Here is an 87,335-nt window from a genome sequence, read left to right as displayed (position 1 = left end):
CCTTCCTGTGGGTGAAGCTGCCCGGCGAGGCCGACGGCTGCATCGCCAGCGCAGGCCAGTTCGTCCCGCAGCGCGCCTACGAACTGGCCCAGGCCCCCCCCGATGAAACGGGCCGCCCCTGCTCGGGACGGCCCGTTCGATCACCTGCTGTTGCGACGGCCTGTTCGACCGCGGCAAGCCACTCCACCACTGAACGGGGCGGCCATGCGATCACCTCGTGGCGACGGCCTGTTCGGCCGCAGCGAGCCACCCCCACCACTGAACGAGGTGGCCCGGGCGATCACCTCGTGGCGACGGCCTGTTCGGCTGCGGCGAGCCACTCCCGCCACTGGGCGGCCTGGGCCTCGGCCTGCTCGGCGCGGCGCTTGTCGCCTGCGGCGCGGGCCTTGGCGGCCTGGGCCTCGAACTGCTCCACCCGCTCGCGGAACTGCGCGGCCCGTGCCTCGGCCTCCGGGTCGGTGCGCCGCCACTGGGCGTCGGCGGCGTTGCGCACCTTCTCCTCGACCGCGCGCAGTCTGCCCTCCAGCTCGCGGATGCGCTCGCGCGGGACCTTGCCGATCTCCTCCCAGCGCTCCTGGATGCGGTGCAGCTGCGCGCGCGCCGCCTCCAGGTCGCCCTGCGGGTTGATCTTCTCGGCCTCGGCCAGCAGCTCCTCCTTGCGGCGGGCGTTCTCGGCGAACTCGGCGTCGCGCTCGTCGAACACCGCCGAGCGGCGGGAGAAGAACTTGTCCTGCGCCGCCCGGAACCGCTGCCAGAGCGCGTCGTCGGCGTCCTTCGGCGCGCGGCCTGCCGCCTTCCACTCCACCATCAGGTCCTTGAACCGACCCGCCGTCGGACCCCAGTCGTCCGACTCCGACAGCGCCTCGGCCTCCTCGACCAGCTCCTGCTTGCGCGCCTTCGCCGTCGACCGCTGCCGGTCCAGGTCGGCGAAGTGCGAGCCGCGGCGGCGGGAGAAGGTGTCGCGGGCCTTGGCGAAGCGCCGCCACAGCTGCTCGTCGGTCTTGCGGTCGACGCCCTTGATCGTCTTCCACTCGTCCAGGATCGCCCGCAGCCGGTCGCCTGCGGCCTTCCACTGCGTGGACTCCTCGGCGATCTGCTCGGCCTCGGCCACCAGCTCCTGCTTGCGCGCCACCGCCTGCCCGCGCGCGGCGTCCCGCGCCGCCTTTGCGTGCTCGACAGCAACACCCGCGCGCGCGATCAGGTAGTCGATGCGCGCCGCGAGCCCGGCCAGATCCCCGACCACGTGCGCGTCGGCCAGGCTGTCCTTGAGGTGCTTGGCCGAGGTCGCCGCCTGCTTCGGGTCGCCCGAGCCCGACGCCAGCCGGGCCGCGAGCAGCTCGACCTCGGTGCGGATGTCGTCGAAGCGGCGGGCGAAGTGCGCCAGCCCCTCCTCGGGCTCCCCCGCCTGCCACGACCCCACCGCGCGCTCACCGTCAGCGGTGGTGACGTACACCGTGCCGTCGGCATCCACCCGACCCCACTTGCTCGGGTTGTCGGAAGCGGCGGCCGCGGGCGGAACCTCGTCACCGGGAGCCGCGGGCGGGTGCACGACAGCGGCCACGACATCCGGCGCGGGCACGGCGCCCGCATCCTCGGGCTGCGCCTCGGCCTCGGCGGGTTCGGCGGGTGCTGCGGGCTCGGCGGTGGCCGTGACGACGGCGGCCGGGCTGGCGGGCGCCTGGGCTTCGCTGGCGGCCACCGGATCGGCCGCGGTGGTCTGACCGCGCTCCGTCACGGCCTGGGCGTTGTCCTGCTCGTCGGTCATGTGGCCGGCTCCTCCCGCCTGCGTTGCCCGCGGTCGTCGCGGGCGCCCCGCTCGCGCGGGGCCCAGCACTGTGCGTGCGGCCGGTGCCGGCCGCTGTCCTGCGCGCATTCAAACAGGTCAGCAGCCACCTGGGTATCCCGAGGGCCGCACTCGTAGCAATGGTGCCGCAAACTCCGCGCCACGTGGGGTGGGAACGCCCAGAATGTGCGGCGGACGTACGCTTCGGCCGTGATCTCGCGCGTCGCGGTCCTGCCGCATCCGCCGCTGCTGGTGCCCGAGCTGCTCGGCGGCGGCGACGCCGAGGCCGCCGGGGTCCGCGCCGCGTGCCTGGCCGTCGCGCGCGAGCTGGCCGCCGCGTCCCCCCGCTGGATCGCCGTGGGCGCGGGCCGCACCCCGGCCACCGGGGTGGGCACCTTCCGCGGCTACGGCGTCGACGTGCGCGTCACGCTCGGCGACGGGGACGGGGAGCCCGACCCCGCCTGGCCGCTGCCCGCGCTGGTCGCGGGCTGGCTGCGCGAGCACGCCGGGGCCGAGCGCGTCGACCTGCGCCTGGTCGACCCGGACCTGGACCAGGAGTCCTGCGCCGAGCTGGGCAGCGACCTGGCGATGGAGGAGGCGGCGCTGCTGGTGCTCGGCGACGGCTCGCACCGCCACGGCGACCGCGCCGTGGGCCGCCCGGACGAGCGCGCAGGCGAGTTCGACGCCCGCATCGGGCAGGCCTTCGCCACCGTCGACACCGGCGCGCTGCGCGCCATCGACCCGGTGCTGGCCGACGAGCTCGGCGTGGCGGGCCGCGCGCCCTGGCAGGTCCTCGCGGGCTTCATCGACGCCGACGGCCGCGACTGGCGCGCCGCGCACGCCACGACGCTCATCCCCTTCGGCGTGGCCTACCACCTGGCGATCTGGGAGCCCGCGTGATCGCCGTGGTCGGCCCGACCGCCACCGGCAAGTCCGACCTGGGCGTCGCCATCGCCGAGCGCGTGGACGGCGAGGTGGTCAACGCCGACGCCATGCAGCTCTACCGCGGCATGGACATCGGCACCGCCAAGATCACCCCCGCCGAGCGCCGCGGCGTCCCGCACCACCAGCTCGACGTCCTCGACGTGCGCGAGACCGCCTCGGTGGCCGCCTACCAGCGCCACGCCCGCGCCGACGTCGAGGCCATCCGGGCCAGGGGCCGCACGCCCGTGCTGGTCGGCGGCTCCGGGCTCTACGTGCAGGCCGTGCTGGACGACCTCGACTTCCCCGGGACCGACCCCGACCTGCGCGCACGGCTGGAGGGTGAGCTGGCCGAGGTCGGCGCCGCCGCCCTGCACCAGCGCCTCACCGGCCTCGACCCGGTCGCCGCGGCCGCGATCCTGCCCAGCAACGGCAGGCGGATCGTCCGCGCGCTGGAGGTCATCGAGCTGACCGGCCGCCCGTTCTCGGCGACCATGCCCCGCCCGGGCCCGCCACGCTACGGGGCCGTCATCGTCGGCATCGACCGCGACCCGGACGAGCTGGACGCGCGGGTGGACGCCCGCGTCGAGCGCATGTTCGCCGCGGGCTTGGTGGACGAGGTGCGCGCGCTGGAGGCCCGCGGCCTGCGTGAAGGCCGGACCGCCTCCCGCGCGCTGGGCTACCAGCAGGTCCTGGCCGCCCTCGACACCGGCGACTTCGCGGCGGCCGCGGCCGAAACCGCCCGCGCGACCCGCCGCTTCGTCCGCCGACAGCGCTCGTGGTTCCGCAGGGACAAGCGCGTCACCTGGCTCGACGCCGCCCGCCCCGACCTGCTCGACGCGGCCCTCGCCGCCGTAGGCTGGTGACATGCCCATCCCGTTCCGCAAGGGCCACGGCACGCAGAACGACTTCGTGCTGCTGCCCGACCCCGACGGCGACCTCGACCTCACCGCCGCCCGGGTGCAGGCGCTCTGCGACCGCCGCCGCGGCATCGGCGCGGACGGGGTGCTGCGGGTCGTGCGGAGCAAGGCGGTGCCCGACGCCGACCTCGACGGCGACACCTGGTTCATGGACTACCGCAACGCCGACGGCTCCATCGCCGAGATGTGCGGCAACGGGGTGCGCGTCTTCGCCCGCCACCTGGTCGAGCACGGCCTGGTCGACGGCGCGGAGTTCCCCGTCGGCACGCGGGCAGGCGTGCGGATGGCGACCGTGCACCCTGACGGGGACGTCACCGTCGACATGGGCCGGGTCCGGCTGCTGGGCGCCTCGACGGCCGTGGTCGACGGCCGCGCGCTCACCGGCACCGGCGTCGACGTGGGCAACCCCCACCTGGTCTGCGCCACCGACGACCTCGACGCGCTCGACCTCACCACCCAGCCCGGCTTCGACGCCGGGGTCTTCCCGCACGGGGTGAACATCGAGTTCATCACCCCCGCGGGCGGGACCGAGATCCGCATGCGGGTGCACGAGCGCGGCGTCGGCGAGACCCGCTCCTGTGGCACCGGCACCGTCGCCGCGGCCGCCGCCGCGCTGCGCGAAGCCGGTCTCGGCGAGGGCGAGGTGACCGTCCACATCCCCGGCGGCACCGTCCGCGTCGGCATCACCGGCGACGCGGCCACCCTCACCGGCCCCGCCGAGTTCGTCGCCGACGGCGTGCTCAGCGACGGCTGGTGGTCACGGCACTAGCGGGCGCGACCAGGCGGTCTTGAACCACAGGGTGGCCAGCACGACCATCGCCACCTCGCTGATCACCAGGCCGATGCCCGGCCCGGGCGAGTTCAGCCCGGCCGAGGACTGCCGGGTCCAGATGGCCAGCAGGCCGTCGACGGAGGCGAACCAGCCGCCAAGGGCGCAGACCCAGGTCAGCGCCCACAGCCGGGTCGTCAGCGCCAGCGCGGAGGCCAGCACGCCGAACAGCAGCGAGGTCGCGGCGAAGAGCCGGGGCACCATGCCCGCCTTGCCCGCGGCGTCGCCCGCGCCCAGCAGAACCTCCCAGCCGGGGGCCGAGCCCATCCACGGCAGCAGGTAGCCGACCATCAGGGCGAAGACGGCCACGGCCAGCACGACCGCGCGCCCGCCCAGCTCGACCCGGCGGGACGCCCGCCGCTCGACCTCGTCCACCTCCGCGCGCAGCGCGTCGTCGTCGGTGCTCATCGGACTGCGCATCCGCTCTCCGCCGGGGTCGGGGGCGGCGCGCCGAAGCCGGGCAGGCCGAGGCCGACGCCGCTGGTCTTCGGCCGCAGCCCGGCCTCGTGGTTGTCGCCTGCCCGGGTGCGCCGGTGCGAGACCAGCGGCCCGTCGGCGACCAGGTGGTGGGGCGCGGCGTAGGTGACGACCGCCTCCACGACGTCGCCGGGGCGCACGCCGTCCGCGGGGGTGAAGTGGACCAGCCGGTTGTCCCGGGCGCGCCCGCTCATCCGCCGGGTGTCGGCGTCCTTGCGGCCCTCGCCGGTGGCCACCAGCAGCTCGACGGTCTTGCCGACGACCTGCTTGTTCAGCTCCCAGGAGATGCTGTCCTGCAGCTCGACCAGCCGCTCGTAGCGCTCCTGCACGACCTGCTTGGGCACCTGGTCGGCCAGCTCGGCCGCGGGCGTGCCGGGCCGCTTGGAGTACTGGAAGGTGAACGCCCCGGAGAACCGGGCCTGCCGCACGACCTCCAGCGTCGCCTCGAAGTCGGCGTCGGTCTCGCCGGGGAAGCCCACGATGATGTCGGTGGTGATGGCCGCGTCCGGCATGGCCTCGCGGACCTTCTCCAGGATCGACAGGTAGCGCGCCGACCGGTAGGAGCGGCGCATGCGGCGCAGGACGTCGTCGGAGCCGGACTGCAGCGGCATGTGCAGCTGGTGGCAGACGTTGGGGGTCTCGGCCATCGCGGCGATGACGTCGTCGGTGAAGTCCTTCGGGTGCGGGGAGGTGAACCGGACCCGCTCCAGGCCCTCGACGCCGCCGCAGGCGCGCAGCAGCTTGCCGAAGGCGTAGCGGTCGCCGAACTCCACGCCGTAGGAGTTGACGTTCTGCCCGAGCAGCGTCACCTCCAGCACGCCCTCGGCGGCCAGCGCCTGCACCTCGGCCAGCACGTCGCCGGGGCGGCGGTCCTTCTCCCGCCCGCGCAGCGACGGGACGATGCAGAAGGTGCACGTGTTGTTGCAGCCCACCGAGATCGACACCCAGCCGGCGTACGCCGAGTCGCGGCGGGCGGGCAGCGTGGAGGGGAAGGTCTCCAGCGACTCCAGGATCTCCACCTCGGCGCGGCGGTTGTGCCGGGCGCGGTCGAGCAGCACCGGCAGCGAGCCGATGTTGTGGGTGCCGAACACCACGTCGACCCAGGGGGCGCGGCGGACGATCTCGCCGCGGTCCTTCTGCGCGAGGCAGCCGCCCACGGCGATCTGCATGCCCGGGTTCGCGGTCTTCACCGGCGCCAGGTGCCCGAGGTTGCCGTAGAGCTTGTTGTCGGCGTTCTCCCGCACCGCGCAGGTGTTGAACACGACGACGTCGGCGACCTGGCCGGGCCCGGCCGCCACGTAGCCCGCGTCCTCCAGCAGCCCGGACAGCCGCTCGGAGTCGTGGACGTTCATCTGACACCCGAAGGTGCGAACTTCATAGGTGCGCATCTCGGTGCCTGAGCCTACGCGCGTCCCGCGGCGGGCGTCCCCAGGGCCACCCGCGTCTGGCACGATCGCCGGATGACCCGGTTGCGGCTCGGCGTGGTGCTGGTGGCGCTGGTGCTGCTGGCCGCGTGCGACACCGGCTTCGAGCAGGTCCGGCTGCGGATCGGGGCCGGGCTGCCGGGCGGGGTCTACTACAAGCTCTCCGACCCGCTGGCCGAGGCGTGCCGCGCGCGCCTGGGCATGGCCCGCCCGGAGGTGCTGCAGTCGCGCGGCTCGCCGGACAACCTGAACCGGCTGGTCAACGGCGAGGTCGACATCGCCTTCAGCGCCGCGGACGTGGCCGCCGAGCTGCGCCCGGGCCCGCGCAGGCCGATGGCCCTGGCCCGGCTCTACAACGACTACCTGCACCTGGTCGTGCGCAACGAGGACCCGATCCGGACCGTCGCCGACCTGGCGGGCAAGCGGGTCTCGATCGGCGCGCCCGACTCCGGGGTCGCCGTCATGGCTGGCCGGGTCTTCGACGCCGCCGGGCTCACCGGCAAGCCGAAGACCAGGGACCTGGGCCTGAACGAGTCCATCGACGCCTTCACCGCGGGCGAGATCGACGCCTTCTTCTGGTCCGGCGGCCTGCCCACCGGCAGCATCGAGGAGCTGGCGAAGATCCGGCCGATCCGGCTGGTCGACATGAGCGACATCCTGCCCAAGCTGATCAACCGGTACCCGGTCTACAACGCCGAGCTGATCCCGGCCTCGACCTACCGGCTGCCCGGGCAGGCGGTGAACACCCTGGCCGTGCCCAACTACCTGCTGGCCACCGACGCCATGCCCGCCGACCTGGCCAGGGCGCTGGTCGAGACCCTGTTCGAGGCCCAGCCCGCGCTGGTGCGGGCCAACCGGGCGGCGATGGCCATCGACATCCACTCCGCGATCGAGACCGACCCGGTCCCCCTGCACCCGGGCGCGATCCGCTACTACCGCGAGCAGAAGATCTAGACCGGCCGCGCGGGCAGCACGACCGTGACCCGCAGGCCGCCGCCCTCGGGCAGGTCCAGCCGCAGGTCGCCGCCCGCCTTCTCCACCACGCGGCTGACGATCGCCAGGCCGAGGCCCGACCCGGGCACGTTCTGGTGGGCGTGGCTGCGCCAGAACCGGTCGGTCGCCCGCTCCAGCTCCTCCGGCCGCAGCCCGGGGCCGTGGTCGCGCACGGCCAGCTCCACCCGGTGGTCGGTGGCGGAGACCACCACGCGCACCCGTTCACCTGGCGGGGTGAACTTCAGGGCGTTGTCGAGCAGCGCGTCGAGGATGCCGTCCACCCCGCGGGCGGGGGCCAGGGCCACCACGTCCCCGGCCAGGCCCTCGATGTCGAGGTCGATCCCGCGCGCGAGGGCCACCACGTCCCAGTCGGCGACCCGCTCGGCCACCACCTGGTCGACGTCGACCGGCACCAGGTCGCCAGCGGCGCCCTCCGCGCGGGCCATGGCCAGCAGTTCGTCGAGGATGCGCTTGAGCCGGTCGGCCTCGGCCGCCGCGGCCTCCCGGTGCACCTCGGCCGCCTCGTCGACGTGGCCCTCCAGGTTGGCCAACCGCAGCTTGAGCGCGGTCAGCGGGTTGCGCAGCTGGTGGGAGGCGTCGGCGACGAAGGCGCGCTGGGCGGCGAGGGCGTCGGCGACGCTGGCGGCCATCTGGTCGAAGGACCGGCCGAGCCTGCGCAGCTCCGGCGGCCCGTGCGCGCTGCCGACCGGCTCCACCTCCCGGCCGCCGACCACGGCCCCGACCAGCGCGCCGGTGGCGTCGTCCAGCCTGCGCACCGGCCGCAGGATCCACTGGATGACCGGGACGGCGACCAGCAGGGCCAGCGCGAACGCGGCCACCCCGCCCGCCGCGATGAGCAGCCACCACCACAGCACCCGGGTCCGGATGCGGTCGGTCGGGGACACGCTGACCACGGCCCCGCGCACGTCGGCGTCGACCAGGACCGGCGCGACCATCACCATCGGGCTGTCGTCCCAGGGCATCAGCAGCGACCCGGACTGCGGCCTGCGCCCGGCCAGCGCCTCGTTGAGCTGGGTGCGCACCAGCGGGTCGTCCAGGTCGATCTCGTTCTGCCCGAAGCGGCCGGAGCCGACCTGGGCGCGCGAGTCGCGGTCGACCACCACGATGTCGATGCCGTACAGCTCGTGGTAGCGCCGCAGCTCGTCGCGCATGGCGGAGGGCTGGTTCTCGATCAGCGGGCGCTGGGCCATCGAGGCGTAGTGGTTGATGTCGGTCAGCCGGTCGAGGAACATGTTGCGCTGCTCGGTGCCCGCCACCGACAGCGCCAGCGGCACGCCGAGGCCGAAGACCACCAGGGCGACGAGGAACCAGACCATGCCGAGCAACCGGGTACGCATCCCACCCCCGTCCATCCTGGGGTCAAGGATGCCTCACTCGGCGCGGTCGGGTTTGCGGGCCAGCCGGTAGCCCACCCCGCGCACGGTCTCCACCAGCGCGGGCCTGCCGAGCTTGGTGCGCAGGTTGGCCACGTGGACGTCGAGCGTGCGGTTCTCCGCCGCGCCCGCGCGGCCCCACACCTCGGCGAGGATGTGCTCGCGGGAGCACACCGCGCCGTCGGCGGCGACGATGAGCCCGAAGACGGCGAACTCCTTGCGGGACAGCGCGACCGGCGAACCGTCCACAGTGACCTCGTGCCGGTCGAAGTCGATGTGCACCCCGTCCAGCTCGGCGGTCCCGGTGGCGCCCGCGGTGGCGGTGGGCGCCTTGCGCCTGCGCACCGCGTGCACCCGCGCGACGAGCTCATCGACGTCGTAGGGCTTGACCAGGTAGTCGTCCGCGCCCGCCCGCAGCCCGAGGATGCGGTCGTCGACCTCCCCGCGCGCCGACACCACGATCACGGCCACGTCGCTGGCCGCCCGGATCTGTCGACACAGGACGACCCCGTCCACATCGGGCAGGCCCAGGTCGAGCAGCACGACGTCGACCTCGCCGATGGTCTCCAGCACCCCGGCGCCGCAGGCCAGCCTGCGCACCGCGAGCCCCCGGCGGACCAGGGCGGGCACCAGCGCGTCGGCCACCCGGTCGTCGTCCTCCACGAGCAGCACTCGCACCGCGGCTTCCTCCAGTTCCGGCAGGGGTGTGACAGAGTTGAGACCCTAAGTGTTGCTCAAGCCCGCTGGACAGGGGCGCCGACCGGAGTAGGTTTCCGGCATTCCGCCCGCCCGTCCGTCGAATGCGTTCGTGGAGGACATCGAATGACCGGCTCGAACGCCGCTCCGCCCATGATCAGGATGGAGGCGGTGAACAAGTTCTTCGGCCCCCTGCACGTCCTCAAGGAGATCACCCTGGAGGTGCCCAGGGGGCAGGTCGTCGTGGTGCTGGGCCCGTCGGGGTCGGGCAAGTCGACGCTGTGCCGGGCGATCAACCGGCTGGAGCCGATCAACTCCGGGGTCATCGAGGTCGACGGCAAGCCGCTGCCCGCCGAGGGCAAGGAGCTGGCCCGGCTGCGCGCCGAGGTCGGCATGGTCTTCCAGAGCTTCAACCTCTTCGCCCACAAGACCATCCTGGAGAACGTCACCCTCGGCCCGATCAAGGTGCGCAAGCAGCCCCAGGCCGAGGCCCGCAAGACCGCGATGGAGCTGCTGGAGCGCGTCGGCATCGCCAACCAGGCCCAGAAGTACCCCGCCCAGCTCTCCGGCGGCCAGCAGCAGCGCGCCGCCATCGCCCGCGCCCTGGCCATGCGCCCGAAGGTCATGCTCTTCGACGAGCCCACCTCCGCCCTGGACCCGGAGATGGTCCAGGAGGTCCTGGACGTGATGACCACCCTCGCCAAGGAGGGCATGACCATGCTCGTGGTCACCCACGAGATGGGCTTCGCCCGCCAAGCCGCCGATCGGGTGATCTTCATGGCCGACGGCGAGGTCGTCGAGGACAGCACGCCCGACTCGTTCTTCAGCGCGCCCAAGTCCGGGCGGGCGAAGGACTTCCTTGGCAAGATCCTGACTCACTGACGCAGCAACCCACACGATCGGCCGACCGGGACCGCCGGCCGACGAGATGTAAGGAGCCCTACATGCGACTCCGGCGCCTCCTCGCGGGCACCGCGTCCGCGGCCGTCGCGCTCACCCTGGCCGCCTGCGGCCAGGGCGGCGGGACGGACTCCGCCGCGCCGCCGCCCGCCACCGACGCCAAGTTCGAGGCGGGCACGACGATGGCCAGGCTGCAGAGCGCTGGCAAGGTCACCGTCGGCACCAAGTTCGACCAGCCGCTGTTCGGCCTCAAGGGCCTCGACGGCAAGCCGCAGGGCTTCGACGTCGAGATTGCCAAGATCATCGCCGCCAAGCTGGGCATCGCCGCGGACGACATCAACTGGGTTGAGACCCCCTCCGCGGTGCGCGAGGAGGTCATCGAGCAGGGCCGGGTCGACTTCGTCGTCGCCACCTACACGATCAACGAGAAGCGGCGCGAGCGCATCACCTTCGCCGGGCCGTACTACACCGCGGGCCAGGACCTGATGGTGAAGGCGGACAACTCGGCCATCACCGGCCCCGAGTCGCTCAAGGCCGCCAACGCCAAGGTCTGCTCGGTCACCGGCTCGACGCCCGCCGAGAAGATCAAGGAGTACGTCGACACCGCCAACCTGGTGCTGTTCGACGTGTACTCCAAGTGCGCCGACGCGCTGCAGAACGGCCAGGTCGACGCCGTCACCACCGACAACGTCATCCTGATGGGCCTGGTCGACAAGAGCAACGGCGCGTTCAAGCTCGTCGAGAAGCCCTTCACCCAGGAGCCCTACGGCATCGGCATCAAGAAGGCCGACGTCAAGTTCTGCGAGTTCATCAACGAGACGCTGAAGGGCGCGGCCGCCGACGGCAGCTACGAGAAGGCGTGGAAGGAAACCGCGGGCAAGGTCGCCCCGGAGGTCCCCACCCTGCCCACGGCTGACGCCTGCAAGTAACACCCAGTCGATCAGGGCGTCCACCACCGCGGGGGGCGCCCTGATCCGCTACCGGGTCACGGAGTCCACGTGAACGTCATTCTGGATAACTTCGCCCTCTACCGGGACGGGTTCCTCAAAACCCTGCTGATCTGCGGATACGCGCTCGTGGGCTCCTTGGTGCTCGGCACCGTCATGGCTGCCTTCCGGGTCTCGCCGGTCCCGCCGCTGCGCTGGGCGGGTCTGGCCTGGGTGACCGTGTTCCGCAACTGCCCGCTGACCGTCGTGCTGTTCTTCTGCGCGTTCGGCCTGCCCGCCATCGGGATCAACGCCCCGTACTTCTGGTTCGGGGTCTCCGGCCTGGTCCTCTACACCTCGGCGTTCGTCTGCGAGGCGGTGCGGTCGGGCATCAACGCCGTGCCGACCGGCCAGGCCGAGGCCGCCCGGGCCATCGGGCTGACCTTCACCCAGTCCCTCGGCACGATCATCCTGCCGCAGGCCGTGCGCACGGTCGTCCCGCCGCTGGGCAGCGTGATCATCGCGATGATCAAGAACTCGGCGATCGTCGGCGCGTTCGGCGTCGGCGGCGAGCTGTTCTCGGTGTCGGCGACGCTCACCAGCGCCCGCGGCGAGGCGGCGCTGCCGGTCTTCATCGGCGTGATCATCGGTTACCTGGTCATCACCATCCCGAGCGGCATGCTGCTCGGCTGGCTGGAGCGGAAGGTGGCGATCGCCCGATGACCGCGTCTGTGCTCTACGACGCCCCCGGGCCCAGCGCCAAGCGCCGGGTGCTGATCAGCAGCATCTTCGCGGGTCTCATCCTGCTGGGTGTGCTCGCGTTCGTGGGCTACCAGCTCAACAAGCGGGACCAGTTCGCCGAGGAGAAGTGGGGCCCGCTGATCAACCCGGGCAACGAGAACTTCGTCCCGGTCTGGACCCTGCTCGCCGAAGCCCTGGTCAACACGCTGCTGGCCGCCGGGCTCGCGGTCCTGTTCTCGCTCGTGCTGGGCACGCTCCTGGCGATCACCCGGATCACCGCCAACCGCTGGTACCGGTGGCTGGTGGTCGGCCTGATCGAGCTGCTGCGCGGCATCCCGGTCGTGCTGGCGATCTTCTTCGCGGCCCGGGTGCTGCCCGAGTTCGGCGTGAACATCTCGCTGCTGTGGTACCTGGTCATCGGCCTGACGGCCTACAACATGGTGATCATCGCCGAGATCGTCCGCGCGGGCATCAACTCCCTGCCCAAGGGCCAGCGCGAGGCAGCGGACTCCCTGGGCATGACCCGCGGCCAGGTGCTGCGCCTCATCCTGCTCCCCCAGGCGTTCCGCGCCATGCTCCCCGCGCTGATCAGCCAGCTGGTCGTCGTCCTCAAGGACACCTCGCTGGGCTTCATCATCAGCTACGAGGAGACCGTCCGGGTCGCGGGTTACATCATCCAGAACCTGGACAACCCCATCCAGGTGTACTTCATCCTGGCCGTCATCTTCATCGTGGTGAACTACGCCCTCGGCAAGCTCGCCGAATACGTCGAACGCCGCCTCAGCCGCAGCCGCAAATCCGCGGACGAATCCCCCGTCCACGCCGACGAGATGGTCGGCGCAGGAGCAACCGGCACCGGCGCCTGACCCTCGACGCATGCCCCGGTCCCCACGACCGGGGCATGCGCGCGTCAGGCCGAAGCGCGATCAACGGAACCCGCGACGCCGCTTCCCTGAGGGTGCGCGCATGGGACGTGCCGGAGGCCCTGGTCCGAGGGGGACCAGGGCCTCCGGCGTGCACGGCTAGCGGCGGAACAGCTTGTTGCCGAGCCAGACGATGGGGTCGTACTTGCGGTCGGCGACTCGTTCCTTCATGGGGATGAGGGCGTTGTCGGTGATCTTGATGTGTTCGGGGCAGACCTCGGTGCAGCACTTGGTGATGTTGCAGAAGCCGAGGCCGTGCTCGTCCTGGGCGGCTCGGGTGCGGTCGGCGGTGTCGAGGGGGTGCATCTCCAGTTCGGCCACGCGCATGAGGTAGCGGGGGCCCGCGAAGGACTCCTTGTTGTCCTCGTGGTCGCGCACCACGTGGCAGGTGTTCTGGCAGAGGAAGCACTCGATGCACTTGCGGAATTCCTGCGAGCGCTCGACGTCCACCTGCTGCATCCGGTACTCGCCCGGCTGGAGGTCCTTCGGCGGGGTGAACGACGGGATCTCCCGCGCCTTGGTGTAGTTGAACGACACGTCCGTCACCAGGTCGCGGATCACCGGGAAGGTGCGCATCGGGGTGACGGTGACGACCTCGTCCTCGGTGAAGGTCGACATCCGGGTCATGCACAGCAGCCGGGGGCGGCCGTTGATCTCCGCCGAGCACGAGCCGCACTTGCCCGCCTTGCAGTTCCAGCGGACAGCCAGGTCGGGCGCCTGGGTGGCCTGCAGCCGGTGGATGATGTCGAGGACGACCTCGCCCTCGTTCACCTCGACGTCGAAGTCGTGCAGCTCCCCGGCGTCCGCGTCGCCCCGCCAGACCTTGAATTTCGCGGTGTAGGCCACGTCAGGACGTCCTTCCCGGGTGCGCCGCCAGCTCGGCGTCGGTGTAGTACTTCTCCAGCTCCGGCAGCTCGAACAGCTCCAGCAGGTCCGGCCGCATCGGTGCCTGCTCCTTGCGCTCGACCACCACCTCGGGCACCAGCCCGCCACCGGAGGTGGAGCAGACCAGGAGGGTGTTGCGCCACTGGGAGTCCATCTGCGGGTAGTCGTCGCGGGTGTGCCCGCCGCGGCTCTCGGTGCGCAGCAGCGCCGCGCGGGCGACGCACTCGCTGACCAGCAGCATGTTGCGCAGGTCGAGGGCCAGGTGCCAGCCCGGGTTGAACTGGCGGTGCCCCTCGACGGTCACCTCGTTGATCCGCGCGCGCAGCCCCTTGAGCTTGTCCAGCGCCTGCTCGATCTCCTCGGCCTTGCGGATGATGCCGACCAGGTCGTTCATCGCCTGCTGGAGCTCGTTGTGCAGGGTGTAGGGGTTCTCCGCGGCCTCGGTGGGGTTGAACGGGGCCAGCGCGGACTCCGCGGCGGCGTCCACAGCGGACTGCGGGACGGCCGGGCGCTCGGCGAGGGCCTGCACGTAGTCGGCCGCGCCCAGGCCCGCGCGCCTGCCGAAGACCAGCAGGTCGGACAGGGAGTTGCCGCCGAGGCGGTTGGAGCCGTGCATGCCGCCGGAGCACTCCCCCGCGGCGAACAGGCCGGGCACGGTGGCCGCCGCGGTGTCCGGGTCGACCTCGATGCCGCCCATGACGTAGTGGCAGGTCGGGCCGACCTCCATCGGCTCGGCGGTGATGTCGACGTCGGCCAGCTCCTTGAACTGGTGGTACATCGACGGCAGCCTGCGCTTGATCTCCTCGGCGGGCAGCCTGCTGGCGATGTCGAGGTACACCCCGCCGTGCGGTGAGCCGCGCCCCTCCTTCACCTCGGTGTTGATCGCCCTGGCGACCTCGTCGCGCGGGAGCAGGTCCGGGGTGCGGCGGTTGTTCTCCTGGTCGGTGTACCAGCGGTCGGCCTCCTCGGGGCCGTCCGCGTACTGTCCTTTGAAGACGTCCGGGATGTACTGGAACATGAAGCGCTTGCCGTCGGAGTTCTTCAGCACGCCGCCGTCGCCGCGCACGCCCTCGGTGACCAGGATGCCCTTGACGCTCGGCGGCCACACCATGCCCGTCGGGTGGAACTGCACGAACTCCATGTTGATCAGCGTCGCGCCCGCGCGCAGGGCCAGCGCGTGGCCGTCGCCGGTGTACTCCCAGGAGTTCGAGGTGACCTTGAAGCTCTTGCCGATGCCGCCGGTGGCCAGCACCACGGCGGGCGCCTCGAACAGCACGAACCGGCCGGACTCGCGCCAGTAGCCGAACGCGCCCGCGATCCGGTCGCCGTCCTTGATCAGCTCGGTGACCGTGCACTCGGCGAAGACCTTGATGCGGGCCTCGTAGTCGCCGAACTCGGCGTGGTCCTCCTGCTGCAGCGAGACGATCTTCTGCTGCATGGTGCGGATCAGCTCCAGGCCGGTCCGGTCGCCGACGTGGGCCAGGCGCGGGTAGGTGTGCCCGCCGAAGTTGCGCTGGCTGATGCGGCCGTCGGGGGTGCGGTCGAACAGCGCGCCGTAGGTCTCCAGCTCCCAGACGCGGTCCGGGGCCTCCTTGGCGTGCAGCTCGGCCATGCGCCAGTTGTTGAGGAACTTCCCGCCGCGCATGGTGTCGCGGAAGTGCACCTGCCAGTTGTCGTTGGCGTTGGCGTTGCCCATCGACGCGGCGCAGCCGCCCTCGGCCATCACCGTGTGCGCCTTGCCGAACAGCGACTTGCACACCACCGCGACGCGCAGGCCGCGCTCGCGGGCCTCGATCACCGCTCGCAGTCCCGCTCCGCCGGCACCGATCACTACGACGTCGTACTGGTGCCGCTCGACCTCGGTCATAGAAGTTGTTGCTCTCTCTGTTGTGGTGGGGGTCAGGAGATGATGCGCAGGTCGCTGATCGCGCCGCTGGCCACGAGCATCACGTACAGGTCGGTGACGACCAGGGAGGCCAGCGTCGTCCACGCCAGCTGCATGTGGCGGACGTTGAGCTTGGAGACCAGCGTCCACAGGCGGTAGCGCACCGGGTGCTTGGAGAAGTGCTTGAGCCGCCCGCCCGCGATGTGCCTGCACGAGTGGCAGGACAGCGTGTACGCCCAGAGCAGCGTCACGTTGACCACGAGGATGATCCCGCCGAGCCCGAGGCCGTGGGTCAGCGCCGAGATCGCGTCGTAGGTGTTGATGATCGAGATGAGGAACGCGACGTAGAAGAAGTAGCGGTGCGCGTTCTGGATGATCAGCGGGAACCGGGTCTCCCCGGTGTAGCGGTCGTGCGGCTCGGCCACGGCGCACGCGGTGGGCGACTGCCAGACCGAGCGGTAGTACGCCTTGCGGTAGTAGTAGCAGGTCAGGCGGAAGCCGAGCAGGAACGGCAGGGCCAGGAAGCCCAGCGGGATCCAGCCGGGCAGCTCCGGCAGCGGGGTGCCGAAGTGGCTGGACCCCGGCACGCAGGACTCGCTGATGCACGGGGAGTAGAACGGCGTGAGGTAGCCGTGCTCGGGCACCCAGTACGCCGATCCCCAGAACGACCGGATGGTCGCGTAGACGACGAAGGCCGCCAGTCCCAGGTTGGTCAGCAGCGGCGGCAGCCACCACCGGTCCGTCCGCAGGGTCTTATCCGGGATGCGGGCCCTGGTGGGGGCGCCGACGCCGTACTTCATGCGCGTCCTCGTCGTGTCGTGGTGGGGGAGGAGGGGGCTAGCGCTGATAGCCCCCCACGCCCTCGTCGTCCGCGCCGTGCCACAGCGCGGGGTCGTAGGGCGTGTCCGGCACCACCACGACGTCCTCCGCCTGCCGCGGAGCCGGGGCGTGGGCGGGCTGCACCAACTCGCCCGCGTCGATGTCGAGCCGGTCGACGTCGTTGGCGATGCGGCGCACCGCGGGGACGTCGCCGTACCGCGCGCGCAGGGCGCCGACGCAGTGCCGCAGCTGTCCGATGGTCCGCTGCAGCTCGCTGTACTCAGTGCTCGACATGTCCGCACCTCCGTGGCCGGTCGGTTCGTGGCCACCGCGCCCGAGCGGTCTGTCCCGGGCCCGGCATCCCCTCGCCGCCGACTCTGCCGTGTCGATGCCAGGTGTGACAAGTACCACAGGGTGCGCGCCGCAGCGCCACCGAACCCCTAGGAAGCTGCCGCCACGGCCTGTGATCTCACTCACAAACCCCCGCTGTACTGCGGAAACACCGGGTGGCCTTGATCACTCGTCCGACCACTCGGCACCGAGTTCAGCCCGCACGACCCGGTAGGCCAACCCCTGCCCGTAACCCTTCCGCGCGAGCATGCCGACGAGCCTGCGGATCTTGGCCTGCTCGTCCACACCGGACATGGCCCGCAACCGCTTCCGCACCAGCGCGGCGGCGCGCTCCTCTTCGGCGTCGTCGTCCACGGCGCCGACGGCCTCGGCCACCACCGAGCTGTCCACCCCGCGCCGCTTCAGCTCCACCGCCAGCGCCCGCCGCCCCAGCCCCTGGTGCTCGTGCCGCGACCGCACCCACATCTCGGCGAAGGCGGCGTCGTCGATGAGCCCCGCGGCGTCGAACTTGCCCAGCACGGCCTCGGCGACGTCATCGGGTATCTCCCGCCGCCGCAACGCCTGCGCCAACTCGGTCCGCGTGTGCGGCCGCATGGTCAACAAGCGGTAGCAGATGTCCTTGGCCTTGACCGCCGGGTCCACATCGTCCGCCCGCCCCCGGCGCGCCCGACCACCCCTCGGCTCCCCCGACCGGGCCGCCTCTTCCCCCAGCTCACCAGCGGCTCCCCCACCCGGGCCAGCACCAGCCCGACCTCCAGCCCGAGCCGCCCCCGCCCCTCCGGCCCGAGCCGACCCCGCCCCCTTGCGCCTCGGTCGCACCGGAGCCTCCGCCTCCTGCTCGCCGACCTCCCCCAGCTCCTGCCCACGAGCAGGCACATCCCGCTTCCCACCCCGCGCCTGGACCGAGTCGAGCCACGCCTGGGCGTCCGCAAGCGCCCCACCACCCCCAGACCGGGCCGGCTTCCCCACCAGCCCAGCATCGCGGCCAACCGACTCCCCAGCTGGCCCGACACCAGGACGAATCGACTCCGCCGTCGTCCGCGGAGCCTCAGCGTGCCCCGATTCCCGCTCCGCCTGCGAAGCCCCCTCGGCCGCGTCAGGCGTCTCTTGGGCTACTGCGTCAGCGCGAGGCGGGCGCCGCGAAGTGCCGGAGCGCGGCTGCGGGCTCGGCCACGCGGCCTCCGAGGAGGGCAGGTCCTCCCCCGACGCAGCCGACGACGCGGGGTCAGGGGGCAGCTCGCGCTGTCGCGCCCGTCCCGTCCCGCTCCCCGGCTCCGGGTCTGCGTCGTCCCAGCCCGGCAGGACGTCGGGGGGACGGGCCGGAGTGACCACCCAGTCGTCGGGCCACTCCGACCGCCCCGCCATCAGAAGTCGACCGGCGCCGGGGCGGTCGTCTCCTCGGCGTCGAGCTTGGGACCGATGCCCAGCTTCTCCTTGATGCGCTTCTCGATCTCGTTGGCCACGTCCGGGTTCTCCAGCAGGAACTTGCGGGCGTTCTCCTTGCCCTGGCCCAGCTGGTCGCCCTCGTAGGTGTACCAGGCGCCCGACTTGCGCAGGATGCCCTGCTCGACGCCCATGTCGATCAGCGAGCCCTCGCGGCTGACGCCCTTGCCGTAGAGGATGTCGAACTCGGCCTGCTTGAACGGCGGGGCGACCTTGTTCTTCACGACCTTGACCCGGGTGCGGTTGCCGACCGGCTCGCCGCCGTCCTTGAGGGTCTCGATGCGGCGCACGTCGAGGCGCACCGAGGCGTAGAACTTCAGCGCCTTGCCGCCGGTCGTCGTCTCCGGCGAGCCGAACATGACGCCGACCTTCTCGCGCAGCTGGTTGATGAAGATCGCCGTGGTGCCGGAGTTGCTGAGCGCGCCGGTGATCTTGCGCAGCGCCTGGCTCATCAGCCGGGCCTGCAGGCCGACGTGGCTGTCGCCCATCTCGCCCTCGATCTCCGCGCGCGGCACCAGGGCGGCCACGGAGTCGATGACCAGGATGTCCAGCGCGCCGGAGCGGATCAGCATGTCCGCGATCTCCAGCGCCTGCTCGCCGGTGTCGGGCTGGGAGACGAGCAGGGCGTCGGTGTCCACGCCGAGGTTCTTGGCGTAGTCGGGGTCCAGCGCGTGCTCGGCGTCGATGAACGCGGCGATGCCGCCCGCCCGCTGGGCGTTGGCGACCGCGTGCAGGGCGACGGTGGTCTTGCCGGAGGATTCCGGGCCGTAGATCTCCACGACCCGCCCGCGCGGCAGGCCACCGATGCCGAGCGCGACATCGAGGGCGATGGAGCCGGTCGGGATGACTTGGATCGGCGCCCGGGTCTCCTCGCCCAGGCGCATCACCGAGCCCTTCCCGAAGTTCTTGTCGATCTGGGCCAAGGCCAGTTCGAGGGCCTTGTCCCGATCGGGGGCTGCTGGCATCGTCGTTCCACCTTTTCGAGACTGCTTCGTGCTCACGCCGTTGACGCTACGGGCTGGGGCCGACGATTTTCCGCAGACATCGCCGTCCTGTGGACAACCGGTCCCGCTGTGGATGGATCGTAGCGAACACGTGTTCGAGCCTGTATAACGACACGCCGTCAGCGGCGCTCGGCGGGCACCTCGAACGCCTCGCAGACCGCCCGCCAGATCTCCTTGGTCGACAGCCCGGCGTCCAGCGCCTGGTCCACGGTGCGACCGCCCAGAGCTGCGAAAACGTGGTCCCGGGCGATCGTGTCGGCGCGCAGCGGGCCGAACTCGTCGGCCAGCCGGGCGCGGAAGGCGGTGATACGCATCGCCGCCAGTCTAGGCGTCCGTAGACTGGCGGCCGTGCGCATGCAGATCCCCCCGCCGTCGGAGACCGAGTCGCTGATCCTGGACCTCGGGATCATCGCCGTCCTGGTCGCGGCGATCGTCACCGGCTTGCTGTACTACCGCAACCGGCGCTGACTCAGCCCGAGCTGGTCGGCTTGACGTTGCGCTCGAAGTACTTGGCGAGGTCGGCGGGCCCGTCGCCCGGGGTCAGCTTGGCGACCGAGCCCATGATCGGGGTGCCGTCCACGCTGAAGAGCAGGATGCCCGCCCCTTCCAGGATCTCCACCTCGTAGTAGGTGCCGCTGAGCTTGCCGCCGTTCCACGAGCCGGTCTTGGCCTCGGCCTTGCTCTCGCCCATCCCGGAGAACACCGCGTCGATGTTCTGGTCGACCAGGTCGGCGGAGTCGAAGTGGTAGTAGAGGGCGATGTAGCCGTCGTCGAGGGTGCACGTGGCCGACTTCGCGCCCGGGGTCGGGATCGACCGGGTGCCCAGGTTGATCCCGGACTCACAGTCGCCGTTGGTGATGACCTGGCCCGCGACCTCGCGCATGCAGGGGGTGAACCCGGCGGCGTCGGTGTTCTTGTCGCCGCAGTCGGCGGCCAGGTTGCCCGAGCCGCCGCCGGAGGTGGCGATGATGATGCTGACGACGCCGACCACCACGACCGCGACGACCGCCGTGGCCAGGTACCACATCTTGTTGCTGGACTTGGCGGGCTGCGGCGCCGCGGGGTAGTGCGGCAGCGGGGTCGGCTGCGAGGGCGGGCCGGGGGTGCCGACCGGGATCGGGGCCGAGGGCGGGCCCTGGGCGGGCACCGGCGTCGAGGGCGGGCCGGGGCGCTGCTGCTGCTGGACGCGCGGGGGGAACTGCGGCTGCGCGGGCTGGGCGGTGAAGCCGCCCGTGCGCGGCACCATCGTCTGCGTGCGCTGGACGGTCTCGATGGCCCCGCTCATGTCGCCGGTGCGCATCGTGACGCCCTCCTGGGGCACGTGGTGCGCGCCCAGGGCGACGGCGGTCTCCGGCTGGTCGAGGCTGGTCGGCACGACCCGCAGCTGCTCGGCGATCAGGGTGGCGATGAGCGGGATGCGGCTGGAGCCGCCGACGAGGTAGATGCCCGCGAGCCGGTCCGCGCCCATGCCGGTGGAGCGGATGGTGGCGGCCAGCAGCTCGACGCTGCGCAGCAGGCCGGGGCGGATCAGCGCCTCCAGCTCGACCCGGGTGACCAGCACGTCCTCGAACGGCTCCGGCAGCGGCACCTCGGTCTGCGGGTGCCGCGACAGCGCCTCCTTGGCCGCCTTGACGTCCTCGCGCAGGGCGCGCTGGGCGCGGCGGTCGCCGGTGGACTCCGGGCGCAGCAGCCGCTGCCAGCCCGCGGGGTCGCGGTGGGAGACCTGCCTGCCGACGTGCTCCAGCAGCGCCTGGTCGACGTCGAGGCCGCCGAGGTCGGGCAGGCCCGCCTCGGCCAGGACGACGAACCCCTTCTGGGTGGCCCCGACGACGGCGACGTCGAAGGTGCCCGCGCCCAGGTCGTAGACGGCCAGGGCCTGGCCGGGGGCGAGCTTCTGGCCGGGGAAGGACGCGAAGTGCGCCGCGGCGGCGACCGGCTCGGGGACCAGCACGATGTTGGCGCCCATGCCCGCCTGCCGGGCCGCGGAGAGCAGCACGTTGCGCCGCACCGGGCCCCATTGGGCGGGGTGGGTCAGCCGGACCTCGTCAGGCTTCTTGCCCGCGAGCTGGCGGGAGGTCTCGTCGGCGACGCGGCGCAGCACGCCCGCGAGCGCGTCGGTGACCGGGACGACGACGTCGCCGAGCAGGAGGGTGCCCTCGTCGACGCGGCGCTTGGGGTTGGGCTCGAACCGGGAGGGGTCCAGGCGGGCCCGGCGCTCGGCGTCGCGGCCGACCACCAGGCCGCCGTCCTCGGCGGCGAACACCGCCGACGGCATCATCGACGACCCGTCGACGTCCACCACCCGCGGCGGACGACCGTGCGCGGCCAGCACGGCGACGGTGTTCGACGTGCCGAGATCCACGGACAGGACGTTCACTGCGCTCCCCTCGGTCGAGCAACCCCGGCCGCGGTCAGCGGCCACCCCCGGGATGTCGGGTGTGATGCTGCCATGCCCGATCGGGTTCGTGGTCGGGGTCCTGGCAAGTGGCCGCCCTGTCAAGGCGCTGCCGCAGGCTGTGGACGGTCCGGCCCTGTGGATAACTTCCGACGGCCGTCGTCCCCCTGGGTCAAGATGGCCCTGTGAGCAGCGACGTCCTCGAAGTGTTCAGCCCGGCCACCAGGCAGTGGTTCACCGGGGCCTTCGCCGCGCCCACCGCCGCGCAGGCGGGGGCGTGGCTGGCGGCCGCGGCGGGCGAGCACGCCCTGGTCGTGGCGCCGACCGGCTCCGGCAAGACGCTGGCGGCGTTCCTGTGGGCGCTGGACCGGCTGGCCGCCGACGGGCCGCCTGCCGAGGCCAAGCACCGGTGCCGGGTGCTGTACGTGTCGCCGCTGAAGGCGCTGGCGGTGGACGTGCAGCGCAACCTGCGGGCGCCGCTGGCGGGCATCCGGCAGGCCGCGCACCGGCTCGGCCTGCCGGAGCCGGACATCACCGTGGGCATGCGCACCGGCGACACCCCGGCCGACGAGCGGCGCGCGTTCGCCCGCACGCCTCCGGACGTGCTGGTCACCACGCCTGAGTCGCTGTTCCTGATCCTCACCTCGGCGGCCAGGGAGTCGCTGCGCGGGGTGCGGACGGTGATCGTCGACGAGGTGCACGCGGTCGCCGGGACCAAGCGCGGCGCGCACCTGGCGCTGTCGCTGGAGCGGCTGGACGCGCTGCTGGAGCGGCCCGCGCAGCGCATCGGGCTGTCGGCGACGGTGCGGCCGGTGGAGGAGGTCGGCGCGTTCCTCTGCGGCGGGCGGCCGGTCACCGTCGTGCGGCCGGAGTCGGCCAAGACGATCGAGGTGCGGGTGGAGGTGCCGGTCGAGGACATGGCCCGGCTGGACGAGCAGCCGCCGATGACCGAGGAGGACGGCATCCGGCCGCCGCCGCGCAACTCGATCTGGCCGTCGGTGGAGCGGCGGGTGCTCGACCTGGTCCGCGCCCACCGCTCGACGATCGTCTTCGCCAACTCGCGGCGGCTGGCCGAGCGGATGACCGCGCGGCTCAACGAGCTGGCCGAGGAGGAGGTCCCCGACCTCGACCGCTTCCCGGCAGAGGCCATCGGCCAGTCCGGGCTGGCGCGCACGACCACCCCGGTGGTGGCCCGGGCTCACCACGGGTCGATGTCGCGCGAGCAGCGGACCAGGGTGGAGGAGGACCTCAAGGCGGGCCGCCTGCCGTGCGTGGTGGCGACCTCCTCGCTCGAACTGGGCATCGATATGGGCGCGGTCGACCTGGTGGTGCAGGTGGAGGCCCCGCCGACGGTGGCAGCCGGGCTGCAGCGGGTGGGCCGCGCCGGGCACCAGGTGGGGGCGGTCTCGCGCGGGGTGATGTACCCGAAGTTCCGCGGCGACCTCGTCTCCTGCGCGGTGGTGGCCGAGCGGATGTCGGCGGGGGCGATCGAGGCGGTGCGCTACCCGCGCAACCCGCTGGACGTGCTGGCCCAGCACATCGTGGCGATGACGGCGGTGGAGCCGTGGGCGGTGGACGAGCTGGCCGCCGTGGTGCGGCGGGCCGCGCCGTACGCGGCGCTGCCCGACTCGGCGCTGTACGCGGTGCTGGACATGCTCGCCGGGCGCTACCCGTCGGAGGAGTTCGGCGAGCTGCGGCCGCGCATCACCTGGGACCGGGTCGGCGGGGAGCTGCGCGGGCGGCCGGGCGCGCAGCGGCTGGCGGTGACCTCCGGCGGCACCATCCCCGACCGCGGGCTCTTCGCCGTCATGACCCCGGGCGAGGAGGGGCGGCCCGGCTCGCGGGTGGGCGAGCTGGACGAGGAGATGGTGTACGAGTCGCGGGTCGGCGACACCTTCCTGCTCGGCACGTCCGCGTGGCGGGTCGAGGACATCAGCCACGACCGGGTGACCGTCACGCCCGCGCCGGGCGAGCCCGCGCGGATGCCGTTCTGGAAGGGCGACTCGCCGGGGCGGCCGCTGGAGCTGGGCCGGGCGCAGGGGGCGTTCCTGCGGGAGCTGGCCGCCGCCGAGCCCGCGGCGGCCCGGGAGCGGGCGGCGGCGGCCGGGCTGGACGAGTGGGCGACCGACAACCTGCTGGCGTACCTGGCCGAGCAGCGGGAGGCCACCCGGCACATCCCCGACGACCGCACGCTGCTGGTGGAGCGCTTCCGCGATGAGTTGGGCGACTGGCGGCTGGTGGTGCACTCGCCGTTCGGCGCGCAGGTCAACGCGCCGTGGGCGCTGGCCATCGGGGCCCGGCTGCGGGAGTCGCGCGGGGTGGAGGCGCAGATCGCGCACTCCGACGACGGGATCGTCGTGCGGCTGCCGGACACCGTCGACGACTCCGGCCGGGAGCTGGTCGCGGGCGCGGAGGACGTGATCCTGGCGCCGGAGGAGGTCGAGCAGGTCATCGTCGCCGAGGTGGGCGGCTCGGCGCTGTTCGCGTCCCGGTTCCGCGAGTGCGCGGCCCGCTCGCTGCTGCTGCCCCGGCGCGACCCGCGGCGGCGGACGCCGCTGTGGCAGCAGCGGCAGCGCTCGGCGCAGTTGCTGTCGGTGGCGGCGAAGTACGAGCAGTTCCCGGTCGTGCTGGAGGCGATGCGGGAGTGCCTGCAGGACGTCTACGACGTGGCGGGCCTGCGCGAGCTGATGGCGGACGTGCGGGCGCGGCGGGTGCGGGTGGTGGAGGTCCAGACGCAGAGCGCCTCGCCGTTCGCCCGCAGCCTGCTGTTCGGCTACATCGGGATGTTCCTCTACGGCGAGGACGTGCCGCTGGCCGAGCGGCGGGCGGCCGCCCTGTCGCTGGACAGCGCCCTGCTGGCCGAGCTGCTCGGCTCGGAGGCCATCCGGGAGCTGCTGGACCCGGAGGTCGTCGCCGAGGTCGAGCGGTCGCTGCAGCGGCTGACCCCGCAGCGGCACGCCCGGCACACCGAGGACGCCGCTGACCTGCTGCGCTTCCTGGGCGACCTCACCGAGGCCGAGGCGGCGGCGCGGGGCGTGCGGCCGGAGTGGCTGGCCGAGTTGGAGCGGGCGCGCCGGGCGCTGCGGGTGCGCATCGGCGGCGAGGAGCGGTTCATCGCCGTCGAGGACGCCGGGCGGGTGCGCGACGCCCTGGGCACGGCGCTGCCGGTCGGGGTCCCGGAGGTGTTCACCGAGCCGGTCCCCGATCCGCTCGGCGACCTGCTGGCGCGCTACGCCCGCACGCACGGGCCGTTCCCGGCCGCGGAGGCCGCGGAGCGGTTCGGCCTGGGCGTGTCGGTGGTGACGGGCGTGCTGGAGCGGTTGGCGGGGTCCGGCAGGCTGGTGCGCGGCGAGCTGCGGCCCGGCGGCACGCACACCGAGTACTGCGACGCGGACGTGCTGCGGCGGCTGCGGCGGGCGTCGCTGGCCCGGCTGCGCGCCGAGGTCGAGCCGGTCGAGCCCGCGGCGCTGGGCCGGTTCCTGCCCGGCTGGCACGGCATCGGCCGCAAGCAGCGCGGGCTGCCGACCGCCGACGACGTGCTGTCGGTGGTCGAGCAGCTGGCGGGCGCGCCGCTGCCTGCCAGCGCGCTGGAGTCGCTGGTGCTGCCCGCCCGGCTGCCCGGCTACAGCCCGGCCCTGCTCGACGAGCTGACCGCGGCGGGCGAGGTGACCTGGTGCGGCACGGGGTCGCTGGCCGGTGGCGACGGCTGGGTCGCGCTGGCCCCGTCCGACGTCGCCGACCTGCTGCTGCCGGAGGTGGAGGAGGCGGTCCCGGAGACCCCGCTGCACGGCGCGGTGCTGTCCGCTTTGGACGGTGGCGCGCTGTTCTTCCGCCAGCTCGCCGACCGGGCGGGCGCCGTCCTGCTCGACGGCGGAGCCGAGGCCCCCGGGGACGCCGACGTCATCGCCGCGCTGTGGGACCTGGTGTGGGGCGGCCTGATCACCAACGACACCCTGGCGCCCCTGCGCGCGGTGCTGTCCGGCGGCGGCGCCCACCGCCCCCGCCGCTCCGCCCCGCGCGGCCGCTACGCCAGGATGCGCGCGACCCGCCCGAGCATGCCCAGCCGCACGGGCCCGCCGACGGTGGGGGGCCGCTGGTCCCTGGTCCCCGCCCGCGAGCTCGACGCCACCCGCCGCGCCCACGCCCGCGCGGAGGCGTTCCTGGAACGGCACGGCGTGCTGACCAGGGGCGCGCTGGACACCGAGCGGGTCACGGGCGGGTTCAGCGGCGTCTACAAGGTGCTGCGGGCGATGGAGGAGTCCGGCCAGATCATCCGCGGCTACGTCGTGGAGGGCCTGGGCGCGGCCCAGTTCGCCAGCCGCGGCGCCGTCGACCGCCTCCGCGCACTGTCCCGTTCGGACGATTCCCCCGTCGAGGCCGACGCCGTCGTCCTCGCCGCCGCCGACCCGGCCCAGCCCTACGGAGCCGCCCTCCCCTGGCCGGACCCGATCGGCCCAGGCGGCCACCGCCCCGCCCGCAAGGCAGGCGCCCTGGCCGTCCTGGTCGACGGCACCCCCGCCCTCTACGTCGAACGCGGCGGCCGCACCCTCCTGTCCTTCACCGAACACGCCCCCACCCTCCGCTCAGCCGCCGCAGGCCTCTCCCGCGCAGTCCGCGACGGCTGGCTGGGCGAACTCTCCGTCCAACGAGCCGACGGGGAGGTGGCACTCACGTCGTCCTTGGCCGAAATCCTGCGCGAAGCAGGCTTCCGCGCAACCCCCAAGGGCCTCCGCCTCCGCGGCTGACCACCTGCAGAAAGGGACGGGGTTGCTAGCCGGGCAAGCTCGGGGCCTGAGCCGCCGCGACCACCTCCGGACTGAACAACCTGGCTCTGATGCCCCTTCGGCCTGCCTGGGTGGGTGGAGGCTGAGGCGTCATCGGTGGGGTGAGCGGGTTCGGCTGCCGGGGGTGCCTCCGGTCCTCCCTGGGTGGCCGGGTGGTTGGGGCGTGGTCGGGTGTTGGGCTTGGGCCGGCTTCGTGGGGTGGGGTTAGCGCGGGGTGAGGATGCAGAACTCGTTGCCCTGGGGGTCGGCGAGGACTGTCCAGGGGACGGCGGCTTGGCCGATGTCGCAGGGGGTGGCGCCCAGGGCTTGGAGGCGGGCGGCCTCGGTGGCGAGGGAGGTGGTCGGGTAGGGGGCCACGTCCAGGTGGAGGCGGTTCTTGGTGGTCTTGGGGGCGGTGGCGGGGAGGAATTCGAGCCAGGGGCCGCGGGAGTCGGGGTGGCGCAGGGCTGGGGTGCCAGCGGGGTGGCGGGTTCGGGTCCAGCCTGCTGCGGCTCGCCAGAAGTCGGTGGAGGCGGTGGGGTCGGGGGTCTCAACGACGATGGCGGCCAGGGCTCCGGTGGTGGCGTACTCGGGGCGGGGCTCGAGGACGCAGAACTCGTTGCCCTCGGGGTCGGCCATGACCGTCCAGGGGACATCGCCCTGGCCGATGTCGATTCGGCGGGCGCCGAGGGATTCGGCTCGGGTGACGGTGGCGGCGTGGGCTTCGGGATTGGCGGAAGCCAGGTCCAGGTGGACGCGGTTCTTGGCCGTCTTCGGGTCCGCGACGGGAACGAAGACGAGTTCAAACGGGCAACCGTCGGCCGGGGTGGGCTCGACATCCGCCTCGTCGGCGTCGATGAAGGTCAGGGGCCAGGAGAGCAGGGCCGACCAGAACTCGGCCAGGCCCCGGAAATCCGCGGCGTCGACAACCACGCTGACCAACCGAGTCGCCATACCGGCACCGTAGCCGAACCAGGTCGACCGATGGGAGGGCAGCGAGCGGGGGGCTGGGGGTGGTGAATGGGGAGCGCGGGGCGGCGGGGATGGCGAGCGAGACCGCCGACGCCGCGCACGGGAGCGCGCCGCGGCCGGGGGTGGCGAGCGGGGCCGCCCGAAGTGGTGATCGGGAGGGCGGGGTGGCGAGCGGGGAGGGCGGGTGCCCTCCCCGCTCGGTCACTTGGTGGCCAGGCGGAGTAGGGCCCAGAATTGGGCTATGGCGTCGAAATCACCGGATTGGGTGACGGATCGGTCGTAGACGGCGCGGCGGCCCCAGAGCCAGAGGTAGAGGTTCATCGGGTCGCCGGTGATTTGGGCGTTGGCGGGGGTTGTTTCGGGGGCCTCGGTTGTCGAGGTGCCGGTTGGGTGCATTGTGGACAGCCAGGTGCGGTGGGTCGAGCGGATGGCGACGGTGGCGGGGCGGGTGGCTGCGACGCCCTGTTCTGCCAGGCGGTGGGTGAACCACAGCGTCAGGACCTCGTCGATGCCGTCGAGCGCCACCTCCGCCGGGATCGGCGTGAGGTCGCGGGACTGGGCGGCCTCGATGTCGGTGCGGTGGATCGTGGACTCGTGGGCCATGCGGCGCCGCCAGAAGGCGTACGTGCGGTCCGTGGGGTGCCAGGTCTCGCACGGGGTCTGCGGCGGGTGGGCGGCCAACTCCCCCAGCAGGGCCCGCAGGCCGTCGCGGAGGTAGTTGGCGACCGTTTCGCCGTCGTGGGGTTCGCGTTGCCAGATGGCGGGGCGGACGCCGGTGCGGATCCAGGTCACGACCATGCGGTAGACGCTGCCGAGGTGGCGGGCCGTCTCGCCGACGGTGAGGCCGGGGCAGCCGGGGACGGGGCGGTCGGGGTCGGCGCCGTCGGCGGCGGCGGCCGCGCGGGTGCCCTCCCGTTCCACCACGTCCAGCAGGTCGTCCTGGGTGAGCGGCCGGGTCACCGCCGGGAGCCGTGGACGGCGCGGTGCACCAGGGCGACGAACAGCCCGGCCTGGCGGGCCAGGTCGTCGGCCGCGCGCGGGCCGACCCGGTCGACCAGGCCCGCCTGCACGGCCGCGCGGGTGCCCGAGCAGGAGGCGAAGAACGCCGACCACTCGCGCAGCTCCGGGGCCACCGACGACAGCAGGGTCCAGACGCTGGTGGGCTTGGCCCGCCCCCGGTGCGGCCGCCCGCGCACGGCGAGCAGCGCCGCGGCCGCACGCAGCGCGCTGAGGTAGGCGTCGGCGAAGCGGTAGGCGGGGTGGGACTGGCGGGCGGCTTCGGTCAGACCGTCCTCGGCCTGGCGCAGCAGGGCCACCGCGGTGGGCGGCACGGCCGGGGTGACGGGGAAGTCCAACGTGCTGGTCATGGGGGACTCCTCTCCTCGACTGGACCGCTGGTGGGACCGCCGAGGGGAGCCGGCGGGGGCTCGGCGGCGAGGCGCTTCCCCCGCCGCACCGCCGAGCCCTATCGAACTCATGTTCGACAATACCACCGTAATCGCAGGAAGGGGCCGTATCAACTGCCGCAGCCCGAAGGTGATGTGATGGAGCGGTGACCACACTCGACCACCCCGCCGTGCGGACGATCGCCGCCGAACTGCGGGACAAGGGCATGGCCGATGCCGCGGCCGGGATCCGGATCCTCGACGACGACGTGCGCACCGCGGCCGCGGCCGCCGCGGCCCTGGGCGTCGAGGTCGGCGCGATCGCCAACAGCCTGGTCTTCGCCGCCGACCACGGCGGGGACCGGCGCCCGCTGCTCGTGCTCACCTCCGGCAGGCACCGCGCCGACCTGGCCAGGCTCGCCGCGCTCACCGGAGCCGACGCGATCACCCGCGCCGAGCCCGCGTTCGTGCGCGAGCACACCGGCCACGCCATCGGCGGCGTCGGCCCGGTCGGCCACCCCCGGCCGGTGCGCACGCTGGTCGACACCGCGCTCGCCGACTACCCGGTCGTGTGGGCCGCGGCGGGCCACCCCAAGTCGGTCTTCCCCACGACCTACGCCGATCTGGTGATCCTCACCGGGGGCACCGCTGCGGCCGTCGCCGCGGGAGAGGATGATCCCATTCCGTGACCGCCGCCCCGTCCCCCCACGTGCAACGGTTCGTCGCGCTCAGCGGCGACGAGCTGCGCGCGCGGCTGCGCGAGGCCCTGGACCTCTACGTCACCGCGATGCGCTACCCGCAGGGCACCGCCGAGCAGCGGGCCCCGATGTGGCTGGCGCACATGATGCGCGAGGGCTGGCGCTGCGTGGCCGCCATCGACGACCGCGACCGCCTGGCGGGCATCGCCTACGGCTACCGCGGCGCGCCCGGGCAGTGGTGGCACGAGCAGGTCCGCCGCGGCGTGACCGAGCAGCGCGGCGCGGCGGTGGCCGAGCTGTGGATGGCCGACTACTTCGAGCTGACCGAGCTGCACGTGCGCCCGGAGACCCAGGGCCGCGGCACCGGGGCCGAGCTGGTCACCCGGCTGCTCGACGGCGTGCCCAGCGCGCACGTGCTGCTGTCGACCCCGGAGGGCCCGTCGCGGGCTTGGCGGCTGTACCGAAGGCTCGGCTTCAGCGACGTCCTGCGGCACTACCGCTTCGCAGGCGACCCGCGCCCCTTCGGCGTCCTGGGCCGCACGCTGCCCCTGGACCAGGGCTGACGGGGACGGCCAGCGCCGTCCCCGTCCGGGCCGCTACAGCGCGGCCAGCCGCTCGCGCAGCGTGTCCAGGCCCATGCCGCCCATCTCCAGGGCGCGCTTGTGGAACGCCTTGAGGTCGAACGCCGCGCCCGCCCGCGCCTTGGCCTCGTCGCGCGCGGCCAGCCACAGCCGCTCGCCGAGCTTGTACGCGGGCGCCTGGCCCATCCAGCCCAGGTAGCGGTCGACCTCGTCGACGATGCAGTCCGGGTCGGTGATCGTGCGGGTGCGCAGGAACTCCACGGCCAGGTCGCCGGTCCACCGCTCGCCCTCGTGGAACCCGGTGCCGCTGGGGATCCGCAGGCCCAGGTGCACGCCGAGGTCGATGACCACGCGCGCGGCCCGGAAGAGGTGGGCGTCGAGCATGCCCAGCAGGTCGCCGTCGTCGTCGAGGTAGCCGAACTCGCGCATCAGCCGCTCGGCGTAGAGCGCCCAGCCCTCGCAGTGCCCGGAGGTGTTCGCCAGCGACCGCTGGAAGCGGTTGAGCGTGCTGCCCTGGTACACCGCGGTGGCGATCTGCAGGTGGTGGCCCGGCGCGCCCTCGTGGTAGACGGTCGTGACCTCGCGCCAGGTGGAGTAGTCGGTCCGGCCCTCCGGCACCGACCACCACATCCGGCCCGGGCGGCTGAAGTCCTCGGTGGGGCCGGTGTAGTAGGCCCCGACCACGCCGCCGGGCGGGGCGATCAGGCACTCCAGCGCCATCAGCTCGTCGGGGATGTCGAAGTGCACCCCGCGCAGGTCGGCCAGCGCCCGGTCGGACAGCCCCTGCATCCAGTCCTGGAACGCCTGGCCGCCGGTGATCCGGTAGCGCGGGTCGGCGTTGAGCGCCGCGGCCGCGCCCGCGATGCCCGCCCCGGGCGCGATCCGCTCGGCGACCTGCTTGATCTCGCTCTCCACCCGGGCGAACTCGGCCCAGCCCCACTCGTACGCCTCGTGCAGGTCGATCGTCGCGCCGAGGAAGTTGCGCGACCACAGCTGGTAGCGCTCCTCGCCTGCCGCGTCGTCCTTCGGCGCGCGGGGGGCCAGCTCGCGGGTCAGGAACTCGGCCAGCTCGCCGTAGGCCGCGCCCGCCTTGGCGGCGGCGTCGTCGAGGTCGGCGCGCAGGCCGCCGGTGACGTCGGCGCCGCCGACGAACGCGGTGAAGTGCTTCTCGGCGGTGATGCGGCACTGGTCGGCGGTCTTGACGACCTGGCGCAGCGCGGGGACGCGCCCGGCGTCGGCCGCGGCCAGCAGCGCCGACCGGTAGCCCGCCAGCGCGTCCGGGACGGCCGCGAGCCGCTTGGCGACGACCGCCCAGTCCTCGGCGGTGTCGGTGGGCATCAGGTCGAAGACCTGGCGCAGGTCCTGCGGCGCGGAGGCGATCACGTTCAGCGGCGCGGTCAGCTCGCCCGCCTCGTACAGGTCGACCTCGACCCCGACCCGCTCGGTGAACACCGCCTTGGCGTCGGCCTCGGACGTGGTGGCGGGCTCGGCGGCGGCCATCGCCGCCAGCGCCGACCTCGCCAGCTCGGCGCGCGCCGCCACCCCGTCGGGCGACAGGTCGGGCAGCCGGTCGTCGTGGCCGACGATGCCCTCGTACGTCGCCAGGATGGGGTCCAGCGCCGCGAGGTCGTCGACGTAGGAATCGCTGATCTTGTGCACACCGTCATGTGGGGACGCCATGTCCGCACGCTACCTGCCGGTCACCACCGGGTGGCACCGGATTACCTCCCGCTGGCAGCCCCGGGCAGGTACGGCAGGATGGCCGCGTGCACCCCCGCGAAACCGACAGCAGGCCCCGTTTCCGCAGGCGGGTGGTCGCCGCCGCCCTCGCCGCGGTCGCCACGCTCGCGCTCTCCGGGTGCGTGCGCGTGCAGGCCGCGCTCGCGGTGTCCGACAGCGACACCGTCTCCGGCCAGATGGTCATCGCCTCGGTGCTGCTGCGCGAGGACGACAAGGGCCCGGCGCTGAGCGTGCCGCCGGAGCTGGAGGCCAAGGTCAAGCTCCAGCCCTACGCCGCCGACGGCTACGTCGGCTCGACGGTCGCCTTCCAGGACCTGACCTTCGCCGAGGTCAGCCTGCTCACCCAGACGCTGACCCCGGGCAGGCAGTACCGGCTCAGCTTCCGCCGCTCCGGCAACCTGGTCACGATGGCGGGCTCGGCCGACCTCAGCGACCTGCCCGCCGACCGGGCCGACGTGCGGCTGCGGGTCGCCTTCCCGGGCACGGTGATCCAGACCAACGGGGTGGACGAGTCGGGCACGGTGACCTGGACGCCCAAGCCGGGCGCGGTCACCGAGTTCCTCGCCACGATCGAGTACAGCGACCGCTCCGGGGTGTCCTGGACCAAGTGGGTGACCATCGTCGGCGCGGGGGCCGTCGGCGTCGCCCTGCTGGTCGTCTTCCTCGCCCTGGTCGCCCACCGGCGGGACCGCCGCCCGCCGGTGCGCCACCACTAGGCCCGGGCGGGCACCAGGCCCAGCCTGGCCACCACCTCGCGCGTGGCCTTGGAGCGGTTGAACGTGTAGAAGTGCAGCACGTCGACGCCCTCGGCCAGCAGGCGCTGGCAGGTCTCGGTCACGATGTCGACGCCCTCGGCGCGGAACGCCTTGGCGTCGTCGACCAGCGGGTCGAGGCGGGCGGCGATGCGGGCGGGCACCGGGGCCCCGGACAGCTCGACGGTCTTGGCCAGCACCTTCGGGGTGGTCATCGGCATCACGCCGGGCAGGATCGCCGCGTCGCAGCCGCGGGCGGCCACCCGGTCGCGCAGGCGCAGGAAGTCCTCCGGCTCGAAGAACAGCTGGGCGATGGCGAAGTCCGCGCCCGCGTTCAGCTTGCGGACCAGGTGGTCGGTGTCGGTGTCGAGGTCGTTCGAGCGCGGGTGGCCGTAGGGGAAGGCGGCCACGCCGACGCAGAAGTCGCCGAGGTCGCGGACCAGCCGGACCAGGTCCTCGGCGTAGGCCAGGCCCTGCGGGTGCTTGACCCACTCGCCCATCACGTCGCCGGGCGGGTCGCCGCGCAGCGCCAGCACGTTGCGGATGCCCTGCTCGGCGAACCAGCCGATGACGTTGCGCAGCTCGGCGACGGAGTGGTTGACGGCGGTCAGGTGCGCCATCGAGCACAGGTCGGTCTCCCGGGCGAGCCTGCCGGTGGTGCGCAGGGTGCGGTCGCGGCTGGAGCCGCCCGCGCCGTAGGTGACGGACACGAAGGCCGGGTCCAGGCCCTCCAGCTCGCGGATCGCCCGCCAGAGGCGCTGCTCGTCGGCCTCGTCGCGGGGCGGCATGAACTCGACGGAGAAGACCGGACGTCCCGCTCTGATGCGCTCCACCACCGTGGTCATGGCTTAAAGCGTATCCAGCCAGCGGGATGGGGCCCATCTCGTGGACTGCTGGTTCCACCCAACGGAACAACGCAGTGGGGCGCACCACCCCGGCGCGACCGCGGCCGCGCGCACAGCGGACGATAGCGGGGTGCACCAAGCGCTGCGACCCACTCCAGAGGCCCCGATCGACGAGGCGGTGGCCGCGCACGTCGAGCGGGCCCTGACCGACTACCTGGCGACCCGGCACGCCGACATGGCCGAGGCCGCGCCCTCGTTCGGCACGGCGGTGGCCTCGCTGGCCGGGTTCGTGCTCGGCGGCGGCAAGCGGCTGCGGCCCACCTTCGCCTGGTGGGGCTGGCGCGGCGCGGGCGGGTCCGGCACCGGCGTCGACGCGCGGGCCGTGCTGCGCGGGGTGAGCGCGCTGGAGCTGATCCAGGCGTGCGCGCTGGTGCACGACGACCTCATGGACGCCTCCGCGATGCGCCGCGGCAAGCCGACCGTGCACGTGGAGTTCGCCGCCCGCCACCGCGAGGCGGGCTGGCACGGCGACCCGGAGCGCTTCGGCGCCGCCACCGCCATCCTGCTCGGCGACCTGGCCCTGGCCTGGGCCGACGACATGTTCGCCACCTCCGGCCTGGACGCGGGCAGGCTGGCCGCCGCGCTGCCGCCGTGGCAGGCCATGCGCGCGGAGATGCTGGCCGGGCAGTACCTCGACGTGCTCACCCAGGCCCGCGGCGACGAGTCGGCGGCCACCGCGCTGAGCGTGGCCCGGATGAAGACCGCCGCCTACACCGTCGAGCGCCCGCTGCACCTGGGCGCGGCGCTGGCGGGCGCGCCCGCGCCGACGGTGGCCGCGCTGCGCGCCTTCGGCGCCGACATCGGCCTGGCCTTCCAGCTGCGCGACGACCTGCTCGGCATGTACGGCGACACCGGCATCACCGGCAAGCCCGCGGGCGACGACCTGCGCGAGGGCAAGCGCACGCTGCTCATGGCCTTGGGCATGGCCGACCCGCGCCGGGCCGACCTGCTGCGCGGCGCCCTCGGCGACGTCGACCTGACCGAGCAGACCCTCTCCGACGTCCGCGACGCGCTGATCGAGGTGGGCGCGGTGGCCGAGGTCGAGCGGCGCATCGACGCCCTCACCGCGACCGCGCTGGCCGCGCTCGACCGCGCCGACCTCGCCGACCCCGCCGCCCGGGTGCTGGCCGACCTGGCCGTGGCCGCGGGCCGCAGGACGAGCTGAGCCATGCGCACCATCACCGGCCGGACCGACCACGTGGTGGTCGTCGGGGCGGGGCTGTCCGGGCTCTCCGCCGCGCTGCACCTGGCGGGCGCGGGCCGCGAGGTGACCGTGCTGGAGGCCGCCGACGCCCCCGGCGGGCGGGCCGGGCAGGAGGTCATCGCCGGGCACCGGGTCGACACCGGCGCGACCGTGCTCACCATGCCCGAGCTGATCGACGAGGCGCTGTCGGCGGTCGGCGGCTCGCTGTCGGAGCTGGACCTGGTCCGCCTCGACCCCGCCTACCGCGCCCACTTCGCCGACGGCAGCACGATCGCCGTGCACACCGACGCCGCGGCGATGGAGGCCGAGGTGCGGCGGGTGGCAGGCCCGCGCGAGGCGGCGGGCTACCGCAGCCTGCGGGCCTGGCTGACCGAGCTGTACCGGGTGCAGCGCGACCGGTTCATCGGGTCCAACTTCGACTCCCCCGCCGACCTGGCCCACCCCGACCTGGCCCGGCTGGCCGCGCTCGGCGGGTTCGGCAGGCTCGGCCCCGCGGTGGCCCGGCACCTGTCCGACGAGCGCCTGCGCAGGCTGTTCTCCTTCCAGTCCCTGTACGCGGGCGTGGCCCCCAGCCGCGCGCTGGCCGCCTACGCGGTCATCGCCTACATGGACACCGTGGCGGGCGTGTACTACCCGCGCGGCGGGATGGGGTCGGTGGCCGAGGTGATGGCGGCGGCGGCCGGGCGCGCGGGCGTGCGCTTCCGCTACGGCACGGCCGCGGCCTGGCTGGAGCGCATCGGCAGCCGGGTGCGCGCCGTGCGCACCACCGCGGGCGAGCGCGTGCCCTGCGACGCGGTGGTGCTGACCGCCGACCTCGCCGCGAGCTACCGGCTGCTGGGCATCACCCCGCGCAGGCCGCTGCGGCTGCGCTACTCCCCCTCCGCGGTCGTGCTGCACACCAGCTCGCCGCGGTCGTGGCCGCAGCTGGACCACCACACGATCTTCTTCGGCGGGGCGTGGGAGCGCACCTTCGCCGAGATCACCCGGCGCGGGCGGCTGATGGGCGACCCGTCGCTGCTGGTGACCCGCCCGACCAAGACCGACCCCGGCCTGGCGCCCGCGGGCCGGGAGCTGGTCTCGGTGCTCGCGCCGTGCCCGAACCTGGCGGTCGGCCCGATCGACTGGCGGCGGGTCGGCCCGGCCTACCGGGCCGAGCTGGTCGCCGAGCTGGCCCGGCGCGGCCTGACCGGGTTCGGCGCGGAGACCACCGACCTGCGGCTGGTCACCCCGGCCGACTGGGCGGCGGCGGGCCTGGCCGACGGCACGCCGTTCTCCGTGGCGCACACCTTCGCCCAGACCGGCCCGTTCCGCCCGCGCAACCTCGTCCCGGGCGCGGACAACGTGGTGCTCGCGGGCAGCGGGACCACCCCGGGCGTCGGCATCCCACCGGTGGTCATCTCCGGCAGGCTGGCCGCCCAACGGGTGACCGGCACCGGGCAGGCGGCGCGCCGCTCGCGCGGTCGGGGGGAATCTGTAAGCGGAATGTGAGCAGACGTCCCACCCCGGGGGAACCCCGCGGCGGATAATGCCCGGGGCGGGGCACGGCGGTGAGGAGCGGGCGATGCGGATGCTGGGACGGCGGCGCGGCGGGATCGTGGTCGCGGTCGGCGCCGTGCTGGCCTTGGGCGCCGCCTGCACCTCGGCGGTCCAGGGCAGCCCGGAGGCGGTCCCGGTCGCCCCCGCCACTGCCGGGCAGACCGCCGCGCAGTCGCTGCTGGACCTGGCCGAGTCCGGGGCCGTGCGCTACGCGGGCACGATGACCGCCTCCGGCGAGGAGGTCGGCTTCGACCTCGTCGCGGCCCGCACCGGCGAGATCCAGGGCGAGGTCGTCATCGCCGGGCAGCCCGCGTCGGTTCTGGTCGTCAACGACACGATCTACCTCAAGGGCCCGGCGGCGTTCTGGAACGAGATCACCGGCATCGGCGGCACCGGCCGCGCCGCGGCGATCGCGGGCCGCTGGGTGCAGACCCCCAGCGGGCTGCTCGGCCTGGAGTTCGGCGGGGTGTTCGCCCCCGAGGCGCTCAGCAGCCAGCTCGCCCGCGGCGCCGACGCGGCGGGCGACGAGCCCTTCGCCGACGGCGCGACCGAGTCCGTCGCGGGCGTGGACGCGGTGCGGGTGGCCACCGAGGGCGGCACGCTCTACCTGGCCGCGGAGGCCCCGCACGGCGTGGTCAAGATCGAGGCGGAGCGGCTGGGCCGGGCCGACCCGACCAGCGTGGCCGACCTGAGCGCGCAGGTCGAGGACGCCTCGGCCGACCTGAGCGCCTTCTACGCCAAGCTGGCCGAGAACGCCGAGGCCCTGGCCGCCCCGGTCGACGCGCTCACCACGGTCACCGAGGGCGAGCACAACTTCGACGCCTGCGGCGCCCAGAGCTGCTCGATCATCGTGCGGTTCACCAACTCCAGCAAGCTCGCCGTCACCGTGTCGGTGCGCGGCACCTGGCAGGGCGACGGGCAGCCGCTGGGCGTGTGCGAGACCAAGGCGGGCCCGGTGGAGCCCGGCAAGCAGGGCGAGGCGCGGTGCACGCTGACCACCGCCCAGTGGAAGCAGTTCTACCAGCGGGCCAACTCCGTGCCCGGCAACCACCCGTACAGCGTGGAGTGGTCGACGCTGGTGCTGGCCGACGCCCCGGACCTCGACCAGCTCCGCGAGCGGGCCGCCGTCGAGCCCGCGGTCGCCTCCGACCGCACCGAGGGCAGCCACTTCGTCTACGCGCTGGCCTACGGCGACGGCCAGGTGTGGAAGTACGGCGTGGCCGCGGGCGAGACCTGGCGCGACCACGCGGCCCGGCAGATCCCGGCCTGCTTCGCGGCGACCAAGGCGCTGTGCGCGGTGGACCTGGTGACCGCCACCGACAGCCCGGTGGCCGGGTACCGGCTGCTGGGCCAGCTGGTCGCCGAGGGCTGCCCCGTCGGCCAGTGGGCGGCCTGTAAGCGCTGACACAGCGGCACCGGCCCCGGCCGGGCGCTGTGCGACGATGCCGGGGCCATGCGCGCCGACCCCGACCTGGCCGCGGCCTACCGGGCCTGCCGCCGCATCAACGCCGAGCACGGCCGCACCTACTACCTAGCGACCCGGCTCCTCCCGCCGCACCGGCGGCCCGCCGTGCACGCCCTCTACGGGTTCGCCCGGCTGGCCGACGAGATCGTCGACGCCCCCGGGCCCGACCCGGCGGGCGCGCTGGGGGCGCTGGAGGCCGAGCTGCGGTCGGCCTTCTTCGGCGCGCCCGCGCACCCGGTGCTCGCCGCGCTGGCCGACACCGTGGACCGCTACGCGATCGACCCCGAGCTGTTCGCCGTGTTCCTCAAGTCGATGCGCATGGACCTGACCATCACCGACTACCCGGACCTCGACGCGCTCGCGGAGTACACGCACGGGTCGGCGGGCGTGATCGGGCTGATGATGCTGCCCGTGCTGGGCACGGCCGGACCGCGCGCGGACGCCGAACCGGCCGCAGCCGCGCTGGGCGAGGCGTTCCAGCTCACCAACTTCCTGCGCGACGTCGGCGAGGACCTCGACCGCGGCCGGGTGTACCTGCCCGCCGACCACCTGGCGGCCTTCGGCGTCGACCGGGAGCGGCTGCTGGCCACCCGGGCCGTCGGCGGCGACCGGGCGGTGCGCCGGGCCATCGCCCACCTGGTCGCCCACACGCGCGCGGTGTACCGGCGGGCCGAGCCCGGGATCGCCCTGCTGGACCCGGTGGCCCGCCCGTGCGTGGCCACCGCGTACCGGCTCTACGCGGGCATCCTCGACGAGATCGCCCGCGCGGACTACGACGTGCTCACCCGCCGCGCGGTGGTGCCCCGGCGCAGGCGGCTCGCGGTCGCCGCGCCGGGTGCGCTCCGGTGCCTGGCGGCCCGGGTCAGAACGCCAGGGCCTGGGCCCGGCGCTTGACCTCGCGGCCGCGGTTGCCGCGCAGCGCGTCGATCGGGCGCCCGGGCAGCGAGTCGTCGGCGGTGAACAGCCACCGCAGCATCTCGTCGGGGCTGTACCCGGCGTCGTGCAGCAGGGTGATCGTGCCGGGCAGTCCCTTGACGACCTCGGCGTCGGCGATGAAGTCCGCGGGCACGCCCAGCACGCCGTCGCGGCGCAGGGCGAGCAGGTGGTGGTCGCGCAGCGCTTGGTGGACCCGGGTGACGGGCTGGTCCAGGCGGGCGGCGACGTCCGGCAGCGGCAGGACCTCCACCTCGGGGTCGAGCACATCGGCGGCGGCGGGAATCGAGCTCACGGTTGTCCACTGTGCCATTGCGGCCCGCGTCCCCGCTATGTGAGGCAGCCGTGAAATCCGCAGGCGTTGCCACATTCCCAGCGGCGCGTCCGTACGATCGACCACTGTGCGGGAGACGGGTCTGATCGGGGCGCTGCTGGAGCAGCGCTACCGAGTCGACGCTCCGCTGGCGCGCGGCGGCATGTCAGCGGTCTACCGGGGCGTGGACACCCGGCTCGACCGGCCGGTGGCGATCAAGGTCATGGACCCGCGCTTCGCCGCCGACCCCAGCTTCGTCGAGCGCTTCGAGCGCGAGGCCCGCTCCGCGGCCCGCATCCACCACCCCAACGTCGTCGCCGTGCACGACCAGGGCCTCGACGGCGACCACGTGTACCTGGTGATGGAGCTGGTCGACGGCGGCACGCTGCGCGACCTGCTCGCCGAGCGCGGCGCGCTGCCGCCGCCGCTGGCGGTGTCGATCCTGGAGCCGGTGCTGGCCGCGCTCGCCGCCGCGCACGCCGCCGACCTCGTGCACCGCGACGTGAAGCCGGAGAACGTGCTGATCGGCGCGAACGGCGTGGTCAAGGTCGCCGACTTCGGCCTCGTGCGGGCGCTGTCGAGCCCGGGGACGACCAAGAGCAGCGTGATCCTGGGCACGGTCTCCTACCTGTCGCCCGAGCAGGTCACCACGGGCACGGCGACGCCGCGCGGCGACGTGTACTCCGCGGGCATCGTGCTCTACGAGATGCTGACCGGCGCGCCGCCGTACGTGGGCGACAACCCGCTGACGGTGGCCTACCGCCACGCCAACGACGACGTGCCGCCCGCGGGCGCGCTGGTGCGCGGCCTGCCGCCCGCCCTGGACGAGCTGGTCACCCGCGCCACCCGCCGCGACCCGCAGACCCGGCCCGCCGACGGCGCGGCCTTCCTGGCCGAGCTGCAGCAGGTGCGCCAGGCCTCGGCGCTGCCGCGGATGCGCATCCCGGTGCCCACGCCCAAACCCCTGCCCCCGGCCGAGGCGTCCGCGCCCCCCGCATCCGCCCCCTCCGCGCCTTCTGCGCCTTCTGCACCCCCCGCCCCCGCGACCTCCGCACCCCAGGCTCCTGCACCCCAGACGCCTGCGCCCCAGACCTCCGCGCCCCAGGCCCCCGCTGCAGTCGCCGCGGCGGTCGAGGCGGTCGCGGGCGACGAGGACCGCACCGTCACCACCGACCCGCCTGCCGCGAGCGACCCCGCCGACGAGCCGACCGAGCGCGCCGTGCCCGCGGTCGTCGACCCCGAGGCCACGATCCGGGTCAGCACCGGCGCGCTGGCCGCGGCCGGGATCGGCCCGGCCCCCGCGCTCGGGCAGGCCCCCGCCGTCGGCCACGCCACGGTGATGCGCCCGCCGCAGGGGTTCAGCGCGGCGGGCCCGCAGGGCACCCGGGCGATGCTGCGCTCGGACCTGGAGAAGGTCATCGAGGCCGCCCAGGCGCAGCCGCCGCACACCGGCCCCCAGCCGCTGCCCGGCCCGCCGCCCCCGCGGTCGGCCACCCGCAGGTACGTGGTGATGGGCATCGCAGGCGTGCTCGTCCTGGCCCTGCTCGGCACGCTGACCTGGTGGTTCACCTCCGGCCGCTACACCGTCGTGCCGTCGCTGGCGGGCGCGGAGGCGGGCGTCGCCGAGGCGGCGGCGCGCGAGGCGGGGCTGACCCCGACGGTGAACCGGAAGCCGCACAACGAGGTCCCGCAGGGCGTGGTGATCAGCACCGACCCCGGCGGCGGCGCCGAGGTGCTGCGCGGCGACCCGGTCACGCTGGTGGTCTCCGCGGGCAGGCCGGTGGTGCCCGACATCGCCCCCGGGGCCGACCCGGTGGCCGCCGAGGCCGCCATCCGCGACCACGGCCTGCAGCCCCAGCGCGACGACGCCGCCAACGTCCACGACGAGCAGGTGCCCGAGGGCATGGTGGTCGCGCTCAACCCGCCCGCGGGCACGGCGCTGGACCTGGGCACCCGGGTCGTGATCGTGCTGAGCAAGGGCCCGGCCCCCAAGCAGGTGCCGGACGTGCGCGGCAAGACCAAGGACGAGGCGTTCGCCGAGCTGACCAACCTCGGGTTCCAGCCGGTCGAGGGCGCCCCGGAGTTCTCCGCCGACGTCGAGGGCGGCCGGGCCATCCGCAGCGACCCGCCCGCGGGCACCTCGATCGACGCCAAGGGCAACAAGCAGGTCACCGTCGTCTTCTCGGCGGCGCTGACGGTGCCGGACCTCAGCGGGATGAGCGTGCCGGAGGCGCAGGCGAAACTCGCCGAGCACGGCTTGGCGATCGAACTGGCGCCCTTCTCCAACGGCAACGGCCGGGTGCTCACCCAGACCCCCGGACCGGGCACGCGGGTGCCGCCGGGGAGCAAGGTGCAGGTGTTCGCGTTCTAGAACGGGCGGGGCCTGCGATTGTCGCCGATACCAGCAGCGCAATTCGGATTCAACGGTCCCATCGGGTGATCGGCCAACTCATCCGCAAGTTGCGGTTCGTCCCGAAATGCGAGCGGTCAGGGCGTCCACAGCGCGGTGGACCGGATCACCAGGTTGGGCGCGCCGGGCTCGCCGGGGGCGGGCAGGGAGACCAGGTCGCGCACGATCTCGGCGAGGTCGGAGCCGTCGCGCAGCCAGACGACGCCGCCGCCGTCGCCTTCCAGCAGGCGCACACCGACCACGCGGGTGCGGTCGAAGAGGTAGAGGGCGTCGGTGTGCATCCGGTGGCAGCGGCAGCCCGCGATGCAGAGCAGCGCGCCCCGCTCGTCGGCCAGCGGGCGGAAGCGCCAGCCCGAGGTCCGCAGGGCCACCAGTTCGGCCAACTCGGGAAACCGCGCCACCGCGCTTGCCTCAGTGATCTGCGCCATCGAAGCCGCACCCTTCGTCGGATAGCGCGAACGGTAGAGGCAGCGCCGGGTGATCAGCCGCACGAAATCTGCGGAATCACCTGAGTAGGCACGGGAAGTAAACACGATCGGGGATGCGAAGAATCCCCGCGCCCGTTCCGGGCACGGGGATTATTGCGCGCGGAACTATTTACGAGCGAAGCATCTCGGCGACCAGGAACGCCAATTCCAGCGACTGCTGGGTGTTCAGCCGCGGGTCGCAGGCGGTCTCGTAGCGGCCGGACAGGTCCGCGTCGGAGATCTCCTGGGCGCCGCCGAGGCACTCGGTGACGTCCTCGCCGGTCAGCTCGACGTGGATGCCGCCGGGGTGGGTGCCCAGCCGCCTGTGCACCTCGAAGAAGCCCTGCACCTCGTCGACGATGCGGTCGAAGTGGCGGGTCTTGTAGCCGGTGGAGGACTCGTGGGTGTTGCCGTGCATCGGGTCGCACTGCCAGATGACCTTGTGCCCGGACGCCTCGACCTTCTCCACGATCGCGGGCAGCACGTCGCGGACCTTGGCGTTGCCCATGCGGCTGATCAGGGTCAGCCTGCCGGGCTGGTTGCGCGGGTCGAGCCGCTCGACGTACTCCACGGCCATCTCCGGCGTGGTCGTCGGGCCGATCTTGAGGCCGATCGGGTTGGACAGCAGCTCGGCGAAGGCGATGTGCGCGCCGTCGAGCTGGCGGGTCCGCTCGCCGATCCACAGGAAGTGCGAGGACAGGTCGTAGAGCCGGGCGTCGTCGGCCCGGGTGTCCAGCCGCAGCATCGCGCGCTCGTAGTCCAGCAGCAGCGCCTCGTGGCTGGCGTACACCTCGGCGGTGTGCAGCGAGGTGTCCTCGACCCCGCAGGCGCGCATGAAGCGCAGGCCGCGGTCGATCTCGGTGGCCAGGGCCTCGTACCGCTCGCCTGCCGGCGAGGTGCGGACGAAGTCGCGGTTCCAGTCGTGGACCTGGGTCAGGTCGGCCATCCCGGCGCCGGTCAGCGCGCGCACGAGGTTCATCGCGGCGCTGGAGTTGGCGTAGGCCCTGATCATCCGGGACGGGTCGGGCACCCGGGCCTCGGGCGTGGCGACCAGCGAGTTGACGATGTCGCCGCGGTAGACCGGCAGGCCGAGGGCGTCGGTGGCGTTGGAGCGGGGCTTGGCGTACTGGCCCGCGATCCGCCCGACCTTGACCACCGGCATGCTCGCGCCGTAGGTCAGCACGACGGCCATCTGCAGCAGCGTGCGGATGTTGCCGCGCAGGTGCGGCTCGGTGTTGTCGGCGAAGGTCTCCGCGCAGTCGCCGCCCTGCAGCAGGAACGCCCGGCCCTGGGCGACCTCGGCGAGGCGGCCGTGCAGGCGGTCGATCTCGGCGGGCACGGTGATGGGCGGCACGCTCTCCAGCACGGTGCGCACCTGCCGCACCTGCTCGGCGTCGGGCCACTGCGGCTGCTGGGCGGCCGGGCGGGCCAGGGCCTCGTCGAGGCGGGCGCGCAGGGTCGGCGGGAGCGGTGGGAGCTCGGGAAGCGTGTCCACCGGCACGTCCACGGTCCAGTTCACGTGCCCAGCGTAGGAGGTCGGGGCAGCCGCCCGCGCACCGGGACACCCGTCCCATGACGTGGACGCAATCGCTTGCAGGGTGGTACGGCCCCGCCCCCGGTCGGAATGATGGCGGCGGTGACCCCGGACCTGGATTCGGCCACCGCCGAACGACTCCTCGCCACCGCCGTCGCCAACATCCGCCGGGACTACCCGGTCCACTGGATGCACCTGATCCACTCCCCGGGCGACCTGAGACCGCAGCGCGAGCTGCACCCGGTCTTCGCGGGCTCCTACGACTGGCACTCGTGCGTGCACCAGACCTGGCTGATCGCGCGGCTGCTGCGCGTCTTACCCGGCCTCGGCGGAGCCGACGCCGCCCGCGCCGCGCTCGACGAGCTGGCGACCCCGGAGGGGGCGCGCACCGAGGCCGTGTTCTTCGCCACCGCGGAGGGCGCGTTCTGGGAGCGCCCGTACGGCTGGGCCTGGCTGCTGACCCTGACCGCGGAGCTGGGCTGCTGGCCCGACGGGCAGCGCTGGTCGGCCGCGCTGGCCCCGCTGGCCGAGGTGATCCGCTCCCGCTGGCTGGACTGGATCACCGCCGCCCGGCTGCCGATCCGGGCGGGCACGCACACCAACAGCGCCTTCGCCATCGGCCTGGTCATCGACGCCGCCCGCGCGACCGGCGACGACGAGCTGGCGGCGGCCTGCGCCGAGGCCGCGGAGCGCTTCTTCGGCGCCGACCGCGGCTACGGCGGCTTCGAGCCCAGCGCCGCCGACTTCCTCTCCCCCGCCCTCGTCGAGGCCGACCTGCTGCGCCGGGTCCGCGAGCCCGCCGCGTTCGCCGAGTGGCTCGACGCCTTCATCCCCGACCTCGACGGCCCGCGCTGGGCGACCCTGCGCACCCCGGTCGAGGTCGACGACCCGGCCGACCCGTACGGCTCGCACCTGTCGGGCCTGGCGCTGTCCCGGGCCTGGTGCTGGCGTGGGATCGCCGAGGGCCTGCCCGCGGGGCACCGCCACCGCGACCTGGCCCGCGCGGCCGCCGACGAGCACCGCACGGCGGGCCTGCGCTACGTCTTCGGCTACGGCTACGCCGCCGAGCACTGGCTCGGCACCTTCGCCGCCTACCTCGACCTGGGCGCGCTGCGGGCGTAGTCGAGCAGCTCCGCGGTCGGCCTGCCCCGGCGCGCCGCCCCGATCGCCACCACCGCGGCCACCGCCCGGCACCAGCCCTCCAGCCGGTCCGGGCGCAGGTCCGACACCGCGAGCAGGGCGTCGCGCCGGGCGGGGATGCCCGGGCCGTCGAGGACGTAGTCCACGGCGTCGAACTCCGGCTCGCCGAGGGTGCCGTGCGGGTCGATGACGACCGCGCGCCCGCCGACGAGCACGTTGTCGCGGTGCAGGTCGCCGTGCAGGAGCACCGCGCGGTCGACCGTGGCCGCCAGCGCCGAGCACGCGGCGGCGGAGGCGGCCAGGTCGTCGGCGGTGACCGGGCCCTCCGGCCGCGCCCGGCCCAGGAACGCCGCCGTGCCCTCGGCCAGGTCCGGCCTGCCCGGCGGCGGCGCGGCGGCGTGCAGGTCGGCCAGCAGGGCGGCGAACTCGGCTGGCTCGGGCCAGCCGGGCTCCCCGGCCACGTGCTCGATGAGCAGGGCGCCGTCGGCCGCGGCCAGTACGCCGGGCACCCGGCCGGTGGGCGCGAAGGCGCGCAGCACGTCGGCCTGCTGGCGGGCGGCGGTGGCCTGCTCGGGGAAGACCTTCAGCACCACCGGGACGCCGTCGCGGCGGGCGGCCACGGTCGCCCCCGAGTTGCCGCCCGGGTAGGGCTCGCCCAGTTCCAGCCCCCACTCCGCGGCGATCCGGTCGAGCAGCGGCGGCAGCCGGTCGAGCCACCCGCCCACGTCCGGGCCGTACCGGCGCAGCATCCGCCACCGCACCTCGTCGAGGTTCACAGCGGCGGTCTGCGGTCGGCCCACGGGTGGGCGCGCTCGTACTGGCCCGACAGCGACAGCAGCAGCCGCTCCGCGCCTGCCGGGCCGACCACCTGCACGCCGATGGGCATGCCGATCGCGTCGAAGCCGACCGGCAGCGCCGCCACCGGGTAGCCCAGCACGTTCCAGGTCGGGAAGTAGGTGATGTGCGCGCCGACGGCGGCGAGCGTGGCCGACGCGCCGCTGCCGTGGTAGCGGCCGATCCGCGTGGGCCTGCGGACCCAGCCCGGCTGCAGGATCAGGTCGTGGTCGGCGAAGAAGCCCGCCATCAGCGCGTGCAGCCGCTCCTCCGCGGCCCGCGCGGCGGACAGCACCCGGTCGGGCACCTTCGCGCCGACCCGGGCCAGCCTGCGGGTGCGCGGCTCCAGCCACTCCGGGTGCGGCAGCGCGGCCGCGTCGTCGGCGATCCCGCGCAGGTAGCGGACCAGGAACTGCGGCCAGGGGCGGGCGCCGATGGGCAGGTCGGCCTCGGTCACCCGGTGGCCGAGGCCCCGCAGCCGGTCGGCGGTGTCGGCGACGGCCCGTCGGTACTCCGCCGACATCGGTGGGCGGCCGACCGGGGTCTTCCAGACCAGCGCGATGCGCAGCGGCGGGGGCGGGGTGTCCACCGCGGCCCGGTGGCCGGGCTGCCCGGACAGCACCTCGACCAGCGCGGCGGCGTCGGCCACGCCCCGGCCCAGCGCGCCCAGGCCGGAGAGCCCGTGCCACACCTCCGGGTGCGGGATGAGCCCGCGGCTGGTCTTGAGCCCGAACACCCCCGACGCGCACGCGGGGATGCGCACCGACCCGCCGCCGTCGGAGCCGGTGGCCGCGCCGACGATCCCGGCGGCGACGGCCGCCGCGCTGCCGCCGGACGAGCCGCCCGGGGTGTGGTCGAGGTGCCACGGGTTGCGGGTCGCGCCGTAGGCCAGGGTCTCGGTGAACGGCCACAGGCAGCGGTCCGGCGTCAGCGTCCGGCCGACGATCACCGCGCCCGCCGCCCGCAGCCGGGCCACCGCGGGGCTGTCGGTCGCCGCGGGCGGGAACTGGGGGCGCCCGCCCGCCGCGGTCACGTCGCCCGCGACGTCGATGTCGTCCTTGACCGCGATCGGCACGCCCAGCAGCGGGGTGCTCTCCCCGGCGTCGATGCGGTCCTGCGCGGCCTCGGCCGCCTCGCGCGCGTCGTGCACGGCGCGGAAGGCGTTGATCACCGGGTCGACCGCGCGCAGCCGGGCGAGCACGGCGTCGAGCAGCTCCGGCGCGCGCACCTGCCCGGCGCGCAGCGCCCGCGCCTGGGCGTCCGCCCCGGCCCAGAGCAGTTCCATGCCCGCAGACCCTAGTGCGCCCGCCCCGGCCGATCACCGGGGCGGGCGCGGGGTCCGTCAGCCGAAGAAGACCTCGGCCTCGGCGTAGCGCTCCAGCGGGACGGTCTTCAGCTCGGCGGTCGCCTCGGCCAGCTTGACGCGCACGATGTCGGTGCCGCGCAGGGCGACCATGACGCCGAAGTCGCCGTCGGCGACCGCGTCCACCGCGTGCAGGCCGAAGCGGGTGGCCAGCACCCGGTCGTAGGCGGTCGGGGTGCCGCCGCGCTGGGTGTGGCCCAGCACGACCGCGCGCGACTCCTTGCCGGTGCGCTCGGCGATCTCCTCGGCCAGCCAGGTGCCGATGCCGCCGAGCCGGACGTGCCCGAAGGCGTCCTTCTCCCCGGTCAGCAGCACCTCGTCGCCGCCCTCGGGCAGCGCGCCCTCGGCGACCACGATGATCGGGGCGTACTCGCGCTCGAAGCGCCGCTCGACCCACTCGACGACCTTGTCGACGCTGAAGGGCCGCTCCGGCACCAGGATGACGTTCGCCCCGCCAGCCAGGCCCGAGTGCAGCGCGATCCAGCCCGCGTGCCTGCCCATGACCTCCACCACCAGCGCGCGGTGGTGGGACTCGGCGGTCGTGCGCAGCCGGTCGATCGCCTCGGTGGCGATGTGCACCGCGGTGTCGAAGCCGAAGGTGTAGTCGGTCGCGCCGAGGTCGTTGTCGATCGTCTTCGGCACGCCCACGACGCCGACGCCGTCGTCGGTCAGCTTCTTGGCCACCCCGAGGGTGTCCTCGCCGCCGATGGCGATGAGCGCGTCGACGCCCTGGTCGGCCAGCACCGCCTTGATCTTGTCGACGCCGCCGTCGACCTTGTAGGGGTTGGTCCGCGAGGAACCGAGGATCGTGCCGCCCCGGGTGAGGATGTCCTCGACGTCGTCGAGGCCGATGGGCCTGCTGATCCCCTCCAGGGGCCCCTGCCAGCCGCTGCGGAACCCGACGATCTCCCAGCCGTGGGCTTCGATGCCCTTGCGCACCACAGCCCGGATGACCGCGTTCAGACCGGGACAGTCACCGCCACCGGTGAGCACGCCGACCCGCATGGGGAATCCCTCCGATTTGATTTCGATTCAGTGACAGCCGTCACCGACTAGCCTGCCACCCACTGAATCGGTATAGCAACCAGGGGTCCACGAGCTGGACTCAGCGGCCCCCGCGGCGGCGCCACAGCTCGTCGATGACCCGCCAGCGCACCAGGTTGTGCCGGGCGTCGGCCAGCGCGTCGTGGGCGTCGGCAGGCGGGGCGGGCAGCGGCGGCCTGCCCACGTCCTCCCAGCGCTGGCGCAGCTCGCGGGTGAACCGCGGCAGCTCGCGCGGCAGGGCGGGCATCGCGCCCCACAGCTGGCCGAGCGCGACGTGGTCGTAGGCGCCGAACCAGGCCCACAATTCGACACGGCCCTTGCCCGCGGTGAGGAAGGCCATCAGGTCCCGGCGGATGGCCGCCCGGTCGCGCCAGGCCCGGTCGCTGGGCGGGGGCAGCTTGTCGAGCACGTTGTCGCGCACCCACGGCCCGGCCTTGTCCGGGTTGAACTCGGTCGATACCGCGTAGAACTCCCGGCCCTGCTCGTCGACGACACCGATCGACACCAGGTCGATGGTCGTTCCGTCCTCGATGAACTCGGTGTCGTAGAAAAACCGCACCCGCGGACTGTATGTCAGCTCGCCTCGGCCGCGGGGAGGCGGTCCGCGGCGGCCTCCTTGGCCTTGGCGGCATACATGTCGACGTACTCCTGGCCGGACAGCTCCATGAGGGCGTACATGATCTCGTCGGTGATGGAGCGCTCGATGAACCGGTCGCCGTCGAGGCCCGCGTAGCGGGAGAAGTCCAGCGGCTCGCCGACCACGATCCGGATGGGGTGCGGGCGCCACATCTTCGAGCCGATCGGGTTGGCCTTGTCGGTGCCGAACATGGCCACCGGGATCACCGGGACGCCCGCCTGCAGGGCGATGCGCGCCACACCGGTCTTGCCGCGGTAGAGGCGGCCGTCGGGCGAGCGGGTGCCCTCGGGGTAGATGCCCATGAGCTTGCCCTCGCGCAGCAGCCGCACAGCGGTGTCGAGGGCGTCCTGGGCGGCGCTGGCCCCGGATCGGTCGATCGGGATCTGCCCGACGCCGGTGAAGAACCACTTCTTGAACCGGCCCTTGATGCCCGGCTCGGTGAAGTACTCGATCTTGGCCGGGAAGGTGACCCGGCGCTCGACCATCAGCGGGAGGAAGAACGAGTCGGAGACGGCCAGGTGGTTGCTGGCCAGCAGCGCGCCCCCGGTGGCCGGGATGTGCTCGCGGCCCTCGATCCGCGGGCGGAAGAACAGCCGCAGCAGCGGGCCGAGCAGGATGTGCTTCATCAGCCAGTACACGCCGACCTCCGTCTCCCGGGCGATCAAGGGTAACGCCGGTCCGCGCGCCGGAGATGATCCGGTCATCCCGGGCTTGGTCCGTGCGACCATGACGTGTCCAGGTCTGACGGAGGTGGCGGTGCCAGCAATCGCGGGCGCGGAGCAGTTCGCGCACGACGGCTCGACCGAGATCGGCGTGGTGCTCAGCCACGGGTTCACCGGCTCGCCGTTCAGCCTGCGGCCGTGGGCCGACCGGCTGGTCGCCGAGGGGTTCAGCGTGCGGCTGCCGCTGCTGCCCGGGCACGGCACCCGCTGGCAGGACATGAACCGCACCACCTGGCCGCAGTGGTTCGGCGAGATCGACGCGGCCTTCGTCGAGCTGCGGGAGCGCTGCTCGGCGGTGTTCGCCTTCGGCCTGTCGATGGGCGGGGCGCTGTGCCTGCGGCTGGCCCAGGTGCGCGGGGCGGACGTGGCGGGCCTGGTGCTGGTGAACCCGTCGGTGATGTCGCTGCGCCGGGACATCCGGCTGGTGCCCGCGCTGTCGCGGCTGGTGCCGTCGATACGCCCCATCAGCGACGACATCGCCAAGCCGGGGGTGACCGAGCACGCATACCCCCGTACCCCATTGCGCGCGCTCGCCAGCCTGACCAAGCTGTGGGCAGCGGTCCGCGCCGACCTGCCCGCGGTGGCGCAGCCCTTGCTGCTGATGCACTCGGCGGTGGACAACGTGGTGGAGCCGGAGAACTCGAAGGTGGTGTTGGCCGAGGTGAGCAGCACCGACGTGACCGAGGTCGTGCTGGCGAACAGCCGCCACGTGGCGACCCTGGACCACGACGCCGACCTGATCTTCGACCGCAGCGTCGCCTTCGCGCGCCGGGTGGGGGCAGGTGACCTCGGGTGAGCGGCAGGCTGGGGGACGGCCGGGGCGACAGCCCCGAGGACATCGACGCGGCGTTCGCCCAGATCGTCGCCGACCTCGAACGCGAGGGCGTGGGCCGCTCGGTCCCCCCGGATGAGCCCCCCGCCGCCCCGGAGCCGCCCACCGAGCCCACGACCGTGGTCCGCCCGGGCGACTCGTGGCGCGGCTACCAGGACGAGTACGACGCCTTCGACGACAACGACGACGAGCACTACGAGCCGCCCGAGCCCCCGCCGCTGCCCCGCCTGCGCTGGCCGACCCTGCTGGCGATCGCGATGCTGGTCCTCGGCGTGGTCCTGCTGCTCCTGCCCGCCATCACCCCGATGGACGGCCGCTTCGCAACCCCGATCGGCCTGGTCTGCCTCGGCGGCGGCATCGGCCTGCTCCTCCTGCGCACCCGCCGCACCTCCCGCCTCGACCCCGGCGACGACGGCGCCGAGGTCTGAGCCGAGTCCCGCCATCCCGCTCGGCGCAGGCCGAGGCTGAGCCCCGGCGACCGCGCACCGCGAGTCAACCGCCTCCGGCCCGGGGTGTCGGGCGCTGGACCGGTCATCCCGTCCGGAGCAGGTCGGCGGCCAGGGCGGCGGCGCCGACGAGACCGGCGTCGTCGCCGAGCTGGGCGGGGCGGACCCGGGCCAGGGGGCGGTGGCCCGCGCCGGTGAGCGCGGCGGCGTAGCGGGCGCGGGCGTCGTCGAGGAAGAGCTCGGCGGACTCGGACACCCCACCGCCGATGACGATGACCTCCGGGTCGTAGACGTCGGCGGCCAGGGCCAGGCCGTCGCCGAGCCAGCGGGCCAGGTCCGCGACGGCGCGCCGGGCGACCGGATCCCCCTCGCGGGCGGCGGCGGCGACCTTGCGGCCGGTCAGGCCGCCGGGATCGGCGGCGGCCTCGCGGGCCAGGATCGACACCGGGCCGGGAGCGGCCCCGCGGGCCGGGCCGGAAGCCGGGTCGGCGGCTTCGCAGGCCGGGAGCAGCTCCGGGCAGGCAGCAGCCTCGCGGGCCGGGAACGAAGCCGGGCAGGCTGCGGCCCCGGGAGCCGCGGTCGGGGCCTGATCGGCAGCCCCGCGCGCCGGGGGCGAAGGCGGGCGGGCAGCGGCATCGCCGGTCGGGGCCGGGCTGGTGGCGAGCAGGTCGAGGGCGGTGGCGGCCAGGGCGGTGCCGCTGCAGTAGCGCTCCCAGCAGCCGGACTTGCCGCACCCGCACGGCCTGCCGCCCGGGACCAGCCGCAGGTGGCCCAGTTCGGGGGCGACGCCGTGCGCGCCGCGGAAGACCTCGCCGTCGAGGAGGAGGGCGCCGCCGATGCCGGTGCCCAGCGCCACCAGGAGGCCGACCCGGGCGCCGCGCAGGGCGCCGTGGCGGTGCTCGCCGATCGCGGCGGCGTTGGCGTCGTGCTCCAGCACCACCGGCAGGCCCAGCCGCGCGGACATGCGGTCGGCGACCGGTGCGGCGCGCCAGGGCAGGTGCGGGGCGAAGAGGACGGTCCTGCGGTCCGCGCCGACGAACCCGGCGACGGCCAGCCCCACCGCCCCGACCTCGTGCCTGCGCGCGAGCGCCCCGACGACCGCGGCGACGACCTCCTCCAGGGCGTCCTCCCCCGGCGGCGTCTCCCCGCGCGCGGTGTCGACGACGCGCCCGGCGGCGTCCACCACCCCCGCACGCACGCTGGTCCCGCCGACGTCGACGCCGACGGCCCTCACGTCCGCCGCACCGGGATCCGCTGCACCCGCCCGGACGCGGGCGGCGGCTTCGGCGGCGGGGTGAAGCCGGGCATGTGCGGTGCCTCCTCCGGCGCCCACCGGTCGGCCAGCACGGCGCGCAGCAGCGCCACGAGGTCGGCCATGCGCTCCAGGCTCTGGGCCGCCAGCACCGACGGCTCCCCGCGCAGCAGCGCGATCACCCCGCACAGCGGGCACCACTCGCACGCCGCGGAGTCGTGGTCGTTGGCCGCGACCCGGTCCAACCACGGACCCGCCTGCTCGGCGACGGCGGCGAACAGCAGCGACAGCTCCTCCGCCAACCGGCTCCCCGGATCAGCCGACACGCGATCCCCTCCCAGCGACGACGAACGCCAGCCCCCGCCCGATCGGGTTCCGCCCATCCTCCCCGACACCGGTCACGGCTGCTCGTCCGCCGCGGGGGTGAACCGCAGGACCAGGCCCGCGCCGCCCGCCTCGGCGTCGGTGATGGCGTGGTGGCGCAGGACGAGGGGCAGGGCGATCAGCCTGCGGGCCCCGTCCACGGTGACCGCGAGGTCGTCGCCGATGCGGGCCAGGTCGAGGGTGGTGTCCGGGGTGATGGGGATGGCGATGGTCAGCAGGTGGTCGGGGCCGTCGGGGGTGATCGACAGCAGCTGGGTGGCGGGGGCGGCGGCGGTCAGCGGGTCGTCGGGGCCGTAGAGGTCGTCGGCCAGGGCGCGCAGGGCGGGGATGCCGACCGGTTCGGCGGCGCGGTGGCCGACGACGCTGACCGGCAGGGCGGGGTCCAGTTCGGACAGCACGGCGTCCTGTTCGGACCGGCGGGTGCGCAGCCACGCCGCCGCCGGGCCGGGCCAGCCGCGCGCGGCGGGCACCAGCCGGTTGACGACCAGCGCGTCGACCCGGATGCCGCGCAGCGCCAGGGCGGTGAGCATGCGGCGGGTCTCGGCGACCACCAGCCGCTCCGGGGTGAGCACCAGCCGCACGCCGGTCACCGCGGGGTCGGCCAGCACCGCGCGCAGCCGCGCCAGCTCGGCGGCCAGCTTGCGCAGCTCGCCGAAGCGCCCGGCGAACCCGGCCGCGGCCTCGGGCAGCGCCAGCAGCCGCAGGGTCTCCGCCGTGGGGCCGCAGTCGACCACGACCGCCTTCCACGGCCCGGCCGACGCCAGCCGCACGACCTCCGACAGCGCCAGCAGGTCGTCCACGCCGGGCAGGACCGACAGCTCCTCGGCGTCCACCGCGTCCAGCCCCAGCCGGGTGAACAGCGACCGCGCCTGGGCGCGCAGGCCGGCCCACGACCGGTCGGCCAGCGCCCGCGCGTCGATGTGCGCCGCCCACAGCTGCTTGTCCACTTCGGACGGCTCGCCGGTGAGCGGGGCACCGAAGGCGTCGGCCAGCGAGTGCGCCGGGTCGGTGGAGACCACCAGCACCTTGTCGCCGGAGTCGGCCACGCGCACGGCCGTCGCCGCGGCCAGGGTGGTCTTGCCCACCCCGCCCTTCCCGGTGAACAGCAGGAGGCGCATCAGTCCTGTTCGGCCCGGCGCTTGAGCTCCTTGAGCGCGATGTCCATGATCATTTTCTCGGCCTTGCGCCGGAACAGCCCGATCATCGGCACCACCAGCTGCACCGAGAGGGTGTAGGTGACCTCGGTGCGCCCGCCGCGCTCCACGAGCCGGTAGCGGCCCCGCTGCGCGCGCTGCATCTGGCCCTTGACCAGGTTCCACTCCACCGAGAGCCCGTCGTCGGCCCAGGTGTAGGCCAGCGTGTACTCGTCCTTGAACATGCCCGCGTCCAGCACGAAGGCCACCTGCTCGGCCCTGCCGCCCGCGTCGGTGGCCAGCACCTGCGTCGACTTCACCGCGTCGGCCCACTCCGGGTACGCCGGGAAGTCCGCGATGACGGCCATGATCCGCGCGGCGGGCGCGTCGACGACGATGGACTGGGTGGACTCGTCGGCCATGAGCGCAGAGGCTACCCGGTCACCACCGCAGGACGTAGGGGGTCTCGGTGCGCTGGAAGTGCCCGACGTTGGCGCACTCGGTCGCCGCGAACCGCAGCCTGCGGCACATCGGCTGGTGCACGTGCCCGAACAGCGCCCACCGCGGCCGGTCGGCCAGCATCCGCCCGACCAGCCCGGCCGAGCCGTGCTCGACCCGGCGGGCCACCACGTCGTAGGTCAGCTCGGGCAGGTCCGGCGGGGCGTGGCTGCACAGCACGTCCACCGGCGGCAGCGCGGCGACCGCGGCGTCGTACTCCTCCGGCGGGCGCAGGTACGGGCGGAACACCGCGGTGGGCGGGGGCTTGGGCAGCCCGGAGGGCAGCAGCGCGCCGCCGATGAAGCCGAACCGCAGGCCGCCGAGCTCCACGACGTCCCCGTCGAGCACGTGCACGCCGCCGCCCGCGTACTCCGGCCACAGCGCGGGCAGGTCCACGTTGCCCGGGGTGGCGTAGGTGGGCGCGGGCAGCGCGGCGAAGAGGGCCGCGTACTGCTCGCGCACGGCCGCCTCCACGGTGGCGCGGGCGTCGGCCAGCCCGGCCCACAGGGTCCGGGCGTAGCGGCCCGCGTCGCCGGGCTTGCCGTCGCGGCGCAGCCGGGCGAACTCGCGCACCACGTCCGGGCCGAACACCCGGCCGAAGATCCCGCCGGAGTGGTCGTGGTAGTCCACGAAGTCGATCAGGTCACCCAGCACGACCAGGGCGTCGGCGCCGTCGCCCGCCCGCTTGAGTGCCTCGACGTTGCCGTGCACGTCCGAGACGACATGTACCCGCACCTGATCGAGCTTACGGCGCGCACCCGGGCGCGCGTCCGGCCTCCAGGGCCGCCTTGATGCCGAAGGCCAGGGCCTTGGCGGCGAGCTGGCGGCGGGTCTTCTCCCGGTGCAGCCTGCGCGGCGACGGCGAGCCGGGTGGCAGGTCGGCGCGCAGGAAGTAGTGCAGCAGCGTGCCGTCGAGCACCGGCTCCAGCCAGACCTCCATCGTCCCGGTCAGCGCGCCGGTCACCGTCCAGCGGATGCCCTCGTCGCCGCGGTCGGCGTAGACCTGCGGGCGCAGGTCGGGCCAGAAGCCCCGCCAGGCGGCGGGGTCGGCGAAGACCGCGGCCACCGCCGCGGGCGGGGCCACCACGAATGTCTCGTCAACCACATCGACCTGCGGCACGTCGAGCAGGATGCCAGACCGGCGCGCACGCCCCGCGGAGCCCGGTCTACCGTGCTTGGGTAGCCATCCCAGAACTCGCGGAGGGATCCCGTGCGCGAATACGGCGTGCCCCCGATCAGCACCGTCGCACCCGACGAGAGCCTGACCGACATGGTGTGGGCCAACGCCGAGCGCTTCGCCGACGCCGTCGCCTTCCGGCGCCGGGTGGACGGCACCTGGATCGACGTCACCACCCGCGAGTTCGCCGACCAGGTGCTCGCGCTGGCCAAGGGCCTGATCGCGGCGGGCATCCGCCCCGGCGACCGGGTGGCGCTGATGTCGCGCACCCGCTACGAGTGGACGCTGGTCGACTTCGCGGTCTGGGCCGCGGGCGGGGTGACCGTGCCGGTGTACGAGACCTCATCGGCCGAGCAGGTGGCCTGGATCCTGGCCGACTCCGGGGCGGTGGCGGTCGTCGTCGAGGACGACGGGCACCGGCGCACCGTGGAGGGCGTGGTCGACCGGCTGGGCGAGGTCGTGCGGGTCTGGCAGATCGAGCCCGGCCACGACTGCTCGATGGCGGAGCTGGCCGAGCTGGGCGCCGACCTCCCCGACGCCGAGGCGCACGCCCGCCGCCGGGCCGTGGGCTCGGCCGACCTGGCCACGCTGGTCTACACCTCGGGCACGACCGGGCGGCCCAAGGGCGTGGAGCTGACCCACGCCAACCTGCTGGCCGAGATCCGCGCCGACATCGCCGCGTTCCCGCACCTGCTGCGCCCGGGCAACTCGATGCTGGTGTTCCTGCCGCTGGCCCACGTCTTCGCCCGCGCGATCGCGCTGTGCTGCGTGTACGCCCGCACCACCGTCGGCCACCTGCCGGACGTCAAGTCGCTGGTCGCCGACCTGTCGACGTTCCGGCCGACGTTCGTCGTCGCCGTGCCGCGGGTGTTCGAGAAGGTCTACAACTCCGCCCGGCAGAGCGCGCGCGCCGCGGGCCGCGGCCGGGTCTTCGAGCTCGCCGAGGCGCTGGCGGTGCGCTACAGCCAGGCGCTGGACAAGGGGCCGGTGCCGCTGGGCCTGCGCGTGCAGCACGCCGTGGCCAGCCGGGTGGTCTACGCGCGCCTGCGCGGGGTGCTCGGCGGGCGCTGCGTCGCGGCGATCTCCGGCAGCGCCCCGCTCGGCGAGCACCTGGCGCACTTCTTCCGCGGCATCGGCGTGCCGGTGTACGAGGGCTACGGGCTCACCGAGACCGCGGCGGCGATCTGCGTCAACACCCAGCCCGCGTTCCGGGTGGGCACGGTCGGCAGGCCGGTGGCCGGGGCGCGGGTGGCCATCGCCGACGACGGCGAGGTCCTGCTGCGCGGGCCGATGGTCTCCCCCGGCTACTGGCGGGGCGAGCGCACCGGCGCGTGGTTCGCCACCGGCGACCTCGGCGAGCTCGACGCCGACGGCTACCTGCGGATCACCGGCCGCAAGAAGGAGCTGATCGTGACCGCGGGCGGCAAGAACGTCGCCCCCGCGGTGCTGGAGGACCGGGTCCGCAGGCACCCGCTGGTCAGCCAGTGCCTGGTGGTCGGCGACCGCCGCCCGTTCATCGCCGCGCTGGTCACCCTGGACCCGGACTTCGCCCGGCCGTGGGCGGCCGAGCGCGGCAAGTCGCCGGAGTCCCTGCCCGAGGACGCCGAACTGCGCGCGGAGCTCCAGACCGCCGTCGACGAGGCCAACCGGGCGGTCTCGCGCGCGGAGTCCATCCGGGCGTTCGTCGTCCTGCCGCGGGACTTCACCGAGGAGGCCGGCGAGGTCACCCCCAGCCTCAAGCTGCGGCGCGACACGATCCTCAAGACCTACGCCGACACCATCGCCGCGATCTACGACCGCCGGTAGGCGGGCTCCCCCGCCAGCAGCCGTTCGAGGCGGGCGGTGCGGTCGCGCCACGACCAGGCCCGGCGCATCCACTCCCGGCCCGCCGCGCCCATCGACCGGGCGCGGTCCGGGTCGGCCAGCAGCGCGGCCACCCGCTCGGCGACCTCGGGCACCGAGCGGCCGTCGACCACGTGGCCGGTGTGCCCGTCGTCGACCGTCTCCGGAGCCCCGCCGGAGTTGCCCGCGACCACGGGCAGGCCGGTGGCGGCGGCCTCCAGGAAGACGATGCCCAGCCCCTCGACGTCCAGGCCGCGGCCGTGGGTGCGGCACGGCATGGCGAACACGTCGCCCGCGGCGTAGTGGGCGGGCAGCTCCGACCACGGGACCGAGCCGGTGAACACGACGTGGTCGGCCACGCCCTCCTGGGCGGCCAGCGACACCAGCGCCGAGCGGTAGGGCCCGCCGCCGACCAGCAGCAGGGCCGCGCCCGGCACCCGCTCGCGGATGCGCGGCAGCGCGCGGATCAGCACGTCCTGGCCCTTGCGCGGCATCAGCCGCGACACGCACACCACCACCGGCCGGTCGCCGAGGCCGTGCCGGGCCCGGATCTCGAGGCGGGCGGCCTCGTCGGGGCGGTACAGGTCGGTGTCCACCCCCGACGGCAGCAGCTCCAGCGCCGCCAGCGGGCCGAACGCGGCGGCGAAGCGGCTGCGGGTGTACTGGCTGACGTAGGTGACCACGTCGGTCGTCGAGCCGATGCGGCGCAGCGCCTGGCGGGCCAGCGGCAGCATCGACCAGCCGACCTCGTGCCCGTGCGTGCTGGCCACCGCGCGCTCCGCGCCGAGGCGGCCGAGCAGGGCCAGCGGGGCGGCCGCGCCGTACCAGACGGTGCCGCAGCCCTCGGCCCGGATGATCTCGCGGGCCCGGCGGGCCACCGCCGGGGTGGGCAGCATCAGCTTGCCGGGGTGGCGCACCACCGGGAACGGCTGGCGCGCGTCGAACTCGGCCGCCCCCTCCCACGCGGGGGCGTAGACCACCAGGCCGGGCAGGCGGGTGGCGAACGAGTGCAGGTAGGCCTGGATGCCGCCCGGCCGGGGCGGGAAGTCGTTGGTCACCAGCAGGGTGCGGCGCATCAGCCCAAACTAGTCGAGCGCCGCGGCGGCCCGGGCCACCGGCTAGCCGAGCACCTCGGCGAGGTGCTCGCGCCACCGGTGCAGCAGGGCGGGCCGGTCCAGGCCGATCGCGCCGAGCAGCAGCGCGTCGGTCTCGGCCGCCGAGACCGGGCCCGCGCCCGCCACCGACCGGTACAGCTCGACCAGCTCGCCCTCGCCGAAGCGCTCGGCGATGAACCGGGCGATCGACCACGCCTGCTGGTAGGCCAGGTCCAGCTCCTTGTCCCGGGCGCGGAAGGCGCGGTCGTCGGGCAGGCCCGGCGGCGGGCCGCTGGCGCGCACCTGGGCGGCCAGGTCGGGCGCGCCCTGGGCCAGGGTCAGGCCGCTGTCGCGGTAGCCGACGTAGTCGGCGAAGCCCTCCAGCAGCCACATCGGCGAGCCGTCCACGGTGCGCCCGCGCGCGGCGACGTGGGTGATCTCGTGGCGCAGGACGACCTTGAGCGAGGCGACCGACAGCGCCCGCGCCCCCACCGGGCTGAGCACGACCCGCTGGCCGACGGCGAGGTTGGCCGCGGTGTCCACCCGGTCGGCGGTGGCCACGGCGACCACCGACTCCACCGGGAAGTCCGGGCCGACCAGCGCCCGCATCTCCGCCGGGCTGTCGGGCAGGATCAGCGCGACCTTGCCCGACCAGTCCCCGCCCCACACCCCGGTGACCGACCGCACGGCCGGGTCCAGCTCGCGGACCAGCCGGTCGACCATCGGCTGGCTGCCCGGGTGGGCCAGCACCAGCCCGGTCTCGGTCGCCACGACCTGGCAGGGCGCGAAGTCCCACGGGCCGCGCCAGGTCCGCCTGCCCAGCTCGGCCAGGGCGGTGTCGGAGTGCAGGTACCAGTCGTCGCCGCGGCGGGCGAACAGGTAGCCCATGTCGCGCGCGGTCGGCACGGAGTCCACCCCGCGCAGGGCGTAGTGCAGCTCGACCCCGGGCGCCCACAGCTCCGCCGCGGTCGGGTCGGCGTCCGGCAGGCCGGTCAGGTCCAGCACGTCGGCGGCGTCGACGGCGTAGGACCAGTGCGCCAGCGGGACGCCGTCGAGGTTGTCGAACAGGTCCTGCTGCGCCTCCCGGAACCAGGGCTCGGCCTGCGGGTCGACGGTGGCCAGGAAGGCGGCCTCGTCGCGGTCGCGCACGGCGGCGGCGCGGCGGGCCAGCAGCGCCGAGACCGCGTCGCCGCGCACCACGTCCCCCGCGGCGGGGGCGGCGGGCGGCACCGCGCCCATCGGCCGCCCCTGGCCGGACTGGCCGGGCGGGCCCGCGTCCTCGGCGGGCAGCGACACCAGGGCGACCCCGGCCGCCGCGATCACCGCGACGACCGCGCCCAGCCACGCGCGCGTCCGAGCCCTGGAGGCCATTGGCGCATCGTAGGGGAGGAGTGGAACGGGGCTGTAGCCAACCGGCTACAGCCCCGTCACCTCGCCCTGGTCGGCGCCGTGATCAGCCGACGATGCGCTTGGCCCCGAAGTAGTCCTTGCCGCCCCCGTCGATGGTGTCGGTCTTCACCGGCACACCGAAGGTCGAGGCGTGCACGATGCGGCCGCCGCCGATGTACATCGCCACGTGGTGGATGCTGCTCGCGCTGTTGCCGTAGAAGACCAGGTCGCCGGGCCGCAGCTCGCCGCGGGACACCGACACGCCCACGCCCCACTGCGCGCGGCTGGACCGCGGCAGGGACACCCCGGCCTCGCGGTAGGCGTAGACCATCAGCCCGGAGCAGTCGAAGGAGTTCGGCCCCTCGGCGCCCCACTCGTAGGGGTCGCCGCGCTGGGCGAGGGCGGCGTCCATGGCCACGCCCGCCGCGCCGGGCGGGGCGATGTAGGTGCCGTTGTCGCTCGGGCCCTGCAGCTCGGCGTTCTCCTGGGCGGTCAGCCGCTGCAGCGCCTGGTCCACCTCGGACATCTGCTTGGCCAGCTCGTCGCGCTTCTTGGTGATGTCGGCGGTGAGCTTCTCGGCCGCGGCCTTGGCCTCGGCCGCCCGGCGCTGGCCGTCCTCGGCCTGCTTGCGGGCCTCCTCGGCGGTGGTGACCGCGGAGGTGTAGGCCGAGAGCGCCTGCTCGCTGTCGGCGGCCAGCACCGACAGCGCCGAGGCGCGCTCCAGGAAGTCGTCCGGGGAGTCGCCGGTCAGCAGGGCGGAGATCTTGTTGAACCGCGCGCCCTGGAAGGACGCGCTGGCCAGGTCGTCGACCTGGCCGCGGAAGGCCTCCTCCTGGTCGCGGGCCTTCTTCTCCAGCGCCTTGGCCGCGGCGACGTCCTTGGTGGCCTTGTCGTACTCGGCCTGCTTGGCCTTGAGGTCGTCCTTGGCCTTGAGCAGGTCCTCGTTGACCTTGGCCGCCTGCTCGTTGAGCTTGCGGTACTGCTCGACGGCTTCGGACGAGGTGGTCGGGGGCTGCGCCATCGCGGGTGAGGGGGAGAAGCTCACCACCGCGACGACAGCCGTGACGCCCATGGCGCTCTTCAGGGCTCGCTTGAGTCGATGCGACGCCACGTCGCGCGTGCTCCTTACGTCCTCTGACCGCCTCGCCTGCTGGCGCAGACCGCGGGGGACCGGTCCGGCCCGGGGGCCGAGCGGGGCGGCGATTCCGCGTCGTCGCCCCGGGGTAGGCGACGGGCTGCCGCGAAATCTCGGACAGGTTACGAAACGTGAGCCACGCCGTCCACCGACCGTGCCGCGAACGCCCGGAGATTCGCGCCGAACCCCCATCAGAGCAGTGCTGACTGCACCGTGTGATGAGCGCAACAGCCCAGTTCACCCGATCGGTGAACCGCTCACCGATCGACTTCGACCGCTCGCCGAGCCGCCGATTTCACCCGGGCGTGTCGGGATTCAGGCCGACTTCTCCACCGGGGTCAGGCGCAGCCGCGGGATCATGCCCGCGTCCGCCAGCGCGTCGATCGCCGCCCGCTCGCACGGGTCGAATTCGACGGTGGGCGGGGCGCCCAGCAACACGCTGATCACGCAATCGCGGCACGTGTCGGCGGCGCGGACGGCGCACCGGTCGCAGTCGATGACCATGACCGAACTCCTTTCCCGGCTCCTCGCTCACCGCTGGAAGCTACGGCCGGGCACCGACAATTCTCAGCCGGTGTATTCCCAGTGCCACGGCTCCTCGCGCCCGCGCCCGGCCTGGGCCCACGCCGGATTCGACCAGCCGAAGAGCCCCGCGTTGGCGGCCATCCACCGGTATTGCGGGGTGCCGAAGGACTCGATTCCGCCGCACAGGTCCACCGCCAGCCCCCATCCGTGATTGCTGGTCCCCGGCACCGCGGCCAGCGCCGGTTTCTCGGCGTAGAGCCGCACCTGGGCGGCGAATGCCCGATATGAGTCCGTGATGCACACCGGCCTGCCGAATTCGGCGGCGAACGCCGCCGACAGCGCCTGGTAGGCCGCCGCGGCGTCGCAGCGCAGGGCGTGCGCGCCGACCCCGATCCGGCACAGCGCGGCCTGCGGGATCAGCCCGTTGGGGTAGCCGCCCCACGCCCCGGCCGCCTCCCCCGGCCCGCGCGGCGGGAGCTGCACGCCGCCGCAGCGCCAGGTCAGCCCGCCCGGCTCGGCCGCGGGCACCGGCCGGGCCGGGCGCGGCCCCAGCGCGGGCCGGGCGAAGCCGACCACGGTGTCCGGGCCGGGCAGGTCGGTGACCACGACCCCGGCGAGCCGGGCGTCGGCGGCGAGCATGGCCCGCCCGTCGAGCACGACGCCCACCGACTGCACGCCGAGCCGGGTCGGCCCGATGAACACCACGTCGCCGGGCTGGGCGTCGGCGGCCGGGATCGGGGCCAGCGTCGCGTACTGCTCGCCGATGAGCCCCGGCACGGTCTTGAAGGCCGCCTTGACCAGGCCGTCGCAGGAGTAGGCCACCGGCCCCTCCCCCTTGGCGGGCACGTACGGCTTGCCCAGCGCGCCGATCGCGGTGCCCACCGCCGCGATCGTCTCGGCGGGCAGCACCAGCAGCCGCCCGCCCCCGGGCAGCGCGGCCTCGGCGACGCCCGCCTGCGGGCCGCCCTCGCCGGGCAGCGGCCGCAGGCCGGGCGGCAGCCGGGCGGGGTCGCGCAGCGCAGCCGCGGGCGGCGCGACGATGCCCGCGGCGGCCAGCCGGTCGGTGTAGGCCCGCCAGTTGGCCGCGGTGGCCGCGTTGCGCTCGCGCTGGGCGCGCTGCGCGGCGACCACGGCGGCGTCGGTCTCGGCGATGCGCCCGCCCATCTCGCTGGACACCGCGGCGGCCCGGTTCGACGCATCCGCGGTGCGGCGGTCGAGGTCGGCCCTGCGCTGGGCGGCGGTGTCGCGCGCGGCCAGCGCCGAGCGCTCGGCCGCCGCGGCGTCCGCCTGCCGCTGCAGGGCGGCGACCAGCGTCGCCTCGGTGTCGGCGCGCATGCGCTCGACCAGGGCGCTGCCCTGCAGGAAGTCGGCGGCGTCGTCGACGACGAGCAGCACGTGGAAGCCGCCGGGGCGGGCCTGGGTGGCCAGCAGGGCGGCGGTGAACCGGTCGACCTCGGCCTGCCGGGCCGCCACGACCGCGTCGGCGGCGGCGCGCTCGGCGCTGGCGGCCTCGGCGGCCTCGGTCGCCGCCGCCAGCTCCTTCTCCGCGGCCTCGACCAGCCCCGCGAGGTCGGCCAGCTCCCGCTGCACCTCGGTCGCGGTGCGCTGGAGGGCGGCGACGGCGGGGTCGGCGAACGCCTCGCCGGGCCGCGGGTCGGGCACCGGCGCGCCCGGCCCCGCGCCTGCCTCGGGCCGCGGCGGCTGGGTCGGCTGGGCGCTCACCGGGACCGGCGGCGCCGCCACCGCGAGCAGCACCGCGGCGGCCAGCACGCGCGACAGCATCGCCCTGGTCAACGACGCGCCCCGCGCTCAGATGCGCCCGAGGCGGGCCAGCAGCACGGCCGAGGGCACCGGGTGCGCGCCCCGCCTGCGCACCGAGTCGGCCACCGCCCGGTCGGAGGTGGCGACCACGACCGGCCTGCCCTCCGGCTCGGCGGTGACCAGCGCGCGGATCACGTCGTCGGCGAGCACGCCCGGGTCGCTGAACAGCACGCGGACCCCGCGCGGCGCGGCGACCGGGACGGCGACCACGCCCGCGCCGTCGAAGACCAGCGTCACCTCGGCCGAGGTGCGCGCGGCCAGCGAGGCGAGCTGGCGCACGAGCCGGTCGCGCTGGTCGGCCAGCGACAGCTCGGGGTAGCCGGTCTTGGTGACGTTGTAGCCGTCGACCACCAGGTGCACCGACGGCAGCGCCAGCAGGCGGTCCAGCGCGGCCGGGTCCTCCACCCGCCCGGCCATGCCCTGCGCGGCCGTCGCGCCGCGCACCAGGTCGGCCGGGCGCGGGCCGCCGCCGCCCAGGGCCAGCTCGCGGCGCAGGCCGGTGACCGCGCCGTCGAGGGTGTCCACCAGCAGCGCCAGCCGCACCTCGTCGGCCTGGCGGGCCTCGCGGGCGGACTGGCGGGCGATCTCGGCGTCGGCCTCGGCGCGCTCGGCGCGGGCCCGCTCGTGCTCGACCCGCTCGCGCTCGCGGTCGCGCTGCTCGGCCACCGCGGCCAGCTCGGCGTCGACCTCGGCGCGCAGCCGGGCCAGCTCAGCGGCGGCGGCCGCGGCGGCGTCCTTGGCCTCGCGCAGCTTGACGCCCTGCTCGCGCAGGCGCTTGCGCAGCCGCTCCAGCTCGGCCTCGCTCTCGGCCCGCACCCGGTCGACCGCGCCCGCGGAGTCGTCCAGCAGGGCCTGCACCCGGGCCAGCTCGGCCTCGGTCTTGCGCAGCTTGGCCACCGCCGCGTCGCGCTCGGCGCGCAGCGCGGAGTCGGCCACCCGGCGGCCGATCAGCTCGACGTAGTGCACCGCCGAGTCGTCGTCGAGCAGCACCGCCGCGGCCGCCGCGGCCACCGGGTCGCCGCCGCCGACGTCGAGCGCGGCGGGCCGGTGCTCCCGCACCCAGGACACCACCGCCGTGCGGAAGGCGGGCAGGTCGCGCAGCGCGCCGATGAGCGCGCCCGCGCCCAGCCGCGCCCGCTTGGTCGGGGCGAAGCGGGCCACCGCGCGCAGCGGCTGCGGGACGTCGACGGCGGGCAGCGCCCCGACCGCCTCCGCCCCCAGCTCGGCCAGCCGGACCCGGACCGGCTCCGGCAGCCCGGCCCAGTCCACAGTGGAGTCGCGGGCCCCGGCATCGGGGTCCGCGCTGGGCTGCGGGTCGGCGGGCGGAGCCATTTCTCCAGATTAGTCGTGGACGGTAACGACGCAGTGCGCGCACCGTCGAGTTCCTGCCGGTCGGGATTCTGCCTGCCGGGTTTCTGTCGGTGCCGTGATCTAGCTTCGACCCGATGACTGGGCAGCTGACCTTCGACGAGCTGGGCACGCCGCTGCGCGAGACCACGTTCGTGGTGTTCGACCTGGAGACCACCGGCGGCAGCCACGAGACCGACGCCATCACCGAGTTCGGCGCGGTCAAGGTCCGCGGCGGCGAGGTCATCGGCGAGTTCGCCACCCTGGTCGACCCCGAGCGCGGCATCCCGCCCGAGGTCGTGGCGCTGACCGGCATCACCGAGGTCATGGTCTCGGCCGCCCCCCGGCTGAGCACCGTGCTGCCCGCGTTCCTGGAGTTCGCCGCGGGGTCGGTCCTGGTCGCCCACAACGCGGGCTTCGACGTCGGGTTCATCAAGGCCGCGTGCGCCCGGCTGGGCTACCCCTGGCCGAAGCCCACGGTCGTCTGCACGGTCAAGCTCGGCAGGCGCGTGCTGAGCCGGGAGGAGGCGCCGAGCTGCCGCCTCTCCGCGCTGGCCGCCCTGTTCCGGGCGGGCACCGTGCCGATCCACCGCGCCCTCGCCGACGCCCGCGCCACCGTCGACGTCCTGCACGGGCTGCTGGAGCGGGTCGGGTCGCTGGGCGTGCAGTCGCTGGAGGAGCTGCTCGGCTACCTGCCCGAGGTGACCGACGCCCAGCGCCGCAAGCGCACGCTGGCCGAGGACCTGCCGCACGAGCCCGGGGTGTACCTGTTCCGCGGCCCGTCGGAGGAGGTGCTCTACGTCGGCACCGCGGTCGACCTGCGCCGCCGGGTCCGGCAGTACTTCACCGCGGGCGAGACCCGGCGCAGGCTGCGCGAGATGGTGGCCCTCGCGGTCCGCGTCGACCACGTGACCTGCGCGCACTCGCTGGAGGCCGAGGTGCGCGAGCTGCGGCTGATCTCGGCGCACAAGCCCGCGTACAACCGCCGGTCGAAGAACCCGCACAACGCCTGGTGGGTCGTGCTGACCGACGAGCCGTTCCCGCGGCTGTCGCTGGTCAGGGGCCCGCGCGAGGGCGCGCTGGGCCCGCTGCGCAGCCGGGCGCTCGCCGAGGACGCCATGCACGCCCTGCAGCAGGCGACCGGCATCCGCCCGTGCACCGTGCGCATCCCGGCCCGCTCCCCCTCGGCGACGCCGTGCGCCTTGGCCGAGCTGGGCCGCTGCGGCGCGCCCTGCGCGGGCCTGCAGACCGCCGCCGAGTACGCCCCGGCGGTCGCGGGCGTCACCGGCCTGGTCGCGGGCGCCCTGACCGACCCGCTGCGCCTGCTGGAGAACCGCCTGCTGGACCTCTCGGCCGCCCAGCGCTACGAGGAGGCCCGCACCGACCGCGACCGGATGAGCACGCTCATCCGGGCCCTGGACCGCGGCCAGCGCCTGGCCGCGCTGGCGCGCATCGCCGAGCTGGTCGCCGCCCGCCCGGACGGCGGGGGCGGCTGGGAGTTCGCCGTGGTCCGCCATGGCAGGCTGGCCTCGGCGGGCGTGGCCCCGCGCGGGGTGGCGCCCATGCCGGTCGTGGAGCAGCTCGTGGCCTCGGCCGAGACGGTCTTCACCGGTGAGGGCCCGCTGCACGGCGCGCCCCCGGAGGAGGTGGCGGTGATCCTGCGCTGGCTGGACCGCCCCGGCACCCGCCTGGTCCGCACGTCCACGCCGTGGTCGGAGCCCGCGCACTGCGCCGCGACCTGGCGGCGCTGGCTGGAGCGGGCCGACCACGCCCGCGGCTTCGCCGCGCGGGCGGCTGACTCCGGCTGAGCTAGTCGTCGCCGATGGCGAAGGCGGCCTCGGTGTCGCGGCTGGAGTAGGAGCGGAAGGCGATGTGGGTGTCGGTGTCGAGCACGCCCTTCACCCGGCCGATGCGCCCCGGGACCAGCTCGGCCAGCGTCTCGTGGTCGCTCACCCGCACGATGGCGATCAGGTCGACGTCGCCCGCGCAGGAGTAGACCTCGGTCACCCCGTCGATGTCGGCGATCGCCTGGGCCGTCTCCGGGATGCGGTCCGTGGCGGCGTAGATGAGCACGATCGCCGTGACCATCGAAATCCTCCCCAACTCTGCCGGTCCGCCCACCCTAGTCCCCGCTACCCTGTGCCCGTGCAGACCCCGGACGAGTGGCTCGCCGACTTCGAGCGCAAGGTGGCCGACCTCCAGCAGAAGGCCACCGAGTTCAAGCGGGACCTGGAGGCCGCGGGCAGCACGCAGGTCTCCGACGACCGCACGATCACCGTCACCGTCGCCCCCAACGGCGCCCTGCTCGACCTCAAGCTGGACGACGCCGCCACCGCCAAGCCCGCCGCCGAGCTGGCCGCGGAGATCCTGAGCACCGCGCGCAAGGCCCGCCAGGCCGCCGCGACCAGCGTCGCCGAGGCGTTCGTCCCGCTCGGCGGGGACCGCGGCATCGTCCAGCGGGTGGAGCCCGACCCCGAGCCCGCCGAGCCCGCGGCCAAGCCCGCCCGGGAGGACGACGACTACAGCGAGACCACCCGCGTCTTCGACGACGAGCGCTGGTGAGCTAGAACCGGCCCGCGAACAGCAGCCGGACGACCTCGGAGGTGGTCTCCCGGCCCTCGTCGTAGCCGCCGTCGCCGCGCAGGTCGTTGAGGACCACCACGGTGTAGCGCTCGGCGGGCCCGACGAACCCGATGCTGTTCATCACCCAGCCGGTGTCCTCCTCGGCCCAGCCGTTCTTCGTCCCCGGCCGCGCCGCCGGACCGGCCGACCACACCCCCCACTGCTGGTTGGGCGCCACCGCGCGCATCCGGTCGACCAGGAACGCCCGGTCATCGGGGTCGAGCGAGCCCAGCACGAACACCAGCAGCCGGTCCAGGTCGTCCGCCGTGCACTTCTGGAAGCCCCAGTACGGGAACACCCGCCCGTACCCCGGCTGGGGCCGCAGCGTGGCCAGGCCAAGCCGCGGGAAGTGGGCGTTGAACAGCTGGTGGTCCTCCCCCGAGTACCGCATCCACAGGTCCGTGGCCGCCTGGTCGTCGGAGTCGTACAGCATCGCGGCCAGGTCGTCCCGGTCCTGCGCGGTGAGCGCGATCTCCCCCGCCCTGGCCCGCACCAGCAGGTCGGCCGCCATCGCCAGCTTGATGGTCGAGGCCGTCCAGACCTGCTCGCCCGCGTGCTCGTTGCGCCAGACGACCCCGGCCTCGCGGTCGCGCACCACGATGGCCGTCGCGCCCGGGCGGTCCGCGGCGTAGCGGCGGGCGAGGTCGAAGCGGCGCTGGAAGTCGCAGTCGAACCCCGACTCCGGGTGCGGGCAGGCTTCGGCGCTCGTCACGGCGGGTGCCTCCACAGGGGTCGACGGGGTTCCGCAGGCGGTCAGCACCACCAGCATCACCGCCGGTGCCCGTCTCATCACTCCGACACGCTATCGCGCCGAGGGGCGGCACCCCGGTCGGGTGCCGCCCCTCGGCGGGTGTCGCGCTCAGAGCTCCTTGGACGGGTCCTCGGTGGCCGCGATCTGCCGCCCGGTCTCCGTCGGGCCCGACGCCAGCTCGCCCGCCGCGCCGTGGCCCTGCTGGGCGGCGCGGGCCCTGGCCAGCGCCGCGGTCTCCTCCGGCGGGTCCGGGGTCAGCCACGACCCCTGCACCGGCTCGCCAGCCGAGCCCAGCTTGTTCATCTTCTTGGGCACCGGGGCACCCTGGTACTCCAGCGGGATCGGGTGGCCGTGGTCGTCCACCGGGCCCAGCGGCTGGTGCACCTCGATGAACTCGCCGTGCGGGAGCCGCTTGATGATGCCGGTCTCCACGCCGTGCTCCAGCACCTCGCGGTCCGAGCGCTGCAGGCCCAGGCAGATGCGGTAGGTGATGAAGTACGCCAGCGGCGGCAGCACCAGCAGGCCGATGCGGCCCATCCAGGTGGTCGCGTTCAGCGAGATGAAGAACTTCTCCGCCAGCACGTCGTTGGCCGCCGACAGCAGCGACACCATGAAGTAGGTGATCGCCATCATGCCCAGGCCGGTGCGGACGGGGACGTCGCGCGGGCGCTGGAGCAGGTTGTGGTGGGCGTAGTCCTTGGTGAACCGCCGCTCGATCCACGGGTACACCGCCGCGATGCCGGTCAGCAGCGGCAGGCCCAGCATGAACGGGAAGAACGACGCCGGGATCGTGTAGTTCCCGAGGTAGATCTCCCACGCGGGCCAGAGCCGGATGAGGCCGTCCGTCCAGCCCATGTACCAGTCGGGCACGGTGCCCGCGGAGATGTGCGCGGCGTTGAACGGGCCGAAGTTCCAGATGGGGTTGATCTGGAAGAGGCCGCCCAGCAGGGCGCAGACCGCGACCACGACGGCGAAGAACCCGCCTGCCTTGACCGCGAACACCGGCAGGATCCGCACGCCGACGACGTTGGTCTCCTTGCGCCCCACCCCCGGGAACTGGGTGTGCTTCTGGTACCAGACCAGCGCCAGGTGCACGCCGATGAGCGCCAGGATGATGCCCGGCAGCAGCAGGATGTGCAGCGTGTAGAGCCGCGGCACGATCTCGGTGCCCGGGAACTCCGAGCCGAACAGCAGCCAGTGCGTCCAGGTGCCGATCACCGGCAGGGTCAGGATCAGGCCGGACATAATCCGCAGACCGGCGCCGGAGAGCAGGTCGTCGGGCAGGGAGTAGCCGGTGAAGCCCTCCAGCGCGCCCAGCATGAACAGCAGGATGCCGATGACCCAGTTGACTTCGCGCGGACGCCGGAAGGCGCCGGTGAAGAACACCCGGAACATGTGCGTGACCAGCGCGGCCATGAACAGCAGCGCCGACCAGTGGTGCATCTGCCTGGCGAAGAGGCCGCCGCGCACCTCGAAGGCGATCTCCAGCGCCGACTCGTACGCCCGCGACATCTCCAGCCCGCGCAGGTTGACGAAGTCGCCCTGGTAGACGACCTCGACCATCGACGGGTCGAAGAACAGCGCCAGGTACGTGCCGGTGAGCAGCAGCACGATGAAGCTGTAGAGCGCGATCTCACCGAGCAGGAAGGACCAGTGCGTCGGGAAGACCTTGTTCATCTGGCGGCGCAGGCCGCCTGCCATGTGGTACCGGTCGTCGGCCCACTTGGCCGCCCCGCCCGCGGCGCGAGCGGCCATCGACCGGGGCTTCGTGGGAGTTGTGATCGCACTCATGACTTCCGCTCCCAGAACGCGGGCCCGATGGGCTCGATGAAATCGCTCTTGGCGTAGAGGTAGCCCGTCTCCTCGTCGAGGGCGATGGGCAGCTGCGCGAGCTTGCGGGTGGCCGGTCCGAAGATCGGCTTGGCGTAGGCCAGCGCGTCGAACTGCGACTGGTGGCACGGGCACAGGATGCGGTTGGTGCGCTGCTCGTAGAGCGACGTCGGGCATCCCAGGTGGCTGCAGATCTTCGAGTAGGCGTAGTAGTCGCCGTAGTTGAAGTCCTCCTGGCCCTTGTGCTTGACCACCCGGGCCGCGTCCTCCGGGCGCAGGCGGATCAGCATGACCGGGTTGTCCGAGCGCTTGAGCGCGACGGACAGCGCGTGCTCGTCATTGCGCTCGGACTCCCGGAACGGGAAGACCGTCTCCATCGCGCCCGCGTCGAGGTCGCCCGGCTTGACCAGGACGATCTCGTGCGGGTTGCCGGTCGCCCGGCGCAGGAAGACCTTCTCGCCGCTGGGCTCGTGCCAGCCGGTGTGCCACAGCGAGTCCTTGGTGTCGCTGTTGGCCCACGGGTCGCGGACCAGGCCGCCGATGGCGAAGACGCCCAGGCCCAGGCCCATGACGCCGGCGCCTGCGCCGAGCGTCGCCTTGATCATCGGGCGGCGGGTGATGGTGCTGCGGTTGCCCGCGTCGGCCAGCTCGGCCACGATCGTGGCCTTGTCCAGCTCGGGGGAGCCGCCGTCGTGGCGCTGCTGCACCGCGAGCTCGTGCGGGATGAACCGCTTGGTGTAGAGCAGCACGCCCACGCCGATGCCCAGGATGGACAGGCCCAGGGTGGCGCCCAGCATCGGGGTGTAGAGCAGGTACAGCGCGTGGCCCGGCTCGTTGTACGCCTTGTACTCGGCGGGCCAGAAGAGGAACACGCCCAGGAAGCCCAGGCCCGCGAGGGCGGCGATGGCGAACCAGAGCGCGACCACCCGCTCGGCGCGCTTCTCGGCGCGCGTGCCCTTGACCGGCCACGGGTCCGGGTACTCGACGAGCTCGACGCCGTCGAGCTTCGCGCCGAGCCGGACCAGCTCGTCGCGGGACATCTCGGCGAGTTCGGCCTCGGAGGGCAGCTCGTCGGGGTGCTTGGCGCTCATGCTTTCGCCCCAATCCACAGGGTGATGCCCACCAGCGCGGCGATGCCCACGATGAACGCGATCAGGCCCTCGGACTGCGGGCCGAGACCGCCGAGCGGGTTGCCGCCGGGGTTGTTGTTGCCGTCGGTGACCGACTTGACGAAGGCGATGATGTCCTTCTTCTCCTCTGGCGAGAGCTGCCGGTCGGAGAACTTGGGCATGTTCTGCGGGCCGGTCAGCATGGCCGCGTAGATCTGCTCCTCGGTCACCCCGTCCAGCTTGGGCGCGTACTTGCCCGAGGACAGCGCGCCGCCGCGGCCGGTGAAGTTGTGGCAGGACGCGCAGTTGAGGCGGAACAGGTCGCCGCCGCGCGCCGGGTTGTCACCGATGAGCGCGGCGCCCTTGCCCTCGGGCAGGACGACGCCGCCGCCCTTGGACTGCACGAAGGCCATCAGCGCGTCGATCTCGTCGGGCGAGAGCTTCGGGGGCTTGCGCTCGGCCTGGGCCTCCTGGCGCGACATCGGCATGCGGCCGGTGGAGGTCTGGAAGTACACGGCCGCCTCGCCGATGCCGATCAGCGACGGGCCGCGGTCCTCCACGCCCTCCAGGGCGGCGCCGTGGCAGGAGATGCAGGTCCGGTTGTAGATCAGCTCGCCCTTGCGCAGCAGCGCGGGATCCCCCTGGGCCTGGGCCACCGGCGGCTCGGGGGCCAGCGCGGTGTAGAGCAGCCCGACCGACAACAGGGCGAAGGACAGGGCGAGCAAGCCCGCCACCCGCCTGCGCAGCTTCGTCCGGCTGCGGAGTTTGTTGATCATTTAGCGGCAACCCTTGCTGTCAGTTCGGCGGAGCTGTGGTGGGAGCGCGAGGACATCACGGCACCAGGTAGATGACCGCGAACAGACCGATCCAGACGATGTCGACGAAGTGCCAGTAGTAGGACACGACGATCGCCGAGGTGGCCTGAGCGGGGGTGAACTTGCTCAGCCGCGTGCGGATGAGCAGGTACACGAAGGCGACGAGGCCGCCGATCACGTGCAGGCCGTGGAAGCCGGTGGTCAGGTAGAAGACCGTGCCGTAGGCGCCCGAGGGGATCGTGACGCCCTCGCGCACCAGCTGCACGTACTCGTACGCCTGGCCTGCGACGAAGATCGCGCCCATGACCAGCGTGAGGATGTACCAGCGGCGCAGGCCGAACACGTCGCCCCGCTCGGCGGCGAACACGCCGAGCTGGCAGGTGAACGACGACGCGACCAGGATGATCGTGAACGGCAGCGCGTAGGGCAGGTTCAGGTGGATCGGCTCGCCGGTCGACTCCAGGATCGGCGGCCACACCCCGCTGGAGTTCTGCGCCTTGACCGTGAAGAACATCGCGAACAGTCCGGCGAAGAACATCAGCTCGCTCGACAACCAGACGATGGTGCCGACGCTGACCATGTTCGGTCGGTTCAGCGAGTGGATGCGCTGACCGATTGAAGGGGCTGCTGCTGTCACGCGACGCATTATGTCCTGCGGGTAGGTACTGCGCCCGGTCGGGTCATGCGTGCATCCGGTCACACCAAAGTTGATCACGGAATGCCCGGGGAACTGGGCTTTCGGTTCTGCGGCCCGGCCCGCGAAATCGGCACGGAATGAGGGGCGGGAGGCCGTGGATGCGGCCAAGGTGGGGCCGATAGCATCGGCCACGCCCGACCTGCCCCCGTGGAGGACGCCATGACCGCGCAGCCCATGAAGATCCTGGTGTTCAGCCACCGCCCCCAGGTGCGCGAGACGATCATCACAGCCGTGGGCCGCCGCCCGGCCGCCGACCTCGGCCGGGTCGTCTACGTCGAGGTCGGGACCGTCGCGGAGGTCCTGATGGCGATGGACTCCGGCGACATCGACCTGGCCATCCTCGACGGCGAGGCCCAGCCGACCGGCGGCATCGGCCTGTCCCGCCAGCTCAAGAACGAGATCACCGACTGCCCCCCGATCGTGATCGCGGTCCGCCGCAAGGACGACCGCTGGCTGGCCACCTGGTCGCAGGCCGACGCGGTCGTCGTCCACCCGCTGGACCCGCTGACCGCCGCCGAGACCGTGGCCGACGTCCTGCGCACCAAGCGCCTGCCCGCCCTGCGGGGGTGAGCCCGGTGACCAGGACCTGGCCCGCGCTGCTGGGCCGCCTGATCGAGCGCACCGACCTCACCGCCGACGACACGACCTGGGCGATGGACCAGATCATGTCCGGCGAGGCCACCCCGGCCCAGATCGCGGGCTTCGCCGTGGCCCTGCGGGCCAAGGGCGAGACCCCGGCCGAGATCGCGGGCATGGCCGCGGGCATGCTCGCCCACGCCCGCCGGGTCGAGGGCGTCCCCGACGCCGTGGACGTGGTCGGCACCGGGGGCGACCAGGCCCACACGGTGAACATTTCCACCATGAGCGCCCTGGTCACCGCGGCCGCGGGCGTGCCGGTGGTCAAGCACGGCAACCGCGCGGCGTCGTCGAAGTGCGGCACGGCGGACGTGCTGGAGACCCTGGGCGTGGCCATCGAGCTGAGCCCGGCCGCCGTGGCCGAGTGCGTGCGCGAGGTGGGCATCGGCTTCTGCTTCGCCGCGGCCTTCCACCCGGCGCTGCGCTTCGCCGGGCCCGCCCGGGCCCAGCTGGGCATCCCCACGGCGTTCAACATCCTCGGCCCGCTGACCAACCCGGCCCAGCCGCGGGCGGGCCTGATCGGCTGCGCCAACGCCCGCCTCGCCCCGGTCATCGCGGGCGTGTTCGCAGGCCGCGGCGCCAGCGTGCTGGTGGTGCGCGGCGACGACAACCTCGACGAGATCACCACCACGACCACGACGAAGGTGTGGGCGGTCTCCGGCGGTGCGGTCCGCGAGGACGTCATCGACCCGTCCCGCCTGGCCATCTCCCCCGCGGCCCCGGAGGACCTGCGCGGCGGTGACGCGCAGTTCAACGCCGCGGTCGTCCGCGACCTGGTGGCGGGCAAGCCGGGCCCGGTGCGGGAGGCGGTCGTGCTCAACGCGGCGGGCGCCATCGCGGCGTTCACCGGCCTGTCCGGCGACCTGCACGCCGACCTCAAGGCGGCCATCGGCCGGGCCGCCGACGCGATCGACGGCGGCGCCGCGTCCGCCCTGCTCGACCGCTGGATCAGCCTTTCGCAGCGCCTGGCGGCCTAGCGCCCGGGATCCGATGGGGGCCATCCGCGCCCCCATCGGACCCGCTGCGCGCTACCGGTCCAGCACCTCGGGGTTCAGCAGGTTGCGCGGGCGCGTGCCCGCGAGCCCGGCCGCGAGGTTCTGCACGGCCAGCAGGCCCATCGCCTCGCGCGTGCCCACGGTCGCGCTGCCCAGGTGCGGCAGCAGGGTCACCGAGTCCAGGTCGAGCAGCTCGGCCTGCACCTGCGGCTCGCGCTCGAACACGTCGAGCCCCGCGGCGAAGATCTCCCCCGCCCGCAGCGCCTTGGCCAGGGCGGACTCGTCCACCACCGGCCCGCGGGCGGTGTTGACCAGGATCGCCGAGGGCTTCATGCGCGCGAACGCATCGGTCCCGAAGAGGTGGCGGGTGTCCGGGGTCAGCGGGCAGTGCACGGAGATGACGTCGGCCTCGGCCAGCAGGTCGTCGAAGGAGCGCCAGACGGCCCCGAGCGGCTCGGCGACCTCCGGGGGCAGCGGGCGTGGGTTGTTGTAAACAACTCGCATGCCGAAGCCCAGCGCGCGGCGCGCCGTGGCCTGGCCGATCCGGCCGCAGCCGACGATGCCCAGCACCCGGCCGTGCAGGTCGGCGCCCAGCATCATCCGGGGATCCCAGATCCACGGCGTCCCGGCGCGCAGGAACCGGTCGCCCTCGGCCACGCGCCGGGCACAGGCCAGCACCAGCGCCATCGCCAGGTCCGCGGTCGCCTCGGTCAGCACGTCCGGGGTGTTGGTGACCAGCACGCCGCGGCGGGTGCACTCCGGGATGTCGATGTTGTCGACGCCGACGGCGTGGTTGGCGACGATCCGCAGGTCCGGGCCCGCCGCGTCGAGCAGCTCGGCGTCGACACGCTCGGTGAGCACGGTCAGCAGCCCGCGCACCCCAGCCACCCTGGCCAGCAGCTCCTCGCGCGGGATGGCGGTCGGCGGCCCCTCATAGACCGCCACCGACCCCAGCCCGTCCAGGGCGGCCATCGCCGCGTCCACCATGCGGCGGGTCACGAGGACGTCAGGCACGGGTCACCTCCGCGGCCAGATCGGCGAACGCCCCGATCGCGGCCTTGATGTTGTCGGTCGAGTTGGCGTAGGAGAAGCGCAGGTAGCCCCGGCCGTGCTCGCCGAAGGCCGTGCCGGGCAGCACCGCGACACCCGCCTCGGTGAGCAGCCGGTCGGCCAGCTCGCCCTCGGGCAGGCCCAGGCCGGTGACGTTGGGGAAGGCGTAGAACGCCCCGCCGGGCCGCACGCACGACACGCCGGGGATCGCGTTGAGCCCGTCCACCACGACCTCGGCCCGCGCCGCGAAGGCCGCCCGCATGGCGTCGACCTCGTCGCGCGGGCCCTCCAGCGCGGCGATGGCCGCGTGCTGGCTGAACGCCGAGGTGCACGACACCGAGTTGATGACCAGCCTGCTGACCGGCTCCACCAGGTCGGGCGGGAAGACGCCGTAGCCGAGCCGCCAGCCGGTCATCGCGTAGGTCTTGGACCAGCCGTCGAGCAGGATCGTCCGCTCGGCCATCCCGGGCACGTCGAGCACGCTGCGGTGCTCCCCGCCGTAGCGCAGCGCCCAGTAGACCTCGTCGGAGAGCACCGTGAGGTCGTGGCGCATCGCCAGCTCGGCGATGGCCTCGACCTGGGCGCGGTCCAGTGCGCTGCCGCACGGGTTGTGCGGGGAGTTGAGGATGAGCAGCTTGGTCCGGGGCGTGATGAGCGCCGCCAGCTCGTCGGGGTCGACGGTGAAGCCGTTGGCCTCGCGCAGCGGCACCGGCACCGGTCGGGCGCCCGCGAACGCGGCGATGGAGGCGTACATGGGGAAGCCGGGGTCCGGGTACAGCACCTCGTCGCCCTCCTCGCACAGGGCGAGGATCGCGAAGAACATGATGGGCTTGGCGCCCGGGGTCACGATCACCCGGTCGGGGGTGGCGGCCATCCGGCCGTCGCGCTCCAGCGCCGCGCTCACCGCCGCCCGCAGCTCGGGGATGCCCGGCGCGGGCACGTAGTGGGTCATCCCCCGGTCCAGGGCTTCGCGCGCCGCCCGCGCGATGTGCGCGGGGGTGTCGAAGTCCGGTTCGCCGATCTCCAGGTGGATCACCGGGGTCCCGGCCGCCTCCAGCGCCTTGGCCCTGGCCAGCACCTCGAAGGCCGATTCGGTGCCCAGGCGGTCCATCCGACTGGCGAGCTTCACGAGCGGCTCCCTGTAGCGTCTGGCCGCGCGGGATCGCCGGGCGGCCGTGGTCCGGGTACCCGCGATCGTGCCGGTCCGGCGGCGATTCCGGGATCGGCCGGGAATACCGCCGCCCCCGGCGCGCGCGGGGACGGAATTCTTCCGCCATGGGAGCGTCGCACGAAAAGAACGCTGGGCACAGCCGCCCTTAAAGTGAAAAGACCGCCGTCCCCGATCGGGGGACGGCGGTCTCGTCAGGAGCGCGGCTCAGTCGTGGTCGGGCCGGGTGTGGTACTCGAACACCAGCCCGCCGACGGCCATCAGCACCAGCACGGTGGCGATGACCATCAGCCACACCTGCCAGAACGCCATCGCGAAGCCGAACGTCGCCGCCGACGCGGCCAGCGCCACCGGCCAGTAGCTGCCCGGGCTGAAGAAGCCCAGCTCGCCTGCGCCGTCGCTGATCTCGGCGTCCGGGTTGTCCTCCGGGCGCTGCTTGAGCCTGCGGGCGATGAAGTGGAAGTACGAGCCGATGATCAGCGAGAGCCCACCGGTCAGGATCAGCGCGACGGTGCCGACCGGCTCCTTCGCCCACACGCCGTAGACGATGGCCGCGAGGAAGAAGAAGCCCGTGGTGACGTCGAAAAGCCTGGCTTCGACCTTCATTGCTTGGAGTCCTTCGGTTAGGAGCCGGACGCTTCGCGCGCGGTGCGGTCGGTGTCGAACGGCTTGGTGGTCACCGCGTGCGGGGTGCACAGCTCGCCGCAGTTGATCTCGGCGAGCGCCTCGGCCGCGGTGAAGCCCTTGCCGGTGGCCGGGTTGACCTTGGTGCGCAGGTCCATGTACTGGTCGAAGACCTCGGGCGAGACCGCGCGCACCTCGAAGTTCATCACCGCGTGGTAGGTGCCGCACAGCTCGGCGCACCGGCCGACGAACGACCCCGGCTCGTCGATGGTGTTCTGGAAGGTCGAGTCCTGGTTGTTCTTGTCCGGGTGCGGGAAGACGTCCCGCTTGAACAGGAAGTCCGGCACGAAGAACGAGTGGATGACGTCGGTGGCGCGCAGCCGGTACTCGATCACCCGGTCGGTCGGCAGCACCAGCAGCGGGATCTCCGAGGAGGTGCCGATGGTGCGCACGGTCTCGTCACCCGGCGACGCGGGCTCGACCTGGTTGCCCGAGCCGTCCTTGTAGGACAGGTAGTCGAACTCCCAGTTCCACTGGAACCCGATCACGTCGACGACCACGTCGGGGTCGTCGGTCTCGGCCTGGACGTAGTTCTGGGTGGTGGCGGTGAAGTAGAACAGCACCACCACGATGATCACCGGGATGCCGGTGTAGATGAGCTCCAGGAAGTGGTTGTACTGGAACTGCTTGGGCAGCTTGTCCCCGCGCTTGCGGTGGGCCACGACCGGCCACAGGATCAGCGCCCAGGTGATGACGCCGATGATCAGCGCGGCCACCACCGACCAGGTCCAGAACACGCGCATCTTGTCGGCCTGCGGCGTGACGCCCTCCGGCCAGCCGAAGCGCAGCACCTCGCTGGTCGAGCAGCCGGTGGCCAGGACGGCGACGACGGCGACCAGCCCGGCCAGCTTCGCCGCGCGAGCCGTGCGGTTCCCGGGCCGGACGGCCCCGGTGGCCTGGGGTGGTGTGCCCACTGCGCGATCCTCCTCGACGCGATGACTCCGCGCTACCCGGACCAGGGCCTACTGACCCGTTCGGGAGCAACCGGAGCCTAGCCCAGCGACGGGCGCCACACCTGCAGAGGGTGATCGGAGCTAGGTCACACCGCCGCATGCCCGGGTTCGGCCGCGGTGGCCGGTTTCCGGGCCCGGCCCGGGTGCGGCTGACAGCCGCGCTGCCCGCCCCCTGCATACTGGCCTCTCCCCGCTCCGATACGAGAGGTGCGCGAGTAGCGTGTGCGGTCTCCTTGGCCTGATCTGCCCTTCCGACATGGACGCCGCCGCGGCCCGGTCGGCCGTCGGCGCGGCGATGCGGTGCCAGCGGCACCGGGGCCCGGACGAGAGCGGCACCTGGACCGGCGGCGAGGCCGTCTTCGGGTTCAACCGGCTGGCGATGATCGACATCGAGCACTCCCACCAGCCGCTGCTGTGGGGCCCGCCGGAGACGCCGCAGCGCTACACGCTGCTGTTCAACGGTGAGATCTACAACTACCTGGAGCTGCGGGCGGAGCTGACCGCCAAGTTCGGCGCGGTCTTCCACACCGACGGCGACTCCGAGACGATCGTGGCCGCCTACCACTACCTCGGCGAGGCCGCGGTGTCCCGGCTGCGCGGCATGTTCGCGTTCCTGATCTGGGACAACCACCGGCAGACCCTGTTCGGCGCGCGCGACCCCTTCGGCATCAAGCCGCTGTTCTACGCCGTCGGCCCGGGCGGGGCGGCCTTCGCCAGCGAGAAGAAGTCGCTGCTGGAGCTGGCCCCGGTGCTCGGGGTCAAGCTGGAGCTGGACAAGCGCGCGCTGCAGCACTACCTGACGCTGCAGTACGTGCCCGAGCCCGCGACCCTGCACGGCGCGATTCACCGGATCGAGTCGGGCACCTCGTTCACCCTGACCCCGGGCGAGGAGCCGAAGAAGCGGCGCTACTTCGTCCCGCGCTTCGCCCCGCGCCCGGTCGGCGGCCCGGCCGACGCGGAGAAGCTGTACCAGCGCATCGCCGACGTGATGAACGACTCGGTCCGCATGCACATGCGCGCCGACGTCACCGTCGGCTCGTTCCTCTCCGGCGGCATCGACTCCACGGCGATCGCGGCGCTGGCCAAGCAGCACAACCCGGACCTGATCACCTTCACCACCGGCTTCGAGCGCCAGGGCTACTCCGAGGTCGACGTGGCCGCGGAGTCCGCCGCCGCGATCGGGGTCAAGCACGTCGTCCGCACGGTCTCGGCGCCGGAGATGATGGAGGCCCTGCCGCTGATCGTCTGGTACCTCGACGACCCGGTGGCCGACCCGGCGCTGGTGCCGCTGTGGTTCATCGCCCGCGAGGCCCGCAAGCACGTCAAGGTCGTGCTCTCCGGCGAGGGCGCCGACGAGCTGTTCGGCGGCTACACGATCTACCGCGAGCCGCTGTCGCTGGCGCCGTTCGAGCGGGTGCCGGGCTCGCTGCGCAAGCTCATGGGCAAGGTCTCCGCCCGCATCCCGGAGGGCACCCGGGGCAAGGACCTGCTGCGCCGCGGCTCGCTGTCGCTGGAGGAGCGCTACTACGGCAACGCCCGCATCTTCCGCGACGACCAGCTCGCGCCGGTCCTGCGCACCTTCGACCCGGCCATCAGCCACCGCGACCTCACCGCGGGCCCGTACCGGGAGTCGGCTGGCTGGGACCCGGTGACCCGCATGCAGCACGTGGACCTCTACACCTGGCTGCGCGGCGACATCCTGGTCAAGGCCGACAAGATGACGATGGCCAACTCCCTGGAGCTGCGCGTGCCGTTCCTGGACCCGGAGGTCTTCGCGGTGGCCTCCCAGGTCCCGCTGGACCAGAAGATCACCCGGGAGACGACTAAGTTCGCCCTGCGCCAGGCCCTGCGCCGGGTGGTCCCGCCGCACGTGCTCAACCGCCGCAAGCTGGGCTTCCCGGTGCCGATCCGGCTGTGGCTGCGCGCGGAGATGTACGAGTGGGCGCGCGCGATCATCCTCGACTCCGAGACCGACGCGCTGCTGGACAAGAACGCCGTCCTGCGCCTGCTGGAGGAGCACCGGGCCGGGACGCTGGACCACAGCCGCCGCATCTGGGCGCTGCTGGTCTTCATGCTCTGGCACGGCATCTTCATCGAGCGCCGCATCCGCCCGGTCGTGCCCGAGCCGCACTACCCGGTCAAGATCTGAGCCTCGACCAGGGAGTCCAGCGAGATCCCGAGGGCGGCCGCGAGCGCGGCGACGGTGAAGAACGCAGGCGTCGGCACGCGCCCGCTCTCGATCTTGCGCAACGTCTCGACCGGCACCTTCGCCGCCGCGGCGACCTCGGTCATGCTGCGCGGCCCGCGGGCCTCGCGCAGCAGCCTGCCGAGCCGCTCGCCGCGTTCACGTTCCTGCTGGGTCAGCGGTGGGCGCACCATGCGGTCGAGTGTACGGGATAGAAATACCGGTATAGTTATCCCTATGATCGAGTTGAAGACCCCCGCGGAGATCGACGCCATGCGCGCGGCGGGCGCGGTCGTCGCCACCGCCCTCGCCGCGGTCCGCGCCGCCGCCACCGTCGGCGCCACCCTCCTTGACCTCGACGCCGTCGCCCGCGACGTGCTCTCCACCCACGGCGCGGGCTCGTCCTTCCTGGGCTACCACCCCCGCTTCGCCCCGACCCCGTTCCCCGCCGTCCTGTGCACCTCCGTCAACGACGCCATCGTCCACGGCATCCCCACCAGGACCCGCCTCCGCGACGGCGACCTGCTGAGCATCGACTTCGGCGCCCACGTCGACGGCTGGCACGGCGACGCCGCCATCTCCTTCGTCATCGGCGACCCCGACCCCACCGACCTGGCCCTGATCGAAACCTCCGAACGCGCCCTGGCCGCAGGAATCGCAGCAGCGGTCCCGGGCAACCGCATGGGCGACATCGCCCACGCCATCGGCTCCATCGCCCGCGAAGCCGGCTACGGCATCCCCCCGGACTTCGGCGGCCACGGCATCGGCCGAGCCATGCACGAATCCCCCAGCGTCCCCAACGAAGGCACCCCAGGCCGAGGCATGCGCCTGCGGGAAGGCCTCGTCCTCGCCATCGAACCCATGCTCCACAAGGGCGGCAAGGACCCCTACTACACCGACCCCGACGGCTGGACCCTCCGCACAACCGACCACAGCCGAGCCGCCCACTCAGAACACACCATCGCCATCACCGAACACGGCCCCCAAATCCTCACCACCCTCCCCTAACCCGCCCCGCCCCCACCCGACCCACACCCCTCACCCACACACGCAAATCCACCCACAGGATCCACCCAAGCAACGCGACAAGCTACTGCACATGCCCCGCCCACCCAACCCACAAGTCTCTAACCCCTGTCACCACAGCACCACCCACCTAAAGCAACACGACAAACTAATGCCCATACCCCGCCCACCCAACCCACAAATCTCTAACCCCTGTCACCACAACACCACCCACCTAAAGCAACGCGACAAGCCAATGCACATACCCCGCCAACCCAACCCAGCAATCTCTAACCCTGCCATCACAGCACCACCCACCTAACGCAACGCGCGCCCACCAACCATCCAATGGGGTGTATTCGGTTCTGTGGGGAGCGAAGTGGTGCTACCCTGCCCCGGCGCGGAACGGCTCCGCCGCTCCGCCCTTCTTTCCGCGCCGCGCCACTTCGCTTAGGGGCCCCGCAGAACCGAATTCACCCCATTGGATGCCCCCAAACCAAGTCGCGCACCACACTCGCCGCCCACTCACCCCCGGCAAATCAACCGGCACCGAACGCCAACTGTCCCGCGCCATCACTTCGCCTCGTCACAACGCCGATCCCCAACCACGGCGCCCCTTCAACACCGCCTCCCCCCTGCATCGCCGCCGGTGCCGTCGGGGTAGCCCCCGGCAGCCGTTGTCGCGGGCGTCGGTGCCGTTGGAGCAGGCCCCGAGCCGTTGTGGGAGGCCGTCGGTGCCGTTGGGGGAGGCCGCCGTTGGCGGGCGGCGGTGGGAGGGTGGTTCGCGATTTGCTTTTGGGGTCCGATGGGGTGGACCCGCATTCGCGGGTCCCCTAAGAAAAGCGGTGCGGCGCGGAAAGAAGGGCGGAGCGGCGGAGCCGTTCCGCGCCGGGGCAGGGTAGCACCGCTTTTCTCCCCACGAATGCGGGTCCACCCCATCGGACAGTGTTCGTTGCGCGTGTTGCGTGGGTGGGTGGTGCTGTTGATTCGTGGGTGGTGCGGGTTGTTGCGTGGGGATGCAGTTGGTTTGCCGGGCTGCAGTTGGTTGGGTTGCGGGGCTGCAGTCGGTTGGGTTGCGGGGCTGCAGTCGGTTGGGTTGCCGGGTTGCGGTTGTGTGCGTACGAGTTTGTGCCGGGTGGGCTAGATTCCCGGGAGGATGGGGGCGATTTCGTCGGCGGCTTCCTGGCCGTAGGCTCCGGCGATCCTGGTCAGGGCGGTGGTCTTGTCGAAGGTCCACTCCTGGGTGCCGACGGTCTCCAAGACCAGGACGGCGATCAGGGAGCCCAGCTGCGCGGAGCGTTCGAGGGTCAGGCCCTGGGTGACGCCTGCGAGGAAGCCTGCGCGGAAGCCGTCGCCGACGCCGGTGGGGTCGGCCTTGGCGGTTTCGGGGACGGCGCCGACGTGGATGCTGGTGCCGGTGGCGGAGACGATCTCGACGCCCTTCTCGCCCAGGGTGGTGATGCGGAGGCCGACGCGGGACATCACGTCGGATTCCGACCAGCCGGTCTTCTGGCGCAGGAGTTCCCACTCGTAGTCGTTGCTGAACAGGTAGTCCGCGCCCTCGATGAAGTCGCGGATCATCGCGCCGTCCATGCGGGCCATCTGCTGGGAGGGGTCGACGGCGAAGCGGTAGCCGCGCTGGCGGCACTCCTCGGCGTGGCGGACCATGCCCTCGGGGTCGTCGGGGCTGATCAGGACCAGGTCGAGGCCGCCGGTGTGGGCGGCGACCGGGGCCAGCTCGATGTTGCGGGACTCGGCCATCGCGCCCGCGTAGAACGAGGCGATCTGGCACATGTCGTCGTCGGTGGTGCACACGAAGCGGGCGGTGTGGGCGACCTCGGAGACGTGCACGCCCGCGCAGTCGACGCCGTGGCGCTCCAGCCAGGCGCGGTAGTCGGCGAAGTCGGCGCCCACCGCCCCGACCAGCACCGGCGCGCACCCCAGCACGCCCATGCCGAAGGCGATGTTGGCGCCGATGCCGCCGCGCCGGACCACTAGGTCGTCGACCAGGAAGCTCAGCGAGACCCGGTGCAGCTGCTCGGCGACCAGCTGGTCGGCGAACCTGCCGGGGAAGTGCATGAGGTGGTCGGTTGCGATGCTTCCGCTGACGGCAACGGGCACGAGGCGCTCCTGTCTCGGGCTGGTCGTCTGCTGCGACCACCCGGGCGGGTGGCCTTCGATCACTGTTCGACACTACCGGGGCGTACGTCTACCGACTCCCGTGCCGAGGTGCCTACTGTGCCGAAATGAGCACTCTGGAACCGGAGAACATCGACGAGCTGATCGCCGACTGCGCCGCCATCCCGGCCCGGCTCACCGCGGCGGGCGCCGCCCGGCCCGCAGGCCCGCACACGCCCTGGTCGGTGGACGAGCGCTGCTTCGCGCAGGTCGCCGAGCTGCAGCCCTACATCTGAGCACGGCGAAGGGCCGCGACGGGGAGGTCGCGGCCCTGGGGGTGGGGCGTCAGTTGAACGAGTCGCCGCAGGCGCAGGAGCCGGTGGCGTTCGGGTTGTCGATCGTGAAGCCCTGCTTCTCGATGGTGTCGACGAAGTCGATGACCGCGCCCTGCACGTACGGCGCGCTCATCCGGTCCACGGCGACCTTGAGCCCGCCGAAGTCCTTCATCAGATCGCCGTCGAGGGTGCGCTCGTCGAAGAAGAGCTGGTAGCGCAGGCCCGCGCACCCGCCCGGCTGCACCGCGATGCGCAGGTGCATGTCGTCGCGGCCCTCCTGGTCGAGCAGGGCCTTGGCCTTGGTGGCGGCGGCGTCGGTCAGCTCGACACCGTGGGTGGCGTCCTCGGTGCTGTTCTGCTGAGCGGTCGTCATCGTTCTCCCTCGGACAGGTCCGGAATTCACCCGTCTTAACAGCGTACGCGCAGGCTTTCTTCCCCATCGTCGCACAGCGGCCCGCGACCTGGGCAACCTCGTGGCGGGGGACTCACCGCCACTGGCGGGCGACGTGCTCGGCCAGGTCGGCGAGGGTGCCCGCGGGGTCGGCCAGGGCCGCGGCCACGGAACCGGCGTGCTCGGCGACCGCGTGCACCTCGGCGATGCCCACCGCCGCCGCCCTGGTCCGCCCGACGCTGGCCTGGCCTGCCAGGGCCAGGCAGGGCACCCCGCGCTCGGCCGCCGCCGCGGCGACCCCGGTGACGAGCTTGCCGCGCAGCGACTGCCAGTCGAGGCTGCCCTCGCCGGTGATGACCAGGCCCGCCCCGGCGACGGCGGCGTCGAGCCCGGTCGCGGCGCGCACCAGCCCCGCGCCGGAGGCCCGCTCGCCGCCCAGCGCCAGCAGCGCCGCGCCCAGCCCGCCCGCCGCGCCCGCGCCGTCGAGGTCGGCCACGGGCCGGGACCAGTCGGCCAGGACTTCAGCCCATCGGGCGAGGCCCGCCTCCAGCCGCTCGACCGCGGCTGGATCGGCGCCCTTCTGCGGCCCGAAGGTCGCCGCGGCCCCTTGCTCGCCGAGGAGGGGGTTGGTGACGTCGGTGGCGACCACGATCCGCGGCAGCGCGCCCGGCGCGTCCTCGGCCGGGCCGACCAGCTCGGCTCCGCCGTCGATGCGGGTGCAGCGGGCCAGCGCCGAGCCGCCCGGCGGCAGCGGCGCGCCGTCGGCGTCGACGGCGACCGCGCCCAGGGCGGCCAGCAGCCCGGCGCCGCCGTCGGTGGTGGCCGAGCCGCCCAGGCCGATGACGGCGCGCTTGTGCCCGCGGGCCGCGGCGAGCAGTTCGCCGACACCGCGGGTGGTCACCGCCTCGCAGGCATCCGGACGCCGGTCCTTGGGCACCAGGTGCAGCCCGCACGCCTCGGCGGACTCGATGTAGGCGGTGTCGCCGTGGCTGAGCCAGGTCGCGGTCACCGGCTCGCCGAGGGGGCCGGTGACGGTCTCGGTGCGCAGCTCGCCGCCGAGCGCGGTGCGCAGCACCTCGACGAACCCCGGGCCGCCGTCGGCCAGCGGGCGCAGCACCAGCTCGTGCCCGGGCGCGCCGCGGCGCCAGCCCTCGGCGATGGCCGTCGCCGCCTCGGCCGCGGTCAGCGTGCCCCCGAAGCAGTCCGGGGCTATGACGACTCGCACAAGCCGGAGCATAGCGATCACCGAGCTTGTCCTACCCTTGTCGGCGTGAGGTTCCTTCGCCGCAACCCGTCGACCGACCCCGCCGAGCAGGCCGAGGAGTCGGCCGTCACGGTGGGCGACGAGCCGCTGCCCAAGGGCTACACCCCGGGCAAGGGCCGCGCCACGCCCAAGCGCCGGGAGACCGAGCGCAAGCGCGGCCCGGTCGCCCCGCCGCCGAAGACCACCCGCGAGGCGATCAAGCGCTCGCGCGGGTCGAAGGAGCAGCGCAAGGAGCTGGCCGCCAAGCGCCGCGAGCAGCGCATGCAGCAGCGCGAGCGGATGATGGCCGGCGATGACAAGTACCTGATGCCGCGTGACCGCGGGCCGGTGAAGGCCTACGTCCGCGATCTGGTGGACTCCCGCCGCAACCTGCTGGGGCTGTTCATGCCGCTGGCGATTGTGGTGTTCGTCGCGCTGCTGTTCCCGTCGCCGATCGTGCAGTACTACGCCACGCTCGGCTGCCTGCTCATGCTGGTGGCCATGATCTTCGAGGCGGTGCTCAACGGGCGGCGGGTGGCCAAGCAGGTGCGGGCCAAGTTCCCGAAGGAGCCCGTCCGCGGGTTCGGCATCGGCTGGTACGCCTTCGTCCGCGCGACCCAGCTGCGCCGCATGCGCGTGCCGAAGCCGCGGGTCCAGCCTGGTGACGCGGTTCGTTAGCAGCCCGAACTATGCTGGGCGGCATGGAGTTTCGTCGCCTTGGCCGCAGCGGCCTGAACGTCAGTGAGATCTCGTACGGCAACTGGCTCACCCACGGCTCCCAGGTCGAGGAGGATGCCGCCCACGCCTGCGTGAAGGCGGCCCTGGACGCCGGCATCACGACCTTCGACACCGCCGACGTCTATGCCAACACCAAGGCCGAGGCCGTGCTCGGCCGGGCGCTGAAGGGCCAGCGCCGGGAGAGCCTGGAGATCTTCACCAAGGTCTTCTGGCCGACCGGCCCCGGCGGCCCGAACGACAAGGGCTTGGGCCGCAAGCACATCATGGAGTCGGCGCACGCATCGCTGCGCAGGCTCGGCACCGACTACGTCGACCTCTACCAGGCGCACCGGTTCGACCGGACCGTGCCGCTGGAGGAGACGATGCTCGCCTTCGCCGACCTCGTCCGCCAGGGCAAGGTCCTCTACGTCGGCGTCTCGGAGTGGAACGCCGAGCAGATCACCCGCGGCGCGGCGCTGGCCCGCGAGCTGAACGTGCCGCTGATCTCCAGCCAGCCGCAGTACTCGATGCTGTGGCGGGTCATCGAGTCCCAGGTGATCCCGACCTGCGAGCGCGAGGGCATCAGCCAGATCGTCTGGTCCCCGATCGCCCAGGGCGTGCTGACCGGCAAGTACCTGCCGGGCGCCGCGCCGCCCGCGGGCTCGCGCGCCACCGACGAGGCGGGCGGCAAGAACATGATCGCCCGCTGGCTCAGCGACGACGTGCTGACCGCGGTGCAGAACCTGCGCCCGCTGGCCGAGCAGGCGGGCCTGTCCATGGCCCAGCTGGCGGTGGCGTGGGTGCTGCAGAACCCCAACGTCGCCTCGGCCATCATCGGCGCCTCCCGCCCCGAGCAGGTCACCGAGAACGTCAAGGCCGCAGGCGTCAAGCTCGACGCCGACCTCATGACCAAGATCGACGAGGTCCTCCAGGGCGTCATCGAGACCGACCCGATGCACACGGTCACGCCCTGACGCAGACGGCCCCGCCGCCACCGCGGCGGCGGGGCTACGGCGCCGCCCGCAGTTCAGCCAGGAAGTCGCGGGCGGCGACTTCCTTCGGGTAGCGCGCGGCGATGGCCTCGGCCAAGTCCTGGTACAGCACGGCGAACGACGGCAGCGACGTGCGACCGGTTCCGAGCGCGCTGCGGCCGTGCTCGATCGCCTGGTCCAGCTCACCGGCTCGGGCCGCGACGATCCCCAACGTCCCCTGCGCCCAGGAGACGCGCATGGGCGACCGGCCGTGGGCGCCCGCCCGGATCACGTCCCGGGCGAGGGCTTCCGCCAGCCGGTCCTCACCGACGTAGCAATGGCAGTCCATGGCGTAGAAGTCGTACTTGCCCGGGTCCACGACGAAGTGGCTGGCGATGTTGTCCGGGTAGGGCAACGCCTCTAGGACCTCGCGTCCCCGGTCCAACGCCCGCCGCATGTTCTCGACGTGCCCCATCCGGGCCCACGCCTTGGCCTCCTGGGCCAGGAGCTGGACCGAGACGCCCTCCGACCCGGCCGCTGCCTCGCCGATGTGGGCGGCGTCGACCACGCCTCGGTAGTCACCGGCCATGAGGGAGAACCACGCGCGCATCTCGTGGGCCCAGCCCAGGATGCCCCGGTGCCCGATCTCGGCGCCGAGGGACAGCGCGGCCTTGCGGGTCGCTTCCGCCCCGCGCCGGTCGCCGACGTCGTACTCCAGGCACCCGATGAGCAACGCCAGCCAGCCCGCTTGCTCCAACGACTGCCGCCGCTGCGCGAACGTCAGCCGCTGCTCCTGCATCTCGACGATCCGACGCAGCCACCGGCGGCCCTCGGTGATCAGCTCGACCGGTTCGCCGTGCGAGTACTCGGCGCACAGCGTCTCCACGGTGATGCGCAGGCCGTGGAGGGTGGCGTCGTTGAGGTCGGAGGCGTTGAGCCTGCTCACGATCTCCAGGGTGTCCATGCCGGTCGCACTCAGCACGTCCACGTCCCGCCGCGCGTGCGCATCGGGCGGGAACAGCGAAGCGGTGACGGTCTCCAGGGTCGCCGCTATCAGGGTGGCGTAGTGCTTGCCCGG

The 87,335-nt window shown here is 73.6% G+C and carries 83 protein-coding genes (1 of these 83 only partly in view); 30 read left to right on the top strand and 53 right to left on the bottom strand.

The window, feature by feature from the left end:
• Positions 1-280: 280 nt before the first annotated feature.
• Entirely contained in the window at positions 281-1,765 is a 1,485-nt protein-coding gene (locus ACWEPX_RS15410; RefSeq protein WP_451897796.1) for a DUF349 domain-containing protein, read from the bottom strand.
• 228 nt (positions 1,766-1,993) lie between these two features.
• Here ACWEPX_RS15410 and ACWEPX_RS15405 point away from each other — a divergent pair, with 228 nt between their 5' ends.
• The 3 genes from ACWEPX_RS15405 to dapF are packed head-to-tail and all read left to right on the top strand — an operon-like array spanning position 1,994 to position 4,393.
• Positions 1,994-2,683 carry a hypothetical protein gene (locus tag ACWEPX_RS15405; RefSeq protein WP_451897795.1) on the top strand — a complete coding sequence of 230 codons (690 nt, stop codon included), beginning with the start codon at positions 1,994-1,996 and terminating at the stop codon, positions 2,681-2,683.
• Complete coding sequence (gene miaA, locus ACWEPX_RS15400; protein WP_451897794.1) at positions 2,680-3,570, top strand: tRNA (adenosine(37)-N6)-dimethylallyltransferase MiaA; 891 nt, start codon at positions 2,680-2,682, stop codon at positions 3,568-3,570. Before ACWEPX_RS15405 ends, miaA begins: the two co-directional genes overlap by 4 nt.
• 1 nt (position 3,571) lies before the next feature.
• The gene (gene dapF, locus ACWEPX_RS15395; RefSeq protein ID WP_451897793.1) at positions 3,572-4,393 is read left to right on the top strand and encodes a diaminopimelate epimerase; all 822 of its coding nucleotides are present in this window, start codon (positions 3,572-3,574) and stop codon (positions 4,391-4,393) included.
• Here dapF and ACWEPX_RS15390 read toward each other — a convergent pair.
• A complete protein-coding gene (locus ACWEPX_RS15390; protein WP_451897792.1) occupies positions 4,382-4,873 on the bottom strand; it encodes an Rv2732c family membrane protein in 492 nt (163 codons plus the stop codon). The two genes, dapF and ACWEPX_RS15390, sit on opposite strands and share 12 nt — an antisense overlap.
• Positions 4,858-6,318, bottom strand: coding sequence for a tRNA (N6-isopentenyl adenosine(37)-C2)-methylthiotransferase MiaB (gene miaB, locus ACWEPX_RS15385; protein WP_451897791.1), 1,461 nt, complete (start codon positions 6,316-6,318; stop codon positions 4,858-4,860). Before miaB ends, ACWEPX_RS15390 begins: the two co-directional genes overlap by 16 nt.
• Before the next feature lie 72 nt (positions 6,319-6,390).
• Between miaB and ACWEPX_RS15380 the strand changes: the two genes are divergently transcribed.
• A complete protein-coding gene (locus tag ACWEPX_RS15380) occupies positions 6,391-7,308 on the top strand; it encodes a TAXI family TRAP transporter solute-binding subunit (RefSeq protein WP_451897790.1) in 918 nt (305 codons plus the stop codon).
• Here the strand turns inward: ACWEPX_RS15380 and ACWEPX_RS15375 are convergent.
• Both ACWEPX_RS15375 and ACWEPX_RS15370 read right to left on the bottom strand, forming a co-directional pair.
• A complete protein-coding gene (locus ACWEPX_RS15375) occupies positions 7,305-8,705 on the bottom strand; it encodes a sensor histidine kinase (RefSeq protein ID WP_451897789.1) in 1,401 nt (466 codons plus the stop codon). The genes ACWEPX_RS15380 and ACWEPX_RS15375 overlap by 4 nt on opposite strands.
• A gap of 33 nt (positions 8,706-8,738) precedes the next feature.
• The gene (locus tag ACWEPX_RS15370) at positions 8,739-9,419 is read right to left on the bottom strand and encodes a response regulator transcription factor (protein ID WP_451897788.1); all 681 of its coding nucleotides are present in this window, start codon (positions 9,417-9,419) and stop codon (positions 8,739-8,741) included.
• Positions 9,420-9,590: 171 nt separating this feature from the next.
• On the opposite strand from ACWEPX_RS15370, the gene ACWEPX_RS15365 reads away from it, so the two are divergent.
• From ACWEPX_RS15365 to ACWEPX_RS15350, 4 genes are all read left to right on the top strand, one after another.
• Positions 9,591-10,319, top strand: coding sequence for an amino acid ABC transporter ATP-binding protein (locus tag ACWEPX_RS15365; RefSeq protein ID WP_451897807.1), 729 nt, complete (start codon positions 9,591-9,593; stop codon positions 10,317-10,319).
• 62 nt (positions 10,320-10,381) lie between these two features.
• Positions 10,382-11,266, top strand: coding sequence for a transporter substrate-binding domain-containing protein (locus tag ACWEPX_RS15360; RefSeq protein WP_451897787.1), 885 nt, complete (start codon positions 10,382-10,384; stop codon positions 11,264-11,266).
• 69 nt (positions 11,267-11,335) lie between these two features.
• The gene (locus ACWEPX_RS15355; protein WP_451897786.1) at positions 11,336-11,986 is read left to right on the top strand and encodes an amino acid ABC transporter permease; all 651 of its coding nucleotides are present in this window, start codon (positions 11,336-11,338) and stop codon (positions 11,984-11,986) included.
• Positions 11,983-12,870, top strand: a complete 888-nt coding sequence (locus ACWEPX_RS15350) for an amino acid ABC transporter permease (RefSeq protein ID WP_451897785.1) — start codon at positions 11,983-11,985, stop codon at positions 12,868-12,870. Before ACWEPX_RS15355 ends, ACWEPX_RS15350 begins: the two co-directional genes overlap by 4 nt.
• 156 nt (positions 12,871-13,026) lie before the next feature.
• Here ACWEPX_RS15350 and ACWEPX_RS15345 read toward each other — a convergent pair whose 3' ends face one another.
• From ACWEPX_RS15345 to ACWEPX_RS15310, 8 genes are all read right to left on the bottom strand, one after another.
• Positions 13,027-13,773 carry a succinate dehydrogenase/fumarate reductase iron-sulfur subunit gene (locus ACWEPX_RS15345; protein ID WP_451897784.1) on the bottom strand — a complete coding sequence of 249 codons (747 nt, stop codon included), beginning with the start codon at positions 13,771-13,773 and terminating at the stop codon, positions 13,027-13,029.
• 1 nt (position 13,774) lies between these two features.
• A complete protein-coding gene (locus tag ACWEPX_RS15340; protein WP_451897783.1) occupies positions 13,775-15,679 on the bottom strand; it encodes a fumarate reductase/succinate dehydrogenase flavoprotein subunit in 1,905 nt (634 codons plus the stop codon).
• Positions 15,680-15,711: 32 nt separating this feature from the next.
• Positions 15,712-16,497: a hypothetical protein gene (locus ACWEPX_RS15335; protein ID WP_451897782.1), complete on the bottom strand. Its 786-nt coding sequence runs from the start codon at positions 16,495-16,497 to the stop codon at positions 15,712-15,714.
• Between the two features lie 37 nt (positions 16,498-16,534).
• A complete protein-coding gene (locus ACWEPX_RS15330; RefSeq protein ID WP_451897781.1) occupies positions 16,535-16,810 on the bottom strand; it encodes a hypothetical protein in 276 nt (91 codons plus the stop codon).
• 222 nt (positions 16,811-17,032) lie between these two features.
• Entirely contained in the window at positions 17,033-17,509 is a 477-nt protein-coding gene (locus tag ACWEPX_RS15325) for a regulatory protein RecX (RefSeq protein ID WP_451897780.1), read from the bottom strand.
• 722 nt (positions 17,510-18,231) lie between these two features.
• Positions 18,232-19,275: a recombinase RecA gene (recA, locus tag ACWEPX_RS15320; protein ID WP_258906559.1), complete on the bottom strand. Its 1,044-nt coding sequence runs from the start codon at positions 19,273-19,275 to the stop codon at positions 18,232-18,234.
• A gap of 158 nt (positions 19,276-19,433) precedes the next feature.
• Complete coding sequence (locus ACWEPX_RS15315) at positions 19,434-19,628, bottom strand: DUF3046 domain-containing protein (protein ID WP_451897779.1); 195 nt, start codon at positions 19,626-19,628, stop codon at positions 19,434-19,436.
• A gap of 155 nt (positions 19,629-19,783) precedes the next feature.
• On the bottom strand, positions 19,784-21,691 hold the full coding sequence (locus ACWEPX_RS15310) for an Hsp70 family protein (protein ID WP_451897778.1): 1,908 nt from the start codon (positions 21,689-21,691) through the stop codon (positions 19,784-19,786).
• Between the two features lie 203 nt (positions 21,692-21,894).
• On the opposite strand from ACWEPX_RS15310, the gene ACWEPX_RS15305 reads away from it, so the two are divergent.
• A complete protein-coding gene (locus ACWEPX_RS15305) occupies positions 21,895-26,454 on the top strand; it encodes an ATP-dependent helicase (RefSeq protein WP_451897777.1) in 4,560 nt (1,519 codons plus the stop codon).
• Between the two features lie 243 nt (positions 26,455-26,697).
• Here ACWEPX_RS15305 and ACWEPX_RS15300 read toward each other — a convergent pair whose 3' ends face one another.
• The 3 genes from ACWEPX_RS15300 to ACWEPX_RS15290 all read right to left on the bottom strand — a co-directional run bounded on the left by ACWEPX_RS15300 (position 26,698) and on the right by ACWEPX_RS15290 (position 28,811).
• Positions 26,698-27,426 (bottom strand): VOC family protein, encoded by a 729-nt coding sequence (locus tag ACWEPX_RS15300; RefSeq protein ID WP_451897776.1) that lies wholly within the window; start codon positions 27,424-27,426, stop codon positions 26,698-26,700.
• Between the two features lie 219 nt (positions 27,427-27,645).
• The gene (locus tag ACWEPX_RS15295) at positions 27,646-28,404 is read right to left on the bottom strand and encodes a maleylpyruvate isomerase family mycothiol-dependent enzyme (RefSeq protein ID WP_451897775.1); all 759 of its coding nucleotides are present in this window, start codon (positions 28,402-28,404) and stop codon (positions 27,646-27,648) included.
• Positions 28,401-28,811, bottom strand: coding sequence for an SAV_6107 family HEPN domain-containing protein (locus ACWEPX_RS15290; RefSeq protein WP_451897774.1), 411 nt, complete (start codon positions 28,809-28,811; stop codon positions 28,401-28,403). The genes ACWEPX_RS15295 and ACWEPX_RS15290 overlap by 4 nt, the downstream gene beginning before the upstream one ends.
• Positions 28,812-28,996: 185 nt before the next feature.
• Here ACWEPX_RS15290 and ACWEPX_RS15285 point away from each other — a divergent pair, with 185 nt between their 5' ends.
• Positions 28,997-29,518, top strand: a complete 522-nt coding sequence (locus ACWEPX_RS15285; protein ID WP_451897773.1) for a YbaK/EbsC family protein — start codon at positions 28,997-28,999, stop codon at positions 29,516-29,518.
• Positions 29,515-30,090: a GNAT family N-acetyltransferase gene (locus ACWEPX_RS15280; protein WP_451897772.1), complete on the top strand. Its 576-nt coding sequence runs from the start codon at positions 29,515-29,517 to the stop codon at positions 30,088-30,090. The genes ACWEPX_RS15285 and ACWEPX_RS15280 overlap by 4 nt, the downstream gene beginning before the upstream one ends.
• Positions 30,091-30,123: 33 nt before the next feature.
• On the opposite strand, the gene ACWEPX_RS15275 is transcribed toward ACWEPX_RS15280, so the two are convergent.
• Positions 30,124-31,788 carry a DUF885 domain-containing protein gene (locus tag ACWEPX_RS15275; protein ID WP_451897771.1) on the bottom strand — a complete coding sequence of 555 codons (1,665 nt, stop codon included), beginning with the start codon at positions 31,786-31,788 and terminating at the stop codon, positions 30,124-30,126.
• An 86-nt stretch (positions 31,789-31,874) separates the two neighbouring features.
• Between ACWEPX_RS15275 and ACWEPX_RS15270 the strand changes: the two genes are divergently transcribed.
• Positions 31,875-32,564, top strand: coding sequence for an LppM family (lipo)protein (locus ACWEPX_RS15270; protein ID WP_451897770.1), 690 nt, complete (start codon positions 31,875-31,877; stop codon positions 32,562-32,564).
• On the opposite strand, the gene ACWEPX_RS15265 is transcribed toward ACWEPX_RS15270, so the two are convergent.
• The gene (locus ACWEPX_RS15265) at positions 32,561-33,445 is read right to left on the bottom strand and encodes a methylenetetrahydrofolate reductase (protein WP_451897769.1); all 885 of its coding nucleotides are present in this window, start codon (positions 33,443-33,445) and stop codon (positions 32,561-32,563) included. The genes ACWEPX_RS15270 and ACWEPX_RS15265 overlap by 4 nt on opposite strands.
• Before the next feature lie 130 nt (positions 33,446-33,575).
• On the opposite strand from ACWEPX_RS15265, the gene ACWEPX_RS15260 reads away from it, so the two are divergent.
• The 4 genes from ACWEPX_RS15260 to ACWEPX_RS15245 all read left to right on the top strand — a co-directional run bounded on the left by ACWEPX_RS15260 (position 33,576) and on the right by ACWEPX_RS15245 (position 38,604).
• Entirely contained in the window at positions 33,576-34,670 is a 1,095-nt protein-coding gene (locus tag ACWEPX_RS15260; protein ID WP_451897768.1) for a polyprenyl synthetase family protein, read from the top strand.
• 3 nt (positions 34,671-34,673) lie between these two features.
• Positions 34,674-36,197, top strand: a complete 1,524-nt coding sequence (crtI, locus tag ACWEPX_RS15255; RefSeq protein WP_451897767.1) for a phytoene desaturase family protein — start codon at positions 34,674-34,676, stop codon at positions 36,195-36,197.
• 73 nt (positions 36,198-36,270) lie between these two features.
• A complete protein-coding gene (locus tag ACWEPX_RS15250) occupies positions 36,271-37,650 on the top strand; it encodes a hypothetical protein (RefSeq protein ID WP_451897766.1) in 1,380 nt (459 codons plus the stop codon).
• 48 nt (positions 37,651-37,698) lie between these two features.
• The gene (locus ACWEPX_RS15245) at positions 37,699-38,604 is read left to right on the top strand and encodes a phytoene/squalene synthase family protein (protein ID WP_451897765.1); all 906 of its coding nucleotides are present in this window, start codon (positions 37,699-37,701) and stop codon (positions 38,602-38,604) included.
• On the opposite strand, the gene ACWEPX_RS15240 is transcribed toward ACWEPX_RS15245, so the two are convergent.
• Positions 38,573-38,938 carry an Rv2175c family DNA-binding protein gene (locus ACWEPX_RS15240; protein WP_451897764.1) on the bottom strand — a complete coding sequence of 122 codons (366 nt, stop codon included), beginning with the start codon at positions 38,936-38,938 and terminating at the stop codon, positions 38,573-38,575. The genes ACWEPX_RS15245 and ACWEPX_RS15240 overlap by 32 nt on opposite strands.
• A gap of 181 nt (positions 38,939-39,119) precedes the next feature.
• Between ACWEPX_RS15240 and ACWEPX_RS15235 the strand changes: the two genes are divergently transcribed.
• Positions 39,120-41,327: a PASTA domain-containing protein gene (locus ACWEPX_RS15235; RefSeq protein ID WP_451897806.1), complete on the top strand. Its 2,208-nt coding sequence runs from the start codon at positions 39,120-39,122 to the stop codon at positions 41,325-41,327.
• A 116-nt stretch (positions 41,328-41,443) separates the two neighbouring features.
• On the opposite strand, the gene ACWEPX_RS15230 is transcribed toward ACWEPX_RS15235, so the two are convergent.
• Together ACWEPX_RS15230 and ACWEPX_RS15225 are read right to left on the bottom strand one after the other, a co-directional pair.
• Positions 41,444-41,794 carry a hypothetical protein gene (locus tag ACWEPX_RS15230; RefSeq protein WP_451897763.1) on the bottom strand — a complete coding sequence of 117 codons (351 nt, stop codon included), beginning with the start codon at positions 41,792-41,794 and terminating at the stop codon, positions 41,444-41,446.
• A gap of 169 nt (positions 41,795-41,963) precedes the next feature.
• Positions 41,964-43,352, bottom strand: a complete 1,389-nt coding sequence (locus ACWEPX_RS15225; RefSeq protein ID WP_451897762.1) for a class II 3-deoxy-7-phosphoheptulonate synthase — start codon at positions 43,350-43,352, stop codon at positions 41,964-41,966.
• A gap of 117 nt (positions 43,353-43,469) precedes the next feature.
• Between ACWEPX_RS15225 and ACWEPX_RS15220 the strand changes: the two genes are divergently transcribed.
• Complete coding sequence (locus tag ACWEPX_RS15220) at positions 43,470-44,489, top strand: DUF2891 domain-containing protein (protein WP_451897761.1); 1,020 nt, start codon at positions 43,470-43,472, stop codon at positions 44,487-44,489.
• Here the strand turns inward: ACWEPX_RS15220 and ACWEPX_RS15215 are convergent.
• The 5 genes from ACWEPX_RS15215 to ACWEPX_RS15195 form a co-directional block, all read right to left on the bottom strand.
• A complete protein-coding gene (locus tag ACWEPX_RS15215; protein ID WP_451897760.1) occupies positions 44,459-45,283 on the bottom strand; it encodes a phosphotransferase in 825 nt (274 codons plus the stop codon). The two genes, ACWEPX_RS15220 and ACWEPX_RS15215, sit on opposite strands and share 31 nt — an antisense overlap.
• Positions 45,280-46,626, bottom strand: a complete 1,347-nt coding sequence (locus tag ACWEPX_RS15210) for an amidase family protein (protein ID WP_451897759.1) — start codon at positions 46,624-46,626, stop codon at positions 45,280-45,282. The genes ACWEPX_RS15215 and ACWEPX_RS15210 overlap by 4 nt, the downstream gene beginning before the upstream one ends.
• 57 nt (positions 46,627-46,683) lie before the next feature.
• Entirely contained in the window at positions 46,684-47,709 is a 1,026-nt protein-coding gene (locus ACWEPX_RS15205) for a 6-phosphofructokinase (protein ID WP_451897758.1), read from the bottom strand.
• A gap of 100 nt (positions 47,710-47,809) precedes the next feature.
• Positions 47,810-48,307: a polyadenylate-specific 3'-exoribonuclease AS gene (locus ACWEPX_RS15200; RefSeq protein WP_451897757.1), complete on the bottom strand. Its 498-nt coding sequence runs from the start codon at positions 48,305-48,307 to the stop codon at positions 47,810-47,812.
• Positions 48,308-48,321: 14 nt separating this feature from the next.
• Entirely contained in the window at positions 48,322-49,011 is a 690-nt protein-coding gene (locus ACWEPX_RS15195; protein ID WP_451897805.1) for a lysophospholipid acyltransferase family protein, read from the bottom strand.
• Between the two features lie 130 nt (positions 49,012-49,141).
• Between ACWEPX_RS15195 and ACWEPX_RS15190 the strand changes: the two genes are divergently transcribed.
• Both ACWEPX_RS15190 and ACWEPX_RS15185 read left to right on the top strand, forming a co-directional pair.
• On the top strand, positions 49,142-49,903 hold the full coding sequence (locus ACWEPX_RS15190; RefSeq protein ID WP_451897756.1) for an alpha/beta hydrolase: 762 nt from the start codon (positions 49,142-49,144) through the stop codon (positions 49,901-49,903).
• A complete protein-coding gene (locus tag ACWEPX_RS15185; RefSeq protein ID WP_451897755.1) occupies positions 49,900-50,367 on the top strand; it encodes a DUF308 domain-containing protein in 468 nt (155 codons plus the stop codon). The genes ACWEPX_RS15190 and ACWEPX_RS15185 overlap by 4 nt, the downstream gene beginning before the upstream one ends.
• 103 nt (positions 50,368-50,470) lie before the next feature.
• Here the strand turns inward: ACWEPX_RS15185 and ACWEPX_RS15180 are convergent, their stop codons facing one another.
• From ACWEPX_RS15180 to ACWEPX_RS15155, 6 genes are all read right to left on the bottom strand, one after another.
• Positions 50,471-51,619 (bottom strand): ROK family protein, encoded by a 1,149-nt coding sequence (locus ACWEPX_RS15180; protein WP_451897754.1) that lies wholly within the window; start codon positions 51,617-51,619, stop codon positions 50,471-50,473.
• A complete protein-coding gene (locus ACWEPX_RS15175) occupies positions 51,616-51,963 on the bottom strand; it encodes a hypothetical protein (RefSeq protein ID WP_451897753.1) in 348 nt (115 codons plus the stop codon). The genes ACWEPX_RS15180 and ACWEPX_RS15175 overlap by 4 nt, the downstream gene beginning before the upstream one ends.
• A 72-nt stretch (positions 51,964-52,035) precedes the next feature.
• Complete coding sequence (locus tag ACWEPX_RS15170) at positions 52,036-53,139, bottom strand: TRC40/GET3/ArsA family transport-energizing ATPase (protein ID WP_451897752.1); 1,104 nt, start codon at positions 53,137-53,139, stop codon at positions 52,036-52,038.
• Positions 53,139-53,576 (bottom strand): SRPBCC family protein, encoded by a 438-nt coding sequence (locus tag ACWEPX_RS15165; protein WP_451897751.1) that lies wholly within the window; start codon positions 53,574-53,576, stop codon positions 53,139-53,141. Before ACWEPX_RS15165 ends, ACWEPX_RS15170 begins: the two co-directional genes overlap by 1 nt.
• A 19-nt stretch (positions 53,577-53,595) precedes the next feature.
• Positions 53,596-54,387 (bottom strand): metallophosphoesterase family protein, encoded by a 792-nt coding sequence (locus ACWEPX_RS15160; RefSeq protein WP_451897750.1) that lies wholly within the window; start codon positions 54,385-54,387, stop codon positions 53,596-53,598.
• A gap of 10 nt (positions 54,388-54,397) precedes the next feature.
• Positions 54,398-54,772 carry a polyketide cyclase / dehydrase and lipid transport gene (locus tag ACWEPX_RS15155; RefSeq protein WP_451897749.1) on the bottom strand — a complete coding sequence of 125 codons (375 nt, stop codon included), beginning with the start codon at positions 54,770-54,772 and terminating at the stop codon, positions 54,398-54,400.
• A gap of 90 nt (positions 54,773-54,862) precedes the next feature.
• Here ACWEPX_RS15155 and ACWEPX_RS15150 point away from each other — a divergent pair, with 90 nt between their 5' ends.
• Complete coding sequence (locus ACWEPX_RS15150; RefSeq protein ID WP_451897748.1) at positions 54,863-56,635, top strand: AMP-dependent synthetase/ligase; 1,773 nt, start codon at positions 54,863-54,865, stop codon at positions 56,633-56,635.
• Here the strand turns inward: ACWEPX_RS15150 and ACWEPX_RS15145 are convergent.
• The 6 genes from ACWEPX_RS15145 to ACWEPX_RS15120 all read right to left on the bottom strand — a co-directional run bounded on the left by ACWEPX_RS15145 (position 56,620) and on the right by ACWEPX_RS15120 (position 63,967).
• A complete protein-coding gene (locus ACWEPX_RS15145) occupies positions 56,620-57,747 on the bottom strand; it encodes a glycosyltransferase family 4 protein (RefSeq protein WP_451897747.1) in 1,128 nt (375 codons plus the stop codon). The genes ACWEPX_RS15150 and ACWEPX_RS15145 overlap by 16 nt on opposite strands.
• 42 nt (positions 57,748-57,789) lie before the next feature.
• Positions 57,790-59,136, bottom strand: coding sequence for a basic secretory protein-like protein (locus ACWEPX_RS15140; protein ID WP_451897746.1), 1,347 nt, complete (start codon positions 59,134-59,136; stop codon positions 57,790-57,792).
• Positions 59,137-59,218: 82 nt separating this feature from the next.
• Entirely contained in the window at positions 59,219-60,226 is a 1,008-nt protein-coding gene (locus tag ACWEPX_RS15135; protein ID WP_451897745.1) for an NlpC/P60 family protein, read from the bottom strand.
• A gap of 378 nt (positions 60,227-60,604) precedes the next feature.
• Entirely contained in the window at positions 60,605-60,793 is a 189-nt protein-coding gene (locus ACWEPX_RS15130) for a hypothetical protein (protein WP_451897744.1), read from the bottom strand.
• A gap of 63 nt (positions 60,794-60,856) precedes the next feature.
• Positions 60,857-62,608, bottom strand: coding sequence for a D-alanyl-D-alanine carboxypeptidase family protein (locus ACWEPX_RS15125; RefSeq protein WP_451897743.1), 1,752 nt, complete (start codon positions 62,606-62,608; stop codon positions 60,857-60,859).
• 15 nt (positions 62,609-62,623) lie between these two features.
• Positions 62,624-63,967: an NYN domain-containing protein gene (locus tag ACWEPX_RS15120; protein WP_451897742.1), complete on the bottom strand. Its 1,344-nt coding sequence runs from the start codon at positions 63,965-63,967 to the stop codon at positions 62,624-62,626.
• A 113-nt stretch (positions 63,968-64,080) separates the two neighbouring features.
• On the opposite strand from ACWEPX_RS15120, the gene ACWEPX_RS15115 reads away from it, so the two are divergent.
• Positions 64,081-65,790 carry a DEDD exonuclease domain-containing protein gene (locus tag ACWEPX_RS15115; RefSeq protein ID WP_451897741.1) on the top strand — a complete coding sequence of 570 codons (1,710 nt, stop codon included), beginning with the start codon at positions 64,081-64,083 and terminating at the stop codon, positions 65,788-65,790.
• 1 nt (position 65,791) lies between these two features.
• Here ACWEPX_RS15115 and ACWEPX_RS15110 read toward each other — a convergent pair whose 3' ends face one another.
• Complete coding sequence (locus tag ACWEPX_RS15110) at positions 65,792-66,070, bottom strand: Lrp/AsnC family transcriptional regulator (RefSeq protein ID WP_451897740.1); 279 nt, start codon at positions 66,068-66,070, stop codon at positions 65,792-65,794.
• A gap of 57 nt (positions 66,071-66,127) precedes the next feature.
• Between ACWEPX_RS15110 and ACWEPX_RS15105 the strand changes: the two genes are divergently transcribed.
• Positions 66,128-66,544: a YbaB/EbfC family nucleoid-associated protein gene (locus ACWEPX_RS15105; RefSeq protein WP_451897739.1), complete on the top strand. Its 417-nt coding sequence runs from the start codon at positions 66,128-66,130 to the stop codon at positions 66,542-66,544.
• A 1-nt stretch (position 66,545) separates the two neighbouring features.
• On the opposite strand, the gene ACWEPX_RS15100 is transcribed toward ACWEPX_RS15105, so the two are convergent.
• The 5 genes from ACWEPX_RS15100 to ctaE all read right to left on the bottom strand — a co-directional run bounded on the left by ACWEPX_RS15100 (position 66,546) and on the right by ctaE (position 71,755).
• Entirely contained in the window at positions 66,546-67,394 is an 849-nt protein-coding gene (locus ACWEPX_RS15100) for a tat pathway signal sequence (RefSeq protein ID WP_451897738.1), read from the bottom strand.
• A gap of 69 nt (positions 67,395-67,463) precedes the next feature.
• The gene (qcrB, locus tag ACWEPX_RS15095; RefSeq protein ID WP_451897737.1) at positions 67,464-69,146 is read right to left on the bottom strand and encodes a cytochrome bc1 complex cytochrome b subunit; all 1,683 of its coding nucleotides are present in this window, start codon (positions 69,144-69,146) and stop codon (positions 67,464-67,466) included.
• The gene (qcrA, locus tag ACWEPX_RS15090; RefSeq protein WP_451897736.1) at positions 69,143-70,276 is read right to left on the bottom strand and encodes a cytochrome bc1 complex Rieske iron-sulfur subunit; all 1,134 of its coding nucleotides are present in this window, start codon (positions 70,274-70,276) and stop codon (positions 69,143-69,145) included. Before qcrA ends, qcrB begins: the two co-directional genes overlap by 4 nt.
• Positions 70,273-71,070, bottom strand: a complete 798-nt coding sequence (gene qcrC / locus ACWEPX_RS15085; RefSeq protein WP_451897735.1) for a cytochrome bc1 complex diheme cytochrome c subunit — start codon at positions 71,068-71,070, stop codon at positions 70,273-70,275. Before qcrC ends, qcrA begins: the two co-directional genes overlap by 4 nt.
• Positions 71,071-71,125: 55 nt before the next feature.
• Positions 71,126-71,755, bottom strand: coding sequence for an aa3-type cytochrome oxidase subunit III (ctaE, locus tag ACWEPX_RS15080; protein ID WP_451897734.1), 630 nt, complete (start codon positions 71,753-71,755; stop codon positions 71,126-71,128).
• A gap of 210 nt (positions 71,756-71,965) precedes the next feature.
• On the opposite strand from ctaE, the gene ACWEPX_RS15075 reads away from it, so the two are divergent.
• On the top strand, positions 71,966-72,376 hold the full coding sequence (locus tag ACWEPX_RS15075) for a hypothetical protein (RefSeq protein WP_451897733.1): 411 nt from the start codon (positions 71,966-71,968) through the stop codon (positions 72,374-72,376).
• Positions 72,373-73,419, top strand: coding sequence for an anthranilate phosphoribosyltransferase (gene trpD / locus ACWEPX_RS15070; protein ID WP_451897732.1), 1,047 nt, complete (start codon positions 72,373-72,375; stop codon positions 73,417-73,419). Before ACWEPX_RS15075 ends, trpD begins: the two co-directional genes overlap by 4 nt.
• A gap of 51 nt (positions 73,420-73,470) precedes the next feature.
• Here trpD and ACWEPX_RS15065 read toward each other — a convergent pair whose 3' ends face one another.
• The 4 genes from ACWEPX_RS15065 to ctaC all read right to left on the bottom strand — a co-directional run bounded on the left by ACWEPX_RS15065 (position 73,471) and on the right by ctaC (position 77,253).
• The gene (locus tag ACWEPX_RS15065; RefSeq protein ID WP_451897731.1) at positions 73,471-74,451 is read right to left on the bottom strand and encodes a 2-hydroxyacid dehydrogenase; all 981 of its coding nucleotides are present in this window, start codon (positions 74,449-74,451) and stop codon (positions 73,471-73,473) included.
• On the bottom strand, positions 74,444-75,616 hold the full coding sequence (locus ACWEPX_RS15060) for a pyridoxal phosphate-dependent aminotransferase (protein ID WP_451897730.1): 1,173 nt from the start codon (positions 75,614-75,616) through the stop codon (positions 74,444-74,446). Before ACWEPX_RS15060 ends, ACWEPX_RS15065 begins: the two co-directional genes overlap by 8 nt.
• A gap of 246 nt (positions 75,617-75,862) precedes the next feature.
• A complete protein-coding gene (locus tag ACWEPX_RS15055) occupies positions 75,863-76,261 on the bottom strand; it encodes a cytochrome c oxidase subunit 4 (protein WP_451897729.1) in 399 nt (132 codons plus the stop codon).
• 17 nt (positions 76,262-76,278) lie between these two features.
• Entirely contained in the window at positions 76,279-77,253 is a 975-nt protein-coding gene (ctaC, locus tag ACWEPX_RS15050) for an aa3-type cytochrome oxidase subunit II (protein ID WP_451897728.1), read from the bottom strand.
• A 259-nt stretch (positions 77,254-77,512) separates the two neighbouring features.
• Here ctaC and asnB point away from each other — a divergent pair, with 259 nt between their 5' ends.
• Positions 77,513-79,441 carry an asparagine synthase (glutamine-hydrolyzing) gene (gene asnB, locus ACWEPX_RS15045; RefSeq protein WP_451897727.1) on the top strand — a complete coding sequence of 643 codons (1,929 nt, stop codon included), beginning with the start codon at positions 77,513-77,515 and terminating at the stop codon, positions 79,439-79,441.
• On the opposite strand, the gene ACWEPX_RS15040 is transcribed toward asnB, so the two are convergent.
• A complete protein-coding gene (locus ACWEPX_RS15040) occupies positions 79,423-79,671 on the bottom strand; it encodes a helix-turn-helix domain-containing protein (RefSeq protein ID WP_451897726.1) in 249 nt (82 codons plus the stop codon). The genes asnB and ACWEPX_RS15040 overlap by 19 nt on opposite strands.
• 43 nt (positions 79,672-79,714) lie before the next feature.
• On the opposite strand from ACWEPX_RS15040, the gene map reads away from it, so the two are divergent.
• The gene (gene map / locus ACWEPX_RS15035; RefSeq protein ID WP_451897725.1) at positions 79,715-80,485 is read left to right on the top strand and encodes a type I methionyl aminopeptidase; all 771 of its coding nucleotides are present in this window, start codon (positions 79,715-79,717) and stop codon (positions 80,483-80,485) included.
• Positions 80,486-81,622: 1,137 nt separating this feature from the next.
• Here the strand turns inward: map and ACWEPX_RS15030 are convergent.
• Complete coding sequence (locus tag ACWEPX_RS15030) at positions 81,623-82,561, bottom strand: carbohydrate kinase family protein (RefSeq protein WP_451897804.1); 939 nt, start codon at positions 82,559-82,561, stop codon at positions 81,623-81,625.
• Between the two features lie 167 nt (positions 82,562-82,728).
• Here ACWEPX_RS15030 and ACWEPX_RS15025 point away from each other — a divergent pair, with 167 nt between their 5' ends.
• Positions 82,729-82,896 (top strand): hypothetical protein, encoded by a 168-nt coding sequence (locus ACWEPX_RS15025; RefSeq protein WP_451897724.1) that lies wholly within the window; start codon positions 82,729-82,731, stop codon positions 82,894-82,896.
• A gap of 49 nt (positions 82,897-82,945) precedes the next feature.
• Here the strand turns inward: ACWEPX_RS15025 and ACWEPX_RS15020 are convergent, their stop codons facing one another.
• A complete protein-coding gene (locus tag ACWEPX_RS15020; protein ID WP_451897723.1) occupies positions 82,946-83,308 on the bottom strand; it encodes a HesB/IscA family protein in 363 nt (120 codons plus the stop codon).
• A gap of 112 nt (positions 83,309-83,420) precedes the next feature.
• A complete protein-coding gene (locus ACWEPX_RS15015) occupies positions 83,421-84,551 on the bottom strand; it encodes a glycerate kinase family protein (RefSeq protein WP_451897722.1) in 1,131 nt (376 codons plus the stop codon).
• A 45-nt stretch (positions 84,552-84,596) separates the two neighbouring features.
• Here ACWEPX_RS15015 and ACWEPX_RS15010 point away from each other — a divergent pair, with 45 nt between their 5' ends.
• Both ACWEPX_RS15010 and ACWEPX_RS15005 read left to right on the top strand, forming a co-directional pair.
• Positions 84,597-85,247, top strand: coding sequence for a DUF3043 domain-containing protein (locus ACWEPX_RS15010; RefSeq protein ID WP_451897721.1), 651 nt, complete (start codon positions 84,597-84,599; stop codon positions 85,245-85,247).
• Between the two features lie 23 nt (positions 85,248-85,270).
• Entirely contained in the window at positions 85,271-86,260 is a 990-nt protein-coding gene (locus ACWEPX_RS15005; protein WP_451897720.1) for an aldo/keto reductase family protein, read from the top strand.
• Positions 86,261-86,294: 34 nt separating this feature from the next.
• Here ACWEPX_RS15005 and ACWEPX_RS15000 read toward each other — a convergent pair whose 3' ends face one another.
• Positions 86,295-87,335, bottom strand: the 3' portion of a protein-coding gene (locus ACWEPX_RS15000; RefSeq protein WP_451897719.1) for a helix-turn-helix domain-containing protein. 168 nt of this gene lie beyond the right edge of the window; only the last 1,041 of its 1,209 coding nucleotides appear in the window; its start codon lies beyond the right edge, outside the window; the stop codon is at positions 86,295-86,297.

The organism is Actinokineospora sp. NPDC004072, assembly GCF_053604195.1.
Note: the sequence above shows the minus strand (reverse complement) of the source record. Positions and strands in the feature narration are given on the sequence as shown.

Bases quoted from the DNA above. Each gene is read 5' to 3' on its own strand.
- ACWEPX_RS15140 (WP_451897746.1), bottom strand. From the start codon at position 59,136: ATGGCCTCCAGGGCTCGGACGCGCGCGTGGCTGGGCGCGGTCGTCGCG.
- qcrB (WP_451897737.1), bottom strand. From the start codon at position 69,146: ATGAGTGCGATCACAACTCCCACGAAGCCCCGGTCGATGGCCGCTCGC.
- dapF (WP_451897793.1), top strand. From the start codon at position 3,572: ATGCCCATCCCGTTCCGCAAGGGCCACGGCACGCAGAACGACTTCGTG.
- ACWEPX_RS15245 (WP_451897765.1), top strand. From the start codon at position 37,699: ATGCGCGCCGACCCCGACCTGGCCGCGGCCTACCGGGCCTGCCGCCGC.
- ACWEPX_RS15145 (WP_451897747.1), bottom strand. From the start codon at position 57,747: ATGCGCCGCACCCTGCTGGTGACCAACGACTTCCCGCCCCGGCCGGGC.
- ACWEPX_RS15365 (WP_451897807.1), top strand. From the start codon at position 9,591: ATGATCAGGATGGAGGCGGTGAACAAGTTCTTCGGCCCCCTGCACGTC.
- ACWEPX_RS15115 (WP_451897741.1), top strand. From the start codon at position 64,081: ATGACTGGGCAGCTGACCTTCGACGAGCTGGGCACGCCGCTGCGCGAG.
- ACWEPX_RS15110 (WP_451897740.1), bottom strand. From the start codon at position 66,070: ATGGTCACGGCGATCGTGCTCATCTACGCCGCCACGGACCGCATCCCG.
- ACWEPX_RS15375 (WP_451897789.1), bottom strand. From the start codon at position 8,705: ATGCGTACCCGGTTGCTCGGCATGGTCTGGTTCCTCGTCGCCCTGGTG.
- qcrA (WP_451897736.1), bottom strand. From the start codon at position 70,276: ATGAGCGCCAAGCACCCCGACGAGCTGCCCTCCGAGGCCGAACTCGCC.
- ACWEPX_RS15350 (WP_451897785.1), top strand. From the start codon at position 11,983: ATGACCGCGTCTGTGCTCTACGACGCCCCCGGGCCCAGCGCCAAGCGC.
- ACWEPX_RS15075 (WP_451897733.1), top strand. From the start codon at position 71,966: ATGACCGCGCAGCCCATGAAGATCCTGGTGTTCAGCCACCGCCCCCAG.
- ACWEPX_RS15330 (WP_451897781.1), bottom strand. From the start codon at position 16,810: ATGTCGAGCACTGAGTACAGCGAGCTGCAGCGGACCATCGGACAGCTG.
- ACWEPX_RS15230 (WP_451897763.1), bottom strand. From the start codon at position 41,794: ATGGCGCAGATCACTGAGGCAAGCGCGGTGGCGCGGTTTCCCGAGTTG.
- qcrC (WP_451897735.1), bottom strand. From the start codon at position 71,070: ATGATCAACAAACTCCGCAGCCGGACGAAGCTGCGCAGGCGGGTGGCG.
- ACWEPX_RS15030 (WP_451897804.1), bottom strand. From the start codon at position 82,561: ATGCACTTCCCCGGCAGGTTCGCCGACCAGCTGGTCGCCGAGCAGCTG.
- ACWEPX_RS15315 (WP_451897779.1), bottom strand. From the start codon at position 19,628: ATGCGTATCACCGCCTTCCGCGCCCGGCTGGCCGACGAGTTCGGCCCG.
- crtI (WP_451897767.1), top strand. From the start codon at position 34,674: ATGCGCACCATCACCGGCCGGACCGACCACGTGGTGGTCGTCGGGGCG.
- ACWEPX_RS15275 (WP_451897771.1), bottom strand. From the start codon at position 31,788: ATGGCGTCCCCACATGACGGTGTGCACAAGATCAGCGATTCCTACGTC.
- ACWEPX_RS15290 (WP_451897774.1), bottom strand. From the start codon at position 28,811: ATGACCAGCACGTTGGACTTCCCCGTCACCCCGGCCGTGCCGCCCACC.
- miaB (WP_451897791.1), bottom strand. From the start codon at position 6,318: ATGCGCACCTATGAAGTTCGCACCTTCGGGTGTCAGATGAACGTCCAC.
- ACWEPX_RS15210 (WP_451897759.1), bottom strand. From the start codon at position 46,626: ATGGAACTGCTCTGGGCCGGGGCGGACGCCCAGGCGCGGGCGCTGCGC.
- ACWEPX_RS15300 (WP_451897776.1), bottom strand. From the start codon at position 27,426: ATGGCGACTCGGTTGGTCAGCGTGGTTGTCGACGCCGCGGATTTCCGG.
- ACWEPX_RS15235 (WP_451897806.1), top strand. From the start codon at position 39,120: ATGTCAGCGGTCTACCGGGGCGTGGACACCCGGCTCGACCGGCCGGTG.
- ACWEPX_RS15410 (WP_451897796.1), bottom strand. From the start codon at position 1,765: ATGACCGACGAGCAGGACAACGCCCAGGCCGTGACGGAGCGCGGTCAG.
- ACWEPX_RS15055 (WP_451897729.1), bottom strand. From the start codon at position 76,261: ATGAAGGTCGAAGCCAGGCTTTTCGACGTCACCACGGGCTTCTTCTTC.
- ctaE (WP_451897734.1), bottom strand. From the start codon at position 71,755: ATGCGTCGCGTGACAGCAGCAGCCCCTTCAATCGGTCAGCGCATCCAC.
- ACWEPX_RS15020 (WP_451897723.1), bottom strand. From the start codon at position 83,308: ATGACGACCGCTCAGCAGAACAGCACCGAGGACGCCACCCACGGTGTC.
- ACWEPX_RS15250 (WP_451897766.1), top strand. From the start codon at position 36,271: ATGCGGATGCTGGGACGGCGGCGCGGCGGGATCGTGGTCGCGGTCGGC.
- ACWEPX_RS15205 (WP_451897758.1), bottom strand. From the start codon at position 47,709: ATGCGGGTCGGCGTGCTCACCGGTGGCGGTGACTGTCCCGGTCTGAAC.
- ACWEPX_RS15005 (WP_451897720.1), top strand. From the start codon at position 85,271: ATGGAGTTTCGTCGCCTTGGCCGCAGCGGCCTGAACGTCAGTGAGATC.
- ACWEPX_RS15135 (WP_451897745.1), bottom strand. From the start codon at position 60,226: ATGGGCGTCACGGCTGTCGTCGCGGTGGTGAGCTTCTCCCCCTCACCC.
- ACWEPX_RS15025 (WP_451897724.1), top strand. From the start codon at position 82,729: ATGAGCACTCTGGAACCGGAGAACATCGACGAGCTGATCGCCGACTGC.
- ACWEPX_RS15130 (WP_451897744.1), bottom strand. From the start codon at position 60,793: ATGGTCATCGACTGCGACCGGTGCGCCGTCCGCGCCGCCGACACGTGC.
- ACWEPX_RS15100 (WP_451897738.1), bottom strand. From the start codon at position 67,394: ATGAGACGGGCACCGGCGGTGATGCTGGTGGTGCTGACCGCCTGCGGA.
- ACWEPX_RS15335 (WP_451897782.1), bottom strand. From the start codon at position 16,497: ATGAAGTACGGCGTCGGCGCCCCCACCAGGGCCCGCATCCCGGATAAG.
- ACWEPX_RS15170 (WP_451897752.1), bottom strand. From the start codon at position 53,139: ATGCGCCTCCTGCTGTTCACCGGGAAGGGCGGGGTGGGCAAGACCACC.
- ACWEPX_RS15340 (WP_451897783.1), bottom strand. From the start codon at position 15,679: ATGACCGAGGTCGAGCGGCACCAGTACGACGTCGTAGTGATCGGTGCC.
- ACWEPX_RS15195 (WP_451897805.1), bottom strand. From the start codon at position 49,011: ATGAAGCACATCCTGCTCGGCCCGCTGCTGCGGCTGTTCTTCCGCCCG.
- ACWEPX_RS15360 (WP_451897787.1), top strand. From the start codon at position 10,382: ATGCGACTCCGGCGCCTCCTCGCGGGCACCGCGTCCGCGGCCGTCGCG.
- ACWEPX_RS15040 (WP_451897726.1), bottom strand. From the start codon at position 79,671: ATGGTGCGCCCACCGCTGACCCAGCAGGAACGTGAACGCGGCGAGCGG.
- map (WP_451897725.1), top strand. From the start codon at position 79,715: ATGATCGAGTTGAAGACCCCCGCGGAGATCGACGCCATGCGCGCGGCG.
- ACWEPX_RS15165 (WP_451897751.1), bottom strand. From the start codon at position 53,576: ATGGCCGACGAGTCCACCCAGTCCATCGTCGTCGACGCGCCCGCCGCG.
- ACWEPX_RS15265 (WP_451897769.1), bottom strand. From the start codon at position 33,445: ATGACCACGGTGGTGGAGCGCATCAGAGCGGGACGTCCGGTCTTCTCC.
- ACWEPX_RS15390 (WP_451897792.1), bottom strand. From the start codon at position 4,873: ATGCGCAGTCCGATGAGCACCGACGACGACGCGCTGCGCGCGGAGGTG.
- ACWEPX_RS15380 (WP_451897790.1), top strand. From the start codon at position 6,391: ATGACCCGGTTGCGGCTCGGCGTGGTGCTGGTGGCGCTGGTGCTGCTG.
- ACWEPX_RS15120 (WP_451897742.1), bottom strand. From the start codon at position 63,967: ATGGCTCCGCCCGCCGACCCGCAGCCCAGCGCGGACCCCGATGCCGGG.
- recA (WP_258906559.1), bottom strand. From the start codon at position 19,275: ATGCCAGCAGCCCCCGATCGGGACAAGGCCCTCGAACTGGCCTTGGCC.